This window comes from Halobacillus sp. AWM4_238 (assembly GCF_056158265.1).
In genome coordinates this window covers 1678488-1793830 of sequence record NZ_JBSWSY010000002.1, presented here as the reverse complement: position 1 = coordinate 1793830, position 115343 = coordinate 1678488, and the positions used below count along the sequence as shown (strand labels likewise).

The following is a 115343-nucleotide window of genomic DNA, read 5'->3' as shown; positions in this document are numbered from 1 at the left end:
TCGGACGAAAATGAATGAATAGATGTTGGAGGGAATTTTTTATGTCAGCAAAATGGGAAAAGCAAGAAGGCAATCAGGGAACTTTAACAGTAGAAGTACCTGCAAGTGAATTTGACAAAGCACTTGACCAAGCCTTCAAAAAAGTAGTTCAACAGGTACAAGTACCTGGTTTCCGTAAAGGTAAAGTACCACGTAAACTTTTCGAACAGCGTTTCGGAGTGGAGTCCCTTTATCAGGATGCCCTTGATATTGTTCTTCCACAAGCTTACACAGAAGCTGTTGAAGAAGCAGGAATCGAACCTGTAGATCGTCCAGAAGTAGACGTGAAACAAATCGAAAAAGGTCAAGACCTTGTATTCACAGCTGAAGTTACTGTAAAGCCTGAAGTTAAACTAGGCGATTACAAAGGACTTGTTGTAGAAGAGCAAGATACAGAAGTATCAGAGGAAGATGTTGAGAACGAACTAAAACAAATGCAAGAGCGTCAAGCTGAGCTCGTTGTTAAAGAGGATGCAGCTGTTGAAAATGGCGACACAGTCGTTATGGACTTCGAAGGTTTCGTTGATGGCGAAGCATTCGAAGGTGGACAGGCAGACAACTACTCCCTAGAAGTTGGTTCTGGTTCCTTCATTCCAGGTTTTGAAGAGCAGCTTGTTGGTAAGAAAGCAGGAGAAGAGACTGACGTTGAAGTAACTTTCCCTGAAGAATACCACGCAGAAGATCTAGCTGGTAAATCTGCGACGTTTAAAGTCAAAATTCATGAAGTAAAAGGAAAAGAACTTCCTGAGCTTGATGATGAATTCGCGAAAGATGTCGACGAAGATGTCGAGTCTCTTGAAGAACTGAAGACGAAAACTCGTGAGCGTCTGGAAGAGCAAAAGAAAACAGATGCTGAAAACAGCAAGCGTGACACCCTTGTAACGCAAGCTTCTGAAAACGCAGAAGTTGAAATTCCAGATGCAATGGTGGATACAGAACTTGACCGCATGGTTCAAGAGTTTGAACAACGTCTTCAAATGCAAGGCATGACAAAAGACATGTACTTCCAGTTCACAGGTCAAGACGAAGATGCCCTACGTGAGCAAATGAAAGAAGACGCAGCGAAGCGTGTGAAAACGAACCTGACTCTTGAAGCGATCGCAGAGGCAGAAAACGTTGAAGCATCTGAAGAAGATGTGAACGCTGAGCTTGAGAACATGGCTTCCATGTATCAAACAGATGTTGCTCAATTGACGCAAATGCTAGGCGGGAATACTGACATGATCAAAGAAGATCTTAAAGTCCGCAAAGCCATTGACGTTCTAGTTGCAAATTCTAAAGCTGAATAATAAACTAAGAAGACAAGGTGCATGATCGTACCTTGTCTTCTGATATATTTATATATTTTAGAGTATAGAGGCAGAGATTAATGGGGAAGATAATTGATACTTCTCCAGTTGTTTACATACTATAGTAATGGTGCTTGATTGTTTGACTTATCTGCCGTTGAATTACATAATGAGGATGGTGCAGGAAAAGTTGCGCACACCTCTGAATAGGTATTGCTTTTTTGTTTGAAGTGAATCTGATATGATGGGCAAAAGAAGTGAAGTGGAAACGTAGCGTCGTATCATGAAACTTCAGTCGCAACGATTGCGTCATTATAATAAGGGGTGAAACGTATGTTTAAATTTAACGATGAAAAAGGACAGTTGAAATGTTCTTTCTGCGGTAAAAGTCAGGAACAAGTCCGTAAGCTCGTTGCAGGACCTGGCGTATATATATGTGATGAATGTATTGAACTTTGTACGGAAATCGTTGAAGAAGAACTGGGTAATGAAGAAGAAGTGGAATTCAAAGAGGTACCGAAGCCTCAAGAAATCCGCGAAATTCTCAGCGATTATGTCATCGGCCAGGATCAAGCTAAAAAGAACTTGTCAGTAGCCGTTTACAACCATTATAAGCGTATCAATGCAGGTGTGAAAAATGATGATGTCGAACTTGCGAAAAGTAACATCCTCATGCTCGGACCTACAGGTAGCGGTAAGACACTACTTGCTCAAACACTGGCACGTATTCTGAATGTACCATTTGCCATTGCAGATGCTACTTCCTTAACAGAAGCGGGTTATGTAGGTGAAGATGTTGAAAACATTCTTTTGAAGTTGATTCAAGCAGCAGATTATGATGTTGAAAAAGCTGAAAAAGGAATCATCTATATCGATGAGATTGATAAAGTTGCCCGTAAATCAGAAAATCCATCCATTACGAGAGATGTGTCTGGTGAGGGAGTGCAGCAAGCGCTTCTAAAAATTCTTGAGGGTACTCAAGCGAGTGTACCTCCACAAGGTGGTCGTAAACATCCTCATCAAGAATTCATCCAAATCGATACAACAAATGTGTTGTTTATCGTTGGAGGAGCTTTCGATGGCATCGACCAAATCATTAAACGTCGCCTAGGACGAAAAGTGATTGGCTTCGGTTCTGAACAAGCAGCAGATGAAGCAGAGAAGAAAGAATTGCTGACAAAAGTGCTTCCTGAAGACTTGTTGAGCTATGGATTGATTCCAGAATTCATCGGCCGTCTTCCAGTCATCGGCAGCCTCGAGCAGCTGGATGAAGATGCGCTTGTGGAAATTCTTACAAAACCGAAAAATGCACTTGTGAAGCAATATCAGAAACTTTTCCAAATCGACCATGTCGAATTGGAGATGGAAGAAGATGCGCTTCGTGAAATCGCACGTCTAGCTATAGAACGTAAGACAGGGGCTCGTGGACTTCGCTCGATCATCGAAGGGATCATGCTGGATGTCATGTATGAACTTCCTTCACGTGATGACATTGAGAAATGTATCATTACGAAAGAGACAGTCACTGCTAAGAATGGGCGTCCTAAGCTCGTTTTAACAGACGGTACTGTTGAAGATGATAATAAACAATCTCCTAAAGAGAGTGCGTAAACCTTAAGGAATAATATTTAAGAAGCCGTGCTACGATGTTGATGTAGCACGGCTTCTGTATTATTGCTTTAATAAAAGCGGACAGGTTGCTACATAAGCATGAAAGGTTGGTTTCTGTTCATAATAAAGTATTAGGAGCGAACCCCTTTACAGTCAATGGTTAGGGGATTTCGGTGTTGGGATGATTTGGTGCCGTTTCGTTTACTTTCCAAGTACATTTATATATGATAAAAATACGTAGTTGCAATAATCGGAGGTGCAAGAAATGACGGATAAACAAAGTACAAAGATACCTCTACTTCCTCTCAGAGGATTGCTCGTGTACCCTTCCATGGTCCTTCACTTGGACGTTGGTCGTGAAAAGTCGGTGCAAGCGTTAGAGCAATCCATGATGGATGACAATGAAATTTTTCTCGTGTCACAAAAAGAAGTAAATATTGATGAACCATCGAAAGATGATCTTTATGAGGTTGGAACCATTGCCAGGGTTAAACAAATGGTTAAATTGCCCAACGGCACCAATCGTGTTCTAGTGGAGGGTTTATATAGAGCCCGGGTAGAGCGATTAGTGGATGATGAGGACTTTTATCATGCGAATTTTTCAAAAATTGAGGATGAGCATGTAGGAGAAAATGAGGAAGAAGCCCTCATGCGGACGCTGATGGACCAATTTGAGAAGTTCGTAAAAGTGTCTAAAAAAGTAAGTCAGGAAACCTTTAATACCGTGGCGGACATTGATGAACCGAGTCATATGGCCGACATGATTGCCTCCCATTTGCCGGTAAAATTAAAAGAAAAGCAGTCGATTTTAGAAACAGCGAATGTGAAAGAGCGACTTCAAAAACTTGTCGATATGATCGGTAATGAACGTGAAGTTTTGCAAATCGAGCAAAAGATCGGCAAAAGGGTTAAGAAATCCATGGAAAAAACGCAAAAGGAATACTATTTGCGTGAACAAATGAAAGCGATCCAAAATGAACTTGGCGATAAAGATGGGAAATCAGGTGAAGTGGCTCAGCTTAAAGAAAAAATTGAGCAGGCTCAAATGCCTGAACGAGTAGAGGAAGTCGCTTATAAAGAGCTTGGAAGGTACGAAAAAGTTCCACAAAGCTCAGCGGAAAGTTCAGTTATCCGAAATTACATCGAGTGGCTTGTGGCTTTGCCCTGGTCCAATGAGACAGAAGACAATCTTGATGTAAACCGTGCCGAGAAGATTTTGGACGAAGACCATTATGGTTTGGAGAAGGTCAAAGAGCGCGTGCTCGAATATTTAGCGGTTCAGAAGCTGACTCAAACCATAAAAGGACCCATCTTGTGTCTGGCTGGACCACCAGGAGTTGGAAAGACTTCACTTGCTAAGTCCATTGCACGTTCCATCAACCGTAAATTTGTAAGAATCTCTTTAGGTGGAATCCGTGATGAAGCCGAAATCCGGGGACATCGTAGGACTTATATCGGGGCTATGCCGGGACGTATCATCCAGGGCATGAAACGCGCAGAGACTGTGAACCCAGTATTTTTACTTGATGAAATTGATAAAATGGCGAGTGATTTCAGAGGAGATCCTTCCTCCGCTATGCTGGAAGTGCTCGATCCAGAACAAAACGGAACGTTCAGTGATCACTTCATTGAAGAGAACTATGACCTATCGAAAGTCATGTTTGTCGCCACAGCTAATAACATTTCGAACATCCCAGGACCGTTGCGTGATCGAATGGAGATCATCACTATTGCCGGCTATACAGAAGTTGAGAAAGTCCATATATCTAAAGAGCATCTGCTTCCTAAACAAGTGAAGGAGAATGGCTTGAAGAAAGGACAGTTGCAGTTACGCGATGACGCGCTCTTGAAGTTGATCCGTCGGTACACGAGAGAAGCGGGAGTTCGGGGTCTTGAGCGTGAATTAGCGAGCCTATGCAGGAAGGCTGCGAAAATCATCGTTTCTGGTGAAAAACAACGTGTCGTTGTGACGGAAAAGCAACTGGAAGAGCTTCTTGGACGCCCGAAGTTCCGATATGGCCGGGCTGAATTGGAAGATCAAATTGGAGCAGCAACCGGTCTGGCTTATACGACAGCAGGTGGAGATACTCTATCGATTGAAGTTTCAATCTACCCTGGTAAAGGGAACCTTACATTAACAGGAAAACTCGGTGATGTGATGAAAGAGTCTGCACAAGCAGCTTTCAGCTATATTCGTTCAAGGGCGAACGAACTGAACATTGATCCAGAGTTTCTGGAAAAGAACGATATCCATATTCACGTTCCTGAAGGGGCAACACCAAAAGATGGTCCTTCAGCCGGTATAACTATGGCTACTGCCCTCGTATCAGCATTGACAGGGCGCCCCGTCCGTAAAGAAGTGGGGATGACGGGGGAAATCACTTTACGGGGACGCGTATTGCCGATTGGTGGTTTGAAGGAAAAATCATTGAGCGCTCACCGTGCAGGATTAACAAAAATCATCATACCTGATGAAAATGAAAAAGATTTAGAGGATATCCCAGACAGTATTAAGGAAGGTTTGAATTTTGTCCCTGTAAAGCATTTGGATGAAGTTTTAGAACAAGCATTAACGGAGGCAGTACATGAAAGTTAACTCTGCAGACATCGTCATCAGTGCGGCGAGCAAAAAGCAGTACCCAAAAGCACCGATTCCTGAAATTGCACTGGCAGGAAGATCGAATGTTGGTAAATCATCATTTATCAATCGGATGATTCAACGAAAAAATTTAGCGAGGACTTCTTCGAAGCCCGGTAAAACGCAAACACTAAACTTTTATATCATTAATGACAGATTCCACTTCGTCGATGTTCCCGGTTATGGATATGCAAAAGTTTCTAAAAAAGAACGCGCGAAGTGGGGAGCTATGATGGAGGAATATTTTGCTGAGCGTGATCAATTAAAAGCAACAGCATTAATCATCGACATCCGTCATAAGCCAACAGAAGATGATCAATTGATGTATGATTATTTAAAACACTTTGAGCTGCCTGTCATGGTCATTGCAACAAAGCTTGATAAAATTAAAAAGGGCCAGCGGCAGAAACAACTGAAAATGATTCATGAAGTTTTGGAAATGGAAGAGGAAGATGCGTTGATTCCTTTTTCATCAGAAACGGGCGAAGGCAAGGACGTGGCATGGAAGACGATGCTTTCCCACTTGAATCTATAATGATGACACCACTTCTCTATTTTAGAGGGGTGGTTTTTTGTCGTTAGAAATGTATATTCATGCAAAATTATATTATTTCAAAGCAAATTCATGCATTTATGCGAAAATCATGGCATTTAGTAGGCCAAGCTTCTCAATAGCAAAATTCGGGATTTTTTGGACTATGTTTAATTTTGGGAATTGTTTGATAAATAGATATAATTTAAAGTGTTGCTATTATTACAGAGAAATGACAAATTGATGAAGGGGAGAATTTTGGTTATGAGAAAATATTTATTGATGATTTCCCTGAGCCTTTTGATGGTCTTTGCGCTCGCTGCCTGCGGCGGAAGTGACGATGAGGGTGAAACTTCAGGGGATACAAATGAAAGTGATTCAAGTGATTCTTCAGAAGAAACAGCTTATGATCTAGTAGAAGATGGGAAGTTCACGTTTGCTGCTTCTGGTGAATTCCGACCGTTTAGCATGACAGATGCAAGCGGTGAAATGACAGGTTTTGATATTGACGTTGCGAATGCTGTTGCCGAGGAGTTGGGACTAGAACCAAACCCTCAAAAGCAGAAATTCGCAAGTATCGTTGAAGGTGTGAAGACAGGCCGTTTTGATGCGGCAGTAGCTAGTCACACGATTACAGAGGAAAGACAACAGGAGGTAGATTTTTCTACTCCATACTATTACTCAGGAGCACAAATTTTCACTAGATCGGATAGTGATGTTGAATCTCTAGAAGATTTGGAAGGAATGGAAATTGCTATTTCGAAAGGTTCGACATACAGCAAGTATGCAGAAGAAGTGACAGAGAATATCAAAACTTATGATAGTGATGTTGTCGCTTTGCAATCCCTGTCCAAAGGTCGCCATGACGCGGTAATCACAGATTTCCTGACTGGTAAAGAAGCTTCAGGTGAAGGTCTTGAAATCGAAGCGAAAGAAATGATTGAGCGTAGTGAACAGGCAGTCGCGGTTGCAAAAGAAAACGAAGCCCTACTTGAAGAAATCAACGCAGCTCTAGAAACACTTCGTGAGAATGGAACACTTGCTGAAATTAGTAAAGAATACTTTGGTGAAGACATTACAACTCTACCAGAGTAACCGCTCGATTTTCAGTTAAAGACCGAAGTTAAGAAGAGTGCGCAACGAGCGTACTCTTTTTGACATTAAAGAGGAGTTGAAGTGAATTGTATTTGTATTCTGCTAACTTTTGGACAGCACTGATTGAAAGTCGAGGCATGTTTTTTGAAGCGGCACAAATGACTCTAGCCCTTACGGCGGTCTCGATTTTAATTGCGATCGTCATCGGATTACTGTTTGCTTTTATGAAAATATCCAAAATTAAACCGTTGGAATGGCTTGCTTATATTTATATTTATGTGGTTAGGGGAACCCCTCTGATTGTTCAAATATTCGTGTTCTACTATGGATTGACAGAAGTTTGGATGATCAGTGGCTTCTGGTCCGTGGCTCTTGGACTTGCTTTCCACAATGGCGCCTATATTGCAGAAATATTCAGGGGTTCTATCCAGTCCATCGGTAAAGGTCAAACAGAAGCTGGGCGTTCACTTGGAATGAGCGGTGCGTTGACGATGAGACGTGTCATTTTGCCACAAGCCTTTAGACGTGCATTGCCTCCACTTGGGAATCAGTTTATCATTGGTTTGAAGGATTCATCGTTAGCTGCATTCATCGGTGTATCCGAAATATTCGCTGTTGCCACCACACAAGGGGCAAACACATTCGACTATATGACATGGTTGCTCGTAAGTGCTGTATGGTATTTGATTCTCGTATTTATTCTGACGCTTGTTGTCAGTGCAATTGAGAAGAAAATGGCTGTGAGTGACTAACAGAGGAGGAAACACAATTGTCAGAGCAAATGATTCGAGTCAATAAATTAAATAAATCGTTTGGGGACCTTCATGTACTGAAGGATATAGATTTCCATGTAGAAGAAAGTGAAGTTGTTGTACTGATCGGGGCAAGCGGCTCAGGGAAAAGTACCATGCTCCGCTGTTTGAATTTTCTAGAGATGAAAAACAGTGGGGAGCTTTTTATTAAAGGGGAAGAAATTGATCCTAAAAAAGATAACCTTAACAAAGTTCGTCAGCAAGTAGGGATGGTGTTCCAACACTTTAATCTGTTTCCGCATATGACGGTTTTAGGTAACGTCATCGAAGCTCCCACCCAAGTCAAAGGAATTTCTAAGAGTCAGGCCAAGAAAGAAGGTCAGGAACTCTTGGAAAAGGTTGGCCTCGGAGATAAAGCAAATGATTACCCATCCAGACTTTCAGGGGGACAAAAACAAAGGGTTGCCATCGCTAGAGCCCTTGCTATGAAACCTGAGATCATGCTGTTTGATGAGCCGACATCTGCGCTTGACCCAGAACTTGTTGGTGAGGTTCTTGCGACTATGAAAGACCTTGCCAAGGAAGGAATGACAATGGTCGTTGTCACCCACGAAATGGGCTTTGCGAGAGAAGTTGCTGACCGTGTCGTTTATATGCATGACGGAAAAATCGTCGAGTCAGGAGCTCCGAAAGACTTATTCGAAAATCCACAAGAAGAACGAACCCAAGCGTTCCTAAGCTCCATCTTATAATACACAACCCCCAGAGGCTGCCTCTGGGGGTTTGGTGTTTTATTTATTCTTTATTAAAGAAAATGGCAGGTTTTTATAAGACTTAATTTCGAGATTTTCGAGGGAGTTAGGGGCTCCGGGAAAAGGTTCGCTTTCCGTGGGCGAGTGATGAGCCTCCTCGAGCTAACGCTCTGCGGGGTCTCATCTACCACGCACTTCCCACAGGAGTCTCACCGTTTCCCTCCGCCCCTTTGCTATAATAATGTTCTCGAAAATTCCCTTTTACAGCAACCTGACGAGTTCTGTCATGAAGATCTGCTCACCCAAGCCGTTATAGAGTTGTTTAAACCAAGAGTTCTGCACGAATTAGAGCGAGGAAACAGGGTCTGGGAAACGTCCGCATGAAAACCGAATGGAGACACGAACGTGTGTGTCTTTCTACTGACTGTTCCAAAACACTGCAAATCGTCGTTTCCCTGCCCAGGAATTGTGAATCTTTATTTCAACCAGACAAGGCTGCCTTTAAGCATGCGCGGTGTGTGCTCCCCGCGCTCCCGCGGAAAGCGAGCTATTTCCCTCCGCCCCTTTGCCATGTAAGGTTCTCGAAATCACTTCTGGAACAATCAGCTTGAATGACTGAGGAAAGTGGATCATATAACCTCTCCATAGCAGGCATTCAGAATTTATAAGCTTGATACAGAGCGCTTTATGCCAACCTTAGTAGGGGAAATGGGAGACACTTCCCCTAGGTAGGGGTTCGTTTCTCCTTACTATGAAAGGGGTGGTTGGGAAGCTGCGAGACTCCCGTGGGAGAAAGGAGATCGGCGAGATCCCGCAGGGCATTAGCCCGAGGAAGCTCGCCACTCCCCCACAGGAAAGCGAGTTGCTTCCCAACCACCCCTGACGCGGACTTTGGCAAACGAACCCCCGGAACATCTCGAAACTGAGTCTTCCACTAAAGGGAGCTTTAGTTTAGGATTGGTTATTTCTTTTTTAATAGATAAAAGCCAAAAGCGATCAGGACGAGTGGCCAGAAACGTTCGATCAATTGAAAAGCGCCCTGAATCCATTGAAACCAAGTTGGATTGGTTGGCGCAAATATCGCAAAAAAGCCGACTCCAAGTAAGATCAGAGCAGGAAACAGTCCATTTTTAGTTTTTCTATAGTGCAATAGAAAAGCAACCCCAACAATAATCAGGTACATTCCCCAGTGATCGCGCCAAAAAGGTACATAGTTGACGGCTAAGAAATGAAAACCGAATCCAGCCAATATCACACCTGTGAACAAGGATGAGTGATCTTTCGCCCAATAGCTATGTAATAAAAAGGCCACCCCTATGAATATTACTAGCGTGTGCCATGAGTAGAATGGGCTCAATTCGGGAATATTGAGATGATGAAGGAAGTAGTATGCGCCTAACCCGATGAATAACAGTCCTATAAGTGAATTTTGTTTATTCAACATGATCACATCCTTTTCTGTTGTACATAAATGTCGGATCCTTGCGATTATGAGTAGGTTTTGGTATATTACAATCGGATTATAATTTAGAGTTCTTCTAAAAAAGTCGTTATTATTTTCAATTCCATCTAATTTTATCCTATCATAAGGGATTCAAAATCTGTTCATATTTCTAACGAAAAATCGACCTGATTTTGTGCTATAATAATGGATATGTGATAAGTCTTGAACGTTTAATGGGGGTAGATGAAATGCACATTTTAGCTATCGGTCTTAATTACAGAACAGCCCCTGTGGAAATTCGCGAGAAGCTTACATTTTCCGAGGAAGAGCTGACAAATGCCATGCAGCGCCTTAATAAACAAAAGAGTGTTTTGGAAAATGTGATTATTTCTACATGCAACCGAACGGAAATCTATGCGGTCGTGGATCAAATTCACACAGGTCGCTATTATATTAAACAGTTTCTATCGGATTGGTTTGAGATTGAAAAAGAGGAGTTTTCTCCTTTTCTTTCAATTTACGAAACCGACGGAGCGGTTGAGCACCTGCTGCGCGTTTCGGCAGGTCTGGATTCTATGGTGCTTGGCGAAACTCAGATTCTCGGGCAGATGAAGCAATCTTTCTTGCAGGCACAGGAAGCTGGGACAACAGGGACGATCTTCAATCAGTTGTTCCGTCAAGCGATAACTATGGCGAAAAAAGGCCATAAAGAGACGGAGATCGGTGAAAACGCTGTATCTGTAAGCTACGCGGCTGTAGAACTTGCTAAAAAGATTTTTGGTGATCTTGTCCACAAGCATATTGTCATTTTAGGTGCAGGGAAAATGGGCGAATTAGCTGCCAAGAACCTTCATGGTTCTGGCGTAAGAAAAGTTTCGGTCGTGAATCGTACACTAGCAAAAGCTCAAAATGTAGCAGGTCAATTTAACGGTCATCCTCACACCATGGACGAGCTTGAAGGTGTGTTGGAAGATGCTGATATCGTAATCAGCTCAACAGGTGCAACAGATTATGTCATCACGAAGGAAAAGATGGAACCTATTCATAAAAAGCGAAAAGGAAAACCTCTTTTCTTTGTAGACATCGCTGTTCCACGAGATCTCGACCCGGCTATGGAATCCCTGGAGAGTGTCTTCCTGTATGACATTGATGATTTGCAAGGGATTGTAGATGCCAATCTTGCACTCCGTAAACAAGCAGCAAAAGAAATTGAAGTGATGATTGAAGCGGAAATAGTCGAGTTTAAACAATGGTTACAGACAATAGGCGTAGTTCCTGTGATTTCAGCTCTTCGGTCGAAAGCTTTGGACATCCAGGCAGAAACGATGAAGAGTATCGAAAGAAAAATGCCGGAATTGACTGATCGTGAACGGAAAGTGTTAAGTAAACACACAAAGAGTATCATTAACCAAATGTTAAAAGAACCGATCTCTCAGGCGAAGGAAATGGCAGCTCAGCCGGATGCAGAGGAAACCCTGCGTTTATTCACTCAAATCTTTGGAATTGAAGAGCAGGTGAAGAAAGAGGCGGAAGAACAAGAAAAAAAGAACAAGGTGGAGAACGATACAGAGGCCAGTGATTCCATCTCCATGGTCAGCCCTGTAGCCCATTCATAAGGTGGAAGTGAAATGCTTGAATTAAAATGGGTTTACGAACTTATCCTTTTTCTATATGGATTGAGTATTATTGGATACTTCATCGACTTTGTACAAAATAACCGGAAGGCGAACATTGCTGCCTTCTGGTTACTTAGTATGGTTTGGGTTTTGCAAACATTCTTTTTGCTTTCTCAGGTGTTTATTAATACCGATTTTCCAATCATGACGGTTTATGATGGTCTCTATTTTTATTCGTGGATTCTAGTGACGTTTTCCCTCATTATTAACAGACTGTTTAAAGTGGATTTTCTTGTGTTCTTCACAAATGTGGTCGGTTTTTTGATCATGATCATTCATATTTCTACGAGGGCTCAAAATGTTCTAGAGAATAGGGGTGTGGCTCTCGTCAATGAGCTGCTTGTCATCCATGTTAGTTTAGCGATCATATCCTACGGGTTCTTTACCTTATCGTTTATTTTTTCTGTGATGTATCTATTGCAATATCGTTTATTGAAAAAGAAGAAATGGGATGCAAAGCTATTCCGCCTTGGAGATTTAACAAAGCTGGATCATTTTTCTTATGTATCCATCATATTAGGGGTTCCTCTGTTGTTGATTGCGATCATCCTTGGTGTTGTATGGGGATACGTCTCTACGGCTGCATTTTATTGGTACGATTCCAAAACGCTTGGATCACTGCTCGTGTTAGTCGTATATATCATTTATTTGATACTTAGGATTATCAAAGGGTATCAAGGACGTGCGATTGCCATATTCAATGCGGGAGCGTTTCTGTTTCTATTAATTAACTTTTTCTTATTTGGTTCATTATCCAACTTTCATTTTTAGTATCGAGGAGGAAGTGTTTTGAGAAAAATCGTCATCGGGTCACGCAAAAGTAAATTAGCGATTACACAAACGGAATGGGTGATCGAACAGTTGAAAGAAATCGATCCATCCTATGAGTTTGAAATCAAGCGAATATCAACGAAAGGTGATCAAATCCTGGACGTCACCCTTTCTAAAGTTGGGGGAAAAGGGCTCTTTATTAAAGAGATCGAACAGGCCATGTACGATGGAGAAATCGATATGGCTGTTCATAGTATGAAGGACATGCCTGCTGTAGTGGCAGAAGGCTTAATGGTTGCAGCTGTTCCCATTCGCGAGGATCACCGCGATGCTTTTGTGTCGAACGGTAATGTTGCTCTTAAAGACCTTCCTGCTGGAGCCATCGTTGGGACGAGCAGTTTGAGACGAGGTTCTCAAATCAAGGCGGTTCGACCAGATGTGGAAATCAAATGGATCCGTGGAAATATTGACACACGTATCCGCAAGTGTAAGGAAGAAGACTACGATGCGATTGTTCTCGCAGCTGCCGGTTTAAAACGGATGGGGTGGGATGATGATGTCGTCACCGAATATCTGGAACCTGATGTTTGTGTTCCGGCTGTTGGACAGGGAGCGCTTGCGATACAATGCCGTGAGAACGATTCAGAATTACGCGATTTTCTTAAGAAGTTAAATCATGAGTACACCGAAACAACGGTTACTGCTGAGCGGAAGTTTCTTCATGATTTAAATGGTGGCTGCCAAGTGCCTATTGGTGGGTATGCGTATCGTAAAGGCGAGGAAATCGTCCTGACAGCGCTTGTCGGAACACCTGATGGAAAGACCATCCTGCATGAAACGGTTTCTGGAACAGACCCGGTTGAAGTAGGGAAAGAAGCGGCTGATCGTTTGAAGGCCCAAGGAGCACAGGAAATCGTCGATCGTGCTAAAGAGGAGTATGACCAGTAATGCAGCCATTGCAAGGGAAGAGAATTCTCGTTACGAGAGGAAAGTCCCAAGCGCGCTCATTCATTGAAAAAATAGAAGCAGAAGGTGGAGATGTCTTTCATGCTCCCCTTCTTACCTTCCAATTGAATGATTCTGAATCTCATCAAGAGATTGTAAAACGACTTCACGACTATTCCTGGGTGTTTATCACAAGCGCGAATGGCGTGAAGTTTTTTTTCGAACTTCTGAAAAAATATAGAGTCGCAGTCCCACCATCCTTGAAATTTGCGATTATCGGATCAAAAACGGAAAAACGTTTAAACGGTTTTGGAGTTACAGCTGATTTCCTCCCTTCAAAATACCATGCGTCTTCAATGGGAAAAGAGTTTCTTGCCTGTCACCCACAACCTGGCCCCATTTTGTACATAAGAGGTAATCGTTCAAGGGACTCTCTTCCCCGTATGTTTGACGCAAAGGGTGTATTTTTCCATTCCATGACCGTATATGATACGCTACTATTGGAAGAAAAAAAGCCTGAACTCCTTACGTGGATTCAGGAACAAACGCTTGATGCATTAACTTTTACAAGCCCGTCAACGGTCCGTGCTTTTGTGTCTATGGTGGAGAGTCGAGGGAAAGACCTGCCTTGCTTTTGTATCGGTCCAACGACGGCAAAAGAAGCAGAGAAATGTGGGTTTACCAACGTCCATGTTCCTGAACAATACACGATTACTTATATGCTAAAACAAATGGCTTACTATTTTTCTAACGAAGGGAAAAGATAAATATGAAAGATTTGCAGTTCAAACGACACCGCCGCTTGCGCCGCACAGATTCCATGAGAGCGCTAGTGAGAGAGACGCATCTTCGAAAAGATGATTTGATCTACCCGATCTTTGTTGTAGAAGGGGAAGATATTAAAAATCCAGTCGCCTCGATGCCAGGCGTACATCAAGTCTCTCTTGATCACTTGAATGAGGAAATGGACGAGCTGGTCAGCTTGGATATTAAATCGGTCATTGTCTTTGGTGTTCCAGCAGAAAAAGACGATGTGGGTAGTCAAGCCTATCACGAAGAGGGGATTGTTCAACGGGCCATCCGTCAAATCAAAGAAAATTTCCCTACTCTAACTGTTATTGCAGATACGTGTCTTTGTCAATACACTGATCATGGGCATTGTGGAATTGTCCGGGATGGAGATATAGCCAATGACGAGTCTCTAACTTACATTACGAAAACAGCTGTTTCTCAGGCGGAAGCAGGTGCCGATATCATTGCACCGTCGAACATGATGGATGGTTTTGTAGCAGCTATTCGCCAGGGACTTGATGAAGCAGGCTTCAGTCAGATTCCTGTCATGTCTTACGCTGTTAAATATGCTTCTTCTTTTTATGGTCCATTCCGCGATGCAGCTCACAGTTCTCCTCAATTCGGTGACCGTCGTGCTTATCAGATGGATCCAGCTAACCGTCTGGAAGCATTAAGGGAGGCGGAATCAGATGTAGAGGAAGGGGCGGACTTCTTGATTGTAAAACCGGCTCTCGCCTACCTTGATATCATGCGTGAAGTGAAGGATCGTTTCCGGTTGCCACTGGTCGCTTACAATGTTAGTGGTGAATACTCTATGATCAAAGCTGCTGCGCAAAACGGCTGGGTTAATGAAGAAGAGATCGTTCTAGAAAAGCTGACCTCTATGAAACGAGCAGGCGCCGACCTTATTATTACTTACTTCGCTAAAGATGCAGCACGTTGGTTAAACCAATAACGTGGACAGAAAGGGTGTCGTTTTATGAAAACATTTGATCGTTCAAAACAAGCTTACTCAAAAGCCGTAGATTTAATGCCGGGTGGAGTAAACTCACCTGTACGTGCATTTAAATCGGTCCAGATGGATCCGATTTTTATGGAAAAAGGTGTAGGCTCTAAACTTTATGACCTCGATGGCAATGAGTACATCGATTATGTCTTAAGCTTTGGACCATTAATTTTGGGCCATGCCGATGAGAAAGTGACAGAAGCCTTAACCAAAGCAACGGCGAACGGGACAAGCTTTGGTGCTCCTACAGAAATGGAAAACGAACTGGCTTCCCTTGTGAAAGAACGGGTGCCGTCTATTGAAATGCTCCGCATGGTGAACTCAGGTACAGAAGCGACGATGAGTGCCCTTCGTGTGGCCAGAGGCTACACTGGTCGGGACAAAATCTTGAAATTCGAAGGCAATTATCATGGACATGGAGACTCTTTACTCATTAAAGCAGGATCAGGTGTAGCCACTCTCGGTCTCCCAGACTCCCCTGGTGTGCCGGAATCCATTGCACAAAATACAATTACAGTCCCGTATAATGACTTAGAAAGCGTCCGATATGTTTTTGAAGAGTTCGGTGACGATTTAGCGGCAGTCATTATTGAACCTGTCTCCGGCAACATGGGTGTCGTCCCGCCAAACGAAGGTTTCTTGCAAGAGTTAAGGAAGATGACAGAAGACAATGGCACAGTACTGATCTTTGATGAAGTGATGACTGGTTTTCGCGTGGGATACTACAGTGCTCAAGGACACTTTGATGTGACTCCTGACATGACCTGCCTTGGGAAAGTGATCGGAGGCGGTCTTCCTGTAGGAGCCTACGGTGGAAAACGGGAAATCATGGAACGTGTGGCTCCTGTCGGCGACATTTATCAAGCGGGTACACTCTCTGGAAATCCGCTTGCGATGACAGCAGGTTTTGAAACCATTTCGGCCATGACAGAAGAAGCTTATGCTTCCATTAACAAAAAAGTGGATCGCTTAATTGAAGGATACGAACAAGCTGCGGAAAAATATAACATTCCACTGACGGTCAACCGTGCTGGTTCCATGGTTGGTTTCTTCTTTACAAACGAACCGGTCACCAATTTTGAAACAGCCAACCAATCGGACTTGGATTTATTTACGCACTATTTCCAGGGGATGATTGAAGAAGGTGTGTATCTCCCTCCTTCTCAATTTGAAGGGCTCTTCTTATCTGTCAAACATACAGATGAAGATATTGAGAAAACGATCCAAGCAGCGGATAAAGTCTTTTCAAAAATAAAACGGTAATTCAAATGAAAGCGCATGGGGGTTCCCCATGCGCTTTCGTTATGTATATTACTCTAAGTCTCGCATAAGGTGATAATAGAGGAAAGTGTTTATTACCTTAGGGAGGGGACCGAACTTTGCAAAACAAACAAAATGTATTTTCCTTTTATTTAGATGAATCGATATGGTTTAAGGAAGGACAGGGAGTTCGCGAGTTAATCGGTATATCATTGGAACCTGAAATTACTATAGAAGAGCTTGGAGATGAGGTCCGACTGAAAGGGACGGTCGACCTTGCAGGTGAATACATTCCTACAGGAAGTCAGGATGCTCAGGATGAGAGTCCCCTTGCACCTTCTGTGAGAACCATGGATAAAGTCGAACCATCGGAAGAAGGTGTTCATACATTCAACCACTCATTTCCGGTGGAGATCACGGTACCATTAGAAAGAGTATCGAATTTAGAAGATGTACTCATCGACATCGAAAGTTTTGATTATGAGCTTCCAGCCAACCGTCAACTTCGTCTTCATGCCCATGTGAATATTAACGGGCTGGAAGAAAAACAACAAGGAGCATCGAATGAACCGGGGTTCGATGAATCAGCAACAGTTGGACCCGTCAATTTCCAAGCGCATAGTCCTAAAGAATCCCCTGTCTTTCCGGAACGGGAAGCCCCTGTTTTCCGCATTGATGATAGTGATGAAAGTGAGCATGTGGAAGAAGAGGAAGATGGACGCTGGTTTTATAAGAAGTCACAAAGTTTTCCTGAGTTTTTCGGTCACGCACAAGAAAATACCCAGTTCAAACAGGAGGAGCCTTCCTATGATAGTGAGGATTGGGGCGAAGTCAGTATAGAAGAGTCGAGCAGTGAGGAGTCCGATCAAGAAAGTGCTCAGGCACCTGGGGGTATGGATGGGATCAAACAAATCTTTAAGCATTTGTTCCCGAACAGAGAAGACACGTACACGCAAATGAAAATGTATATTGCCCAGGAAGAAGAATCGTTGTCATCGATTGCGGAGAAGTATGAAGTCTCTTTAAAACAGTTAGAACGTGTCAATGATTACAAAGATGATGTTTCCCCTGGGCAGATTGTGTATATTCCGAACTAAATCCATTTATATTTAAAAGCAAAAAACAAACCGAGGACCAATCCGAGAAGGAAGATATCGAATGTAGTCGGGAAGATGATGGTACGTAGTGCCTGGAAGATTACAATGGGCAGCAATGATTTTTCAATAACAAACAACCAAGTTCTGCACCAAGGAGGCAGGCGGTAACGATACAAACGACTCATAAAGAGCACCTCATTTCCATGGAGGATAAAGGCTCCTGGGCGATTCGCTCAGGGGTTTTCGCCTTTTTCTTTGACGTAGTTGACTAAATGCCTCTTTTTTATATACAATATGTAGTATAGTCTTTATACGTGAAATGCTTAGATAGGGAAGAGTACATGAACAATTCCTTCAGAGAGGAAAACAGTTGGTGAGAGTTTTCCAGGAACCCTGTTGATGGAAGTCGCCCTTGATGCAGCTTCTTTGAACGATGATTAGGAGAAGCCGGTTAGAAGCCGTTATTTTTATTTGAGTGTACAGGATAAACTTCCTGTAAATTAAAGGTGGTACCACGGAAATGAAACCCTTTCGTCCTTTTCTAGGATGAAAGGGTTTTTTATTTTTTATAAAGAGAATAAAAGGAGGAAGATCGAATGGATCAAAAAGATCTTTCAATGCCTACAAAGTACGATCCGGCAGCCGTTGAGAAGGACCGTTATCAGTACTGGGTAGATGGTAAATTTTTTGAAGCAACAGGAGATAAAAACAAGGAACCTTATACAATTGTCATTCCACCTCCGAACGTGACCGGTAAACTGCACCTAGGTCATGCGTGGGATACGACATTGCAAGACATCCTGACACGTGTGAAGCGAATGCAGGGATTTGATGTGCTTTGGCTTCCGGGGATGGACCACGCGGGGATTGCTACACAAGCCAAAGTGGACGCAAAGCTCCGTGAAGAGGGAATTTCCCGCCACGATCTCGGCCGTGAAAAATTCCTTGAAAAATCATGGGAATGGAAGCATGAATATGCGAAGTTCATCCGTGCCCAATGGGAAAAGCTGGGCTTGGGTCTTGATTATTCTCGTGAGCGTTTCACTCTTGATGAAGGTCTATCTCAGGCGGTTAAAGAAGTTTTTGTAACCCTTTATGAGAAAGGTCTGATCTACCGGGGAGAATACATCATCAACTGGGATCCTGCCACGCAAACAGCTTTATCTGATATTGAAGTGGAGTACAAAGATGTGCAAGGCGCCTTTTATCATATGCGCTATCCATTAAAAGATGAAGAAGGAACCATTGAAATTGCAACCACACGTCCTGAGACGATGCTTGGAGATACAGCGATCGCGGTACATCCGGAAGATGAGCGCTACAAGCACTTGATCGGTAAAAAAGCGGTTCTGCCGATTGTCGGTCGCGAAATTGACATTGTTGCTGATGATTATGTCGATATGGAGTTCGGTTCAGGTGCTGTGAAAATCACTCCAGCACACGACCCTAACGACTTCGAAATTGGCAACCGTCACAATCTAGCACGAATTCTCGTCATGAATGAAGACGGGTCAATGAATGAGAATGCTGGCAAATACAAGGGCATGGATCGCTTTGAATGTAGAAAACAAATCGTTAAAGATCTTCAGGAAGATGGTGTTCTATTCGAGATTGAAGAACACATGCACTCGGTTGGTCACTCTGAGCGAAGCGGAGCGGTCGTGGAACCTTATTTATCTACACAATGGTTCGTTGATATGAAACCACTCGCTGATGCTTCCATCGACTTGCAAAAAGGGGACGATCAAGTACAGTTTGTTCCGGATCGATTTGAAAAGCCTTATCTACACTGGATGGAGAACACGAGAGATTGGTGTATTTCCAGACAATTATGGTGGGGCCACCGTATTCCGGCTTGGTATCATAAAGAAACTGGCGAAATTTATGTTGGCAAAGAAGAGCCGAAAGATCTGGAAAACTGGAAGCAGGATGAAGATGTCCTGGACACATGGTTCTCTTCCGCACTCTGGCCTTTCTCCACAATGGGCTGGCCTGATGAGAACAGTGAGGATTATAAACGCTATTTCCCAACCAACGTACTCGTTACAGGTTATGACATCATTGGATTCTGGGTCAGCCGCATGATCTTCCAATCCCTGGAGTTTACGAACGAGCGCCCATTCAATGATGTACTAATTCACGGTCTTGTTCGTGATGCAGATGGACGCAAGATGAGTAAATCGCTTGGAAATGGTGTCGATCCGATGGACGTTATCGATAAATACGGGGCCGATTCTCTCCGTTATTTCTTATCCACCGGTTCATCTCCTGGGCAGGACTTGCGCTTCCATTGGGAGAAAGTTGAGTCCACGTGGAACTTCGCCAATAAGATTTGGAACGCTTCCCGTTTTGCCTTGATGAACATGGGCGATTTGAAATTTGAAGACATTGATATCACAGGTGAAAAATCAGTAGCCGATCAATGGATTTTGACTCGTCTCAACCAGACGATTGAGCAAGTGACGACAAATATCGATAAATACGAATTCGGTGAAGCCGGCCGTCACCTTTACAACTTTATCTGGGATGATTTCTGCGATTGGTATATTGAAATGGCGAAACTGCCATTGTATGGAGAAGACGAAGCACGCATTCATACGACTCGTTCCATTCTTGCGTACACGCTTGATCAGACGATGCGTATGCTCCATCCATTTATGCCTTTCATCACAGAAGAAATTTGGCAGCACCTTCCTCATGAAGGAGAGTCAATTACACAGGCATCATGGCCGGTAGTAAGGGAAGATTTCCACAATGAAAAAGCTGTGGAAGAGATGAATCGCCTGGTCTCTATCATCCGTTCAGTCCGGAATATCCGTTCAGAAGTGGATACACCGATGTCCAAGGAAATCCAACTAATGATTCAGGCAAAAGACGATGCCATCGTTCAAGAACTGGAGAAGAACCGTGACTATTTAGAAAGGTTCTGTAATCCTAGTGAACTGACAATTGCAACAGACTTGCAGGCACCTGAAAAAGCGATGTCAGCCGTTATTACTGGAGCGGAATTGTACCTTCCATTAGCAGGCTTGATCAATATTGAAGATGAAATCAAACGCCTAGAGAACGAATGGAAGAAATGGGATCAAGAAGTCACACGTGTTCAAAAGAAACTTTCCAATGAAGGTTTCGTAAGTAAAGCCCCAGAACATGTAGTTGAAGAAGAACGTAAAAAAGAAACAGACTACCTTGATAAGCGTGCGAAAGTAGAAGCACGGATCAAAGAGTTAAAAGCATAAACGAGAAGGAGGGTATTCTACGGAGTACTCTCCTTTTTTGAAAGATTATAGTAAGCGAATCCATGTTTGTTTTAAGGTTAGTTATTAGACTATATGGCAGGATTGATTGTGGAAGACTCGATTTCGAGACTTTTGTTGAGTGGATGGGGGCTGCGGGGAATGACTCGCTCACCGCCCGCCCCATGGAAATAGAACTGTTTCCCGGAGCCCCTAAACTCACCTAAACATCTTGAAACTAAGTCTTCCACAATCGGGAGCTTATATGGAACTAAGAAGGAAACAGAGTTTTTTTGAAGTGAGGGAATAGAAATGGAGTATTTAGAAGCAATTGACTGGATTCACTCTAGAGAGAAATTCAAAGTGAAGCCAGGGTTGAAGCGAATGGAGTGGATGATGGAGAAACTGGATCATCCGGAAAAGAAATTCAAGGCAGTTCATATTGCTGGAACGAATGGAAAAGGTTCTACACTCTCTTTTCTGCGCCATATCCTCCAAGAGCAAGGGATGTCTGTCGGGACGTTCACTTCGCCTTATATCGAGACATTCAACGAACGGATCAGTGTCAATGGGCGTGCGATAGAAGATGAAGAATTGGCTGAATTGGTGGTAAAAATTAAACCCTTATCCGAAGAATTACGTCGGACACCATTAGGGGAACCAACTGAATTTGAAATCATTACAGCGATGGCGATGCTTTATTTTTCAGAGGCTCAGCTTGACATAGTGGTGATAGAAACAGGGCTTGGGGGAAGGTTTGACTCGACAAACATCTTGACACCAATCCTTTCTCTTATCACCAACATTGGACATGATCATATGAATGTGCTTGGTTCCACAGTAGAGGAAATTGCACAAGAAAAAGCAGGGATTATTAAACAGGGGATTCCAGTTGTGACAGCGATCAAACAGGAAGATGCGATGAGAGTCGTCAACGAAAAAGCAAAGGAATGCGAGTCGAAAGTCTTCAAACTCGGAAAAGAATTTGATGTTTTTCATCAATCCAGTACTGAAGAAGGGGAATGGTTTGTTTTTTACAATCAAACGTTCCGTTCAGGAACTTATTTGAGTATGATGAAGGGCCCCCACCAAGTGGAGAATGCTTCATTAGCTATTCAAGCTGCAGAATTATTGAGAGAAAGCGGGCTGCACATCGAACGGAATCTTTATGGCAGAGGGATTGCTTCCACTCGTTGGCCTGCTAGGTTTGAAAAAGTGAATGAATCTCCCCTAACGATAATAGATGGGGCGCATAATGAGGAAGGAACACGTGCGCTAGTAGATACAGTGGAACGTCATTACCCTGACAAGAAAATTGTCCTTGTCTATTCTGCTTTGGAGGATAAGCCCGTTATGAAAATGTTGAAACAGCTGGAAGCGGTCGTCGACACAGCCTACATGACAACGTTTGATTTTCCAAGAGCTTTGCAAGGGTACGAACTTGCGGAATATTCAGAGATTAATCAAACCATCGCGGTTGAAGACTATAAACAGGCAATTCGTGAAGCAACCTCATCTGTAGGAGAAGACGGTTTATTGCTCATCACAGGGTCCCTTTATTTCATTTCCTTAATTAGGGAATATTTTGAAAGTAAAGAAAACTTATGATAGGATAGGGATATTCTTTATATTATTATGGATAAATGGTCATAAATCAGTGTAGGTCTTTAGGTTGGGGTGATGGGATGACGAAGCAAAAGCAATATGCGGTTTGGTTTGTGTGGGCATCCATTTGGCCCGCAAGTTTAGTGTACTTATACACAAGGTTATCACCCGTTTTTGAGGGGAACTGGGTCGATATTGCTGCATTTATCATCCTTGCTTCCATCGTTGCGTTATTCCCGCTGCAAATCGGAGATCACCCTGTCTTTTTCACTCAGGGGATCGCATTTGCAGTTTTTTTATATTATGGACTTTTTGTGGAGCTTATGGTTTCCCAAGTGGCCATATTGGCACTGATGGGGAAGATGAGGCTTGGTCGAACCAATCTTTACCGATTACCTATCAACTTGTTTATGTTTTTAATGATTTCAGTAGTATCAGCTGGGATCTATTACGCCTTGGGAGGAACACACGGCCCGTCAGCTGTCAATGATAGTGGAGATGCCCTTCCAATCATCTGTTATGCCCTATCACAAATCGCCCTTAACCAATTTTCTATTAAGTTTGTAGCCAATGTTCTTTATCGTAAAGAAATTAAATGGCTGGATAAAGGTCTGGCATGGGATCTGTTAACGGCGTGTCTTGTTCTGCCGATCGGGTTTGTCCTTTACATAGTCTATACAGAATTTGGGATAAGTGCCATTTTCTTTGTTGGCATCCCATTCGTGTTCATTTCAGGGATGTTGATGCTCTACCATAACAGCAATCGGGTAAATACATATTTAAGAAAAACGAGTATTATTGGTCATGAACTTACAGGGAAGCTAGGAGTGAAAGAAGTTCTTGATATTTTTGTCGAACGTTTAAGTGAACTCCTTCCCGTTGATTACATCTATGTGTATGACATTACTTCAAAAAACCGCATGGAACTGATCCGTTTCTTCGATCGTTCTGGTAACATTCACTTTCCTACTATTCAATTGTCTAAGGGCCAGAGCATTAGTGGAAATACGTGGAAGAAGGGTGCAAGTGTTTTTTATAAAAAGAAAGTAGAATGGTCTCACCTGGAAAATCAATACACACCTACACAGGCAGAAAGTGTTTTGTCCGTACCCGTAGAGCGTAACGGAGAGATTGTCGGAGTTATTTCTATTTTCTCCAAAAAAAAACGTGCTTTCTTCCAGTTTCAGTTCATGATTTTGAACATCCTTGGCAACTATTTAGGTGTAGCGATTGATAATGCAAGACATTATGAGAAAACGAAAGAAAGAAGTGAACGTTGTGGCTTGACGGGTTTATATAATTATCATTATTTTGAGGATCACCTATTGAATATCTTTGAAGGACAAGAGCAAAAGAAAATAGAATCCATTTCACTCATACTATTAGATATCGATCATTTTAAACGAGTGAACGATACCTTTGGCCATGAAAGTGGCAATGAAGTGCTCGCTTCATTAGCGGAGAGACTTCAGGAAGTAGTGAGGGGGCGTGGAACGCTCGCAAGATATGGAGGCGAAGAGTTTGTCCTTCTATTACCCGGCTACGAGAACAACGAGGCATTAGACATTGCTCATTCGATTCGGGCCTGTATTATACAGAAACCGTTTATTGCCTATGAACATATTCGTGAATCAACAACACCCATTTCCATCTCAGTAACAGCAAGTATTGGTGTAGCTACCTACCCTGATCATTGCGAAGAAGCGGTTGATTTGATCCGTCAAGCAGACCGGGCGATGTATGTAGGGGCAAAACAAAGAGGGAGAGACCGTGTAGCCAGTTTTAATGAAATCGTACAAACTGTTCAATGACTTTTATTGGACAGTTTTTTTGTATGTTTCGTAAGGAATTTATCGAATTCTGACAGGACAAAGCCCTGGATTTGCGTTATAATTTTGATAAAAGATGTAAATTGGGGGAGAAGGCGGATGCCTCATTTTGGCGAAGAAAAAGCTTTTTCACTCGTGGAAGTCATTGTAGCGATGGCCTTGCTTCTCGTCGTGTTCATTGTTTCATCCCAAATTGTTATGAATACGATGACACAATCAAATACGATTGATGAGGATTTTACATCTATGGAAATTGCTGATGGAGTGCTGAAAGCCTATCAATCTAAATCATTGGAAGATTTGGATGCTCAGAAAGGCAGAGGGGAAATAAGAGTGAATATACCTGAATTGTTAGAGTTACCTGATGCTGAAAACGTTGAACCATACACTGGGCATGTGAAGGTTACAGAACCTGAAGAGAAAAGTTTAAGTCCCTACCTGACTAAGGTTATTGTTACGATTACATCCAACAATAAGGAAACCCAACTAGAAGGGTATGTAGAACGATGAACTTCAAGAATGAAAAGGGCCTGACATTAGTGGAAGTACTGGCGGTCGTGAGCCTCTCCATGATTGTCATGGTGGCTGCTTACCATGCCTTTTATTTCGTTACAGGAGCTGTTGAAACGTCCTCAAGTAAAACAGAGATAAGAAAAGAAGCAAACATTCTCATGTTGAGTATAGAAGAACATTTACTCAATGTAGATAAGATTGCCGTAAAAGGAGAAGATCAAGAATCCTTTCAAGCATTTACTGCAATATCATCACGTTTAGACGACATGGATCAAGACGCCACGTTTACTTACATAGAAGAAACGACGGATATATCTATTCAAAATGGTCATCTGCTGATTAACAATAGTCAACAAAATGCTGATGACATGGATTTATCTAATACAACTTTCGAACAGGTTGGCAGTAAGTTGACCGTTCATTTAGAAATTTTAAAAGAAAACACCGATGAAACCTACAGCCTTGTAAAAATTTTCCGCTTAGGGAATGAGTAACGAATGAGAAATTTATTTATGAAACAAGATGGATATGTCTTGGTTACCGTTCTAGTAATGTTTGTCATATTCAGTATCTTGGGGTTGAGTTTGATGAGCTATACGATCGGTTCTCAGCAGTTCTCAACGGCTAATACGGAATTTATAGAGTCAAAAGCCGACGCGGAAGCGAGAGTTCAAGAGGCTCATGCAAGGATATTAAAGGGAATAAATGAAATTAACAATCAATTGGCGCAAGGGTACTTAAGGTTAGAAGATGTAATCAGTAGAATTTCGAGGGTTATGAATGATGCAAGAAAAAGCCTGGATGAAGGCGGTACAATTAAAACTAAATTAATTAAAGATGGAGTGGACGGGGCCTACTTACAAAGAGTGGATATTGAGGTTGATGTTGAAGGGTCAGATCGGAAGTTCGTACGCACCTTAACCGTCTCTACCATCGCTGATGTCTTTCAATATAGTGCTGTAACACCGGGGAACATGGTGCTGAATGGCCCTTCTTATTTGAAAGGGGACGTTCAAGCCGGTGGCAATCTTTACCTTGATGATCATGGGTATTACACATCAAGAAATAGGTATTGGGTGCCTTCCACTTATGCTGGTATTGATGGGGACTTGCGTGTAATGGGTGATTTTCACTATAAGTCCGCCGGGGAAAACATCGTTAAGTTTACACCGGATGAAAAGAATCTCGAACAATACTTCAGCATATCTCCTAGACTAATCGAAGAGTCGGTGCAAGTGGATAAAATAGATGTGGAAACCTATATCAACACTAAAAAGAATCACTCATTAAAAGACGCCCGTGGACTATTCTCAGTAACTGGAGATAAGGAAGTAAGTAACGCTGTGACGATTAATCGAGGTATTTCCTTAAGTGAATACGAAAGATGTGATGATGATGAATGTGACCAATATTATTCCGACCTCAAGGTTACTAGTCGAGGCTCACTGAAAGTCAAGGGAGATCTTTTTGTGAGTGGGAATCTAATATTAGAAGGGAATTTGGAGGTAGACGGGTCAATCTATATCCAAGGCGAAGCGGAGCTTTCAGGCGAATTGAGTGTGGATGAAAATGGCTTTATCTACGTAGGAGATCGTATTGATAGCGTATGGTCTGATTACTTTACAAATAATTCCACCATTGAAGATCTGACATTGGAAAATGGTGCTGTTTATGTCGATGGTTCCTTGAACATTAAAGGGGATATTGATACAAATAGTGCGATTTATATTAGTTATGGTGGACGGATTGAAGGGATAGAAAATAAGTCGGGGACGCTTATTATTCTAAGTGAAGGTCCACTGACCATAGCAAACAACAACTTGTATATTAGTCCTGACAATGAAAACTTAAAAACTATCAATGCTTTCTTTTACACCAATAGCAATCTTGATATGTATGGCGTTGGGTCCAACCTCGTCATTAAAGGCGGAATTTATGGTAAAAACATTACACTCAACGCCATGAAAGGCGATACGAAAAAGAGTGGGGTAGGAGAAAGAACACACTTCCTTGTTGGTGATACATGGTTTGAGAAAGGTCAGAAGAAACTTCCGATGAATACATCTCGTTTCATTATCGATTATGGGGAAGAAATCATCTCGAATCCGCCTGATGGAATTCCCACGGTCGACAAAATCACCGTGAAAGAAATAGATTCCCACTTTTATGATGAATGAGAGGAGGAAATAGCATGACAGACTTACTCATTTGGTTCGGAACGATAGCTTTCGCATTTATCATACTACGCTTTTCACCTTTAAATATGTCCGTGAAGGCGCGGATGGTTTTATGGTTAACGGGGTCTTTGATTAGTTCATTAGCTCTTCTTGCTTCTTTAACCTACACGTTTTGGATAGGGATGGTTTCTGCGCTGGTGCTTGCATTCTTATTTACAGTCCTACTGCAAGAAAAAGCTCCAGGTGTTTTTGAATTCAATAATGAAAAAGGATCATCCATGGAGCATCCACATTCTCCGACGACTGATGATTTTGATCATTGGTACAATGGGGCGAAAGAAGAAGATGCAACCCTAGAGAGTGGCGAAGGGGAAGAATCCACGAATTTTCTTTCCAATGAAGAAGAGCCTAAATTAAACCAACGTGAATCCACTGAAGAGTTAAAAGAGCAAAAGGTGGATCCTGAGCTTGGGAAACTTGATGATGAGAAGGAGGTCTCACAGCCCTCCAATAAAATAGTGCTCGATGAACTTTTTGTAGAAGACAACAATCCACAAGAAGAAGAGTTAAACGCGAAAACATCTGGAGGTGAATGGCCTTCGAATGATGACCAAGCAGCCGCCAATGAAGAAGAATCTCTATTGGAAGAAGAGCTCGTGCAGAGTAGGATGAATGAAGAAACAACTATGGGCTTGGAAGAGGAACCTTTAGAGGAAGAGACAGAAGAAGAACTGATGTCCGAACGGAATCAACAATTGGATTTTGAAGCAGCGGAGCTGGACTCCATTGAAGATGAAGACCTCTCAATAGAGAAGAAGGATGAAGAACGTATTGTTCAAGGGGATGAAAATGAGGAGTCGGGGCGCATCTTAGAAAATGAACTTATGACTGATTCAGCCTTCGAAGATAGCCATCTGGAGCTTGAGCCTATCGAGGATGAAGTTGGCCAGAGTGATTTAGAGAATACAGAGGGCTTTAAGATGCCATATGAAGGATCTAATAAAGAAATCATAGAAGAAAGCAAAGAAACAACAGATTTTGACAAAGATATTACCCGGGAAATGAACAATGCGGATAATGCGTTAGAGGGAAAATATCAAGAAGAAGTCAGCGTCCCATCTATCAATTACTCAAGTGATCCGGATATAGAAGACAACGAAGACAGCCTCTCTCTAGAGGAAGACAACGAGGAAGAACTAATTGCAGATGAAGCGTTACGAAAACAGTTGCTAGAGTTGATGATTGAAAAGATTGAGCATATGGAAGAGGGCATGTCAGGGTCTGAGTACGAGAATTACGTTAAAGCACATCTGTCCGAAAATTTGCCGGATTTAGAGTATTATTCGATCTCCAATCATTTAATCAAACATTATATCAAGCATCAAAAAATAGATGAGCTGGAGTTGTTCGTTGGTGGGTTGATCGATAAATTCAATTCATACTCTCTCATTGTCGAGCAGTTACAGTATGTGTTACAACAACAAGTTCAATATACAAAATAATGATGGGTGTGTAGGAAGAATATGAAAAAGAGTATAGAAATTATCGGATTTCCAATCATCAGTATTTCAGCCGGAGAAGAAATTGGAAGGGTGAAATCCATTGTAATCAATCCAGAAAAAGGATCCGTAGATTTTTTAACTGTTGAACATGAGGATTGGCAAGTAAGTGTAAAGGCCATTCCATTTCAAAAAATCATCGGAATCGGGAAATATGCGATCACTGTGGAAAGTATGCATTCCATTCTGGACTTAAATGAAATCCCGATTGCCAATCAACTGATTAATAAAAAGGTGTATATTAAAGGCGCGCAAGTTATGACTCGAGTCGGGGAGTTAGTAGGAGAAATCACAGAGTACTACGTGAATGAAAAGAATGGACAAATTCTATCTGTGGATGTAACAACAGGTGATCAAAGTAGTATGGAAGTTTCTGCTGAATACATTATCACCTATGGTGAAAATCTGCTCATACTGAACGAAGAGTTTGCTACTGGAGAAGTGAAGACTGAAAAGGTTGAGGAATCTCCCATGCCTGTTGAAACAAAGAAATCCTATCATTTCCAAGCAACCTCTAACCAGGAGCGGATAAATGACTTAGACCGTAAGCAGGATGAATTGTTGGAAGGGAAGCAAGCGACGAAAAATATCGTGAATTCCCAGGGGGAAACCGTTGTCTCAGAAGGGACAGTATTAACTAGAGCTGAAATCGACCAATTGAAGCAGTACGGTCCAAGTGTCATGGTTGAATTGAGCATGAATGTAAAGTGATTCAAATAGGTTCTGAGGAGGTGTGAATGATTGAAACAAACATTGAATCTTAAGCTGCTTTCATTAGTGGTTGCCGTGGGGATGTCTATGTTTCTTTTCACAATTGGAAGTTCAGCGGCAATCCAATATGTAACCACTGGTAAACACCTCCCGGAAAACACAGTCATTGCTTCCGTCAATATTTCGGAGAAAAGTAGAGATGAAGCGGTACAACTGCTCCGAGAAAAGGTGCAGTCTTGGAAAGACAGCCATTCGATTGTAGTCAAAGTGGATGGTAAGGAACTGGCTGTTGATACGGAAATGATACGCTTTGATGTGGAATCAACAGTTGAAGAAGCCATGGATACAACCATCAGGGATTTGCAGGTAACCATTGATGAATCTTATGTAACGGATTTGAAATCTTATATGAACGATTCGTTGGCTGCAGAGTTTTCCGAGGAACAATTCATTGAAACTGTGAAAAGGGAAGCAGCACAATTGATAGATTCCTCTTTAGAGTATGTGGCTTATGACTTTGTAAAAGGGAATGCTTCTGCTCTTTATGAAAGCATCGGTGACCAGACAGTTGATGTGCCTAAAGAGACAAGCATGGAACGAGCTGTGAAGCTCTTTGATGGAACAGAGCTTGAAGATGGGGCCACTTTTTCATTCAACCGCTTGTTGAATAATGATGGTGTATATGATGATGTTTCTCTCGATGTACTAGCCTCTGCCATTTATGGAGCGAGTGTGAAAGCAGGGATGATCATTCAGGAAAGACATATCAGTCACCGAATGCCAGCATACGCTGACATTGGTTTAGAAGCGAATGTAGATCTGGAACAAGGTCAGGATTTAAAAGTGTACAACCCATTCTCAGGGGACTATCAATTGGCGGTAAGTTTAGAAGAGGGCCATGTAAAAATTCAATGGATCGGTTATCCGACCACCTCGGACTTTCATGTGCAATTGTTGGATCGAGAAGAGATTTCCCCTAAAACGATCATCCAGTATTCTTCTCTTGTAAATAGAGGGACGTTCAATCTTTTGCAAGAAGGGAAAAAAGGTGAGGTAGTTTCTGTCTATCGTGTCGACAAATCTTTATCGGATGGAGTGCAGGAGTTTATTTCAGAAGACTATTACCCACCGGTAGCTAGAGTAGAAGAGCACCCACCAGGTTCGGAAGAGAGTCTGGATGAAAATTCAAACTCTGGTGATGAAGGTAAGAGCTCGAGTTCTGAAGGTGAAGAAAGAGATACGGAAACAGATGAAGGAAAAGAGAAATCCAGTGACTCCAAATCCATTCGAAAGAATAAAGAAGGCGTTTGGGAGGAAGTTCCTGATGAAGAATCTAAGTGATGGACGAAAAAGGGTGGACTGGTCATGATCAAGAGAAAAAGATTGGGTGATTTGTTAAAAGAAGCAGGGATTATCGAAGAGGATCAAATACAAGAAGCGCTGGAAACCAAGAAATCAGATCAGAAACTCGGTGACGTACTTGTAGAGAAGGGTTTTGTGACTGAAAAGCAATTGATTGAAGTATTAGAATTTCAACTGGGCATTCCACATGTTTCTTTGTTTCACTTTCCGATTGATCCTAATGTAATCACCATTGTAAGTAAAGAATTCGCTCTTCGTAACCTTCTTGTCCCTATACAACGGAAAGGGGAAGAGTTGACGGTTGCCATGACAGATCCAATGGATTATTTTTCTATTGATGATTTGAAAATATCTACGGGATTCAAAATATCTCCTGTCATTGCTACCAAGCATGAAATTCTTCAAGCCGTTAACCGCCATTATAACTTGAATGATTCAAGTCTCGTGGAAAATGAGGAAGACACAGACGAAGCTCCGGCCATTAAGTTAGTAGATCAACTGCTTCAGGCGGGTGTCCAACTGAAGTCAAGCGATATCCATATCGACCCTCAGGAATCACGGGTGCTGATCCGTTATAGAATAGACGGTGTGTTAAGGACGGAACGAACGTTACCGAAGTCTTTCCAAAACAGCTTGATTGCACGAGTCAAAATCATGGCCAACCTCAATATCACTGAAAGTCGATTGCCACAGGATGGACGAATTAAAACAAATATCGACCGCTCCCCCGTTGATTTGAGGATTTCAGTCCTTCCTACGGTGTACGGGGAGAAAATTGTTATCCGAATTCTTGACCTTTCAAATGCATTGAGCACGATCGAAGATTTGGGCTTTAACAAGATCAATACGCAGAAATATAAGCAATTGATTGAGCAGCCCTCAGGGCTCATCCTCATTACGGGTCCGACAGGTTCGGGGAAGTCATCGACCTTGTATGCATCCTTGAATCGTTTGAACACGGATGATGTGAACATTATTACGGTAGAAGATCCGGTAGAATATCAAATTGAAGGCCTGAACCAAGTTCAAGTCAATTCATCGATCGGATTAACTTTCTCGAAAGGTCTCCGCTCGATCTTACGTCAGGACCCTAACATCGTCATGGTTGGTGAGATTCGTGACTCAGAAACAGCAGAAATCGCCATCCGTGCTTCTCTCACCGGACACTTAGTATTGAGCACAATACATACGAACAGTGCGATTGCAACCATTCCTCGTTTATTCGATATGGACGTAGAACCCTATCTTGTCGTTTCATCATTATCGGGTGTGGTCGCCCAGCGATTAGTCAGAAGAATATGCCGCGATTGCCGAACCCCTCATACATTGACTGTGATGGAAAAGAAACATTTTCAAAAACGTGGAATGACTGCAGAAACAATCTACAAAGGCGCAGGGTGTGACAGCTGTCAAAATACAGGTTATCGCGGACGAATGGCGATTCAGGAAGTGTTAGTGATCGATGATGAAATCCGAACAATGATGATGAACAATGGCAGTATGGACCAAGTCCGGCGTTACGCATTGAAGCAGGGAATGCTCTTCTTGTTAGATGATGGTTTATTGAAAGTGAAGCAGGGACTGACGACGTTAGAAGAAGTGCTTCGCGTCGCGAAAGTCGACTAGCGAGGTGGTAAGGATTGAAAGAGAAATTTGATCAACTTCTAACGGCTGCGAATGAATATGAAGCTTCTGATATCCATTTGACAGTCGGAGTACCCCCGATATTCAGAATACACGGGCAGTTAAGAAAGTACGGGAAAAATCCACTGAAACCGGCAGATACAGATGAGATGGCCAAAGCGATCTTGTCTGAGGACTTACATAAACAGTTGATCAGTAACCGGGAAGTGGACGTATCATACGGGATTGCAGGTGTTTCAAGGTTCCGTATCAATATATACTATCAAAGAAATTGTCTCTCTATGGCAGTAAGGATTGTGCCGAGGGAGATCCCTTCCATTGAAGACCTTTATATGCCGCAAGTGTTAAAGAAGATAAGCAGCTATGCCCAGGGTCTTGTTCTCGTCACGGGTCCTACAGGATCAGGTAAATCTACGACTCTCGCTTCGATGGTTGATTACATCAATCAATCCACTCGCAAGCACATCATTACACTGGAAGATCCAATTGAGTACACCCATAACCATAAAAACTGCATCGTAGATCAAAGGGAAGTAGGATTTGATACGAGAAATTTTGCCAATGGTTTACGATCTTGTCTGCGGCAGGATCCTGATGTCATTTTGGTTGGTGAACTCCGGGATTTTGAGACGATCTCCACAGCGTTGACAGCTGCTGAAACCGGGCACCTTGTATTTGGGACCTTACATACGACCAATGCCCCAGACACGATTGATCGGATCATTGATGTGTTCCCACCCAATCAACAGGGTCAAGTCAGAGTTCAGCTCGCCAACGTTTTGCAGGCGGTTATTTCTCAACGTTTATTTCGTCGTGTAGATAAAAAAGGAAGAAGAGCCGCCGTTGAGATTTTATTGAACACGTCAGCCGTCAAAAACCTGATCAGAAATGAAAAGATCCACCAGATTGAGAATGTCATGCAAACGTCGAAGGCACAGCAGATGCAAACATTGGAAATGTCGATTCAGGAATTGTTGAGAGAACAAGTCATTGACGAACGTGATGCCGTTCCATACTTGAAAGAAGGGGGCTTATAGGATGCCCTATTATGCATACCAAGGACGCAGTCTGCTCGGTAAACTACAGAAGGGAAGGCTGCGTGCCAATTCGAGAAAAGAAGCAGTCATGTCACTGAAAGAGCGCGGCATTACCATTTCTGAGATTAAAGAAATCGACAGCATTTTCTTGAAAGATATTCAAATAGGAAACCCCGTAAAACAAAAGGATTTTGTCATCTACTTGAGGCAATTTTCTACGCTCATGAAAGCGGGCATTTCTTTGCTGGAGTCGACAAAGATTCTTGCCAAACAATCCAATAGCCGTGCGTTAAGTGAAGCGTTATATGATATCAGTGATCAATTGGAAAGCGGGCGTGCTTTTTCAGAAGCTGCAAACTCTCATTCCAAAATCTTTTCGAATTTATTCATCAATATGGTTCGGGCTGGAGAAGTCAGCGGTAATCTCGACGACATTTTGGAACGTCTGGCGGTTTATAATGAGAAGCAGTACGATACCAGGCAAAAAATCATTTCCGCTTTAACCTACCCATTGGTAGTCGGCCTCATTGCCATTGGCATCGTCATTTTCCTATTAACCTTCGTTGTACCAAGGTTTGCGAGCATGTTCGATACGATGGGGGGAGAGCTTCCATGGATTACCCAACTCACTCTAAGTTTGAGCCAATTCTTTCAAAGCTTTTGGTATGTAGCGATCCTTGTACCGGCTCTTTTAATCCTTATTTTCAAACTGCTTGTAGATAGAAATCCCAAGCTGAAATACACAGTCGATGTGTTAAAGCTTAAAGTACCAGTATTCGGTCCTTTACTACAAAAAGCCGCATTAGTAAGGATGACCAGTACGTTGAGTTCTTTAATGAACAGTTCTGTTCCCATATTAAAATCCTTACAGGTCACTCAGAACGTAGTAGAGAATAAAGTCGTTGAACGAGCGATCATAAATAGTTACAAATCGTTGGAAAAGGGAAATAAGCTCTCAGATCCATTACGTCAGTATCCCATTTTTCCACCCCTAGTGATACAAATGATGGCTGTCGGGGAAGAGACAGGTTCCCTTGATTACATGCTTGCAAAAGTTGCTGAATTCTATGAATCTGAGCTCGAATATACGACAGACAGATTGAAAACGTTGATCGAACCCCTGATGATTCTGGCCTTGGCTGTCGTCGTCGGTGGAATTGTTGCGGCCATTGCTGTACCCATGTTCTCCATCTTCGATACGATTAATTAAGTTCATGTAAGAATATGCAAAAAAGCTAGTTTACTAGAGAACTATCCTTTATAATGAACATAGGGAATCCTGCTAATGAAAAAAGTAGTACATAACCATTAGCAGAAAAACGATAGTACTACAAAAGGAGCGAAAAAAATGAAGAAATTGAGAGAAATGTTAAAGAATGAGAAAGGTTTTACGTTGATTGAGCTTTTGGCTGTGATTGTTATTTTAGGGATTATTGCTGCGATTGCCATTCCTGCTATTGGTGGAGTGATCGATAATACTGAAACTGATGCACATGACGCAAATGGCTTAAGTCTAATAGAGTCTGCAAGGTTGGCGGAAGCACAAGGACTACAAAAAGAGGCCGTTGGCACAGGAGATGCATTGGATGGTTATTCTATGTCCACTCTTTTTGCTAATAATTATTTAGATTCTATTCCTCAGGACCCAAAAGGGGAGGGACCATATAAGAGCGGATATGTTGAAATTACAGAAGATGAAGATGGTTCGTTAGTTTATACAGTTTATTTGAAAGGAAATAATGATGAAGACGTTTGGTCAGCTCCTAAAACCAAAAATGAACTGAGTCAATAAATTCTTTAATGATAGGGAGAATTAATTTTCTCCCTATCTTAATGAGGTGGAAGAATGCATGCAATTATAACTTTATATATATTAATTACTGGTACTATATTAGGTTCGTTTCTAAACGTCGTCGGTCTACGCTTACCAAAAAACATCCCCTTCACTACCTCACGTTCCGCCTGCCCCCACTGTTCCACACCGCTACAAGCAAGAGACTTAATCCCACTCTTTTCTTACTTCTTATCCAAAGGTAAATGTAGGCATTGCCAGGATTCAATTTCGATGACATATCCACTCGTGGAGCTGACCACGGGTTTGCTTTTTTTATTAGCTTACATAAAGCTCGGTTTGTCTTGGCCTTTCATAGGCGCCTGTCTTTTGGTTTCACTTGCTGTTATTGTCACAGTCAGTGATATGAAGTATATGTTGATTCCAAACCGACTGCTGCTCTTTTTTGCGGTTGTTTTTATCGTTTTCCGAACTCTTCACCCACTGCACCCTTGGTATGACTCGATTTTTGGTGCGCTCGCCGGATTTGGCATCATCTTTATGATTATTCTATTGAGCAGAGGCGGTATGGGAGCGGGAGACATGAAGCTTTTAGCCACATTAGGGATGTTACTTGGATTTAAGCTAACCTTGCTTACCTTGTTTCTAGCTACATTAATCGGGACCGTGGTCAGTCTTACTTTGTTGAGCTTGAAAGTGATTGGAAGGAAAGATCCCTTCCCTTTTGGTCCTTCCATAGTATTGGCGGCGGTTATTAGTTATTTGTATGGATTGGATTTATTGCAATTATATTTTGAGACGTTTTTCTTATCGTAGGAGGGGAGCCTTTTGTTTAACTTTTTTAAATCAAACGGACGTGTGAATTTCGTTATGAAGAACCATTGCATCCGTTATGTGTATTCGAAGTCCGGAAATGCATGGGAGATAGACGACACGGGAGAGATTGTTCTTCCTCCCCATGTAATGGAAGACGGTAAAATCAACGATACCCACGAGCTTACGACAATCGTAGAAAACTTTATTGAGAGTAAAGGGTGGAGCAACAAGGCCCTTTATTTTACAGTTCCGGATCACTCTGTTGTTGTGCGTCCTTTTGAAGTTCCTGGTCATCTAAAGAATGATGAAATTAAAGGCTACTTGTATATGCAATTAGGCGAAACGTTGCATCTTCCTTTTGAAGACCCTGCGTTTGATTACAGCATCCTGAGTGATAGTGAAGAGAAGAAAAAGCTGCTTCTTTTCGCATTTCCAGAAGAACAAATCCGTATGTTGGACCAAGTGTTCAGTAATTCGAAACTAAAAACAAGAGCCGCCGACATTGGGGCACTATCCATTTACCGACTGTACGAATATTTGGATTTGGCCTCTGAAGGTGAACATTTGTTATTAATCGACTGGAACTTGGATGGTTGTGTGTTAACGGTTTTTAATAACCATGTGCCAGCTTTTACTAATCATACAAGAACTCCACTTTCTATGACGTTATGGAAAAGGGAGAATGGCCGCTTCCTGTGGCATGGAGATGAAGGCGAACCAACTGAATTCACCCATGACCAGGTGAACGAAGTGGAAAGAATTATGGATTTTTATAAATTCTCTGTTATGAATGGAAATGCATCTGTAACCAAAGTTCTTCTTACGGGAGATTGGCCGGAAAACGATTTGGTCCGTACATTGCTTGAAGAAAGAGGGATACAGGTGTCTACTCTGAAGGAAGCTGATATTTTCTTGGATTCAGACCAATCTTCTAAAATGGATGGCATGGATGCGATTGGACTATCAATCAAACCATAAGGAATATAGGGGATGAGAGAATGGTAGTAGAGATCAATTTACTAGAACAAAAAGAAAAAAGAAATATTCTGCCGTATATCGTTGTCGCTTTTTTTGCGCTCCTATTATTGGCCCTTGCTCTCCTGTTCAATGCTCAAAAGGCAAACTTGGTTGATGAGTCTGATCGGTTGGGTGAACAGATAGGGCAGGTGCAGGTCGAACAGGAAAGCTTTACGACATCACCTGTGGGCGAAGGAACCGATAGAGAAGAGTTGAAACTTTCTCTTGAGCAGCTCAAAGGCACGGTTGTCCCTACCATTCCTGTAGTCGAAGGACTCGTGTCCTTGCTGCCGGAGCGTGGTTTCTTTGAATCTTTTGCTTTAACAGGCACTTCTGAGATTACAGTGAATGTGAGGTTCGATACAATCCAGGAAGTAGCAAAATACACGAACACCCTTCTTCAACAGTCGTTCATTTCTGACGTTGAGTTAGCAGGTGTGGACACTGATGTCGTAGACAATACAGAGGATTTATACGATTATCGACCTCGGTACATTGCGAGTTATTATATCGTTCTTGAAGAATCGACGCTTGCTACTGAGGGGGTGTCCACAAGATGAAAGTCGAATGGAGTCGTTCGAGTTTATGGATCGTCCTTGCTGGTATTGTCCTTGTTCTGGCGTTTTACATACTAGGTCAAAGAGTCATTCTAGCTCCATACCAGCAGCAGGTAGTTGAAAAGGAAGCAACCTTAGCCCAGGAACAAAAGATTCTTACAGCTATAGAGAGTAATCAGGAGGAAAGTCAAAGAGAGCAAATCTTAACTTCCCGAACTATACAGCAGCAGTTGCCGGTGATCCCGCTCATCGATCAACTGTTAATTGGTCTTGACCGTGCAGAGAATGCTTCGACCAGTTTGATTAACAGCATTGCTATTTCTGATTCGGAGTCAACGATTCCAATTGTAGAATCGGAGAATGAGCCTGAGGAAAATGGCCTCAATGATAGTCCGGAAGAAACGGATGTTTTAGAGGAAGATGTTCCTGATGAGCCAGTTGAAGATGAGGCAGAGGCATTGATCGAGGGATTGCATACACTTCAGTTCACGGTTGATGTAACTTCTGAAAACTATGATGAAATGGTTTCCTTCATGAAAGAGATTCAATCATTATCGCGGGTGATACAAATCGACTCGATCCAATTTGATGTACCTAAGAGTGAGAATGAACTAGGATATTCAATCGTGTTGAATAGTTATTATCAGCCCTTGTATGCCAATCTCGCAAATGAGGCGCCACAATACCATTATGGTGGAAGTCCGAATAAGGTGAATCCTTTTGCTATCGAACAATGGGATGATTCAAATTCATCTGTATCTACTAGAACAGATGCAGAAGAAGAATTGGATGAAGAAGATCAAGAACGTGAAGAAGAAGAGATGGAAGAACAGTCTGATTCAGAACTTGAAAGTCAATTGTAAGCCAAAATTGTCGAAGGGCTGCTGACAAATTTCAGCGTGGTTTTCAAAACTCGTGTGATAGGGTGGGAACAAACCTTGCAGGAGTGATCAAACCATGGATTCCAAAAATAAGATCTCCATCACATTTCGGAACGAACAACAGCAGGAAACGAAAAATGAAGTGGTACGGACACAAAAGGAACAAGCCGCTGCCGTAGAAGATAAGGAAGATGAACGTCCGGCTAAACGGGTCTCCCCCATCCCTTTAAAAAAGTTGAATCGCTTTTCTTCGAAACCTGTCAGGCCATTGATTACTACCGCTATAACCGCTCTTTTTGTAAGTCTGGGTCTTGGTTTTTTGCTGCTTCGTATGTTTGTATCTTTAACCGATCCCTCTTCAACAGGGTCTGAATCCGTCCCGGTGTCTGGGGAGGGAAAGACAGACACAGAAGTGATTACTCCCCAAGAGCCTACGTCTGAGCTTCCAAGTGGTCCAACGCAAACGTTTGATACGTACATCGTTCAAGCCGGGGCTTTTTCAACGGAAGGAAAGGCGAAGGAATGGCAGAGCAAACTAACCGCTCTCCTCGTCCCTTCGATGATTTGGCAAAGAGATGGCCAATATTTCTTGTTTGTAGGGAGTTCGCCGAGCAAACAGCAGGCAGATCAAATGGCGAACGTTCTGACAGCAAAGAGTCTTGAAACGTACGTGAAGCCATTTGTAGTAGCGGTTGAAAAAGAAATTCCTCAAGAACTGGTTACACCGATTGAAACGCATCAAATGGGTGATTTGTCTGAAAATGAAAGAAAGATGCTGATCGATCAAGTCGGAGAGAATACATCACTTGGACAAGCTTTGAATCAATGGGAGTCCCAGGATGATACGAATATCAATTGGTTGAAAATTGTTCAATCCTTAGAATAAAGGAAACGTTACGTGATAATCTAGGAGAAAAGGAGTTTTCTTAATGGGAAGCTCTTTTTTTATATTTTTTTCTACTTGAAAATGAATCTTTATTAAATCCTCGGTTTCGTCGAAATCTTGTAGTATAGAAAGAGCCCCATGTTTAGAAAGGATGATGGTTAAGATGAAGCGCTTAGTATTAGGATCACAGTCTCCTAGACGAAAGGAGCTCCTTGAGCTTGCAGGCTATGCATTCGAAATCCGCCCTTCAAATGCGGATGAAGTCATTGAGAAAGGGATGACACCGGAAGAAGCTGTTCTTCATTTGGCCAGGGTGAAGGCTGAACATGTAAAGCTGGTTGATCGTGAGGTACTGCTCACTTCGGATACCGTTGTTGTCCACAATGGTGAAATTTTAGGAAAACCAAAAAATGCTCATCAAGTAAGAGTTTTTCTGAGCTCTTTGAGTGGTACAACACATGAGGTCTATACAGGAGTTTGTTTAAAAACAACTCAAACGACGGATATGTTTTATGTCAAAACAGATGTGACGTTTCATAATTTGTCAGAAGATGAAATTGAGACCTATATTCGAACAGGAGAAGCCTGGGATAAAGCAGGGGGCTACGGCATCCAAGGAAAAGGAGCTTTGTTTGTTGAAAAAATTCATGGAGATTATTACAGCGTGGTCGGTCTGCCGTTGTCAAGGGTGGCGCGTGAACTTAAGAATATAGGCATCTTCCCTGAGTGATTCCTTCTAACATGGGGACTTAGAGGGAAAGGATGCGAACCATTGACCCAATCAAGTGTAATGATCAAAGATGTTCCGAGACAAGACCGGCCGAGGGAGCGGCTAATTGAGCTTGGATCCTCTCATTTATCCAATCAGGAATTATTCGCTATTCTGTTAGGCAGTGGTACCAAACAGGAATCCGTCATGGAACTCTCCAATCGACTTCTTGTTCACTTCGAAGGGATCTTGCTTCTGAAAGATGCCACCCTCGAAGAGCTGACAGCCATCCGAGGGATCGGATCTGCAAAAGCAGTATTGCTCTTGGCCGCCATTGAATTAGGAAAAAGAATGCAAAAAATGAAACCTGTAGAACGTTATTTAATTCGAAGCCCTGAGGATGGAGCAGACTTTATCATGGAAGAAATGAGAGATTTAAAGCAGGAGCACTTCATCTGCTTGTTTTTAAATACGAAAAACCAGGTCCTCCACAGACAAACGATTTTCATCGGCAGTTTGAATGCTTCGATTGTACATCCTAGGGAAGTGTTTAAAGAAGCGGTGAAAAGGTCTGCCGCCTCCATCATTTGTGCCCACAACCATCCCTCTGGTGATCCGACACCTTCGCAGGAAGATATCCAAGTTACACGCAGATTGAAAGAATGCGGGAAGATGATTGGCATAGAATTGCTTGACCATATTGTCATTGGGGATCGCAAATTTATTAGTCTTAAAGAAAAAGGGTATTTGTAACTTTCGAGACTGAATAAAATGAGACTGATCAAACACCTTCAATTTGCAATTCAATTTAGGTTGCTATTGTAGGTGTTTGTCTTATTAGAACAAAAGTTCATGATTTAAGATGAAAAGAGGATTATGAAGTTTATTAACGGGTATTTGTATGCGGGGGTGGAAGTTCCAAAACTTCCCTTCTTAGTAGTAGTTTCCAGAAGATATGTAAATTGTTGAGCATATGATATTTGTAACACTATCTATTTTTGTGGATTTTTCGTATAATTGAATAGATGAAAAAGAAAAAGCGCCATTTATAGGACTTTCTTATAAATAGGCGCTTCTTCTAATCATGATTCTATATAGATGCCTAACCCCCGCTGAAAGGGAAGCGGGTTTTAGAAAGGAAGATATTATTGGGGATTTTTGGATTCTCTCAAGATTTAGGAATTGATTTGGGCACTGCGAATACACTTGTCTTTCTGAAAGGTAAAGGAGTCATTGTCCGTGAGCCTTCTGTTGTTGCCAAAAATACACAAACGGGAGACATCGAAGCTGTCGGAAATGATGCACGAAACATGATCGGGCGTACGCCGGGTTACATAAATGTTATCCGTCCGATGAAGGATGGCGTGATTGCCGATTATGATACGACTGCTCAAATGATGAAATATTATATAAAAAAGGCGTTGAAAACGCGATCCTCTTTTGCAAGTAAACCTAATGTCATGGTTTGTGTTCCTTCAGGCATTACAATGGTCGAAGAGCGTGCGGTCATCGATGCAACGAAACAGGCAGGAGCAAAAGAAGCGTATCCGATAGCGGAACCTTTTGCGGCTGCCATTGGTGCAGGACTTCCTGTATGGGAACCGACGGGAAGCATGGTCGTTGATATTGGTGGAGGTACGACAGAAGTGGCGATTATCTCTCTCGGGGGAATTGTTACAAGCCAGTCCATCCGTGTGGCTGGAGATGAGATGGATGACAATATCATTCAACATGTACGCAAAAAATACAATTTAATGATTGGTGAACGTACGGCTGAAGAAGTGAAAATGGAACTAGGTGGAGCAGGAGAAGTCTCTGAAGTTGACGAAATGGATATTAGGGGACGAGATTTGCTCAGCGGTCTCCCTAAAACCATTACGATTCAAAGTGACGAAATTGTAAGTGCTATGAAAGATACGATTGATTCGATTATTGAAACGGTCAAGAACACTCTGGAAAAAACTCCTCCAGAACTAGCGGCGGATATCATGGAGCGAGGAATTGTCCTAACCGGTGGAGGCGCCCTGCTGAGGAACATCGATACAGTCATCAGTGATGAAACGAACATGCCCGTATTCATAGCCGACAATCCTCTTGATTGTGTGGCTGTTGGAACAGGAAGATCATTGGAATACATCCATCATTTCCGTTCTCAACCGAATGTAGCAAGCCGAGCGAAGATGGAGTAGATGAACGCGTTATGCCTTCGTTATTTCGCAGAAAAAGACTGATGATTGTTTTAGTAGGATTCATAGTACTCGTCGCATTAATCGGCTTTTCAATCCGTGACCGGGATTCGTTAAGCACGCCTGAAAAGTTTCTTCAAGACTCGGTGGGATGGATGCAAACGATCTTCCATAAACCGGTCAGTCTTGTTGACAATACTATAGAAAATATTCAAGACATGTTTGGGGTTTATGAACAAAACGAAGTGTTGAAAGCAAGGCTTTCTGAATACAAGGGTGTCATACAAGAAAATCAAAGGCTTCGCAGTGACATTGGTGAGCTTCAGCAAACGTTGGATAAGTCCAAGAGTTTGAGTGATTATTCCCCTGTGCAAGCTACGGTCATTGCAAGAAGTTCAGACCGTTGGTTTGAACAGATGACCATCAACAAGGGAGAAGAGCACGGAGTTGAAAAAGATATGGCCGTCATGACAAGTGATGGTTTAATCGGGAAGATTAAATCCGTTGGTGCCTTTCACTCCACTGTTCAACTTCTAAGTGGGTTCGATCGTTCGAACAAAATCTCTGCATGGGTCGTTCGTGAAGATCAAGATGAAGCGTTTGGTCTGATTGAAGGCTATGATGATAAAACCGGCCGGCTGTTATTGGAAGAAATTAAGCTCGATGAAGAGCTCAAACCAGGAGACACGGTCATCTCCTCTGGCTTAGGAGGGGTGTTCCCCAGCGATTTGAGAATCGGGACGGTTGAAGAAGTCGTCAATGATCAGTTCGGACTGACTCAAACCGCTTATGTTGAACCGTTCGCCGATTTGTTTGATATCAATCATGTGATGGTCGTCGATCGTACAGCAGAAACGATTGACCCGAATGCTGAACAGGAGGAAGAAGCATCATGAGTCGATACTTCATTGGACTCCTATGTTTGTTTTTTTTGATCATGCAGGGGATGGCAATGAGTATGCTTCCTGCGAAGCTTGTTTACTCTGATTTGTTGATGACCCCCCACTGGATATTGATATTCCTTTTGATTATTGCCATTTTCTATGACAAGGACGACACCTACAATGCTGTTTGGTATGGACTTACTTTCGGTTTATTAATCGATGTCGTCTACACGGGTGTGCTCGGGGTATATATGATTACGTATACCTTGATTATTTATACCGTGCATGGGTTAAACAAATGGCTGCATGCCAATTTTTTTGCGGCATCCTTATTGGCGATCGTTGGTGTGTTCTTAGCTGATACGATGCTGTATATCATTTATTCATTCGTACAAATTACATCCATGACTTGGGGAGATTACGCTCTATTAAGATTACTACCGACCCTGGCGGCAAATATGATTTTCTTCATTCTCTTATATCCACTGGTGAAGGAAAAAGTGTATGACTGGGGAGAAGAAGTGAGCAAGATCTAATCTGGTGGAAATGTTTGAGGTTTGAGGTGAACGGGCCTATGGCTGCTAATGTGCAAAAGGTTATGATAAAAGGAACAAGGGACGGTTTGACATTGCATCTGGATGATCAATGTTCCTTCTCATCCCTTTTAAAAGAATTGCAAAACCAATTGTCTATGAACGGATGGACTGAAGAGGAACATCCAATGATCCATGTCACGATCAAGCTTGGCAATAGGTATTTGAATGAAGAGCAGAAAGAAGAACTGACAGAGGTTGTCCGGGAAAAACAGAAGCTTGTGGTTGATAAAATCGAGTCGGATGTTTTGACGAAAAAAGAAGCTCTTGAATGGAAAGAAAATACGGACATTACCCCTTTAGCTAAAACCGTCCGCTCCGGACAGTTGATTGAAGTCAAGGGGGATTTGCTTTTAATTGGTGATGTAAATCCTGGAGGACAAATCAAGGCTACAGGCAACATTTTTGTCATGGGGAATTTGCGAGGGATTGCTCATGCAGGATACGAGGGGGATACGAAGGCTGTGATCGCTTCCTCCTACATGCAGCCGAGCCAATTAAGAATCGCGGATCAGTTAAGCCGTTCTCCGGATTATGAATCGGAGGGTGTCTATATGGAATGTGGATTCATTGATGATTCCATGGAAAAAATCCGTATCGATCGAATACAAGAGGTTGTAAAAAAGAGACCGGATCTGGTTAGTTTTGAAAGGAGAATGATCAATGGGTGAAGCGATAGTCATTACCTCTGGAAAGGGAGGCGTCGGAAAGACGACAACTACTGCGAACCTGGGGACCGCTTTGGCCTTGCAGAAGAAAAAGGTGTGTCTCGTTGATACTGATATCGGTCTCAGAAATTTGGATGTCGTGATGGGGCTTGAAAACCGCATCATCTATGACATTGTCGATGTCGTAAACGAACGCTGCAAGACCAAACAGGCCCTAATCACGGATAAACGCTTTGACTGCCTGCACTTGCTTCCGGCGGCTCAGACATCGGATAAATCGGAAGTAACCCCTGAAGCGGTCAAGGCTATTGTTCAGGAACTGAAACAGGAATACGATTATGTCGTCATCGACTGTCCGGCAGGGATCGAGCAAGGGTATAAAAATGCGGTTGCAGGTGCAGACAAGGCCATTGTCGTAACCACTCCTGAGAAATCAAGCGTACGTGATGCGGACCGAATTATCGGCCTGTTGGAGCAAGAAGAAATGGAATCTCCCAAACTGGTAATCAACCGTATCCGCAATCATATGATGAAAAATGGCGATATGCTGGATGTCGATGAAATCGTCAATGTTCTGTCCATTGATCTATTGGGCATCGTCATTGATGATGATGCAGTCATCAAAGCCTCCAATAGTGGTGAGCCTGTGGCCATGAAGCCCAATTCGAAAGCTTCTCTCGCTTACAGGAACATTGCAAGAAGAATTCTCGGGGAAACGGTACCCCTGATGAAGTTAGATGAAGAACGGGGCGTACTTGCTAAGGTTAAGAAATTCTTTGGTATGCGCACATAAACAATCTTTAGAACCTGTCACTACATGTGGCAGGTTTTTTCAATTTGAATTAATAAACCCCCTCCTTGTCCCATAGACTGATAGAAAAAGACGTAGAGAGGGGTTTGGTTGTGAATAAGAACATTCGTGATGTACGTAAGAATATAGCGGATCGTAAAAAGAGAAAAGTCCATCGGCAGGGGACAAGCCCCCCTGGAGTGATCACACCACCTCAGGATGAGGAAATGCATGGATACCCACCGCTCGTGAACGGCTACAGTCCTAAACCGGTAAAGAGGGAAGACCAGGCGAGTTCGACGAACCGCTTAGGGATGCAGGTGTTTTTCGCTGTTTTGTTGTTTGCGGTCGTAGCCATTGGAAAAAATACCGACTTGGCTATTGTTAAAGCACCAAGCGATTGGGCGGTAAGCCAAATGCAGGAAGAATTCCCTTTCGCCAAAGTAACCGCCTGGTACAGCGACCGTTTCGGAGATCCTTTACAGGTCATCCAACCGGAGGATGAACCAGATCAGGAACCTCTGGCGATGCCTGTGAACGGAACGGTGACGACTTCATTTCAAAATGATGGCAAAGGCATCATTTTAACGACGGAAAATGGATCTCAGGTAAAAGCAGTGAGGGAAGGGACCGTCATTTTTGCAGGCAATGATCCGGAATCAGGGAAGACGGTTGTCCTGCAACATGAAGATGGAACAAAAACCACGTACGGCTATTTATCATCCATCGATGTTCATTTATATGAGCACGTCCAGTCACAGAAAGACTTAGGATCCGTGGAAGCGGAAGAGGGGCAGGCAGCCGAATTTTTCTTCGCCATTGAAAAGAACAATACATTTCTAGATCCAGTACAGGTGATCAAAGTGAATGAAGGTCCTTAAATTTCACGACTATATCCATATCCATCCCCTCTTCTTTTTACTCGCTCTCTCCGCTCTGTTGACAGGGGCGATTTATGAATTTGTTGTCTTATTTTCGATTGTGATTGTTCACGAACTGGGCCATTTCCTCATGGCTAGACGGTTTGACTGGCGCGTGGAAAAAATGGAGATCTGGCTTTTTGGTGGTGCTGTCGTTAGCGAAGAGCATAACACCAGGCCTTTTCGTGAACAGGTGCTTGTGGTCATCGCTGGACCGTTGCAGCACCTCTGGATCTTTGCCCTTCTCATAGCTCTGCAATCAATGATAGGAACTCATCCTTTATTAGACACGGCTTTGTTTTATAATGGGGTGATTTTTCTATTCAATATGCTCCCGGTTTGGCCGTTGGATGGTGGGAAGTTGATCTTTTATTTATTCAATCGTTTCTTTTCTTTCAGGATCAGTTTGGCATTAGCACTTAGTTTATCCATTCTATTCATGACAATGGCGGGATTCTGGTTGTTTTCGGAAGGTCGCTGGACATTAGCCGCCATCCTCCTGACCGCCTTTTTATTCATTGAAAACGCACTTGAATGGAAACGGAAGTCGTACACAATGATGCGTTATCTCCTGTATTGCACGTATCAGGACAGGGAAACATTAAAAACGAAGTATGTTAACGTTCATCAGGAAACCCTCGTCCGTGATGTGCTGAAAAATATCCACTCCAACCGGCGCCATAAGTATGTATTGAAACATACGATTCCTTTCTATATAGTAGATGAACAAGAGTGTCTACGGGCTTTTTTTGAACAAAAGAAGCCGCACTTAAAAGTCCGTGACATTGCTGATATCGCTATATAATGAGGGATTTTATGAGAAAATTAGTTATACATACTAAAGCAGCTGAAAAATCGGGAGTGGTCATTGAACATGGTGAAATCCAAGAATATGTCATCGACCGGCCCGGTGCTGAAAAGCTCACGGGCTCTATTTTTTTAGGAAAAGTTGAACGGGTGGATCAAGGTTTAGATGCTGCTTTTCTTGATATTGGAAGAGAACGCTCAGCGTTTCTTAGGAAAGATATGGTCCCCTGGTGTGAAGGGAAATTGTCTACGGCATTGAACGTAGGACAGAACGTGATGGTACAAGCTGTGAAAGACCCTGTCGGAAACAAGGGAGCCCTGATCACAGCTGATGTTACTTTTCCTGGGTTGTATACGGTCTATCAGCCTTTCGCTCAAGGGAAACGTTCCATCTCTAGAAAACTGGAGGTCGGGAAAAAAGCTGAGCTTGAGTCCCTATTGGATATGGAATTGGAAAATACAGAAGGCTGTATCATACGAACGGCAGCAGGAGACGTGGATCCCGAAACGATAATCGAAGAGTTAAGGGGGCTTCGAGCAGAGTGGAAAACGATTCAAGAGACAGAAGTCAATCAACCCGGCTGCTTATGGTGGGAGCCAGTCATACCAAAGGCATTTCTTCGTAAATTTCCAGCAACTACGATACAAGAAGTACTCATTGACGAAGCCGCCACGTCCAAACGTTTAAAAGAAAAGTTTCCTTCGCTTGCCAATCGCATCCGCTGGGAGAGGGATGTGGAAAGCATGCTGCCCGTGTCCTTCTCGGGTCTTCAAGAGCAAATCATCCATCCTCATGTTGAGATGAGTAATGGTGTGAGCTTAGTCATCGAAGAAACGGAAGCGATGACTGTGATCGATGTGAACAGTCACAAAGTCAAAGGGCGATCCTTTTCCAACTCTCAAGCTCTTGATGTTAATATTATGGCTGCAAAAGAAATTCAAAAGCAGATTCGGTTAAGAAATTTATCGGGGATCATTCTCATCGATTTCATTTCGATGAAGAATGAGAACAAGGAGAAGCAGCTCGTTACCGAAATGAGAAAACTGGTGAAAGAGGATCCTACCAAAACAAACGTGTTTGGAATGACAAGGTTGGGGCTCCTGGAAATGACGAGAAAGAGAGAAAGCGCGAGTCTGCCTTCTTTATTGACTCATTCCAAGGAACGGAATCTTTCGGAAGAAACGAATGTTTATCGTTTAGAGAGGGAGCTGCTTGCACAAAGGGAAGCGGAGGCCCTGCTCATTGCTGTGCATCCGACATTTATGGATTGCAAAAAACGATTGCTTTCTGAGCCGATTTCTAGTAAAATTCCACAGGAGCTGTTTGTTAGGCAGGATGCTGACATCTCTGGCTATCAAATAGAGCTTGAAGGGTCTTTAAACATGATCCGGGAAGCTGTTCAGCGTCGCGGATATCATGTTGACAACTTGTTTTGATCTGTGGTAACATTGTTTTGTTATTCTAGTAGCACTCCGTTGCTACAACCGCACAGAACAGGTTTTTAAACCGATTTCCGGTACCTGAATGGCGAGTCTGAGTATATTGAGGAGGTGCAAGTATGTACGCAATTATTGAAACTGGTGGTAAGCAGGTAAAAGTAGAACAAGGCCAGGAAATCTATGTTGAGAAAATGGACGTAGAAGCTGGTGAGTCTATCACTTTTGACAAAGTTCTTTTCGTAGGTGGAGACAACACGAAAGTCGGTGCTCCATACGTTGACGGTGCTTCTGTAACAGCTAAAGTTGAAAAACAAGGCCTTCAGAAGAAATTGACTGTCTTCAAATACAAGCCTAAAAAGAACTACAAGCGCAAACAAGGTCATCGTCAGCCGTACACGAAACTTGTCGTTGAAGCGATCAACGCGTAAGGTTCGTATCGGATGATTGAAATATCGATGTTTCGCTCACAAGGAGAAATTACAGGCTTTGAAATCTCCGGACATGCCGAGAGTGGCCCTTATGGTCATGATCTCGTTTGTGCAGCCGTATCGGCTGTTTCGTTCGGTGCTGTCAATGCTGTTATAAGTCTTTGTGGATTCGAACCTGATGTCGAACAAGGTGGTGAAGGTGGTTATTTAAAAATCACGCTTCCTGGAGATTTGGATGAATCCGTTCATTCAAAAGCTCAAACCTTATTAGAAGGCATGCAGGTGTCCTTGGAAACGATTGAACAAGAATACGATCAATATATGAAAATATCCCAACGATAAGGAGGTGAAGACTCATGCTACGTCTTGATTTGCAGTTTTTCGCCCAGAAGAAGGGTGTAGGTAGTACAAAAAACGGTCGTGACTCTGAGTCCAAACGTCTTGGAGCTAAACGTGCAGACGGACAACAAGCAACAGCTGGTTCAATCCTTTACCGCCAACGCGGTACAAAGGTGTACCCTGGTGCGAACGTTGGCCGTGGTGGAGACGACACATTGTTCGCGAAAGTGGATGGTGTTGTTAAATTCGAACGTTACGGACGTAACCGTAAAAAAGTCAGCGTTTATCCTGTAGCACAGGAAGCGTAAGCGAATAGTCCATCAGCAAAAAAGCCGCGCTTTGCTTTTAGCATAAGCGCGGCTTTTCTATATCTTCAACTTCGCAATTTTATAGCATGTACTTGTAAAACGTTTCTTTCACTCTATAGTGTGAGGCAGGGTGATTAAGTTTTAAGTCAACCTCACATACAACAAGGGTTTCGCATCGTTATTCATTTCCCAGCACCTGCCCGAATGGAAAGAAAAATACCAATGGGTCCTTGTCCGTTTAGGTTTTTTGTTTTCATGAATTTTTGCTATACTTTTTATTATTATGGGTTGAACGAGGGAGCTGAGAGGATGGAAGAAAAAGAAATCATTGCGCTACTCAGACATAAGCGTCATGACTGGATGAATCAAATTCAATTGCTCCAAGGCTACGCTGCCCTTGGAAAGCAGGATCGCTTGCTGTCACAAATGGAAGAAATAAAAGAAGAAGCAGAAGAAGAACGGAAATTATTGAACAGCGATGCTCTACAATTTCCTTTATGGCTGCTCACTTTTAATTGGGTACATACAACCTACCGCCTACGGTATTTCATAAGAGAAGAAGTTGATTTATCCCGTCATGACCATACATTGTTGGCTTATGGAAAACGGATGATTGAAATCATGGATGGACATATTGGAAATGAAGAACTTTATGAAGGTACATGTACCATCTATGTCGGTGGTCAGGATACCCTTGGGTTAAGTTGGGAATGGGAAGGTCTTTTCCATGAGCCGGAACGTTTGAAAGAGACGCTCAATGAAGAAGGATTTATTGCAACGATTTTTGACAGTAAAGAACTTTCTATTGAAATGACAATAGAATGAAGAGGTGAATAGACATGTTTGTCGATCAGGTGAAAGTATTTGTAAAAGGTGGAGACGGTGGAAATGGCCTTGTGGCTTACCGTCGTGAAAAGTTTGTACCAAGAGGCGGACCTGCTGGCGGTGATGGTGGAAATGGCGGAGATGTCATTTTTGAAGTCGATGAAGGTCTTAACACATTGATGGACTTCAGGTATCAACACCATTTTAAAGCAGCTAAAGGCGAGAACGGGATGAATCAGAAGCAGCACGGGAAAAATGCGGATCCGCTGGTGGTCAGTGTTCCTCCTGGAACGACAGTTAAAGATGCGGAAACGGATAAAGTGCTCGCTGATTTGACGGACCATAAACAAAGAGCAGTCATTGCTAAAGGTGGTCGCGGAGGCCGCGGAAATGCTCGGTTCGCTACAGCCAGAAATCCCGCTCCTGAAATTGCTGAAAATGGAGAACCAGGGACAGAACTGGACGTCGTTGTTGAGTTGAAGCTGTTGGCTGATGTTGGATTGGTTGGTTTTCCAAGTGTCGGGAAATCGACTTTCTTATCTGTCGTAACCGCTGCAAAACCGAAGATTGCGGACTACCACTTCACCACACTTTCTCCAAACCTAGGGGTGGTAGAAAGTCAGGACCATCGTAGTTTCGTTATGGCCGATCTTCCGGGGCTTATTGAAGGAGCCCATGAAGGTGTCGGTCTTGGTCATCAATTCCTGCGACATGTGGAAAGGACCCGTTTGTTGCTGCATGTCATTGATATGTCCGGAATGGAAGGCCGCGATCCATATGAGGATTATGTGACAATCAACAAGGAACTATCCTCCTATGATCAACGGTTAGAAAACCGACCTCAAATCATTGTAGCGAATAAGATGGATATTCCAGATTCAAAAGATCATTTAGAGTTGTTCAAAGAGCAGCTTGGCAATGATGACATTCCGATCTATCCGATCTCCACAGTGACACGGGAAGGTCTGGATGAATTGTTGTATGCTGTTGCCGATAAATTAGATCAAATTCCTAAGCAGGAAGAGCAGGTCGAGGAAGTGGATGAGCGAGTCATCTACAAATTTGAAAAAGAGGAAGCACCATTTAAGATTACACGGGACGATGACGGCGCCTATGTCTTGTATGGTGAGAAAATTGAATCCTTATTCAAAAGAACGGACTTCTCTCACGATCAATCCATTAACCGCTTCGCTCGTCAGATGAGAAGTATGGGTGTCGATGAAGCGCTGAGAAAACGCGGGGCAAAAGATGGCGACACGGTAAGATTAATGGATTATGAGTTTGAGTTTGTCGATTAAAGGGGAGGATTTTTCATGGCGGATTACAATGAAAAATTTTATTTAGTCCGTAGCGACATTCTTCCTGAAGCTATGATGAAGACCATCGAAGCAAAAGAATTGTTGGAGCGGGGGAAAGTTGAATCCATCTTTGAAGCTGTTCAGCAAGTGGGCTTATCCCGCAGTGCGTTTTATAAATACAGAGATGCTGTTTTTCCCTTTCAAGCGATGGTCAAAGAGCAAATGATTACATTGTTCTTCCACCTTGAAGATCGTAAAGGAACGTTGTCGAATTTGTTGATGACGGTAGCTCAGTCAGGGTGTAATGTGTTGACCATTCATCAAACGATTCCTCTTCAAGGCAAAGCCAATGTTACGCTTTCTTTGAATACTTCCGGTATGGAAGACAGTATAGAAAAGCTGTTGCAGCAGCTGCACAAGTTAGATTTTGTGGATCGAGTAGAGATTTTAAGTACGGGAGCTTAATTGGAGGGGAAATCATGTCGGAACAACGGATTGGATATTTAGGACCAAAGGGGACGTTTACAAAAATGGCTGTAGACGCCCTGTTTGAGGGTGGAGAGTTCGTTGGTTATGAGAACATTCCAGCCTGTTTGGATGCAGTAGAGGCTGGGGAGATCAGTACAGCCGTTGTGCCCATTGAAAATGCGATTGAAGGTTCTGTGCATTTGACGGTCGATTATCTCGTCCATCATGTGAACCAATCGATAATTGCAGAGCTAACAGTTCCTATCAAACAACACCTCTTGGTCCATCCGGATCATGAAGGAGAAATTAAAAAGGTATACTCACATAGTCATGCGATTGCTCAGTGTCACCAGTACTTGCATACCCAATACCCTGACGCTGAAGTTGAATACACGGCTTCAACTGGTAAAGCAGCTGAAATGGTTGCCAGGGAAGGGTCGGGGGTTGCTGCGATCGCGAACCATTTAGCCGCAGAGCAAAACGGGTTGAGGTTCATGGATACGAATATCCATGATTATGATAATAACCATACACGGTTTGCGGTTGTTCAGAAGAACCCCACCACACTGAAAGTAAAAGATCATCCAGTGACAAAACATAAAACGACTGTGATGGTTACATTGCCGAAGGATTATGTCGGTGCCCTGCATCAAGTACTCGCAGCCTTTGCATGGAGGAAAATGAACTTATCAAAAATCGAATCAAGACCGATGAAAACAGGTCTTGGCAACTATTTCTTCTTGATAGATGTCGATCAGCCTTACGATCACGTGCTTTTTCCCGGCGTGCAAGCCGAACTTGAAGCATTAGGGTGTCAGTTGAAGGTATTGGGAACATATCCAAGTTACCAGATTGATGTACCGACCCCTGTGAAAAAGGCTTGACCCTCATAACCCCTGAATCCCTTTGTTAGTAGGGATTCAGGGGTTTGTTTATATTTTTTATCAAATTATTATAGGCTTTTTCATCAATGTTTTGGCTTGTGTTGCATAGAGTGTTATGAAGCTATTATTGCCTTATTGTTTTTTCAGAATTACAGGAAGGGAGTTGCAGATGTGAGAATTCACATTGTACAAAAAGGAGATACACTCTGGAAGATTGCCAAAAAATATGGGGTCGACTTTGAGCAGTTGAAATCCATGAATACCCAGCTTTCCAATCCTGATATGATTATGCCGGGTATGAAAATCAAAGTCCCTCAAGGTACGAAACAAGTGAAAAAAGAAACGCCTAAAAAAGAGGCTCCTAAACAACAAGTCACAGCACCTAAGAAGGAGATGCCTTCTCAACCACCATATAAAGATACATCACCAAAGCCGATTCCAAAGATTAAAGAAGATGAGAAAAAGCCGGTCACTAAAGGTGTAATGGAAAAACCGATGAAACCGATGCAGCCGATCAATATGACCATGCCGATTACCATGCCTAGCATTGATCAACAGATGCAAAATTATTACACAACTTTCCACCTTCCACAAATGCCGATGCCACAACCTAAAGAAGAAGCACCTAAGAAAGCTTCTAAAGAAGAAGTAAAGGGAGAAAAAATGGAAGAAGTGAAGGGGATGAAATCTCCGGAACAAGCTCCAATGCCTCAGCAGCCCTATTATCAACCAATGCAACCACAACAGATGTCACCACAGCAGATGCAGCCCCAACAAATGCAACCACAACAAATGCAGCCGCAATTAGTTCATACAGATTATTATTGTTGCCCGCCGTACCCTGTCATGATGCCAATGCAAATGCCGATGCACCACCAGCCTATGCCAATGCAGCAGCCGATGCCTATGATGGGCGATGAATCAGGCGATGATATGGTCCAAGGCGTGCAAGCAGGTGAGGACTGTGGATGTGAAGGAGAAATGGGACCACAAGGATACGGACCGATGATGGGACCATGGGTCCACCATCCACATGGGTATCACCAGCCATGGCAGCAAGCTCCTTATGGTGGCATGCAACATCCGATGGGTTATGGACCACAACAACCTCCACACATGGGCTGGGGTCAGCCGCAGCAAGGTTATGGACCTCAACAAATGGGACCGTGGGATCCTCAGCAGATGGGCCAAGGGTATCAACAGCCTTGGAGGGATGATGATGTAGATGAAAGCTGAACATCGAATGGGCGATTCATACACGGATCGCCTTTTTCAATGGATGCAAACGGAGGAAAAGCTTCCCATCGAGTATGAGCAGACCATCAAACCGAAAGTATACAAAGTGAGTTATGATGGTCTCCCTTTCATCTTGAAAGGATATCGCAGGTCTCATGTTATTGAAAAACAGGTGGAGTTTTTTGAACACTGGAATTATGCCTATAAAATAGCTGCACGACCGTTTCCCTTTTATGAACGAGTATACACCTTAAGTAAACTGGGGTGTGATTGGTCGTTATTTGAACGACTGGAAGGAAGACATGCAGATTTTAGCCGGCATAAGGATCGCAAGCAAGCGGTACGTATTCTCCACCATTTTCATCGAACGACTAAAGGAATTGGCGTGTTATCCATCCCGAAGGACCCTCTGTATATCAAATGGGAAAGACGGTTGGAGCAGTTTGAGGAAACGAAAGATCTGTTTACCGAGTTTCGCAAGCGAGACTTATTTCAGGAACTGCATGCCTGCATGAGCAAGCGTTTGGAAGATTTTACAGAATACCCCTGGGGCGAACTTGAAGAAGGGGCATGGGATCGTAATGAATGGCTCCATGGAGATGTGGCCCATCATAACTTCATTGTGGATGCTGATAAAAATATAAAAATGATTGATTTTGATCTCTTGCACACAGGGCCACGGTTGTATGATCACATCCAACTCGCTCAGCGTTTTTTACCGTACGTGGATCTAAGAAAATCGACATTATTGCCTTATTTCCCCCATGTAAGCGATAAGGAAATTTGGTGGAAAGGGGTTTTAGTACCTGCTGACCTTTTGAGGGAATGGCTGTATGGGTACCGACTAAGCTTAAGGGAAGAAGCATCGACGACCCGTCACATAAGAAAACTTGAAAAAGCTTGGGAAAACCGGAAGAAGTTTGTCCGATATGCTGAGCATATGCTATGATTAGGTATCATATGTGTGAAAGGATGAACAATCCGGTGAAACAAAAAGTTGAAGAAATCGTGTCCTGGCTTCAGGAACAGGTCAAAGAAGCAAAAGTGGAAGGTTTGGTCGTTGGAGTCAGTGGTGGTATCGATTCTGCTGTCGTTGCAAATCTTATTAAAAAAGCATTCCCTGATCGATCATTAGGTGTCATCATGCCTTGTAAAAGTCAGTCCGATGATCAAATCCATGCGAAGAGTGTTGTGGAAGCATGCGATTTACCAGTTATGACCGTTGATTTGACAGAAACACATAACGTGATGTTTTCAACAATTAAACAGCAATTGAACGATGCTGGTTCATTGAATGAAGAACAAGAAAAATTGGCCGATGCTAATCTGAGGGCCCGTTTACGAATGAGCACCCTTTATACAATCGCCACCAATCATAAATACTTAGTTGTGGGTACAGATAATGCAGCAGAATGGTACACGGGATACTTCACGAAGTTCGGTGATGGAGGCGTTGATCTCGTACCCATTGCAAACCTGACAAAAGGTGAAGTTCGAGAAATGGCTGAATATTTGGGCGTACCTGATGAAGTCATCCATAAACAACCAAGTGCAGGCTTGTGGGAAGGACAGACAGATGAGAATGAAATGGGCACGAGTTATGAGATGATCGATCGTCACTTGAAGGGAGAAGAGATCCCTGAAGAAGATCGGAACATCATCGAAGCGATGCACAAGCGCTCCGCCCACAAACGTCAACTGCCTCCTGCACCTCCAAAGTAAGCCTGGCGAATATTGACAGACTAAAACATTCTTCTTGGACCCATAGTAAGGGTAAAAGGAGAATGTTTTTATGTGGAAAATCGTAAGTATTCTAATAATGACCTCGTTGTTTATGTTTGGTTGTCAGGCGGAAGAAGCGACAGAACCGAAGGAAGAAGAAGCGTCCCCTTATCAACCTCTTGGTTATGCGCAGGATGGCGCGATTGAACGTCGTGGGCAGATTCCTACTGGAAAAGACAGCTACTTCAAACGTACGGCAGAAGAAGAGTTTAGAAACGCGAAGTATGGCGAAACCAATCGCTCACACGATAATGTTTTCAATAATGAAGATGCCATGGAGGTCGTGGAGAAGGTCAATGAACTAAAAGAGATTACAATGACTCAAGCCTATTCTACGGATGATAAAATGTATGTGGCGGTTATGATTAACCCATACGATTTGAGAGACGAGACCATACCAGAGAAAATAGAAGCTAAGGTTAAGCAGGTGTCGGATAAAGACTTAATTGTCTATACGAACAATAATAAATGGGACCAAATGAAAAACTTCAACTCACGCCAGGACACATCGGAAACCCCTCAAAGAATCAGGGACTGGATGGGCAATTTCTTCAATCAATAAGCTTACTTGGTACCGTGTAACTTGAATGCTTGGCTATTACAGTATATGGAAGGTCTGTTTAAGACTTGATATCGAGACTTTTGTGGTGTGGGTAGGGCTCCGGGGAATGACTCGCTTTCCGCGGGAGCGCGGTGAGCCTCTTCAGACTTCGTCCTGCGGGGTCTCACCATGCACTTTTTTCCCGCAGGAGTCTCGCCCATTCCCCTCCGCCCTTTTGCCATAGAAGATTCTCGAAATCACTTCTGAAAAAATTAGCTTGTATGCTTGAGGAAAGTAGACAATATAAACCTCTCCAAAGCAGTTATTCAGAAGAGTAAAAGCTTGAGATAGAGCTCCTAATGCAAGCGTGGAGGGAAGAGTGGGAGGGGTGTCATTCACTACATTGACTTTGCATGCATACTACGCTCTATACCACAGTTTCGTTTTCACATTGACAATTATGGAGGTTGATATCCTCCTCTTTCCTTGTATGTAAAACTGCTTTTTCTGCAAGTAGTTTCAACACACTCTTTTGGCCAAGGGGCGGAGGGAAACGGTGAGACTACTGTCTTGATCAGCGGAGTAGGGACTGGACTGAGCTGACGGAGATAAAGGAAACATGAAGAACGAAATGATTCGATGTTGACTTATCGTGAAGAAGCGGAGGTCTCACTAGCCGCTAGGTGCCGGAACCGGATATTGAAAAAGGGACGATGGAGCTAGATGATCCTTTTCCCGCAGCCCTAATAATACACAAACATCTCGAAACTGAGTCTTCCAATATCGGGAGCTTTTTTTATGCCTCTCATGAGATTAATCAGAGACGATGGTGGAAGTAAAGGTGTTGCTTTAAAGAAGAATGGGGATTGTGATATATTTAAGAGTAGAGTCATAAGCGTAAGTATACTTACGAAAAAATAAAAAGATCGATAAAGATTTGTTTGGGAGAGGAGAATGTCCAATGGCTGGCCATTCAAAATGGAGTAATATCAAGCATCGAAAAGGTGCTCAAGATGCGAAACGCGGAAAACTCTTCATGAAGCTTGCTCGTGAGATTTTCATGGCAGCAAAACAAGGAGGCGGGGACCAGGAAACCAATTCTGCCCTTCGTTTAGCTGTAGATAAAGCAAGATCAAACAACATGCCAAAAGATAACATCGACCGCGCCATTAAAAAAGCGACTGGTGATCTTGAAGGCGTCAATTATGAAGAATATACGTATGAGGGCTATGGTCCTGGTGGGGTAGCGGTCATGGTTAAGGTTTTAACGGACAATAAAAACCGTACGGCTGCTGATGTCAGACACGCCTTCAACAAAAACGATGGCAATCTAGGTGAAAATGGCTGTGTCTCCTTCATGTTCAACCGCTCAGGCTATCTCGTGATCGACCGGGATACAACAGAGGCAGATGAAGAAGAACTCATGCTTGAAGTTATTGAAGCCGGCGCAGAGGAAATGGAAACAACGGAAGAACAATTTGAGATTTATACAGAACCCGAATCCTTTTCCGATGTAAAACAGGCGCTTGAGTCCAGTGGCTATGAGTTTACTACAAGCGAAGTAACGATGATTCCTGAAACTTATACAGAACTCGGCGAAGAAGGCGTAGAAAAAATGTTGAAGCTGATTGATATGCTCGAGGATAATGATGACGTTCAGGAAGTCTATCACAACCTGGATGCCGATGAAGCGATTCTAGAAAAATTGTCGTGAACCCCTGTCGCTATGATAATAACTTCTGTTTCTGGACACACTAGAAACAGAAGTTATTTTTAATTAGGGGGGATCCTATCATGAAACGATGGGCCTTGATTGTAGGGTTAGCCATAGGGGTTGCCGTATTGAGTTGGTCAATGATCGGTGAGACGGCACCGAAAACCTATAAAGATAACACACCGCAAAGGACGATACAGGGAAAAGAAAAGCATGTAGAAGCAGTGGAGACTTTGGTGAAACCTGCACCTTTGAATCTCACGGTCATTCTGAAGGAGCATTATATAGATGGTGTGACGGAAACGACAAAGAAAGAAGAAACCATTTGGTCTATGATGGATTTTTGGGCTGCGTATGAAGGATGGACGGTAGAGGAACAACAGCTGGATCGAGTGGTTTTTCAAAGGGATGTTGAAGATATTTCTCCTTTGACAAAGCAGACAGGGTATTTTGGTTTGACTGAGGATGGGGAGTTAGCCGTTTTTCAAGGGCTTCCTGATCAAGGGAAAGTCATAGAATCCTTCAAGCCCGTACCCATTAAACCATTGGAAACGAAAAGAGAGAATGAGTTGAAAAATGGGATCAAGATCAAGGACCATCGTCACTTTGAGCAAGTCGTTCGTCAATTCTCTAAACAAGACGAAGTATAGAGACGTGAAACAGCCACAACTTTTGTGGCTGTTTTGTTCCGTTTCAAGGGGAAAGCAACGGCTATTGGTCATGGGCGAACATGTGCTTGTATGTTACAATAGGAAGGATAGCAATAAAGGGTAGAGAGGGAATTTTACAATGATTAGTTATGTAAAAGGGCAATTGACGACACTCGATGAAGGGTCGATAACAATAGAAACAAGTGGCATTGGATATGAAGTGTTATGCGCAAATCCATATCAATTTCAAGATGCAATGAACAAAGAAGTGAAAGTACATACGTACCACTATATAAGAGAAGATATTCAGTCGCTTTACGGTTTTAAGAAAAAAGAAGATAAACAATTGTTTGCTCAATTACTGAACGTTTCCGGTATTGGACCAAAAGGTGCGCTTGCTATCCTTGGAACCGTCAGTGTACCAGAATTTGTGTCGGCGATTGAGCAAGAAGACGATAAATACTTAACGAAATTCCCAGGCGTCGGCAAAAAGACGGCTCGCCAGATGATCCTTGACTTGAAAGGGAAATTAATTGTCTGGCTTCCTGATGAAGAAAATGAGGACACCCTTTTCTATCAGGAAGATTTGACTGCGAAAGAGAAAAGAGCGGTATTAGACGATGCAATCGAAGCTTTAAAAGCTTTAGGTTATACAGAAAAAGAAGTGAAGTTTGTCCGGACACAACTTGAAAAAGCCAAACATGGCAGCGTGGACGATTATGTAAGACAAGGACTTCAACTACTAATGAAATCTTAAGGTGAGGAGGGATGAATGTTGGAAGATCGAATGATATCTGGGGAACAGCAGGATACGGATCAGGAGATTGAGCTTAGTTTACGTCCAGAAACCTTAAAGCAGTATATCGGACAGGATCAAGTGAAAAATAATCTAAGTATCTTCATTGAAGCAGCAAAAATGCGGGATGAACCGCTTGATCACGCGTTGTTGTATGGACCTCCAGGGTTAGGTAAAACAACGCTAGCTTCAATCATTGCTAATGAGATGGGCGTCCAGTTTCGAACAACGGCTGGCCCAGCAATCGAGAGGGCCGGGGACTTAGCGGCGATCTTATCCTCCCTGGAACCCGGAGATGTCCTTTTTATTGACGAGATCCACCGCCTTCCACGGTCTGTAGAGGAAGTTCTCTATCCTGCCATGGAGGATTTCTGTCTCGATATTGTTGTAGGTACAGGTCCTAGTGCCCGGTCTGTCAGGCTTGATCTCCCGCCATTCACATTGGTCGGTGCCACTACACGTGCAGGTTTGCTTTCTGCGCCTCTCAGGGACCGTTTCGGAGTGCACAGCCGCTTGGAGTATTATGATACAAAGGCGCTTTGTTCGATTGTAGAACGGACAGCAGAAATCTTTTCGGTTGAAATTGATGGGGCAGCGGCCGTTGAAGTTGCCCGTCGTTCCAGAGGAACACCGAGAATTGCGAACCGACTGTTGAAACGTGTCCGTGACATTGCCCAGGTGAAAGGCGAAACCGTCATCAGTAAAGAAACGACTCAGGAAGCCCTGGAAATGCTCCAAGTCGATGCAGAGGGTCTGGATTTTATCGACCATAAGTTATTAAAAGGGATCATGGACAGCTTCCAGGGAGGACCTGTAGGCTTGGATACGATAGCCGCTACAATAGGGGAGGAGCCTCAGACCATCGAAGATGTGTATGAGCCTTTCTTATTGCAAATCGGCTATATCCAACGGACGCCAAGAGGCCGTGTGGTTACACCTAAAGCCTACGCACACTTCAACAGGGAGGTGCCTGGCTCTTGACGGGCTTTGGTAAAATCTTTATTGTAATAGGGATTGTGTTCATATTGGTCGGTATACTATGGAGTATATTTGGAAAATTACCTGGTGATCTCAGCTTTAAAAAAGGGAACGTCACGTTTTATTTTCCCATTATGACTTCCATTATTGTGAGCATCGTCCTTTCGCTGGTTTTCTATTTCATTAGAAAGTTTTGATACATTACACATTAGAATAGGGGATTCACATGGATATTAAGCAATACGACTTTGATTTACCTGAGGAGCTGATTGCTCAAGTGCCGTTAGAAGATCGGACAGCTTCCCGGCTTATGGTTTGTGATCGTACAGAACAAACCCTCGAACATCGGCATTTTTCTCAGATCACCGAGTACCTGAAAAAAGGGGACTGCCTTGTATTAAACGACACGAAGGTTTTACCTGCTCGACTATATGGTTCAAAAGAGGGTACCGGTGGCAAAGTAGAGGTCCTTCTTCTTCATCAAACAGAAGGCGATGAATGGGAGGTACTCGTGAAACCTGCGAAAAAAGTGAAAGTCGGCACGAAGATCGTTTTCGGAGAAGGAAAGCTTGTTGCCGAATGCACGGAATTGCAGGAGCACGGAGGGCGCAAGGTTACATTCAGTTATGAAGGAATTTTCCTTGAAGTATTGGAATCTCTAGGGGAGATGCCTTTACCTCCATATATCAAAGAGCAATTGTCAGATAGAGACCGCTATCAGACCGTCTATGCGAAAGAAGAGGGGTCAGCAGCTGCTCCAACTGCCGGATTGCACTTCACAGAAGATCTGTTAAAGGAGTTGCAGGCCAAAGGGGTAGAACTCGCCTATTTGACACTACACGTGGGTCTTGGAACTTTCCGTCCTGTCAGTGTTGATCAAATCGAAGAGCATGATATGCATGCAGAGTTTTATCAGCTGAGCGCGGACACTGCGAATCAGTTGAATGCTGTCAAAGAAAGAGGCGGAAGAATTATATCTGTTGGAACGACTTCCACCAGAACCCTCGAGACGATCATCCGTGATTATGGAACCTTCCAAGAGGCGAGTGGTTGGACGGATATTTTCATTTATCCTCCTCAGAAGTTGAAAGCGATCGATGGGTTAATTACAAACTTCCATTTGCCGAAGTCCACATTAATTATGCTGGTCAGTGCTTTTGCTGGGCGCGATTTTATTTTGGAAGCCTATCAACAGGCAGTAGAAGAAAGGTATCGTTTCTTTAGTTTTGGAGATGCGATGTTCATTAAATGATCGTAGAGATCAAGAGTGAGAAAGGGTAGAAATCATGGCAATCACATATGAATTGATTAAAACATGTAAGCAGACAGGAGCACGTTTAGGTAAGGTCCACACGCCGCACGGATCATTCGAAACACCGATGTTCATGCCTGTCGGAACATTAGCAACCGTTAAAACAATGAGCCCTGAAGAGTTAGAGCGGATGGGGGCACAAATCATCTTGTCCAATACGTATCACTTGTGGCTCCGTCCTGGAGAAGACATCATTGAAGAAGCCGGTGGTCTTCACAAGTTTATGAACTGGAACGGATCCATTTTAACGGACTCCGGCGGCTTCCAAGTCTTCAGTTTAAGCGACCTTAGAAAAATTGAAGAAGAAGGGGTTCATTTCCGTAACCATATTAGTGGGGAAAAGCTTTTCTTATCTCCAGAAAAAGCGATGCACATTCAAAACTCCCTTGGTCCGGATATTATGATGGCCTTTGATGAGTGTCCACCATATCCAGCTGAGCATAAATACATGAAAGATTCTGTGGAGCGTACGAGCCGCTGGGCTGAGCGATGCTTGGAAGCACACAAGCGTCCTCATGATCAGGGGTTATTCGGGATCATCCAGGGTGGAGAGTATGAAGATTTACGCCGTCAAAGTGCCCGCGACCTGACATCCATGGATTTTCCGGGGTATGCAATCGGGGGTCTGTCTGTTGGTGAACCAAAGGACGTCATGAATCGTGTCCTTGAATTCACTACTCCACTTATGCCGGACCAAAAGCCCCGTTATCTGATGGGTGTCGGTTCACCGGATTCACTCATTGATGGCAGCATCCGTGGAATTGATATGTTTGACTGTGTGCTCCCAACACGAATCGCTAGAAACGGAACCCTTATGACTTCAGAGGGAAGACTTGTTGTGAGGAATGCGAAATACGCGCGTGATTTCCGTCCGATCGATGAGAATTGTGATTGCCACACATGCAGAAATTACAGCCGTGCTTATATCCGTCATTTAGTCAAAGCGAATGAAACATTCGGTTTCAGACTTACGACTTATCATAATCTTTATTTTCTGTTAAACTTAATGAGGCAAGTGCGTGAAGCCATTAGAGAAGATCGACTCGGTGACTTTAGAGAAGAATTCTTTGAAATGTATGGTTTCAACAAACCAAACGCAAAGAACTTTTAGAAAGGGGGAAAATAAATGGATACATTAGTAGGCTTACTACCAATTATTCTAATGTTTGTCATTTTCTATTTCCTATTGATTCGACCGCAGCAAAAGAAACAGAAACAAGTGCAACAAATGCAGTCGGACCTCCAAAAAGGCGATAGAGTTATAACAATCGGAGGACTACACGGAACGATTCATGCGATTGATGAAGGTACTCTTGTGATTTCTGTACAAGATGGTACTCAAATGAAATTCGATCGTTCATCCGTACGTGAAAAATTGAGCTAATCAAATGCAATCCCGCTACATGTCTTTGTAGCGGGATTTTACGTACCCTCACCTTTTCGCGGTTTTTCGCGGCAGGTTGACACCAATCATGCCTCCTAGCCAGGCGGCGAGCACCAACCCTCCGAAATAGCTTAATTGCGGCAGGGAAACCCACGAGTTTTCAAAAATGACTTGGAACAGGATCATCGCACTAACGAAAATCAGCCCCGTCATTCCTCCAGAAAGCCATCCCTTCTGCTCTCCCTTGTAAGCAGCCAGCATGCCACCAAAGGCAAGTATACTAATGCCGGCAACTAGAGCCAATTGATTAAGTGTCTCATATTCCATCCCAGTAAACCTTAGTAAAAGTGCTAAAACACCAGCAAACACGATCATGAGAATAAATATAGAGCCGACTCCGTACCCCAGGACTCCTGACAATAACTTTTTCATCCCATCCCCCCTTGATATGCTTGTCACTTTTATCTATATGCATGAAAACTCTATAGATAGAAGCAGATATTTTCCTCTGGACTTGAATAAGTATTAGTAAAGTCCGTCCAAGAAGGGGAAGATCTATGTCAACTGTACTCGCAATACTCATTTTCGTAGCTAGCTATGTACTGATTATGACGGAAAAGTTAAATCGTGCACTGGTAGCTGTAGCAGGTGGCGTACTTCTATTAATGACAAAAATTTATGAGTGGGAACAAGCTTTTGGTTTTATAGACTGGGAAACCGTTGCCCTCCTATTTTCTATGATGGTGTTAGTCTCCATTACTAAAAAGACAGGGATTTTTACATTTTTGGCTATTTGGTTAGCTCAGCTTGTAAAAGGGAGACCCGTTCCACTTTTACTTGTAACAGCGCTCTTTACTGCAGTGGGGTCTGCTTTTTTAGATAATGTCACCACGGTCCTTTTGTTTGTACCCGTTCTTTTATCCCTTGTCGATCGCTTAAAGCTTCCAGCCTTTCCGTATTTAATTATGACGATTTTCAGTTCGAATATTGGGGGTACCGCAACGCTCATCGGCGACCCTCCAAACATCATGATTGGACAGGCGGTAGACCATTTCAGTTTTGTTTCCTTCCTCTATCACCTAGGACCTGTAGTTTTAATTATTTTTGTTTTAGTAACGATGGGAGTCATTTTACTCTTCCGAAAAAGACTGACGTATAATCCCGAATTAGCGGATAAATTAATGAAATTAGATGCAAAAGAGCACTTGAAAATGTCTCCCTTGCTTTTCCAATCCATTTCCGTCATGCTCCTTACGATCATCGGTTTTATGATGCACCCCTTCATTCATATGGATATTACGACGATTGCTGTCAGTGGAGCTCTTTTATTACTGTTTTTATCAGAAAAAGAGCTTGATGTTGAACACGTATTTCAGGAAGTAGAATGGGTTACATTGTTTTTCTTCATGGGTTTGTTCATGCTTGTAGGAGGATTAGAGACAGTAGGAGTGATTGATGAATTAGCAAGAGGTATGGTGTGGATCTCAGGTGGGGATATGCCGGTCACTTCGATGGTGATGCTCTGGAGTGCAGGAATTCTTTCAGGTGTGGTGGATAATATTCCATTCGTAGCTGCGATGATCCCGGTCGTGCAGGAGCTGCAAGGGTATGGAATGATGAATGTCGATCCCGTTTGGTGGTCGTTAGCTCTTGGGGCATGTCTTGGAGGAAATGGAACGCTCGTTGGGGCATCTGCAAATGTGGTTGTTGCTGGATTAGCGGCCAGTCATAATAAACCGATTCCCTTTATTAAATTTTCATTGTATGGCTTTCCGGTTCTAATCCTTTCCTTAATCGTATCTTCCATATATGTTTGGTTCCGCTATCTGCTGCCATTTCTTTAATAAAACAGAAAAAATAGGTGATGTTAACTAAAGGGAAACCTTTAGGAAAGGTTGTGCTCCGAGTGCTTGTACTCAGTGTAATCATTCGCACACTCATCACCTATTTACTCATTCTTTTAGTTTTCCGCTTTATGGGAAAAAGAGAAATTGGTGAGCTTAGTGTCATGGATTTGGTTGTATTTATCATGCTCGCTGAAATTGCTGTTTTTCTTATCGAAAGTCCAGAGAAGGCCATTTGGAAAGCGATTGTCCCCATGGCCGTACTCCTTGCGATTCAAATAGGTAGTGCGTGGTTTTCAATGAAAAATCAGCGATTCCGTAACTGGTTTGACGGCAAGCCATCGATCATTATTAAGCATGGAAAAGTTGATGAAAAAGAGATGAGACGTCAACGTTATAATTTCAATGATTTATTATTACAATTACGAGAACATGGTCTTCATCAAGTCGGAGATGTCGCTTATGCGATTCTTGAGCCATCGGGTAAACTCTCGGTTTTTGAAAGAAAAGATGACGGCAGCTCTGATTATGCTGTTGTGTTAATTGCTGATGGAGAAGTGCAATACAGTGGTCTGCAAACGATTCGGAAAAATAAACAATGGCTCGTAAACGAAGTCCGCAAGCAAGGGTTCCATTCCTTCCAAGATATCTCTATATGCACAATCAACGACCAGGGTGAAGTCCAAATCGACCAAAACAACGAATTCAATTAACTCATTTCTTCAAGAAATAAGGTTATTCATCTATTTGGCAGGAGTGTTGATGACTCGATATCGAGACTTTCCGGAATTCGTTTGCTATGGGGGGCGTCAGGGGTGGCTGGGAAGCTACTCGCTTTCCTGTGGGGGAGTGGCGAGCTTCCTCGGGCTACCGCCCTGCGGGATCTCGCCGATCTCCTTTCTCCCACGGGAGTCTCGCAGCTTCCCAACCACCCCTTTCATAGTAAGGAGAAACGAACCCCTCTACCAGGAAGGAGCACTTTCCACCATCACTACCTACTGTAAGAAAGCGCTCTATAACAAGCGGTTATGAGCTCTATTTATATGATGGAGGTTTTGTGTTATTGCTCCTAATACGTATAAAGCTTCTAATTTTGGAAGTAGTTTAGAAATACGTATATGGCAAAGGGCGGAGGGGAATGGCGAGACTCCTGCGGGAAAAAAGTGCAGGGTGAGACCCCACAGGACGCAGTCCGAGGAGGCTCACCGCGCTCCCGCGGAAAGCGAGCTATTCCCCGCAGCCCCATCCACTCAACAAAAGTCTCGAAACTGAGTCTTCCGCTAAAGGGAGCTTTAGTTATGGATTTATGGGATTTTAAAAAGGGGACAAAAAATAACCGCTTATGCGCGGTTATTTTTTGTGGAACAGGCGATTCCAGGGGATCATCTTCAGTTCTTCCATGCGGATTAATCGAAAAACGAAGAGTAATACCATGTACAAAACTGTAAGGCCGATCCCCATCGTCAACAATTGCGAAAGAGGTTTACTCTCAAGAAGCCAGTTGTGTTTCCATTGAAACCCTACGATTCCGATGATTCCAATGACAAGTCCAAATCTTAAAAACATCTGTAAAGGGAAAGAGATGACTTTGTATTTCATGAGTACACTTAAATGGAGCAGGGTCACAACAACGACACCGACTACAATCGCAAGGGCGACTCCATGAATACCAAATTCCGGACGTGAGCTTAAACCGACAAGGACAATAAACTTTACAATCGCTCCGATCAACGTGTTCCACATGGCTGGCTTAGCAAGGTCCAGAGCTTGCAAGGTTGCTTGGAGAGGTGTCTGGATATAATGAAGAAGGAAGAATGGTGCCATAAACTGAAGCATGAAGGAAGCCTGGCTCGTCCCATAAACAGTCATAAGAATGACAGCTGGAAAGATCATGAACACAATGGTGATCAGTCCCCCAGAAGCAATGGATAATCGAATGGACTGCATGATCCGGTAAGCGATGGTTTCGTTTTTTCCTTGGGCTGCAGCTTCACTGATTGAAGGCACGAGAGCAACAGAAAGAGCGTGAGTCAAAAAGGTCGGTAAAAATAACAATGGAAGTACATATCCTGTGAGTTCCCCGTATTGTTTCGTCGTTTCGATCGCTGTAAATCCGGCGATAGCCAAACTTTGTGCGACGAGGATAGGTTCAAAGAAATACGTTAAGGAACCAATAAAGCGGCTTCCCGTTGTAGGAAGAGCAATGGTCATCAATTCGTTGAGTGTCTTTTTCCCTTCAGCAATGTGCTTCTTCCAAGATTTCCGCAGCCGGAAGCTTTTGTGGACATTGAATTGTCTCAACATGTACATCAATGAGACGAGTTCACCGATTACAGCAGACACCATGGCCCCGGCAGCTGCAAATTCCACCCCGTAAGGATAAAGCATTTTTGTTAGAATCACGACTGAACCAATGCGTATAATCTGTTCAATGACTTGAGAGATCGCCTGGGGTTTCATGTTTTGCCTACCCTGAAAATACCCTCGAATGACAGAAGATATAGCGATGATAGGGATGATCGGTGTAACGGCTAGCAATGGATAGAGGGCTCTTGAATCTGTAAGAAAATAAGTGGCTACAACGGGTGCTAACAGAAAAAGTCCGATCGTAAACAAGATGCTTAATGATCCTGTAATAGCAAGAGAAACTAATAAGATCCGCTTGATTTTACTTTCGTTACCTGTTGCCTCTGCTTCTGAAACTCTCTTTGAAATGGCTACGGGGAGCCCGAACTGGGTGATGGTAATGGCTAAAATCAATGTAGGTAAAGCCATCATATAGAGTCCTACACCTTCAGCTCCCATCACGCGGGCAACGACAATCCTGTTAATGAAACCCAGCAATCGGGTGATGAGTCCAGCAGCAACCAGAATCAGTGCACCATGCAGAAAAGATTGTTTTGACATATGATTGATCCGCCTTCTCAAAGAAATGAAATTCCGCTACAATAAAGTATATGCGTATGGATGGACAAGGCATGACACCCGATTACGAAAACCTTAGAGTGAGGAGCAGTCGAATGGATCAGAAAAAACCGGTCACAAGTTGGAGAAAAGAATTACAGATCGTTTTGCAAAGCAAAGTAGAAGAGTTTCAATTATTAGGGTATAAACGCGCGACCGAAGAAGATGTGTGGGACTGTTTAATAAAAAAGGTGTGGAATGGTGAACCTGAAAAAAGACTGCATCAAATGGTCCAGGATATCCTTCATTTGCAGACACATACATATACGGGATACTTGACCACAGAGGCTTATCAAAATGATGATTTGCTTGCCTCCATTGAAGCTCTGGAGGAAACTTCTGAATACGAGTAATAACGCGGTGGTCTATTTCAACCGGATAGCATAAAGTTCTTCCTATTGTTGCGAAAGTTTGAAAAAGTAGTAGAATAGGTACGGGGATTATCAAATATTGTCTAATAGCAATTATACATAGAGCCGATGGATCATCGCATGTGTTCGTACATAAAGGAGGAACAGGACAGTATGGTGAAACGAGGGCGGATCGTCGCCTTTTTTATCGTGGTTTTATTGCTTGCTACTACGATAGGGACGACCTTAACAGGAGTTACAAAGGATATTAAATTAGGATTAGATTTGCAGGGTGGCTTTGAAATCTTATACGATGTCGAGCCGTTGGATGAGGACCAGGAAGTAAATGAACAGGTTCTCGAAGCTACGGCACGTTCATTGACCGAACGTGTGGATACACTGGGAATCAGTGAAACGAACATCACCATTGAAGACGGGGGAAGGATTCGTGTCCAGCTTGCTGGTGTAGAAGATCAACAAACAGCAAGAGAACTTCTATCCACAACCGCTGAACTTTCTTTCCGGGGTACAGATGGAAAGTTGTACATGGATGGTTCTGATCTGGTTGAAGGAAGTGCTCAACAGTCCTATCACCCAGATACAAATGAACCGATCGTTACCCTGAAGGTCAAGAGTGCTTCAAAGTTTTATGATGTATCAGAACAAATATACAATACGCCGAACGATCCGAATACACCATATCCGGATAATCTTTTAGTTATATGGTTGGATTATAATGAAGAGACTTCCTTTGCTGAAGAGTGGGGGAAGGAAGATCCGGGATACATTTCCGCACCAGGGTTTTCTGATGGCCCAGTGCGTAGTAATTCAGTAATGATCAGTGGAGATTTCACACAGGAATCTGCTAAACAATTGGCAGATATTCTGAATGCAGGCTCACTTCCGGTCAATCTTGAAGAGACCTATTCAACATCTGTAGGGGCCCAATTCGGTGAGCAGGCGATGAACAAAACGATTCTAGCAGGCTTTATCGGCATTGCAGCCATCTTCTTGTTCATGATTGCGTATTATCGTTTCCCGGGAGTTATTGCAACTCTTACACTTAGTGTGTACATTTACTTGATTCTTGTAGTCTTTGAGTTGATGAATGGCGTATTAACTCTGCCTGGAATTGCTGCCTTAATTCTCGGAGTCGGTATGGCCGTGGATGCAAACATCATTACGTATGAACGAATCAAGGAAGAATTAAAATCAGGTAAATCGCTTCTTTCTGCATATAAGGCGGGTAACAAACGTTCCTTAGCGACCATTCTTGATGCGAACATAACCACTTTGATTGCAGCGACAGTTCTATTTATTTTCGGGACAAGCTCTGTTAAAGGGTTTGCGACGATGTTGATTGTCAGCATACTCGTTAGTTTCATAACCGCTGTTTATGGTACGCGATTGTTCATGAGTTTATGGGTGAAAAGCCGTTATTTGAATAAGCGACCGAAATGGTTTGGGGTGAAACCAGAGGATATTCATGATATTGCTGAAGGAGAAGAAGTGGAAGCAACCTTTATGAAACGGAAGTTTGACTTTGTAGGGCTGCGGAAACGATTCTTTACGTTATCCATCGTCCTTGTAATAGCGGGAATTCTGGCGCTTGCTTTCTTCCGCTTAAACTTGGGCATCGATTTTACAAGTGGTTCTAGAGTATCCATCCTGTCTGATGGAAACATTTCATCCGAACAAGTGGAACAAACGATGCAGGAAGAATTTGACGTCAATCCGAAACAGGTCATCATTTCCGGTGACAATAGTGAGATTGCCGTTGCTCGTTTTGATAATGAACTGAGCAAAGATAAAATCGGCGAAATTCAAAGCTATTATGAAGAAGAGTTCGGTAATACACCGAATGTCAGCACTGTATCACCGATCGTCGGTCAAGAGCTTGCTAAAAACGCAGCCCTTGCTGTTTTATATGCATCGATCGGAATCATTATCTACGTGACCATTCGTTTTGAAATCTTCTTTGCTTTGACAGCCATTATCGCCTTGTTGCATGATGCATTTTTCATCGTTGCGTTCTTCAGTATAACAAGGTTGGAGTTTGACATTACGATCATTGCAGCCATTCTTACCATTGTCGGTTATTCAGTGAACGACACAATTGTCACGTTCGACCGAATCCGAGAGAACTTGAGGATGAAGAAAAAGGTGAAATCCTTTAAAGAGCTTGCTAAAGTGGTAAATGAGAGTTTGATGCAGACGCTCGCCCGTAGTTTCAACACGGTCCTTACCGTAATTTTTGCTGCAGCGATGTTGTTATTCTTCGGAGCATCATCCATTACAAACTTCTCATTCGCACTAGTCATCGGACTATTAGCAGGAACGTATTCTTCTCTGTTCATTGCGTCTCAGCTATGGCTCATTTGGCGTGGCCGCAAGATTAGTGAGAACCCGATCAATTATGTGAAAAAGAAGAGAACAGAAGGCCCTCAAGTGTAAAATCGAATCGGGCATTTACTGAAGACCATCCTTAGTAAGGATGGTCTTCTTTTGGTTATACAGATCTGTTTCGGGGTATATCAATAGTATAAGTAAACCTTTATCTATAAAGGAGTGTTACAATTATGAAAGGGCAAAGCTATCTAATATTGGCTTTCATTTTTGCCTTAGTGATTTCAATTTTTGCTGTCATCAATGTCGATCCTGTCCAAGTCAATTACTTGTTCGGATCGGGTGAAGCTCCACTGATTCTTGTTATTCTTATATCTGTGTTATTAGGTGGTTTAGCTACAGCATCCGTAGGAGCCGTGCGGTATTTTAAATTGAAAAGAGAAATAAGCCGACTGAGAGCAGAGAGACCGTCTTCACCATCTGAATCAGAGAAGGACGGGGATCTTTCTCTTGAGGAAAAGGAGACTTCTGAACAGGAAAGCACGTCATCGAAAGTCACATAATTGCGTTTGCTACCCCTGGTCCGCTCTTGTATAATAGATGGGTCAGGGGTGAACTTATGATACAAAGCAAGATGAAATGGAAATTTACATATAGAAACCCGGAAGAAAGCTCGGCCGTCTTTCCAGGCGTTACTCCGCTAACTCAGCAGCTCTTAGAAAAAAGAGGGATTCAAGGTGCAGAGGAGGCAGAGCGCTTTCTAAAGCCTTCGATTAACCAGCTTCATGATCCTATGCTAATGGAGGGAATGGACCGTGCTGTGGCTCGTGTGCAAGAAGCCATCGATTCCAGTCAGTCTATTCTGGTATTTGGTGACTACGATGCAGACGGAGTGACGTCTACATCCGTCATGGTGGAAGCACTCAGGAAAGCCGGGGCGGATTGTGACTTTTATATTCCAAACCGCTTCACGGAAGGATATGGACCGAATAAAGAGGCCTTTCAGTTTGCTTTCGATTCCGGTTATGCATTGATCATCACAGTAGATACAGGAATAGCGGCTATGGAAGAAGCAACATTTGCGAGGGAGCTTGGCATCGATTTGATCATCACGGATCACCACGAGGTCCAGGAAGTGCTTCCGGATGCTTATGCGATTATCCATCCGAAGACATCGGCTGACTATCCATTCCAGGAATTAGCAGGTGTCGGAGTGGCTTTCAAGTTTGCTCATGCTTTACTTGGCAGGTTTCCGAAAGAGTTTCTCGACCTCGTCGTCATTGGTACAATCGCCGACCTTGTTCCATTAAAAGGGGAAAACAGGGTGCTCGCTTCGATTGGTCTACAGGCGATTTCCCACTCGACCCGTCCGGGCATTCAGGCGTTAAGGAAAATATGTAGCATTGAGGGAGATATGAATGAGGAGACAATCGGTTTTACGATTGGCCCACGTCTCAATGCTGTAGGGCGTTTACAAGATGCTACGCCAGCGGTTGATTTATTGCTTTCAGAGGACATGGAAGAAGCAGAACAAATCGCCACCTTCATTAACCAGTTGAACCAGGAAAGGCAGAAAATCGTAGCATCGATCGCGAAGGAAGCCGAAGAAATGGTTACCATTGAAAATGGGGAAGCTGAGAACGTGATCGTGGTTGCTAAAGAGGGGTGGAATCCTGGTGTTCTTGGAATTGTCGCATCTAAACTTGTTCGTCAATTTGATCGACCGGCAATCGTACTGGCCATTGATGAAGAAAAAGGGGAAGCCAAAGGTTCTGCGCGAAGTATCGATGCATTCGATTTATTCGGGAATTGTATGGAAATACGGCACCGCTTTTTACACTTTGGTGGACATGCCCAAGCAGCCGGAATGACACTTGATATTGATCAAATTGATGACTTGCGGAGCGATTTAATTTCTTTAGCTGAGGAGAAACTATCGGATGATGACTATCAGCAGGTTCTTGATATTGAAAACACCGTTGATTTAGAAGACATATCATTGAAACAAATTGAGGAAGTCAACCAGCTCCGTCCTTTTGGAATGGGAAATCCGAAACCTCTTTTTCATATCAAGCATACCCCGAAAGAAGTTCGGTTGATTGGCAGTAAAAAAAATCACTTGAAGTTCCAATTCCAGAGCCAACAATCCCGTGTCGATGGGATCGCATTCGGGATGGGAGATCTCTATCAACAAATATCTCCACAAGCGCCCTTGGATGTAGTCGGGGAACTGGGAATTAATGAATGGAACGGACGGAAAAATTTGCAAGTGATGATTAGAGACATTCGAGTGAGTGAATGGCAGTTGTTCGATCACAGAGGCTCTAAGCATATTGAGAAGAAATTGATTATCCCACCGAACGAAACCTATGCAGCTGTAAGCTTTCGAGGGCAAGAACAAGCCCCATGTGATGTTCCTGTCATCCAGGCAGAGGCAGTGGATCATGGAGATTCGTTTGATGGTCTTCTGCTCATTGATTTACCTAAACAGATGTCGGATCTGACCGACCTTTTATCTAAGCTGGAAGCTCGAAAAGTATTTGCCTGTTATCACATTCAGGAGAGTACATTTCTAAAAACATGGCCTTCAAGGGACCACTTCAAATGGTTTTATGGTATGCTATTGAAGCGTGGTCAGTTCAACCTTTATGAAGAAGCGGATCTACTTGCCAACCGTAAAGGGTGGGACAAGTCCATGGTGGAATTTATTTCTGAGGTGTTTTTTGAACTCGACTTTGTTAAAATAAAAGACGGGATTATTACAGCGGAATCCGAACCTTCACAAAAAGATTTGCGAGAATCTTCGCTTTATCTTCAACGGGAGGAACAACTGCAAATTGAACGTACCTTGTATTATTCCACATATAAAGAATTGAAGAGTTGGTTTGACCAATATATGAACCAGCGTTTTAAGCAAGTCAAGGAGGAAGTAATGAATGGATTATAAAGAGCATATTGCAATCGTTGAAGATTGGCCGAAAGAAGGTGTCCAATTTAAGGATATCACTCCATTAATGGACAATGGTCCGGCATTCAAAGCAGCGGTTGATGAAATTGTAGAGTACGCAAAAGATAAAGAAATTGATATCGTAGTGGGACCGGAAGCACGCGGCTTCATCGTCGGGTGCCCAGTCTCTTATGCATTGGAAATCGGTTTTGCACCAGTCCGTAAAGAAGGGAAGCTTCCACGAGAGACGATCAAAGTGGATTATGGCCTGGAATATGGAAAAGATGTATTGACGATTCATAAAGACGCAATCAAGCCTGGTCAACGCGTGTTGATTGTCGATGACCTTCTTGCTACTGGAGGCACAATTGAAGCTACGATTGATCTTGTCGAGCAGTTGGGCGGAGAAGTAGCTGGGTGTGCGTTTTTGATTGAACTCACATACTTAGATGGTCGCAGCAAATTAGACGGACATGACGTTCTTACTTTAATGCAATATTAATGGAAAGAGTGCCCTTATTAGGGGCGCTCTTTGTTTTACAATTGATGATCGGGCTTTTTCCTTTACAAGAAGAGTCCTTTTTTTGATAATGTTAATCAAATATACTTTTGAAAGTTCTAAAGAAACTAGGGTGATTGAATGGCGAAAGATACAGTTCTAACTGCGGAAGAAGTCATAGAACAAGCGAGTCAGTATTTGAATGAGTCAGATCTGGCGTTTATTCGTCGTGCGTATGAATTTGCTGAAAGTTCCCATAGCAACCAGTTCCGAAAGTCAGGGGAGCCTTACATCATCCATCCCATTCAAGTCGCAGGTATTCTTGTGAACTTAGAGATGGACCCTGAAACGATTGCTGGAGGTTTTCTTCATGATGTGGTTGAAGACACGGATGTGTCTTTAAAAGAAATTGAAGATGCTTTTAATGAAGAAGTTTCTATGCTGGTGGATGGTGTAACCAAATTAGGTAAAATCAAATATAAATCGAAAGAAGCTCAGCAAGCGGAAAACCACAGAAAAATGTTTGTGGCTATGGCCAAAGACATGCGTGTCATTTTAATCAAACTTGCAGACAGGCTTCATAACATGCGCACCTTGAAGCACCTTCCAGCGGAAAAACAGCGCCGGATTTCCAATGAAACGCTGGAGATTTTTGCACCTCTTGCTCATCGCTTGGGGATATCCACGATCAAATGGGAGCTTGAAGATACGGCTCTTCGGTATTTGAATCCTCAGCAGTACTACAGGATTGTTCATTTGATGAAGCAGAAGAGGAATGAACGCGAGCATTATATCGAGGAAGTCATAGATGAAATTCGTGGTCAACTAAAGGAAGTCAACATCGATGCGGATTTATTTGGACGTCCGAAACATCTCTACAGTATCTACAGGAAAATGGTTCTTCAAAATAAACAGTTCAATGAAATTTATGACTTGTTAGCCGTTAGAATTACAGTTAACAGTATCAAAGATTGTTATGCCGTACTCGGAATCATTCACACGTGTTGGAAACCGATGCCGGGTCGCTTTAAAGATTATATAGCTATGCCGAAGCCCAATTTATATCAATCTCTGCATACCACAGTGATCGGACCAAAGGGCGACCCTCTTGAGGTCCAGATCCGTACGCACGAAATGCACGAAATTGCGGAGTATGGAATCGCTGCTCATTGGGCGTATAAAGAAGGTAAGCAGACATCAGCAGAACAATCGTTTGAAGAGAAACTTACATGGTTCCGTGAGATACTAGAATGGCAGAGTGAAACACATGACGCTGAGGAATTCATGGAATCTCTAAAAGTGGATTTGTTTTCAGACATGGTCTATGTCTTCACACCAAAAGGAGACGTTATTGAGCTTCCATCTGGTTCCGTACCCGTAGATTTCGCTTATCGAATTCATACGGAGGTTGGAAATCAAACGATAGGGGCAAAAGTGAATGGCAAAATGGAGCCTCTGGATTATGAATTGAAAACCGGAGACATTGTCGATATCATGACGTCCAAGCATGCCTATGGACCTTCCAAAGATTGGATTAAACTTGCTCAGACATCCCAGGCGAAAAATAAAATCAAGCAATTTTTCAAGAAACAGCAAAAAGATGAGAACATCTCTAAAGGGAAAGAACTCGTCGAGCGCGAAATTCGCAATTTTGGTATTCAACCCAAAGATGTATACACGACAGATAATTTGAAACGTGTGTCGGAAAAGTTCAACTTCGCAAACGAAGAAGACATGTTTGCCGCTGTTGGTTACCAGGGAATTACAGCCGCTCAGATTGCAACTCGATTAACCGAGAAGATCAGAAAGCAGAAGCAACAAGAACAAGATCTAGAGCAGACGCTTGCTGATGTTAATACAACCGAAATTAAAACACCGACCAAAACAGGTAAAAAGGATTCAGGTGTCCGTGTGGAAGGGGTGGACAATCTCCTTGTCCGTCTATCCAAATGCTGTAACCCAGTACCTGGAGATGAAATTGTCGGTTATATTACAAAAGGACGAGGGGTATCCGTCCACAGAACCGACTGCCCGAATGTCCATACAGAAGAAGCACAGACAAGACTGTTGCCTGTAAAATGGGAAACTTCAGTCACAGATTCCAAGCAGTATCATGTGGATCTTGAAATCTGGGGCTACGATCGACGTGGTTTGCTTAACGAAGTACTACAAGCAGTGAATGAAACAAAGACCAATATAACCGCAGTCTCAGGAAAGTCAGACCGAAATAAAATGGCAACTATTCATATTACCATTTTAATACAAAATACAAGCCATTTACGTAAGATTGTCGAGCGGATTAAACAAATTCAGGAAGTGTACACGGTTCGTCGTGTTATGCAATAGAAGTATAAAGGGGAATCTACGATGAAAGCAGTGGTTCAAAGAGCTGTAAATGCCTCTGTCACCGTTGAAGAAAAAACCGTAGGTACCATAGGTCAGGGCCTTGTCGTTTTATTAGGTGTGACACATGAGGATACAGAAGAAGATGCACGTTATTTAGCTAAAAAGATTCCATACTTGCGTATTTTCGAAGATGAAGATGGAAAAATGAATCATTCCGTGGTTGATCTAGGCGGCCAGTTGCTGTCTATATCTCAATTCACTCTATACGGAGATTGCCGTAAGGGACGCCGCCCGAACTTCATGGAAGCAGCAAAGCCTGATCAAGCTGAAGAGTTGTATGAGTCATTTAATCAAATGGTTGAGCATGAAGGGGTTAAAGTGGAAACAGGACAGTTTGGGGCCATGATGGACGTCCAACTTACCAATTCAGGACCTGTCACATTAATCATCGACAGTAAAGAACGATAAAAAAAGCTGTACTCATTTGAGTACAGCTTTTTTTGTTCTAGTTTAAAAGTTATTCAACTACCTGGCAGAATTCTAACATCTTCCACTCTTTGTAGGTAAAGCAGCTTATCTCAGAAGTAGTTTCGAGATCCTCTTTTGGTCAAGGGGCGGAGGGAAACGGTGAGACTCCTATGGGACGTGTGGGACAGGTGAGACCCCGGAATGCATTGCCTGAGGAGGCTCACCGCCCGCCCCATGGAAAGCGAACTGTTTCCCGGAGCCCTAACGCACACAACCATCTCGAAACTGAGTTATTCACAATCCGTAGCTATTAAGGGTTTACTGGTTAGTTGAAGTAATTGATTAAGCCTTCTGTAATTCCTTGACTAGCTTTTGTCTGATATGAACGGGTTTTGACGGTTTGTTCTTCTCTAGCGTCTGATAAAAAGCCAAGTTCTAATAGAACAGCCGGCTTATTATTTTCCCTGATCACATGGAAGTTGCCTTTCTTCGTACCACGATCCCGCAGTCCTGTATGGGCAACAATTGAGGATTGCAGAGAATCTGCAAGCGCTTTGTCTTTAGAAGAGTAATAATAACTATTAAGTCCTCTAGCTACAATATTTAAAGGCGCTGCATTGTAATGCAAACTAATAAAAGCATCCGCATTGGAACGGTTCGAATGGTACGTGCGGATGGAAAGGGAGATGTACTGATCATTGGATCTTGTCATCAGCACTTTGGCTCCTTTACTCTCCAACTGACTTTTAAGAAGAAAAGCCGTGTCTAGCGTTAGTGTCTTTTCATAACTTCCGCCTCTTCCTACGGCACCAGGGTCGCGCCCTCCGTGCCCGGCGTCAACCATGATGGTTTTTCCTTTAAGTGAATTTGAAGGAGCAGGAGATGTAGCGGCACTTTCTCCATTCACCTCTTTGACAATCCATCCAGCCACATAGGCTGTTTTACTGTCATAAGAGATCTTATACCATTGTCCCTCTTTGCTTAAAACTTCGAATCGATCCCCTTTGTGTCCGCGGCCGATGATCTTGTAATTGGTTGATGGTCCTGATCTTAAATTCGTTCCGTTGTAATTCAAAGATACATAGGTGTTTTTCGTAGTAGGGGTATTCGTTTGTTCTTGATTGGTTTCGTTTACAAGCCAACCGGCTACCCAACCCGTCTTTCCGCTGCTGTACTTGATTTGATACCAGCGGTCTTTCTTCGCTATGTATTCATATGTTTCACCTTTACGAATTCTTGTAAGAATGCGGCCTCTCGTAGAGTTTTCGCTTCTTACATTTAAAACGGCTGTACCTACTTCTACCATACCTTTGACGGTAGATGGTTGATGATCATCTTTTTTCTCTTCTTCTGGTGGTGATGGAGTTCCTTGTTTCTCCTTCGTTAGGTAGTCTCCATGAACCCACCCCGTTGTATTGCCTTTTTGTACAAACACCCATTTTCCTTGGCGTTTTTGTGGAGTTACAGCGTCTCCTTTCATTAAATAACCTTCAATCTTTCCATCCAAGTTCGGAGCGGATCGTATCCTGAGATAGTCATACTTGGAATATTGACGGCTACTAGCGGTTTGCTCTGCTTTTACGTTTGTCAGCCATTTAGCGACCCACCCATCTGTCCCGCTTCGCTTAATCTTTAGCCATTTGTCTCTCTCTTCTAAGATCGTGTACGTTTCTCCTGTATGCACTTTGCCAATACGGTCGTAATTCAATCCAGGTCCTGTCCTTACATTCAAGTGATCGACCTGGATCACCGCTTTGTCTGCATACACGGGAGGAGTCTCATAAAAGGTGAGGACTCCTAAAATAAAAATGAAGAATATTATTCCTTTTTTCAAAAAATATTCCACCTCCTCAATAGTCTCCTTTTCATTATTCGACAAAATCATTAGATTTCCTTCTCCATCGTAAAAAGATTGAAGTGATAAATTTATTGTCATAAACTTGACACAGGGTTGAAGAAGATTATATGATTATAATCAATTCTAAAATGATTCGAACAAAACCATTGAGGAAAAAAGTAATCAGTTTCCATGCGGACAGAGAACGAATGCCTTAGGCTGAAAGCATTCGATCGTTATATTCTGATGAAAGACGTTTCTTAGGTTCTACATCGAAATAAGAGTAGGTGTAGACGTACACAGGCGTTAACTGTTTTGAGTGGAGGCTGACACAGTCTCAAATCAGGGTGGCAACGCGGGTAATCCCGTCCCTTTTTCGCAAGCGCGGAAAAGGGACGGGATTTTTTGTGGTAAAAAATGGTTTATTTCGTTAGGAGGACTTAGAAATGAGTATGAATGCCCCTCGTGGTACGCAGGATATTCTGCCTGGTACATCTGAAAAATGGCAATATGTAGAAAAGCAATTGGCTGACCTATGCCGACGCTATCATTATAAAGAAATCAGAACACCGATTTTCGAACATACCGAGCTGTTCCAACGAGGAGTTGGAGATAGTACAGACATCGTCCAAAAAGAAATGTATACATTCGAAGATCGAGGAGGTAGAAGCATTACTTTAAGGCCGGAGGGTACTGCTTCTGTCGTTCGTTCTTACGTTCAGAATAAAGTTTACGGGTTACCTAACCAACCGACTAAATACTTCTACATGGGTCCTATGTTCCGCTACGAACGCCCACAACAAGGTAGAATGAGACAGTTTGTGCAGTTTGGTATTGAAGCCTTAGGCAGTGACGATCCAGCTATTGATGCCGAGGTCCTTTCCCTTGCACTGAACTCTTACAAGGAACTAGGGCTGAAATCGTTAAAACTTGTGGTGAACAGTCTTGGTGACAAAGAAAGCAGGGAGGCCCATCGTGCAGCATTGGTTCGTCACTTTGATCCACACCGTGAGGAGCTTTGCGCGGATTGTCAAGTGAGGCTTGATCAAAACCCGCTAAGGGTCCTAGATTGTAAAAAAGACCGTGAACATCCAGCAATGGCAACAGCGCCTTCCATTCTTGAATACTTGAACGACTACTCCAAAGATTACTTTGAAGAGGTCAAACAATATCTAGATGTGATGGACATTGAATATGTTGTAGATCCGAATCTCGTGCGCGGGCTTGATTATTACAACCACACGGCTTTCGAAATTATGAGCGAAGCAGAAGGTTTCGGAGCCATTACGACACTGAGCGGTGGAGGTCGATATACAGGATTAGTTCAAGAAGTGGGCGGTCCTGAAACATCTGGAATCGGTTTTGCCATGAGTATTGAACGCTTATTGATGGCTTTAGAAGCAGAAAACGTTGAACTTCCTATGGATGAAGGTCTAGACGTGTTTTTTGTATCCCTAGGGGATGAAGCGAATCGTACAGCTGTAAAGGTGACAGATGAATTACGCCGTGCTGGTATCCAAGTGGACAAGGATTACTTAGGGAAGAAAATGAAAGCCCAGTTTAAGGCAGCTGATCGACTGGACAGTAAATTTGTACTTGTTCTCGGAGATCAGGAACTTGAAAATGGACGCATTAATGTCAAAAACATGACATCCGGTGAGCAAGAAGAGGTAGCTCTCGATGGAATTATCGAACATATGAAAAAAGAACTGACAGGAGGTAAATAAGATGGAAAGAACAAAATGCGGCTCTTTACGCAAAGAACATCTGGAGCAAGAGGTCACACTGAAAGGATGGGTACAAAAACGCCGTGACCTGGGTGGTTTGATTTTTATCGATTTGAGAGACCGTTCTGGTTTAGTCCAGGTGGTTTTTAATCCTGAGACTTCTGGTGAAGCATTAGAGAAAGCGGAGAACGTTCGAAGCGAATATGTCCTTGAAGTGAATGGAACGGTTGTCGCACGGGATGCTCAAACGATCAACAACAATCTTGGAACCGGAGAGATTGAAGTTGCAGCAAAAGAATTGACGATCCTAAACAAGGCAAAAACTCCCCCGTTTATGATTGAAGATCAATCGGAGGTATCAGAGGATCTTCGTCTTAAATACCGCTACTTGGATTTAAGAAGGAAGGAAATGCAGGAAACATTTAAAATGCGTCACCAAACGACACAGTCCATTCGTAATTTCTTGAATGAAGAAGAATTTTTAGATATGGAAACACCGATGCTGACCAAGAGTACACCAGAAGGAGCGCGTGACTACCTTGTTCCGAGCCGTGTACATGAAGGTGAATTCTATGCCTTGCCTCAATCGCCTCAGCTTTTCAAACAGCTGTTGATGATGTCAGGGTTCGAGAAATATTACCAAATCGTTCGTTGTTTCCGTGACGAAGACTTGCGCGCAGATCGTCAGCCTGAATTCACACAAGTCGATGTGGAGACCTCATTCATGACGAAAGATGATATTATGGCGATGACAGAACGGATGATGAAGCGCGTCATGAAAGAAGTAAAAGGTCAGGAAATTGAAACCCCATTCGTTCGTATGCCATATGATGAGGCGATGGAACGTTACGGTTCTGACAAGCCTGATACCCGCTACGGTCTTGAATTAGTGAATCTATCAGAAGATGTGAGAGATTCCGGGTTTAAAGTCTTCAGTGGTGCCGTTGCTTCCGGCGGTCAGGTAAGTGCTATTAACGTTGAAGGAAAGGCGGATGAATTCTCCCGTAAAGACATCGATAAAATGACAGAAGATGTCAAGGTCTATGGAGCCAAAGGGTTGGCTTGGTTGAAAGTGAAAGACGGGGAGTTTAACGGGCCGATTGCGAAATTCTTCTCTGAAGAAGAGGCCGCTTCAATTAAAGAAAAGATGGGGGCAAAAGATGGAGACCTTCTTCTCTTTGTAGCGGATCAGATCTCTGTTGTTCATGACAGCCTTGGAGCCTTACGTCAAAAACTTGCCCGCCGTTTAGACTTGATTGATGAGTCCAAGTTCAACTTCCTTTGGGTAACGGACTGGCCGTTATTTGAGTACGATGAGGAAGAGGGGCGTTATCATGCTGCCCACCACCCGTTTACAATGCCTGCCGGCGGTAGCATGGATGAACTGAAGAAAAATCCAAAAGACGTCCGGGCAGAAGCTTATGACATTGTGCTCAATGGATACGAACTTGGTGGAGGTTCCTTGCGTATCTTTGAAAAAGAAATGCAGCAGGAAATGTTCGAAGTGCTTGGCTTCAGCCAGGAAGAAGCAAATGAGCAGTTTGGGTTCCTTCTTGAAGCATTGGAATATGGAACACCGCCACACGGAGGTATTGCCTTCGGACTAGACAGACTCGTCATGCTTCTAGCAGGACGGACAAACTTGCGCGACACCATCTTGTTCCCGAAAACAGCATCGGCACAAGACCCTATGACGAATGCACCGGGACCTGTCAGCGAAGCGCAGTTGGATGAACTTCACCTACAGTTGAAGCCATCTAGTCCGTCTGACTCAGATCAATAAATGTGAGGTTAATTGTTGATTCTGTTAAGGTTATATGCTAAGATTACATTACAAAATTAAAGAGACCAATCCTGATGTGTACGTTGTTCGAATGTACGTTTTGACCGAACATTTTTGATACGGGAGCCTGGTGTTTTCATATGGAATGCACGCCTCTTAACCATCATTGATGGGAGGACGCAAGAAATGTGAAACAGGGCACCCACCTGCCTAGAGCGGGTTCAAAACTCATGATACGACGGCACAATTGGGATTGGTCTTTTTAATTCCTCACTTAAAAAATGAATGCTCATAAATGATAAAAAAGCGTTTCCCCTGCAAAGGGGAAACGCTTTTTTGGTCTATGAAATGATAAGACAACCTACAATATTCAGAAACGATACCGTTTGTCTTTGTCAGTTAGCGTGCAAGGTTCTCGAGGTTTCCGTTTTTCTCCATACGGAATTGAGGTTTGTAAGCATGATCGGTGTCATCAAACATGACCATTTTTCTAGCGCGGTCCATGATTTGTATCAATGCTTGATAGTCTTCAGTCATTGCTTCCAACTGTCCATTTAATTGGTGGTTTTGCTCTGCCAATTCTTTGTTTTGACTCTCTAGTTCAGATACGCGGTTTTGGAGTGTTCCAGAAACCGTATTTTCTTGTTTTAAGTTTGTTAAATAGGTGATGACGTCTTCTAAGTCAATTTCTTTTCGTGTTGGCTTCTCTTCACGGATTTCTGCTGAAACCGGTTCAGGAAGCAAGTAGTCTTCTTCCTCTATTTCCGTTTGGTACACAACAGGAGCCTGAGGCCTTTGGTAGACAGGTTGCTGCTTCGCTTCTTTTCGCTTTTTCTCTTTTCGTTGTTTCTTTGCAAGCTCAACAGCTTGTTCGTATTTTTGACGGACTTCAGCATTCCATCTAAACCCACAAGCTGCGGAAGTACGGTTCAATATATCTCCGACTTCATCAAAAGCCTTCAACTGTGTGCTACCTTCCCGGATATGTCTTAAAACAGTTTCGGCTAATAAAAGATCATCTTCATGAGACCAGGCATCTTGTCTTACTTTAGGCATATTCACCACTCCTAATTTTATCTTTAAAGATAATAGTTTGTCAGATTTAGTAGTAGTGTAGCCAAGAAGTAGTCGAAATATACTCAAGTAGACTTCTGCTTTTTGATTTTGCTATAAACCTGTTCTAGAGCTTGTTCGAATTTACCTGTCCGTTTCGGTTCATAGTATTGACGTGTTTGAATGAGATCAGGGAGGTACTGTTGGTCCACCCACGCATTCTCATAATTATGGGGATACTTGTAATCGATTCCTCTGCCTAGCTTTTCTGCACCTTTATAATGAGAGTCTTTTAAATGTTGCGGAACTTCTCCGCTTTTTCCATTTCTAATATCAGAGAGCGCCGCATCAAGTGCTTTGTAGGCACTATTGGATTTAGGAGAGAGAGCAAGCTCTGTCACCGCTACTGCCAATGGAATTCGGGCTTCAGGAAAGCCGATTCTCTCAGCTGCTTCTACGGCAGACAAGGCTCTCGGACCTGCTTGAGGGTTGGCGAGACCAATGTCTTCATAGGCAATGACTACTAATCTTCTAGCGATGCTATCGAGGTCCCCGGCTTCGATCAGTCGGCCTAAATAATGAAGAGAAGCGTCAACGTCACTCCCACGTATCGATTTTTGAAAGGCGGAGAGGACATCATAATGAGCATCTCCATCCTTATCATGTGTGAAGCTTTTCTTCTGCATACATTCTTCTGCAACTTCCAAGTCGATTTTCACCGTTCCATTTTCATCAGCCGGTGTAGAAAAAGCGGCTAGTTCCAATCCATTCAAGGCGGCGCGCAAATCTCCATTGGACGATTGAGAAAAGTGGTTACGTGCTTCATCTGTAATCTGGATGTCCATGTGGCCAAGGCCTTTTTCACGGTCATTTAACGCTCTGTGAATGGCTTGTTTGATGTCATCCCCTTCCAATCGGAACAGTTCAAATAAATGACAACGGCTTCGTATCGCGGGATTAATGGAATGGTATGGATTGCTTGTCGTACAACCAATCATGGTTAAACGATTGCTCTCCAGGTGGGGGAGAAGGAAATCCTGCTTGGCTTTATCCAGACGATGGACCTCATCAAGGATCAACACGAGTTGCCCATGCATTTTTGCTTCTTCAACAGCTATTTCCATGTCTTTCTTCTTATCAGTTACGGCGTTCAACGTTTTATGAGGGATATTTAAACTTTTAGCTAGCGCAGTCGCCATCGAAGTTTTCCCTGTACCAGGGGGGCCGAATAAAATCATCGATGCCAGACGTTCAGCCTTGATCATGCGGTTGATGGTTTTTCCTTCGGCAACGAGATGGGACTGGCCGATGATTTCATCTATATTTGCTGGTCGCAATCGAAAAGCGAGTGGTTGCTGACTCATACAACATTCTCCTTTTGGTAGTTATGAATGTAAGCGTAGAATGATTTTCAGGAAAATGCAAGAGACTTGCCATTCATGCTATAATAGCGTTTGGTATAATAGAGAGAGGAGGGTGACCATGATTTATGATAAGAAGAAAAAGCGCGAACGAGCGATTCGATGGAGCTTTTTCTTTATCGGTTTAGTCATCCTTGGCCTCGGAATTTCAATGACGATGCAGGTGAAAGAGTTCGGAATTGGACCATGGGATGTTTTCCATTATGGTTTGTTTCTGAAACTTGGCCTCACTGTAGGGACCTGGTCAGTAATCGCAGGGTTAATGATCGTTCTCACGAGCTCGGTTTTACAAAAAAGGTGGCCGCAAATAGGAACACTATTGAATATGGTACTCATTGGTGTGTTTATAGATTTTTTTAATTGGCTTTTACCGGAACCGGAAACATTGATGATGCAATTGTTTATATTTATATCAGGAACGTTTGTCATTGCTCTTGGAATTGGTGTTTATGTTGCACCTGAAATTGGAGCAGGGCCGAGAGATAGTCTGATGTTATTGATTACGAAGGCCACAGGATGGAAAGTATCGACTGTAAGAAATGGAATTGAAATCATCGTAGCCGTTGCAGGTTTTGCCCTTGGAGGGCCCGTCGGAGCAGGTACTGTATTTATCGCTCTGTTTCTGGGAACCTTCGTAGGATACACCTTACCCCAGGCAAAAACATGGCTACAGTTTTTAATAATGAAGGGTGACTTGTATGAAGATATCTACCAAAGGCCGTTACGGGCTAACCATCATGATTGAGCTGGCAAGGAAATATGGGGACGGTCCCATTTCCTTAAAACAAATCGCAAGGGATAATGATTTATCCGAACATTACTTGGAGCAACTAATCGCTCCATTGCGTAATGCAAGTCTCGTAAAAAGTGTGCGTGGTGCCTATGGCGGCTATATGCTTACGAAGGCTCCTCATGAGATTACAGCAGGAGATGTGATTCGTGTGCTGGAAGGGCCGATCACCCCTGTTGAGGGTATTGAAAATGAAGAGCCAGCGAAGCAAGCCTTGTGGAAGAGGGTCAGAGATGCAGTGAAAGATGTCCTTGACACGACAACGCTTGAAGACTTGAAAGATCATGTAGATGACCAGACTCAGGATGCGTATATGTTTTATATTTAATGGTTGGAGGTGAAAAGATGAACTCAATATATTTGGACCATGCTGCGACTTCACCTGTCCATCCAAAAGTGATCGAAGAAATGATGCCTGTTTATAAAGAGATCTTTGGTAATCCATCGAGTGTTCATCAGTTTGGAAGGAAAGCTCGTCGAATTTTGGATGAAGGGCGAAGAACCATCGCTCGCGGCCTGGGTGCGAATGAGAAAGAAATTGTTTTTACGAGCGGAGGAACGGAAGCGGACAATTTAGCCATCATCGGTACCGCAAGGGCCAATCGATCGAAGGGCAAGCATATCATTACCACTTCGATTGAACATCATGCTACATTACATGCAGTCGAATATTTGGAGTCCAAGGACTTTGAAGTCACTTATCTGCCTGTAGATGAGCATGGGGTAGTGAATGTGGATGATGTGAAGGATGCGCTTCGTGATGATACCATTCTTGTATCCATTATGATGGTCAATAATGAAACGGGAGCGATTCAGCCAATTGAAGAAATCGCGTCTGTTTTAAAGTCGCATCAGGCTTATTTCCATTCCGATGTCGTTCAGGCTTATGGTCTGATGGATTTAGATGTTTCAAAAATCGAAGTCGATTTGATGGCAGTTTCCGGCCACAAAATTAATGGGCCTAAAGGGATCGGCTTTTTGTATATCCGTGAAGGTACGTCGGTTGAATCTCTTCAATACGGCGGTGAACAGGAGCGGAAAAGGCGGGCAGGTACAGAAAACATTCCAGCGGTTCATGGACTGAAGACGGCTGTTGAGATGATGCAGGCAGAGCGTTCGACGTATAAAGAAAAATATCTTCATTACAAGCAGCTCTTCCTTCAAACGCTAAAGGAAGAGAACGTATCATTTGAAGTGAACGGGTCCCATGAAAAAACCATAGAATCGATTGTAAACATCAGCTTTCCTGGGATGAACGTGGAGGCATTGCTCACGAACTTTGATTTGTCAGGGATCGCTGCTTCGAGCGGGAGTGCATGTACGGCAGGATCTGTAGAGCCTTCCCATGTTCTTTCAGCAATGTTTGGCTCTAATCACCCAAAAACGACCAATTCGATACGGTTCAGTTTTGGACTTGCAAATAATGAAGAAAATATAATAGAAGCAGCAAGGAAAGTCAGTCAAATAATTCAACGACTGACTTGATAAAGGAAGGTGAAACAAATGAAAGATCCTAAAGATACACGAGTAGTCGTTGGGATGAGTGGGGGTGTGGATTCATCCGTCGCAGCTCTACTCCTGAAAGAACAAGGCTATGATGTTGTGGGTATTTTTATGAAGAATTGGGATGATACCGATGAAAATGGTGTCTGTACAGCTACAGAAGATTATGAAGATGTCATCCGTGTGTGTAACCAGTTGGATATTCCATACTTTGCAGTGAACTTTGAAAAGCAGTATTGGGACAAGGTGTTCACGTATTTCCTTGAAGAATACAAAAAAGGACGTACACCGAACCCTGATGTGATGTGTAACAAAGAGATCAAGTTCAAAGCGTTCATGGAGCACGCAATGTCTCTAGGTGCTGACTATTTGGCAACGGGCCACTATGCGCAAGTCCGTGAAAACGACGGTACGTATGAAATGCTTCGTGGTGTCGATCACAATAAAGACCAAACATACTTCTTGAATCAACTTTCTCAAGAAGTGCTCTCTAAAGTGATGTTTCCGTTAGGTCACCTCGAGAAAAAAGAAGTGCGTGCGATTGCGGAAGAACATGGTCTCGCCACAGCAAAAAAGAAAGATTCTACAGGGATCTGCTTTATCGGAGAGCGTAACTTTAAGGAGTTCCTCAGTGAGTACCTGCCGGCACAACCGGGCAACATGGAAACGCTCGATGGTGAAGTGAAAGGCAAGCATGACGGTTTGATGTACTACACATTAGGTCAGCGTCAAGGACTAGGCATTGGAGGCGCTGGGGACCCATGGTTTGTTGTCGGTAAGAATGTTAAGGATAACATCCTTTACGTTGGACAAGGGTTCCATCATGAGGCGCTGTACTCTGAAGGTCTTATAGCATCAGAAGCGAGCTGGACAAAAGGAGACGCTCCGTCTGAACCATTCAAATGTACCGCTAAATTCCGTTATCGCCAAGATGACAGTGGAGTGACGGTATACCCGCTGGAAGATGGGAAATGGAAGGTCATGTTTGACGAACCAGAGCGTGCGATCACTCCAGGGCAAGCAGTCGTGTTTTATGATGGTGATGTTTGCCTCGGCGGAGCGACCATTGATGTTGTTCTTAAACAAGATGAAGCCATCACTTATGTAGGATAGAATGAAAAAGTCATGTCCGTATTTTTTGGACATGACTTTTTTATGAGTGTATATTTATGTTTTATATGGAGGTAGGCAGCTTTGCTCTGCAGGCCCCACGTAAATCCCATGGAAGAGATGTTTTTTAGTAGAGGCATTTGAAAGGAGAAGGTAAGAAAATGGATAAATTAAAACAAGGAATCGAACAGATGCAAAACCATAATTATGAGGAAGCGGCGAAGTTATTTACGGAGGCTATCGACGAGAATCCGAAAGAGCCTGTCGGGTATATCAATTTCGGTAACTTGCTGACACATATGAACGATCACGAAAGAGCCGAGCGCTTCTTTCATCGTGCCATTGAGTTGGATGACACCGCTGCAACCGCTTATTATGGCCTGGGAAATGTGTATTATGAACAGGAAAAGTACACGAAAGCGCAAGAGCAGTTCATTCAAGCCATTCAGCAAGGATTGGATGAAGCAGATGTACACTTTATGTTAGGGATGACATTTATTCATCAAGAATACGTGAAGCTTGCCCTTCCTTATCTTTTGAGAGCATCAGAACTTGCACCGGAAGACGTTGATGTCCAATTCCAATATGGCTTGTGCCTCGCCCAAAATGGTCAAATTGATCAAGCTGAACAAGTCATGAACCATGTGCTACAATTAGAAGAACAACACAGTGATGCACATTACAACCTTGGTGTGGTAGCTCTTCATAAGGAGAATGCTCAAAAAGCATTGGAGCATTTTTCTAAAGCTTTGAACATTAATCCTGAGCATATGCTGGCAGCTCATGCCAAAGGGCAAGTGGAACAAGCGTTAAGCGAGTAGAGGAGTTCGATGGTCATGACACAACAATCGCTCTTTCAAGAATCGAATGAAGAACGCCCGTTTGTCAAAGGGGAATTGAGCCGGATGATTTTTCATAATGAATCCGAGCATTTTTCGATTGCTTCCATTCATGTGAAAGAAACGAACGAAGCTTTCGACGAGAAGTCCCTTGTCATCAAAGGACATTTTTCCCCTTTGGAGGAGGGCGAAACCTATTTGTTTTATGGTCAATTCAAAAACCATAAAAAATTTGGTCTGCAATATGAAGTAGAAATGTACAATCGTGTCTTGCCGGAAACGAAAGATGGGATCGTCCTCTACTTGTCCAGTGATCTATTTCACGGCATCGGAAAAAAAACGGCCGAACGGATCGTGGATGAGTTAGGGGAGCAAGCGATCTCGAGAATATTGGAAGATCGTGATGTTCTTGATGCTGTTCCGAAGTTACCGAAAGAAAAAGCGGATCAACTATTCGAGGCCTTGAAAGAGCATCAAGGGTTCGAACACGTCATGATTCATTTGTCTCAATATGGGTTTGGTTTGAAACTGGCTCAAAAAATCTATGAAGCCTTCAAGGATCAAACGATGGCGATCATTGAAGAGGATCCTTATCAGCTCGTTTTTCATGTCGATGGTTTCGGTTTTCATCGCGCGGATGAAATGGCGAAGATACAAAACCTTTCGCATGACCACCCGACAAGGATTCGGGCGGCGTGTTTGTATATGATGCAGAAGAGCATGAGTGCAGGTCATGTCTATCTGCCAACAGAAGAGTGCCTTGTTCAAGTGGAACAGCTGTTAAATCAGGGTCCTGAGCCTGCGATTACTTTTGAACAGCTATCCGAGCAAATGATCCATCTTGGTGAAGAACGATTTGTGTATATTGAAGAAGAACGTATTTACCTTCCGACTTTGTACTTTGCTGAGAATGGATTTCGCAGTCATGTGGCTCGCATTCAAGAAAAAGAGGTGGATGTCGAGCATACCCAAGCGGATTTGATGAAAATCATCGGAGATTTAGAAGAAGAGGAAGCCATGAGTTACGGGGAAGATCAGTTCAACGCCATCGAAAAGGCTCTTCAGTCTAAATTAATGATTTTAACGGGTGGACCGGGGACAGGGAAAACAACAGTGATTAAAGGAATCATCCATACGTATGCAGAATTGAACGATTTTTCTATCCACCCGGAAGATTACGATAGTGACAAGCCTTTTCCATTCGTCCTTGCCGCACCTACGGGGAGAGCGGCAAAAAGGATGACAGAATCCACGGGGCTGCCTGCTAGCACGATCCACCGTTTGCTTGGTTGGGATGGACATGATTCTTTCGAACGCAATCAGAACAACCCACTAGAAGGAAGTTTATTGATCATCGATGAGTTTTCGATGGTCGATATTTGGCTTGCCAATCAGTTGTTCCGGGCCATTCCTGATGATATGCAGGTCTTACTTGTAGGAGATGAAGACCAACTGCCATCGGTTGGACCCGGTCAAGTGCTTGCTGATCTGTTGGCATCTAACACTCTTCCTTCCGTCAAGTTGACGGAAGTCTATCGGCAAAAGGAAGGCTCGAAAATCATCCAGCTAGCCCATGAAATAAAGAAGGATGCATGTACGCCGGCCTCTCTCGAAAAGGACCATGACTTTAACTTCATCCCAGCAAGAGAACATCAATTAAGTGAACTTGTAACAAACATTGTCCAAAAAGCGTTGGACAAGGGGAATGAATTGAAAGACATTCAAGTGCTTGCTCCTATGTATCGAACAGACGTAGGGATTCATAAATTGAATGAAAGCATTCAGCAAACCGTTAATCCAAAAAGTAAACAAAAGCGTGATTTAAAGCATTTCGAAGTCATCTTTCGAAAAGGGGATAAGGTCATCCAATTGGTCAATCAACCAGAAGATGGCGTTTATAACGGAGATATTGGTGAGATTGTTGCAATTTTCCGTGCAGAAGAAAACGTCGATGGTGTGGAGCAGGTGGTCGTCGACTTTGAAGGAAAAGAAGTGGTTTATCCAAAAAAAGATTTGAACAGCATCATGCACGCCTATTGTACGTCCATCCACAAATCCCAGGGAAGTGAGTTTCCCATTGTGATTCTGCCAATCGTAAGAAGCTACCGTCGAATGTTAAGAAAGAATTTAATTTATACGGCCATTACAAGATCCAAGCAGTCACTCATCATATGTGGAGATCGTGAAGCTTTCCTTGACGGTGTGGGGACGACAGATACGAATACAAGATACACACGGTTAAAAGAGAAGCTGCAAGAAGAAACCGTTCCTGAAGTCGATACCGAAGAAGAGGAAGAACAGTTGTCACCATACGATTTTATGTAGGAGGGGAACGTTTTGGCTCATTCTATTGGAATGTCTGGAAGTACCATCTTGTCCAGTCGTGATCGTCTTTCGGAGCTATTTGCTAAAGGATTTCCTCATGTGGAAATAGGGGAGTTTGGAGACAGAGACTCTTATCTCTCCTTTTTGAATTTAGTCAGACAGAACAACGTTAGTTTTGGGATCCATGTTCCTCATTTCAGAGAGAATAGTAAATATGATCTGTTGGAAGAAGTGAACATGCATCCATCACTTGCCAGGGAATTGTTTATAGAGGAAGTACAAGAGGCGGCTCGATCAGGAGCTTCCTATGTTCTCGTTCATTTTCCTTACTTCAAAGGTGAGGTTGATTCTTCCCTATGCAAGGATAGAGGAAGGCTTGCAGTTTTTACATCACGTGCAGAATTCTTACGGAGTTCCGATCGTCTGTGAACCAAAACTCGGTCACAATAGATCATCAGAGGGGATTCGATATTTGAATCATTTTCCTGTACAGAAATGGGAAAAGTATGGCCTTGGTATTTGTATCGATATCGGTGATTATAGAATTGCCGTGGAGGATAATTGGAGGGAATATATAGAGCCGCTTCTGCCATTTACGAAAGTCGTACATATGCATAATGTCCGGTTCACAAACGAAGGATATATTTGGACACCCATCCACCCGGATTTTGATAAACAAGGCACAGCTTTTGACATGGCCCCTTGTATAGAGCTGCTGGCTAAAGGCCGGGACAAATATTTTATACTGGAGCATACACCACACACCAACCCATCTTTCGCAGAGGTGGATGAAGGTATTGACTGGGTGATTGAACAACTCAAGTAATGTATGAATCTCATTTTCGTGGACATACTATTTGGTAAAAAAAGGAGTATGTCCGATGAGATGTCCGAACTGCAATAACAAGAACCTTGGGAAGATCGGTAACGAACAATACTATTGTTGGAATTGTTGTCTTGAGTTAACCATTGAAGATGGGAAGATGAATATCAACCAAATTGAGGAAGATGGCAGTTTAAGTTCTTTGAATGATATTTTTTATCAGCAAGGATCTTGATGATTCATGAGTGATCGCTCCTCAAAATGGTTGCGGAGATTCACCATCTTTTTCATTCTCTTACTTTCTCTCTTATTACTAGCCTGGTTGTTTCCCTATTATGACGGCGTCCTCATCGTCATGGGGAAAGTATTGCTGCCGTTCTTACTGGCTCTTGTGTTATCTCTTTTGCTCCATCCCCTTGTGCATGTGATCGAGGATTTCGGTCTGACTCGAACGATCAGTATCCTTTTAATTTTTGTGTTGTTTTTTTCGTTGACGGCCTTTGGATTATATAAAGGTATTCCACGCCTGCTAGATCAATTGAAGCTCTTAAATGAGCATTTGCCTTTGTTGGTTGAGTCCTATCAGGATTGGACGAAGCAGCTTTATGCTCAAACAGAAAAACTGCCGGATGGGCTGCACCATGAAGTGGATGGGCGTTTTGCCCGTTTTGAGGAATGGGTAAGTGGAAGAGTGATGGCCTTACTGGCTGGTCTTAGCGGAATCTTCAATATGATTGTTCTTCTAGCTGTCGTGCCTGTGATGACGTTTTATTTTTTGAAAGATTATAAAAGTATAGGGAAGTCTCTTATGTCCTTGCTCCCTTCTCAATGGCACGAGGAATCCAAAAGGCTGGTCAGAGAGTTGAATCATTCTCTCGGGGGCTATATTCGTGGCCAGCTGCTGATCAGTTTATTTGTCGGAGTCATAGCTACGGCTGGTTTCTGGTTGATAGACCTTCCGTACCCTCTAGTTTTAGGGCTGATTGCTGGGCTAACAAATATCATCCCCTATTTCGGTCCTCTTCTAGGAGCGGGGCCTGCGGTTATCGTAGCTCTTACAGTTAGTGTGAATACACTCGTTTTCACATTAGCCGTCATTCTGATCATTCAATTAGTGGAGGGAAATCTACTTTCTCCTTATATTATGGGGAAGAGTATACACATCCACCCCTTGTTCATCATATTAGCCCTCCTGGTAGGTGGAGAAGTAGCTGGAATCACAGGGCTGATTTTAGCAGTTCCTGTATTGACTTGTTTAAAAGTTGTAGCAGCTGAAATCCGTACAGGTAGGTTAAATATTGACAGATGACCACCAGTTATCTATAATTACGCTTAGCAAAGACTATTAGGACGAAAGAACATGATGAAGGAAAAGAGTAGGCGATTCATTCATGATCAGAGAGATGCGTTCCAGGCTGAAAAACGCATTACATGAAAGTTGTTGAAAGCTATTCCGGAGTGCGGTTAATTCCCGCCGGGTTCATGCCACGTTACAGGCATTCAAGCTGATAGACGAGTATGGTCTATAACCAGGGTGGTACCGCGGAATCAAAACCTCGTCCCTGCCGAACTTAAGGCAGAGACGGGGTTTTTTTGTTCCTTCTTCGTCCGGAACGGTCTCTATTCTATCGATGAAACTGAGGAGGTTATTGAAAATGAAATCATTAACATCAGCGGAAGTCCGTCAAATGTTTCTTGACTTCTTTAAAGAAAAAGGACATAGCGTTGAACCTAGCGCATCACTCGTTCCCCACGAAGATCCTACACTGCTGTGGATCAATAGTGGTGTGGCAACCTTAAAGAAATATTTTGATGGTCGCGTCATTCCCGAAAACCCACGCATTGTGAATGCACAAAAATCCATTCGTACGAATGATATTGAAAATGTAGGGTTCACAGCTAGGCACCATACCTTCTTTGAAATGCTTGGCAACTTTTCGATCGGCGATTATTTCAAAGAAGAAGCCATGGAATGGGCTTGGGAGTTCCTTACGAGTGATCAATGGATTGGATTTGATCCAGAACGGCTCTCTGTAACCGTGCACCCGGAAGATGATGAAGCTTTTCAAATATGGAAAGAAAAAATTGGATTAGATGAAGAGCGCATCATCCGCATTGAAGAAAATTTCTGGGATATCGGAGAAGGACCAAGTGGACCGAATACGGAAATCTTTTACGATCGTGGAGAAGAATACGGAAATGACTCCAATGATCCAGAACTTTACCCTGGTGGAGAAAACGAACGCTATTTGGAAATATGGAATCTTGTTTTCTCTCAGTTCAACCATAACCCTGATGATACGTATACCCCACTTCCTAAGAAAAACATTGATACAGGGATGGGGCTTGAGCGTATTGTTTGTGTCATTCAAGAAACGGAAACGAATTTTGAAACAGATTTGTTCCTTCCGATTATTAAAGCAACGGAACAAATGGCAGACAACAATTATGGCGACAGCTTTGAGACAGATGCTTCCTTCAAAGTCATTGCAGACCATATGAGAACAGTGACATTCGCTGTCAGTGATGGAGCATTACCATCCAATGAAGGACGTGGTTACGTTTTGCGACGTCTGCTGCGTAGAGCTGTACGTTTTGCGAAGCAGATCGGGATCGACAAGCCGTTCATGTATAAACTAGTTCCTGAAGTCTCTAAAATTATGGTCGACTTCTATCCTGAAGTGAAAGAAAAAGAAGCCTTCATCCAAAACGTCATTCAGACAGAAGAAGCGCGTTTCCATGAAACATTGAATGATGGCTTACAAATTCTTTCCACCATCATCAAACAGGAAACAGAAAAAGGAAGCAACGTATTCCCTGGAACCGAAGTCTTCCGTTTATACGATACGTATGGCTTCCCGAAAGAGCTGACGGAAGAGTACGTAGCCGAAGCTGGCTTCACCATTGACGAAGAAGGTTTCCAAAACGAAATGCAAAAGCAGCGGGAGCGCGCACGTAGTGCTCGTCAAAAGACGGATTCCATGCAGGTCCAAGATGGAGTACTAGGTGATGTTCATGTGAAAAGTGAATTCATTGGTTATGACACTCTTCAAGTTGAAACGGAGATTGTAGAATTGATTAAAGGAAAAGAGTTCAGCGGTTTTGCAGAAGAAGGCGACACGATTTACCTTTTCCTATCCCAAACCCCTTTCTACGCCGAGAGTGGTGGTCAGATTGCCGATCGTGGTTTCTTGAGAACGGAGTCTGCTTTAATTGAAGTAACGAATGTTCAAAAAGCACCGAATGGGCAGCATATGCATGAAGCGGTCGTTATACAAGGTACGATTGAAAAAGGAGCCACAGTGAATGCAGAAGTTGATCAACGTGGCCGGTCCTTTATTGTTAAAAACCATACGGCGACACACCTTCTGCATCAAGCATTGAAAGATGTCCTCGGCGAGCATGTCAATCAAGCCGGTTCTCTTGTAGCTCCAGACCGCCTGCGCTTTGACTTCTCTCACTTCGGATCTGTAACGAACGAAGAAATGGAGAAAATCGAGGCCATCGTTAATGAAAAAGTATGGCAGTCTATTCCGGTCTCCATCGAGCTTAATTCTATCGAAGAAGCAAAAGCGAAAGGCGCGATGGCTCTATTCGGTGAGAAATATGGAGACACCGTCAGAGTCGTGCAGATCGGAGATTACAGCCTCGAGCTTTGCGGAGGTTGCCATGTAATGAACACAGCTGAAATCGGCTTATTCAAGATTATTTCAGAGTCTGGAATTGGTGCGGGCACAAGAAGAATTGAGGCTGTCACAGCTAAGGATGCTTATCTGTATATGAATGGAAAAGAATCCTTGCTGAAAAAAGCCGGCCAGCAGTTGAAGACGAAGCCTGAGCAGGTTCCTGAACGCATCGAAGTTCTTCATAAAGAAATGAAAGATCTTCAAAAAGAAAATGAATCACTGAGTGCAAAATTATCAAACGTGGAAGCCTCCAATATTCTGGATGAAGTGGAGGAAGTCAACGGAGTAAAAGTTCTTGCTAAGCAAGTGGATGTCAAAGATATGAATGCTCTCAGGACAATGGTTGATGACCTGAAGCAGAAACTTGACTCCGGAATGATCCTTCTTGCCGCTCCGAATGGAGACAAAGTTCAATTGATTGCAGGAGTATCCAAGGACTTAATAGAAAAAGGATATCATGCAGGGCAATTAATCAAAGAAGCAGCGACCCGATGTGGTGGCGGCGGAGGCGGCCGTCCAGACATGGCTCAAGCGGGTGGTAAAGACGCCTCTAAAATTCCAGAAGCGCTTGAATATGCCAAGGAATATGCAAGTCAAAACGCCTAGTTTTTCCTATAGAAGAATTAGGTATATAATAGAGTAAATACTACAAAAGTGCGAGGTGACTGTAATGAGTTCAATGGATAAAACGATGAGGTTCAACTTCTCTGAAGAACCGTTTGATCAAGATGTCCAATCCGTACTTCTATCTGTTTACGGAGCATTACAAGAGAAAGGGTACAATCCGATCAATCAGATTGTCGGATACTTGCTATCAGGCGACCCTGCATACATTCCTCGTCATCAGGATGCCAGAAACTTGATCCGTAAAATTGAACGTGATGAGTTGATTGAAGAGCTGGTTAAATCTTACATCAAAGAGAATAAAGAGGGCATTGAATGAAAAAAATAGGATTGGATGTGGGCGAAAAAACGATAGGCATCGCCATATCGGATGCTCTGGGCTGGACGGCCCAGGGTCTCACCACACTCCGTTGGGACGAACAGGACTACGATACGGCCAAAGAGCCGTTAAAAGAAGTCATCCGTGACCATGATGTGACGGAAGCAATCGTAGGATTTCCGAAAAATATGAATGGAACGGTCGGACCACGAGGAGAAGCGAGCCAGACTTTCGCCACATGGCTGGAAGAAGAATTTCATCTCCAAACACATCTTTGGGATGAACGCTTAACTACAATGGCAGCCGAACGTGTGCTGTTGGATGCAGATGTCAGCAGGAAAAAACGGAAAAAAGTGATTGATAAAATGGCTGCTGTCATGATTTTACAAAGTTATTTGGATTCGAAACAATAAGGAGGATGTCTTATATGGCACTAGAAAAAGAAGAACGTATCATCATCCCTGATGAAAATGGGGAAGAGCATTTATTCGAAGTTTTGTTTACCTTCGATGTTGAACAAACCGGACATTCTTACATTGCAGTTGTCCCTGCTGAACAAAAGGATGGAGAAGAAGTAGAAGTCTTCGCCTTCCGTTATGAAGAAAAAGGGAATGAAGAGGACGACCTTGCTCTATTCCAAATCGAATCCGATGATGAATGGGAAATGGTTGAAGAAATGTTGAACACGTTGACAGATGAAGATTTGACGTGATCTGAAAAGCCTGCAGCAATTGCTGCAGGCTTTTATACTACTCATAGGGTAACTTTCTGATACATCTCTGTTCTATCCTCAACCATAGATAACCCTCCAAGTTCCATCTCCTTGTAGAAAATTGAGGGAATATGTAGAAAGGTTCTTTTATTTTATAGTATAATGAACCGGATGGAAGGGGGAAGTCCGTTGTCTAATTCTGACTTTAAAAATCAATATAAAAAAAGATTAAAAAATAGAATCGAGGAAGCGAGTACAGTGAGAAAAATTGTGTCTATTATCCTCACGGTATTAGTTCTTGCTCTTTTGATCGGCGGAGCTTCTGGCTACTTTTACGTGAAATCTGCTTTAGAGCCCGTAGAGCCAGGGAATGATAAACAGATCAATGTCGACATACCTTTGGGATCATCAACATCTTCGATAGCGAGTATTCTGGAAAAGAATGATGTGATCAAAAACGATTTGATCTTCCGATTTTATACGAAATTCAAAAACGAATCTGGTTTTCAAGCAGGAAATTACCAGTTTACATCTTCCATGACCCTAAATGAAATTATCGAGACATTAAAAACTGGAAAGCTTGTAAAAGATCCTGTTTTCAAGGTGACGGTTCCTGAAGGACGTAATCTCGAACAGATTGCAGAAGTTTATGCTGAAGACTTACCATTTACAAAAGATGAATTTATAGAAAAAGTGGATGATGAATCTTTTGTAAAAGAAAAAATGTCTGAATATCCTGAGCTATTAAAGGAAGAAATTTTGAGTGAAGAAATTCGTCATCCTTTAGAAGGGTATTTATTTGCTGCTACTTATAACATCTATGTAGAGGATCCAACCATCGATCAGATCGTTAAGAAAATGCTTGATAAAACTCAATCCGTAGTTCTTCCTTACGTTAATCAGATGGAGGACCTTAAAGGGGTTGAAAATGTTCACGATCTCGTCACGATGGCCTCTCTTCTTGAGAACGAAGCCCGAACAGCAGAAAGTAGAAAAATGATTTCTGGAGTGTTCCAAAACCGCTTGGATAAAGAAATGAAACTACAAACAGACCCAACGGTTTTATATGCCCACGGAGAGCATAAAGACCGCGTCTTGTATGAAGATCTTGAAATTGAATCGCCTTACAACACGTATTATATAACCGGACTGCCGGTCGGACCAATTTCAAACTTCAATGAGAACTCTCTCCAGGCAGCTGCTCAACCTGAGGAGCATAAATACTTGTATTTCCTAGCTGACAGTAGTGGGGAGATTCATTACGCCAGTTCCCTTAAAGAACATAACCAACTGAAAGATCAGTATATTAATTAACATGTTTTTAGAAGGAATGCAAAAAGGTACTCGCATTCCTTCTTTTTTTTATGTTAAAATAATGGGGTTGTAAAACGGATGTAAAAATGATGGGAAGGGTGAGACAAGGTGAATCAAGAAGAATATTTGCAGTCATTGCTTTCCAAGCCTTCCACAGCTGTAACGAAATTGGAATCCTATGCAGCCGAGCAACGGGTACCCATCATGGAACCCTTAGGGATCGATTTTCTCATGCAGCTTCTTAGGATCCAACAACCCAAAAAAATCCTGGAAATTGGTGCAGCTATCGGTTATTCAGCTCTTCGAATGCTGGAAGCCTGTCCAGGGAGCCAAATAACAACGGTCGAACGTGATGAACAAAGATATAAAGATGCCTTGATAAATATTAAGGATTGGCATGCCGATGACCAGATCCATGTCATTCATGGGGATGCGCTAGAGGTAGCATCTACCATTGAAAAAGAAGGCCCGTTTGATTTAATATTTATCGATGCAGCCAAAGGAAAATACGAAGAATTTTTCCACATGTATTCTCCAATGGTTTCAGAGAATGGCATCATCGTTTCTGATAATGTTCTGTTCAAAGGATTCGTTGCAGATGATTCAGAAGCCAGCCCAAGAATGGCGAAAATCGCTAAAAAAATCAGGGATTTCAATGAATGGCTCGTTCACCACCCTGATTATCATACAACCATTGTCCCGATCGGAGACGGGGTTGCGATTACAAAGAAGAAGGAAATGCAGAAGCAAATATAGATAAAGAATGGAATGGATGAAAGGAGCACCCAGGAGCATGAGTGATAAACCAGTAGTGATTGGAGTAGCAGGAGGATCAGGATCAGGAAAAACGAGTGTGACTCGTTCGATCATCCAACGCTTTACAGATAAAACGTTGTTAATGCTAGAACAGGATTATTATTATAAGGATCAAAGCGATGTTCCGTTCGAGGAAAGGTTACAAACAAACTATGATCATCCTCTCGCTTTCGATAATGACCTTCTCATTGAACATTTAAAGCAATTGCTTGATCAAAAACCTGTAGAAAAACCAGTGTATGATTATAAAATGCACACGCGTTCAGATGAAACCATCCATGTGGAACCAAAGGAAGTAATCATTGTTGAAGGGATTCTAGTCCTCGAAGATGAACGCCTCAGAGATCTCATGGATATTAAAGTTTTTGTAGATACAGATGCAGATGTAAGAATTATCCGCAGATTAATGAGAGATATTAATGAAAGAGGACGTTCGCTCGATTCAGTCATTGAACAATATATCAATGTTGTTCGCCCTATGCACTTGCAATTCGTAGAGCCGACCAAACGATACTCGGATATCATCATCCCAGAAGGTGGACAAAACCACGTCGCCATTGACCTTATGGCAACGAAGATCCAGACGGTTCTCTACGAAAAAGGACAAACAGTGACGAAAGAAAATAGTTGAAATACTACCAAAAATCTGGCATAGTTTTCACTAGTAGTTCTAAATCCTAATGTCCTCGGGTAAAGTATAGTAAATTATCTTCAATGAGCGTACAGTCGTACTGCTCATTTCCTATATTAAGGACATCATTTTTTTCTTGTATTTAAAGGAGTGTATTCGGACCATGGCAGAAGAAAAAAGCTATTATATGACAGAAGAAGGAAAACAAAAGTTAGAAGAAGAATTGCATCACTTAAAAACAGAGCGACGTAAAGAAGTAGTAGAACGGATTAAAATCGCTCGAGGTTTTGGGGATCTATCAGAGAACTCTGAATATGATGCAGCTAAAGATGAACAAGCATTTGTAGAAGCACGTATTACTCAAGTAGAGAATATGATTCGAAATGCAGTGATTATCGAAAATGATAATGAAAACCCTGACACAGTGACGATGGGTAAATCGGTTACGTTCCAAGAGCTTCCGGATGGAGACGAGGAAACGTACACGATCGTCGGAAGTGCAGAAGCCGACCCATTTGAAGGCAAGATTTCAAACGACTCTCCAATGGCTCAAAGTCTAATTGGACATGTTGTTGGTGACAAAGTCAAAGTCGCGACACCAGGCGGAGAGATTGACGTAAAAATCATCACAGTCGAATAAAAAAAAGGCAGGGGCTCCCCTGCCTTTTTTCATGCCTACATAATGATCTTCTTAAAGTATATGACAGGATTGTGGAAGACTCAGTTTCGAGATGGTTCTTTGCTGAGTTGAGCGTCAGGGGTGGGTGGGAAGCCACTCGCTTTCCTTTGGTGATTGAGGCAAGCCAGCTAAAGCTCTGCGGGGTCTCGGCAGCCAATCCATTCCCGCGGAAGTCTCGCAGCTTTCCAACCACCCCATTCGATTATGTGAGGAACGAACTCCTATACCAGGAAGGAGCATCTTCCACCGTCACTACCTATAGCAAGAAAGAGCTCTATAACAAGCGGTTATGAGCACGATCCATACGATGGAAGCTTTGTGATATAGCTCCCAATACGTATAGATAGCCCCTAATTCTTGAAGTGGTTTCGAGATACCTATATGGCAAAGGGGCGGAGGGGAATGGCGAGACTCCTGCGGGAAGAGAGTGCTTGGTGAGACCCCACAGGACGCAGTCCGAGGAGGCTCACCGCGCTCCCGCGGAAAGCGAGTCATTCCCCGCAGCCCCCTTCCACTCAACAAAAGTCTCGAAACTGAGTCTTCAAGAAAAGGGAGCTATTGTGAGAATTGGAATATAGCCCGGGAAATGAGATAGGAAAAAGAAAGCATTGGTAACTATCGAAACTTCAGGTATAATAAACGGCGAGTAAAAAGGAGGCAGAAAAATCATGTCAAACAAACAATCCCCGTATTCTCGTTCAGGTCGTTATGAGAAGAAACGTCGCGGTACAAAGATGTTGACTTGGCTCGTAGGGGCAGGCAGTGTTTTCATGGTGTTACTCGTTGGATTGCTGGTCTTTGGCGGTGAGGACCAAAAAGGACAAGCAAAGGATACAGACAGTGAAGAGGTCTCTATGAACGATCAAGGTAAAAAAGAAGATTCTCACACGCTAGGCGATGAGAATAACGAAAAAGAGGATAAAGATAAAAAAGGTGAAGATGAGCAGGAGCAATCAGATAAACACCAGGTATCCATTGAAGGTTTCGAAGAACTGAAGCCGATAGAAGATGAAAATGGATTGAAAATAGAAAAAAGTGATGACCCTAACGTGGAACGTGTCATTACAAAGGATTGGCCCGTCATTTCAACCCAAATGGAAACGAATGGCGAACACGGAATCACGTATCAACCCGGCACTCAGGATTATAAGGAACTCAAAGAGGCAATCAGAAGCGCTGTCGGCCTTTCTGAGGACAATATTATCTATTGGGATGTGAGTAATAGAGGCCACCAACAAAAAGCTAAAGCAACGGTCTCTGACAAAAATAAGACAGGATACCTCAGAGTGCACATTGATTGGATCGATGGACAGGGGTATAAACCAGTGAAACTTGAAGTATTAAATAATAAAAACGGTTGAGAGAGGAAGTTCAGTTATGGCTATTGGAATTATTGGAGCTATGGATGAGGAAGTGGAATTACTAAAATCGAAAATGGAAGTGTCATCAGAAAAAGAAATTGCGGGCAGTCTTTTTGTTGATGGTCTACTGCACGGTAAAGAAGTCGTTCTTTTAAAGTCAGGCATTGGTAAAGTAAATGCAGCGATGTCTACAACGATCCTTCACGAGCAATATGCCATAGATGCAGTCATTAATACAGGATCAGCTGGCGGATTTGCTAAAGATCTCGAAGTCGGGGACGTGGTTATTTCTTCCTTAGTGACACACCATGATGTCGATGTGACAGCTTTTAAATACAAGTATGGACAAGTCCCTGGGATGCCTGAGATGTATGCCGCGGATGAAGAGCTTGTGAAACAAGCGATGAATGCGGTCGAGGAGACAGATGCTAAAGCAGCTAAGGGCATCATTGCTACAGGTGATTCCTTTATGCAAGAGGAATCCAGGGTGGATTTTGTTCGTGGGAAATTTCCTGAGATGATTGCAGCAGAGATGGAAGCCGCTGCCATTGCCCAGGTTTGTTATAAGTATGGAACACCATTTGTTGTCATTCGCGCGTTGTCAGACATTGCTGGTAAAGAATCGTCTATTTCATTTGATCAATTCTTACCAAAAGCCGCTGAAAATGCAGCGGTCATGATTATGGAAATGGTTAAAAATTACGAGTGACAATGATTTCCACCCGACACTATGAGTCTTGTATGTTACGATTTACATAGTAGGGGGTGGACCATTATGGATACTTCCCAATGGTTAAAGAAAAAAATCACGGATTACAAACGGTTTGTGGTTACACTATTAATCATGAGCACTTATCTTTATATAGGGACATTGATCAGCCTTTATGAATACGGTACGAAAACTTATATATTTTTGTATCCGGTCATTGGTACAGCCCTTTTGGCAGCGTTGATCATGACGTTCAAAATAAGAAAATGGAAAAGACATCTCATAGAAGACTGAATGAAACAGCCACTACATTCTCATAAAATGGTAGTGGCTGTTTTTTATCCATTCTTCCCTTGCTTGCTCTGTTTATAGAACTCATGAAAAATCTTCATCAGTGCACGCTTTTCAATTCTTGATACATAACTCCTCGAGATCCCAAGCTCTTTGGCAATCTCCCGCTGCGTTTTCTCTTCCGTCTGATTCAGTCCATATCGGAAGATAATCACTTCTTTTTCCCTCTCATCCAATACAGTGATGAAATCCTTTATTTTTTCAAGTTCCATATGAAGTTGGATTTCCTCCACAATATCCGTGACATCCGCCTGTAGAATATCAAGAAGGTTTAATTCGTTCCCTTCTTTATCATGGCCGATCGGATCCTGCAAGGAGATGTCCTTACTCATCTTTTTCGTCGACCTGAGATGCATGAGTATTTCGTTTTCAATGCATCGTGCCGCGTAAGTAGCCAGTTTTGTCCCTTTACCCGTCGAATAACTTTCAATACCTTTGATCAAACCGATCGTCCCAATGGAAATGAGGTCTTCAAAATCTTCTTTCGTGTTTTCAAACTTTTTTACAATGTGTGCCACAAGTCGTAAATTGTGTTCGATCAGCTTGTTTCTGGCCTCATGACTACCTTCTGCCATCAATTGGAGCTGTTTGGCTTCTTCTTCGGGAGGCAGGGGGTTTGGAAAAGCTTGGTTTTTTACATAAGACATGAAGAAAAGGGACTCTTTGAAAAAATAAAGGATGGAAGCGATCAGACTGCTCATACGACGCACCTCCTCAAGGATTAGGCGATTGCCTACAACATACTTATGTCCTTGAGATGTCGTCTGTGCTTGTCTGTATATAAAAATAATGTTCATAAAGGTAAAAAAATGCCTCCATTCATATGGAGGCATGTCATGTTATGAGTCTGGTGCTTGTTGTTTCTGCTCTTCTTTTAAAACTTCTGCGTATTCGTCTTTTACACTTTTCTCCCAAAGAGGGACGCCTGCACGGTAGGCAGCTCTTGAAATCATGTGTCCTGATACAGGGGCTGTCAAAAGAACGAAGAAGATCCCAAGGAGCAGTTTACCACTTACGATGTCATGTTCTACGTAGTGGAAGAGAAAAGCTCCAATCATGATCCCTGCCACGCCAAGTGTCGAACTCTTTGTCGCCGCATGCAGACGTGTATAAACATCAGGAAAACGCAAAATTCCTATGGAGCCAGATATAAGAAAAAAGGCACCAATCAATAGAGACAGACATATAGTGATGTCGAAAATGAGATTAATCCATGTCCCGCTCAATGATAACACCCTTTTCTAAGAATTTCGCCAGTGCGACCGTACCGATAAATAATAGAATCCCGATCAGTAGGACGACGTCATTAAACCTAGTCGTTACAAGCAGGATGGCGATCAGCCCTGCTAAGGCCATTAAATTAATTCCGATGATATCGAGGGCCACGGCTCGATCCGGGTTCGTAGGCCCTAGAATGGCACGATATAAAAGAAGGATCACGGAGATTGCGACAGCTACGACAGCGATGGTCGCTGAAATTTGTATCCAAGTTTGTGTCATATCAAGGATATCTTCCATTTAACGAGTCACCTCCATGATACGCTTTTCGAATGAATTCTTAATTTCGTCAACAGATTCCTGAACGTCTGGGATATCCATCGCGTGAATAAAGATTTTTGTATGATCTTCACTGACAACGACAGATAAGGTTCCGGGAGTCAAGGAAATTAAATTGGCGAGAAGGGTGATTTCAAAGTTTGTTTTTACATCAATCGGAAGTGCGAATATTCCTGGTTGCATATCCATCTTAGGCTTATAAACCTGCTTGACGATGTCGAGGTTGGACAGGACAAGCTCCCGTATGAATAAAAGGATGAGAAGGAAAAACTTCCACGTCCTTTTCATATAGAAAGAATCTGGTACGAATCGCTGCAGGACAAAGAGGAGTATGATTCCTAATATATAACCTACAAAAAAGGTTGTGAAATTGTACGTTTCACTCAGGAACATCCACATCATAGCGATGATAATGTTCAGTACGATTTGTAAAGGCATCAGCTTCTACTCCTTTAACACAGAATCAATATAGAGTTCTGGATCCATCATATATTGTGAAATGGTATCAATGGTTGGGTAAAACCATTCAGCTCCTACACCGAGGAGGATAGATACCGTAAGCAGGCCGGCAGCAGGAAGGGCCATTCGTTTTCCTCGCTTTTCTCGATCTGGAAGAGGGATATCCCTCTTATCTCCCCAAAATCCTCTGATGAAGATTCTGATCATCGAAAATAGGATCAATAGACTTGAAATTAACCCAATGATTACGATGAAAATTTCTTCTTCGCCTAATCCCCCGCGTAAGAGCAGCAGTTTTCCAATAAAGCCACTGAATGGCGGTATACCTGCAAGTACAAGAGAGGCCAAGAACATAAGCCATCCGAGAACAGGATAGTGATGAATCAAACCACCCATTTTTCGTAAGTCGGATGTTCCTGCGACATAGGCCGTTGCTCCGACTAGAATGAAAAGGGCTCCCTTAATTACCATATCATGAACGAGATAGTAAATGGTGCCGCTTATTGAGACTTCAGTGAAGATCCCAATCCCCATGAGCATGAACCCAACGGCTGGAATGATATTATAAGCGACAATGAGTTTGATATTGTTCGTGGATAAAGCACCAACCACTCCGAAGATCATCGTCAGAGCTGCCAGGTAAATGAAAAGCGTGTGTGTCAATTCGACCTCTTGGTTGAATATCAAGGTGAACGTTCTCAAGATAGAATAAATTCCTACCTTGGTTAAAAGGGCACCGAATAAAGCGGATACGACTGGGTTCGGTGAAATATAAGGCCTTGGCAACCAATAGTAGAGAGGGAAGACCGCAGCTTTTGTAGCGAAAACAAAGAAAAACAAGATGGCGATTGTTGTTAAAATTCCTTGTTGCTCTACTTCCTGAACACGTTGAGCAGCTTGAGCCATGTTGACCGTTCCGACAACTGAATAAAGAAAAGCGATAGTTGTAACGAACAACATAGAAGAAAACAAGTTAATCAATACATATTTGATAGATTCCCTTAGTTGAGCTTTTCCATTCCCAAGGACGATTAATCCATAGGATGCCATCAATAAAACTTCAAAAAATACGAAAAGGTTGAACAAATCACCAGTTAAAAATGCACCGCTTACCCCTGAGATCAACATAAAGAAGAAAGTATAAAAGTAAAAGGATTCTTCTTTTTTTGTTAGGGATTGAGGGGCGAAGAATACACAGGCGACTGCAATGATATTCGTCGTCAAAACAAGAGTCATGGCCAGCAGGTCACCGACAAGCACGATGCCGAAGGGGGCTTCCCAGTTACCTACTTCCAGAACAAGGCTACCCTTGTCTCTCACTTGCAAGAATACAAATCCGACGACGAGAAAGTTAATAATCGCAAAAGCTTTGGATAAATTTCTTACGATTGTTGTTTTGTTGTGTATGAAAGCTAAGATGATACCTGCTATCAAAGGCATCAGAATAGGCAATACTGTTAAATTACTCATAATCGTTACCCCTTAATTGCTCCATATTATCTGTGCCGTTCACTTTAGCAGCACGATAAGCTAACACAAGTAGTAAACTTGTCACACCGAAACTAATGACGATTGAAGTCAAAATCAATGCTTGTGGGAGCGGATCTGTGTAATTCTTTACTCCCTCAGTCAATACCGGAGGTGCTCCCGTTTTCAACTCTCCCATTGTAAGGATGAACAGGTGGGCCCCATGAGAAATAAGACCCGTACCAATAATAATGCGAAGCAACTGCTTCTGAAGGAGGTTGTACACACCGGTTGTGAAAAGTATGCCGGCTAGAACGGCCATAATAATTTCCATGAATTATTCCTCCCCCTTATTCTTTCTGAAACGAATCAAGGCGAAAATCGCCATAGCTGCAATTCCGAGTACGACGATTTCAAACAACGTATCCAACCCACGAAAGTCAACGAGGATGACGTTTACGATGTTGTCTCCGCCGCCGAGCTTATATGAATTGTCTACAAAGTAATCCGAAATGGAATCAAAAAACTTACTGCTATGTGAAGAAATAGCTACCATTGTCATCAATGCACCAAACCCAATAGAAATAACAAGGTTTAGCACCTTAGTGCTGGCTGGTTCGTCTTTTTTACGTAGCTTCGGTAAATGATAAAAGACAAGTAAGAACAAGGCCACAGTTACAGTCTCTACAATTAGCTGTGTAAGAGCTAAGTCAGGTGCGCGGTAAAGGACAAAAAGCATAGATAACCCGTAACCAACGACACCTAAAATAAGAATCGCTGCTATTCGATTGTTGGTAAGGGCGGTCCCGATCGCTGCGATGACCATCGTTACAGCAACGAGAATTTCCGCAGCTGTTACGTCCGCTACATTAGACGTATCCAATGTAAATCCACCTGTTATCGCCATAAAGGCAAAAGAAATGACGATAATCGCAGCTAGAATGAGTCGGACATATCTTCCGAGAGAACCATTCATATACCCTTTTGTGATTGTAGTAGAATAACGTTCCACCCGCTCAACAGTACCATCATAAACTTTATTCATGCTTAGCACCCCGGGCACAATGTTGTAGACCGGTGTCCATACTTTTCTGGAGAGGGCTAAGATACTTCCGAAAACAAGTACAGTCAAGGACATGATGAACGGCGCAATGAAACCATGCCAGAAATAAATGTCTTTTTCTTTTAATCCGGATCCTTTGACAGCTTCTGCAGCATGAGCAATAAAAGGCTCATTGATCAAAGACGGGAACAAGCCGATCACGACCACACCTGCGACTAGAATCAATGGAGAAATGAGCATCCCAATCGGAGCTTCATGCGGCTTTTTAGGCAGTTCATTCAAGTGTGACTGACCACGAAATGTCCCGAAGAAAAAGTACATGGAATAGACGAAAGTAAATATACTTCCGAACACAGCTAAGTAAGGTATACTCGCTTGTAACATTCCAGCGATTCCGGTACTCGCTGCTTCCAAATGCAAGGATGATTCAAAGAACATCTCTTTACTATAGAAACCATTTAGGAATGGTAGAGGTACGCCAGCCATCGAAAACGATGCAAATAAGGCAAGAGTAGCTGTTATAGGCATAAATGTCATTAAGCCACCCAGTTTACGAATGTCTCTGGTTCCTGCTTCATGATCAACAATACCGGCTACCATAAACAGACTGCCTTTGAACGTAGCATGGTTTAGAATATGAAAAACAGCACCAAAGATCGCTGCTTTTGTTCCGAACCCTAGCATAGCCATAATCATTCCAAGCTGACTAATTGTGGAGAAAGCTAGGATTCCTTTCAAATCTGTTTGTCTTACAGCCATATAAGAACCCCAACATAGTGTGACAATCCCTGCTAGCGACACAATGATAAAGAACCATTCATTGGCGGAAAGCATAGGGGAATAGCGGGCAACCAAATAGATCCCTGCTTTAACCATCGTAGCCGAGTGTAAGTATGCACTGACTGGCGTTGGAGCTTCCATTGCATCTGGCAGCCAGATGTGGAATGGGAACTGTGCAGATTTTGTAAAAGCACCAAGCAATAAAAGAATAAGGATCAGCGGGAAGTATTCACTATTGAGAATCAACTGCTGCTGATCGATCATTCCTCGTATACTTGATGTGTTTGTCAATAGACTCATGAAGATTAAGGCACCCAAAAGGCTTAATCCACCGAAGACCGTGATGAGCATGGATTTTAATGCACCATATCTTGATTCTTTCTTATAGTTCCAAAATCCGATCAATAAGAAAGATGATAGAGAAGTGAACTCCCAGAAGCTATAAAGGGCGAATACGTTATCAGATAATACGACACCTAACATCGACCCCATAAAAAGAAGAAAGTACACATAAAAATGTCCCAGTTGCTCCGATTTATGTAGGTAAAAAACCGAGTAGAAGGCAACTAGGGCGCCGATTCCGCTGATTAAAAGTACAAAGAGTAAACTCAGTCCATCCAAATGAAAGACCATATTGATATCCAGTGATGGAATCCAGGTGTATTCATGAACGACTGGTTCAAAACCAGTACCTAAAAAGCTGGCAAAATAAATAAATACCAATACTGGTACAATCGTAACGAAGAACCCTGTGTGGATTCTTTCTTTCCATTTACTTAGTAATGGGATAAAAATAGCAATGATAAAAGGCAGTAATACAGCCACCAACATGTCGAATGTTCCTCCTTTGACATAACTTTCCTCTATTTTTAATTGGATTTGGGTGTTCGTAACCATGTGTTCACTCAATTGTAATCAAAAAGAGGCTCATTATTCAACTTTAGCATATCAGGAATGTGCAGAGATAGCCTTTATTTAGTTTGTCCTTATAAATAAGAAGGAAGACATCATTTCATCGAATAAAAAAAGTCACAAAAAAACTCGTCCTTCTTTAAGTGGACGAGCGTTCATAGGTTAGATTGTCGCGATTTGTCATATTGTGTAATATTCAGCCTACATGTGAAACATGTTTATCTAAAAGGTGCTGGATGGATCGCGTTTTTATCTCCTGCCTGATTTGTTCTATAAACTCATCTGAAAGATTGAGTTCAATGGCTTTGTGGTAAGATTGTATTAGTAGGGAATCCGATAATTGCTTCATGCCGCTGTCACACATGTGACAGTCACCTCCCGTTTCATTTGAATCATTCAACGTCGCAATTTTTAATGTATTCTTACCTTATCACGAGCCTTATTTCGCCACAATATGGAAGTTATCTACATGAAATTGTAGATAACTTTTAGAAAAAAGAGGTTTAGCTGAGTGATAACAAAGAAGTTACTGTGTGGAATATGTGTATAAACTTATCCACAACCTGTTTTTGTCAGGATTTGTCGAACGATTTTTGTTCTGATCCTAAGTCTTTTTGAAACATGCTTCAATTTTGTATATGATGGTGAAGGAGATTTTGCCGTTGTATGAGGAGATGAACTGTATAGATGTTAAAAAACTTTTTACCCGATGAACATGTTCCGAGTGTTTTTGATATCGACCCGGACAAATTAAAAGAAAAAGGAATTAAAGGTGTCATCACCGACCTAGATAATACTCTTGTCGCCTGGGATGTACCGGATGCAACAGAGGATATTAAAGGATGGTTCAATAAAATGAGCGATCACGGCATTCAAGTGACAATTGCTTCTAACAATAATGAAGCTCGTGTAAAGCTTTTTTCTGAACCGTTGGATACTACGTTTATCCATAGTGCAAGGAAACCATTATCCAAGGCTTTCAAGAAGGCTCAAAAGCAAATGAAGCTCAAAAAAGATGAAGTAGCTGTTATTGGAGATCAATTGCTTACGGACGTCCTGGGTGGAAATTCTGCTGGTTTCCATACGATTTTAGTTGTTCCTATCGTTGAAACGGACGGATTTGTTACGAGATTTAACAGGAAAATTGAAAGACGGATATTAAATTGGATGCGAAGAAAAGGAAAAATCACATGGCAGAGGAGAGATCAGTGATGGCTGAAATACAATGTCAAGGATGCGGAGCCGTCATTCAAACGACAAATCCAGAAGAACCAGGGTATGCACCTGCGTCAGCACTAGAAAGGGAAGACATCATTTGCAAAAGATGCTTTCGCTTGAAACATTATAATGAAGTTCAGGATGTACCATTCCAAGATGACGACTTCCTCGAGATGTTGAATCAAATCAGCGATACACAGGGGCTGGTTGTTCAGCTAGTCGATATCTTCGATTTTAATGGAAGTTTTATTTCAGGTTTGAAGCGTTTGACTGGTAACAACCCTGTCATCCTTGTGGGTAACAAGATGGATGTCCTTCCAAAGTCTGTGAATCACGGGAAGGTAAAACATTGGTTAAAACGTTCAGCGAAAGAGAACGGTCTAGAGGTTGAAGATGTGTACTTGATCTCAGCGGAAAAAAATCAAGGGGTTCAAGAATTATCGCAAGCTATCGATCGATACCGTGAAGGTGGGGATGTCTATGTGGTTGGGACAACGAATGTTGGAAAATCAACATTCATCAACACCCTTATTTCAAATACATCTGGGGTTAAGGATGCCATTACGACATCGTATTTCCCTGGAACCACTTTAGGATTCATCGATATTCCTTTAGATGATAAAAGCTCTCTATACGATACCCCAGGGGTCATTCAGCGCCATCAAATGGCCCATTATGTATCAGATAAGGACTTGAAGCTCATCACTCCAAGAAAAGAGATCAAGCCGAAAGTGTACCAATTGAACGAAGAGCAGACTCTCTTTGTAGGTGGGCTCGCAAGACTTGATTTTCAAGCAGGGGACCGGAGTTCTTTTGTTTGTCACTTCTCTAATGAATTGACCATTCACCGGACAAAGTTAGAAAAAGCGGATGAACTATATAAGAATCATTTAGGTGAATTGCTATCACCCCCTGATCAAGACACGATTTCGATGTTACCTCCGCTTAAGGGACATACATTGAAAATCAAAGAGGATAAGACGGACATCGTCTTTTCTGGACTCGGTTGGGTGACGGTTCCGGAAGGTGGAATCACAGTGACCGTCCATGTACCTGAAGGAGTTAAGGTATCCTTAAGAGAGTCACTCATATAGGAGGGGATCATTTGTACAAACTAGGGTTGATTGGCCATCCCATTGGTCATTCCATGTCTCCATGGATTCATGAAAAACTTATGGAACAACAGGGGATTGAGGGCAAGTATGAACTGTTGGAGATTCAGCCAGATGAGTTTGGTGAAAAAGTAAAATTATTGAAAGAAAAAGGGTTGAATGGTTTCAATGTAACCGTGCCATACAAAGAGAAAATTATCCCCTACCTTGATAGCCTGGATGAAAGCGCTCGCCACTTGGGTGCTGTGAACACCGTTCATCATACTGACCAAGGCTGGATCGGATATAACACCGACGGCAGGGGGTTTGTCCATTCGCTTAAGAATCGTTTCCCGGATATTTTTCATAAAGACTCTAAAGCTCTCCTGCTAGGAAGCGGAGGTGCAGCAAGAGGGATATTCGAAGCTCTCACTAGAACAGATATTAGCCGCGTAGACATAGCGAATCGTACAATGAAGAGAGCAGAGGACATTATTCAGGATATTCATTCACAAGGGTATTCAACCGCCCTGACACTTGAGCAGGCCAAAAACAACCTCGGGGAGTACGACTTGATTGTACAAACGACGACAGTCGGGATGAATCCTCATGATGACCAAATGATCATTTCACTGGAACACTTGACAAATGGGACGGTTGTAAGCGATATTGTTTACCGTCCTATGAAAACGAAATTTTTAAATGAAGCAGAAAAAAGGGGCGCGCGTCTCCATTTTGGACATGAAATGTTGTTACAGCAAGCCGTTTATGCCTTTCAAATTTGGACAGACACCGAACCTGATGCTTTGCTTTTGCTCACAGAATTCGAGCAGAAATTGAAAGGGGTATAGAATGTTAACAAGTAAACAAAAGAAGCATTTACGAGCCGCTTCCCATAATATTCAACCGATTTTCCAAGTAGGTAAATCCGGAGTGAATGAAAATATGACCAAACAAATTGATGAAGCTCTCGAAAAAAGGGAACTGATAAAAGTAAGCATTCTACAAAATTGCTTTGAAGATAATCAGGTCGTTGCAAATGAAATTGTTGAAGCGACGAATGCTCATATTGTTCAGGTGATCGGAAATACGATTATTCTTTACAAAGAATCCAAAGAAAACAAACAAATCGAATTACCATAAAGGGGAAGATCTATGAAAAAAGTCGGAATTCTTGGTGGTACGTTTGACCCTCTCCATCAAGGTCATTTAATCATGGGAGAGTTTGCCCGTGAAGCCATGACTCTTGATGAAGTGTGGTTTATGCCTTCGTATATTCCCCCTCATAAACAGGAGTCTTCTACGAAACCGGAAACACGACTTGCTATGGTGCAGGCAGCAACCAGGGATCACCCGCATTTTCGCATTTGTGACGTTGAATTAGTGCGGAAAGGAACGTCGTTCACAGTGGATACCATGACAGATTTGATCGAACGCTATTCTGACCATCAATTCTTTTTCATTATTGGAGGAGATATGGTCCAACATTTACCGAAATGGCATCGAGTCGAAGATCTCTCGAAAATGGTCCACTTTATCGGAGTTGAAAGACCTGGGTATGGGTGGAATAATGAAATTCCTGTCCATTTTGTTGATATTCCCTCTGTTGATATATCTTCCACGATGATACGCGAACGTATTTCACAAGGAAAAAGCGTCCGGTACTTACTACCGGAAGTTGTTGATTCTTTTATAAAGGAGCATCACTTGTATGAAAATGAGTCGTGAAGAGGCACTTGAATACGTGCGGCCTGCCTTGAAAACTTCTAGGTACGAACACACAGTACGGGTGACTGATCAAGCGGTTGAACTTGCTGAGAGATATAACGTGAATGTCTATAAAGCGGAATTGGCAGCAGCTTTTCATGATTATGCAAAATATAAACCTTTGGATCTTATGAAGCGTTGGATTGAGAGCGATCGACGACTTCCTAAGGATCTTCTGGATTATCATCATGAACTTTGGCATGGACCTGTTGGGGCGCGGATGCTTGAACAAGAGGTAGGGCTCACAGATGAAGAAATTATTTCTGCCATCAGCTGTCACACCACAGGAAAGAAACACATGTCCACTTTGGATAAAGTTGTGTTTTTAGCAGATTATATCGAACCCGCCCGTGAATTCCCGGGAGTGGAGCAAGTCCGGAGAAAAGCAAAAGAAAATTTGAATGAAGCGTGTTCCTTAGCCTTGAAAAATACAATCATTTTTCTTGTAGGTAAGAAAAGGACCGTTTATCCGGACACGTTTCATGCATATAATGATTTAATATGATCTATAAGGATCATGGAAAAGATAGAGATGAAATAGGGAGGAAACCCATGGAAAGTAAAGAATTAGTAAATTTAGCAGCACAAGCGTGTGATGAAAAAAGAGCACAAGATATCGTTGTATTAGATATGTCAGAAGTTTCTTTAATTGCGGATTACTTCTTAATTTGTGAAGGTTCTAATGAACGCCAAGTGCAAGCTATTGCGAGGGAATTGAAAAATCAAGCCGAAGAAAAAGGGATTGAAGTGAAGCGAATGGAAGGATTTGAACAAGCACGCTGGGTGCTTGTTGATCTAAATGACATCGTATGTCACATTTTCCATAAAGATGAACGCCATTATTACAATCTGGAAAGACTATGGGGCGACGCAGATACGGTCGCTGTAGAAGGACTAGAAAATTAAAGTGAGCTACGCTGATATGGCGCGTGTATATGATCTTCTCATGCAGGATGCACCTTATGATCAATGGGTGAAATTCACAAAGCAAATGATTGAAATTCATTGTACAAAAGCTCAAAGAATTCTTGATGTAGGCTGCGGTACTGGGGAGATCACCCATCGACTCCATGATGAAGGATATCAAATGACGGGTGTTGATTTGTCTTCTGATATGTTGACTGTCGCGCAACAGAAAAACCCTCGTGCTGCCATTCAATGGTTTCAACAGGATATGACTTCATTAGAAGGATTATCAGAATATGATTGCGTCATCAGTTATTGTGATGTGGTCAATTACTTGACTGATGATCAGCAGGTACAGCAGGCCTTCAAGTCCATCCATCAAACCCTTACTCAAGGGGGAGTGTTTTTATTCGATGTACACTCTATAGATCATATTCACAATGACCTCAGTGGTGCAACATTTGCTGAAGTCCGTGATGATCTATCTTTTATCTGGTTTTGTGATCCCGGGGAACTGGACAATAGCATCGTACACGATTTGACGTTTTTCGTTGACGATCATGGGAAATATCAACGATTCGATGAAGTTCATGAGCAACGCGGATATGACCATACGGTTTTGCAATCCTGGCTCACGCAATCCGGATTTAAGGTGCAAGGTGTATTTTCTGACTTTAGTGAAGCC

General features: G+C 42.8%; 116 protein-coding genes, 1 other RNA gene and 3 other annotated features (1 of these 120 only partly in view). Of the genes, 102 read left to right on the top strand and 15 right to left on the bottom strand.

What is annotated here, in order from left to right; translation table 11 throughout:
* The first annotated feature begins 41 nt into the window (after positions 1-41).
* From tig to ACXACN_RS09265, 7 genes are all read left to right on the top strand, one after another.
* A complete protein-coding gene (tig, locus tag ACXACN_RS09295) occupies positions 42-1328 on the top strand; it encodes a trigger factor (RefSeq protein ID WP_474963956.1) in 1287 nt (428 codons plus the stop codon).
* Between the two features lie 333 nt (positions 1329-1661).
* Positions 1662-2939, top strand: a complete 1278-nt coding sequence (gene clpX, locus ACXACN_RS09290; RefSeq protein WP_160915501.1) for an ATP-dependent protease ATP-binding subunit ClpX — start codon at positions 1662-1664, stop codon at positions 2937-2939.
* A 265-nt stretch (positions 2940-3204) separates the two neighbouring features.
* Positions 3205-5535: an endopeptidase La gene (gene lon / locus ACXACN_RS09285; RefSeq protein WP_474963955.1), complete on the top strand. Its 2331-nt coding sequence runs from the start codon at positions 3205-3207 to the stop codon at positions 5533-5535.
* A complete protein-coding gene (yihA, locus tag ACXACN_RS09280; RefSeq protein WP_474963954.1) occupies positions 5525-6112 on the top strand; it encodes a ribosome biogenesis GTP-binding protein YihA/YsxC in 588 nt (195 codons plus the stop codon). Before lon ends, yihA begins: the two co-directional genes overlap by 11 nt.
* Positions 6113-6373: 261 nt before the next feature.
* Positions 6374-7204, top strand: a complete 831-nt coding sequence (locus ACXACN_RS09275) for a transporter substrate-binding domain-containing protein (protein ID WP_474963952.1) — start codon at positions 6374-6376, stop codon at positions 7202-7204.
* Positions 7205-7341: 137 nt separating this feature from the next.
* Positions 7342-7956: an amino acid ABC transporter permease gene (locus tag ACXACN_RS09270; RefSeq protein WP_474966838.1), complete on the top strand. Its 615-nt coding sequence runs from the start codon at positions 7342-7344 to the stop codon at positions 7954-7956.
* Between the two features lie 29 nt (positions 7957-7985).
* Positions 7986-8708 (top strand): amino acid ABC transporter ATP-binding protein, encoded by a 723-nt coding sequence (locus ACXACN_RS09265; protein ID WP_474966837.1) that lies wholly within the window; start codon positions 7986-7988, stop codon positions 8706-8708.
* 961 nt (positions 8709-9669) lie between these two features.
* Here the strand turns inward: ACXACN_RS09265 and ACXACN_RS09260 are convergent.
* Complete coding sequence (locus ACXACN_RS09260) at positions 9670-10152, bottom strand: LiaI-LiaF-like domain-containing protein (protein WP_474963951.1); 483 nt, start codon at positions 10150-10152, stop codon at positions 9670-9672.
* 248 nt (positions 10153-10400) lie between these two features.
* On the opposite strand from ACXACN_RS09260, the gene hemA reads away from it, so the two are divergent.
* The 7 genes from hemA to ACXACN_RS09225 all read left to right on the top strand — a co-directional run bounded on the left by hemA (position 10401) and on the right by ACXACN_RS09225 (position 17699).
* Entirely contained in the window at positions 10401-11768 is a 1368-nt protein-coding gene (gene hemA, locus ACXACN_RS09255) for a glutamyl-tRNA reductase (protein ID WP_474963950.1), read from the top strand.
* 12 nt (positions 11769-11780) lie between these two features.
* Complete coding sequence (locus tag ACXACN_RS09250) at positions 11781-12599, top strand: cytochrome c biogenesis protein (protein WP_474963948.1); 819 nt, start codon at positions 11781-11783, stop codon at positions 12597-12599.
* Between the two features lie 18 nt (positions 12600-12617).
* Entirely contained in the window at positions 12618-13547 is a 930-nt protein-coding gene (gene hemC / locus ACXACN_RS09245; protein ID WP_474963947.1) for a hydroxymethylbilane synthase, read from the top strand.
* A complete protein-coding gene (locus ACXACN_RS09240; RefSeq protein WP_474963946.1) occupies positions 13547-14311 on the top strand; it encodes a uroporphyrinogen-III synthase in 765 nt (254 codons plus the stop codon). Before hemC ends, ACXACN_RS09240 begins: the two co-directional genes overlap by 1 nt.
* A 2-nt stretch (positions 14312-14313) precedes the next feature.
* A complete protein-coding gene (gene hemB / locus ACXACN_RS09235) occupies positions 14314-15291 on the top strand; it encodes a porphobilinogen synthase (RefSeq protein ID WP_474963944.1) in 978 nt (325 codons plus the stop codon).
* 24 nt (positions 15292-15315) lie between these two features.
* Positions 15316-16605, top strand: coding sequence for a glutamate-1-semialdehyde 2,1-aminomutase (hemL, locus tag ACXACN_RS09230; protein WP_474963943.1), 1290 nt, complete (start codon positions 15316-15318; stop codon positions 16603-16605).
* A 116-nt stretch (positions 16606-16721) separates the two neighbouring features.
* Positions 16722-17699, top strand: a complete 978-nt coding sequence (locus tag ACXACN_RS09225) for a LysM peptidoglycan-binding domain-containing protein (RefSeq protein ID WP_474963942.1) — start codon at positions 16722-16724, stop codon at positions 17697-17699.
* Here the strand turns inward: ACXACN_RS09225 and ACXACN_RS09220 are convergent.
* Entirely contained in the window at positions 17696-17884 is a 189-nt protein-coding gene (locus ACXACN_RS09220) for a hypothetical protein (RefSeq protein WP_474963940.1), read from the bottom strand. The genes ACXACN_RS09225 and ACXACN_RS09220 overlap by 4 nt on opposite strands.
* A gap of 130 nt (positions 17885-18014) precedes the next feature.
* Positions 18015-18241 (top strand) — a binding site (T-box leader).
* Between the two features lie 54 nt (positions 18242-18295).
* On the opposite strand from ACXACN_RS09220, the gene ACXACN_RS09215 reads away from it, so the two are divergent.
* From ACXACN_RS09215 to yajC, 47 genes are all read left to right on the top strand, one after another.
* Positions 18296-20938 carry a valine--tRNA ligase gene (locus ACXACN_RS09215; RefSeq protein ID WP_474963939.1) on the top strand — a complete coding sequence of 881 codons (2643 nt, stop codon included), beginning with the start codon at positions 18296-18298 and terminating at the stop codon, positions 20936-20938.
* Positions 20939-21247: 309 nt separating this feature from the next.
* Positions 21248-22543: a bifunctional folylpolyglutamate synthase/dihydrofolate synthase gene (locus ACXACN_RS09210; protein ID WP_474963938.1), complete on the top strand. Its 1296-nt coding sequence runs from the start codon at positions 21248-21250 to the stop codon at positions 22541-22543.
* Positions 22544-22620: 77 nt separating this feature from the next.
* On the top strand, positions 22621-24351 hold the full coding sequence (locus tag ACXACN_RS09205; RefSeq protein ID WP_474963936.1) for a diguanylate cyclase: 1731 nt from the start codon (positions 22621-22623) through the stop codon (positions 24349-24351).
* Between the two features lie 117 nt (positions 24352-24468).
* Positions 24469-24879, top strand: a complete 411-nt coding sequence (locus ACXACN_RS09200; RefSeq protein WP_474963935.1) for a prepilin-type N-terminal cleavage/methylation domain-containing protein — start codon at positions 24469-24471, stop codon at positions 24877-24879.
* Entirely contained in the window at positions 24876-25376 is a 501-nt protein-coding gene (locus tag ACXACN_RS09195; protein WP_474963934.1) for a PulJ/GspJ family protein, read from the top strand. The genes ACXACN_RS09200 and ACXACN_RS09195 overlap by 4 nt, the downstream gene beginning before the upstream one ends.
* An 18-nt stretch (positions 25377-25394) precedes the next feature.
* On the top strand, positions 25395-27059 hold the full coding sequence (locus ACXACN_RS09190; protein ID WP_474963933.1) for a hypothetical protein: 1665 nt from the start codon (positions 25395-25397) through the stop codon (positions 27057-27059).
* A 14-nt stretch (positions 27060-27073) separates the two neighbouring features.
* Positions 27074-28561, top strand: coding sequence for a hypothetical protein (locus ACXACN_RS09185; RefSeq protein ID WP_474963931.1), 1488 nt, complete (start codon positions 27074-27076; stop codon positions 28559-28561).
* 21 nt (positions 28562-28582) lie between these two features.
* Positions 28583-29329, top strand: coding sequence for a PRC-barrel domain-containing protein (locus tag ACXACN_RS09180; RefSeq protein ID WP_474963930.1), 747 nt, complete (start codon positions 28583-28585; stop codon positions 29327-29329).
* Between the two features lie 30 nt (positions 29330-29359).
* Positions 29360-30670, top strand: a complete 1311-nt coding sequence (locus tag ACXACN_RS09175) for a VanW family protein (protein WP_474963929.1) — start codon at positions 29360-29362, stop codon at positions 30668-30670.
* Between the two features lie 24 nt (positions 30671-30694).
* Entirely contained in the window at positions 30695-32317 is a 1623-nt protein-coding gene (locus ACXACN_RS09170) for a GspE/PulE family protein (protein WP_474963927.1), read from the top strand.
* A 14-nt stretch (positions 32318-32331) separates the two neighbouring features.
* Entirely contained in the window at positions 32332-33372 is a 1041-nt protein-coding gene (locus ACXACN_RS09165) for a type IV pilus twitching motility protein PilT (protein ID WP_474963926.1), read from the top strand.
* A gap of 1 nt (position 33373) precedes the next feature.
* A complete protein-coding gene (locus tag ACXACN_RS09160) occupies positions 33374-34582 on the top strand; it encodes a type II secretion system F family protein (protein ID WP_474963925.1) in 1209 nt (402 codons plus the stop codon).
* Between the two features lie 138 nt (positions 34583-34720).
* Complete coding sequence (locus tag ACXACN_RS09155) at positions 34721-35164, top strand: prepilin-type N-terminal cleavage/methylation domain-containing protein (RefSeq protein WP_474963923.1); 444 nt, start codon at positions 34721-34723, stop codon at positions 35162-35164.
* A 54-nt stretch (positions 35165-35218) separates the two neighbouring features.
* Positions 35219-35980: a prepilin peptidase gene (locus tag ACXACN_RS09150; protein WP_474963922.1), complete on the top strand. Its 762-nt coding sequence runs from the start codon at positions 35219-35221 to the stop codon at positions 35978-35980.
* 12 nt (positions 35981-35992) lie between these two features.
* On the top strand, positions 35993-36958 hold the full coding sequence (gene pilM / locus ACXACN_RS09145) for a type IV pilus biogenesis protein PilM (protein ID WP_474963920.1): 966 nt from the start codon (positions 35993-35995) through the stop codon (positions 36956-36958).
* Between the two features lie 20 nt (positions 36959-36978).
* Entirely contained in the window at positions 36979-37557 is a 579-nt protein-coding gene (locus ACXACN_RS09140) for a hypothetical protein (protein WP_474963919.1), read from the top strand.
* Positions 37554-38417: a hypothetical protein gene (locus tag ACXACN_RS09135; protein WP_474963918.1), complete on the top strand. Its 864-nt coding sequence runs from the start codon at positions 37554-37556 to the stop codon at positions 38415-38417. The genes ACXACN_RS09140 and ACXACN_RS09135 overlap by 4 nt, the downstream gene beginning before the upstream one ends.
* Before the next feature lie 94 nt (positions 38418-38511).
* A complete protein-coding gene (locus ACXACN_RS09130) occupies positions 38512-39321 on the top strand; it encodes an SPOR domain-containing protein (protein ID WP_474963917.1) in 810 nt (269 codons plus the stop codon).
* Between the two features lie 163 nt (positions 39322-39484).
* A complete protein-coding gene (locus ACXACN_RS09125) occupies positions 39485-40051 on the top strand; it encodes a Maf family protein (protein ID WP_474963915.1) in 567 nt (188 codons plus the stop codon).
* Positions 40052-40111: 60 nt separating this feature from the next.
* On the top strand, positions 40112-40783 hold the full coding sequence (radC, locus tag ACXACN_RS09120; protein WP_474966835.1) for a RadC family protein: 672 nt from the start codon (positions 40112-40114) through the stop codon (positions 40781-40783).
* Positions 40784-41178: 395 nt separating this feature from the next.
* Positions 41179-42219 carry a rod shape-determining protein gene (locus ACXACN_RS09115; protein WP_474963914.1) on the top strand — a complete coding sequence of 347 codons (1041 nt, stop codon included), beginning with the start codon at positions 41179-41181 and terminating at the stop codon, positions 42217-42219.
* An 11-nt stretch (positions 42220-42230) separates the two neighbouring features.
* The gene (mreC, locus tag ACXACN_RS09110; RefSeq protein WP_474963913.1) at positions 42231-43112 is read left to right on the top strand and encodes a rod shape-determining protein MreC; all 882 of its coding nucleotides are present in this window, start codon (positions 42231-42233) and stop codon (positions 43110-43112) included.
* The gene (mreD, locus tag ACXACN_RS09105) at positions 43109-43636 is read left to right on the top strand and encodes a rod shape-determining protein MreD (RefSeq protein ID WP_474963911.1); all 528 of its coding nucleotides are present in this window, start codon (positions 43109-43111) and stop codon (positions 43634-43636) included. Before mreC ends, mreD begins: the two co-directional genes overlap by 4 nt.
* 38 nt (positions 43637-43674) lie before the next feature.
* Complete coding sequence (gene minC / locus ACXACN_RS09100; RefSeq protein WP_474963910.1) at positions 43675-44364, top strand: septum site-determining protein MinC; 690 nt, start codon at positions 43675-43677, stop codon at positions 44362-44364.
* Complete coding sequence (minD, locus tag ACXACN_RS09095) at positions 44357-45154, top strand: septum site-determining protein MinD (RefSeq protein WP_226591224.1); 798 nt, start codon at positions 44357-44359, stop codon at positions 45152-45154. Before minC ends, minD begins: the two co-directional genes overlap by 8 nt.
* A 110-nt stretch (positions 45155-45264) precedes the next feature.
* Positions 45265-46032, top strand: a complete 768-nt coding sequence (locus tag ACXACN_RS09090) for a peptidoglycan DD-metalloendopeptidase family protein (RefSeq protein ID WP_474963909.1) — start codon at positions 45265-45267, stop codon at positions 46030-46032.
* Complete coding sequence (locus ACXACN_RS09085; RefSeq protein WP_474963908.1) at positions 46019-46876, top strand: site-2 protease family protein; 858 nt, start codon at positions 46019-46021, stop codon at positions 46874-46876. Before ACXACN_RS09090 ends, ACXACN_RS09085 begins: the two co-directional genes overlap by 14 nt.
* Positions 46877-46887: 11 nt before the next feature.
* Complete coding sequence (locus tag ACXACN_RS09080) at positions 46888-48315, top strand: ribonuclease E/G (RefSeq protein WP_474963906.1); 1428 nt, start codon at positions 46888-46890, stop codon at positions 48313-48315.
* A gap of 36 nt (positions 48316-48351) precedes the next feature.
* Positions 48352-48424 (top strand) — a sequence feature (ribosomal protein L21 leader region).
* Positions 48425-48437: 13 nt separating this feature from the next.
* Positions 48438-48746: a 50S ribosomal protein L21 gene (gene rplU, locus ACXACN_RS09075; RefSeq protein WP_220585339.1), complete on the top strand. Its 309-nt coding sequence runs from the start codon at positions 48438-48440 to the stop codon at positions 48744-48746.
* A gap of 12 nt (positions 48747-48758) precedes the next feature.
* A complete protein-coding gene (locus tag ACXACN_RS09070) occupies positions 48759-49088 on the top strand; it encodes a ribosomal-processing cysteine protease Prp (RefSeq protein ID WP_474963905.1) in 330 nt (109 codons plus the stop codon).
* 14 nt (positions 49089-49102) lie between these two features.
* The gene (rpmA, locus tag ACXACN_RS09065; protein ID WP_035509352.1) at positions 49103-49393 is read left to right on the top strand and encodes a 50S ribosomal protein L27; all 291 of its coding nucleotides are present in this window, start codon (positions 49103-49105) and stop codon (positions 49391-49393) included.
* 309 nt (positions 49394-49702) lie between these two features.
* The gene (locus ACXACN_RS09060; RefSeq protein ID WP_474963904.1) at positions 49703-50218 is read left to right on the top strand and encodes a Spo0B domain-containing protein; all 516 of its coding nucleotides are present in this window, start codon (positions 49703-49705) and stop codon (positions 50216-50218) included.
* A 14-nt stretch (positions 50219-50232) separates the two neighbouring features.
* Positions 50233-51516: a GTPase ObgE gene (gene obgE / locus ACXACN_RS09055; protein ID WP_474963902.1), complete on the top strand. Its 1284-nt coding sequence runs from the start codon at positions 50233-50235 to the stop codon at positions 51514-51516.
* 15 nt (positions 51517-51531) lie between these two features.
* Positions 51532-51981, top strand: a complete 450-nt coding sequence (locus tag ACXACN_RS09050) for an ACT domain-containing protein (RefSeq protein ID WP_089652653.1) — start codon at positions 51532-51534, stop codon at positions 51979-51981.
* A gap of 14 nt (positions 51982-51995) precedes the next feature.
* Positions 51996-52868 carry a prephenate dehydratase gene (gene pheA, locus ACXACN_RS09045; RefSeq protein WP_474963901.1) on the top strand — a complete coding sequence of 291 codons (873 nt, stop codon included), beginning with the start codon at positions 51996-51998 and terminating at the stop codon, positions 52866-52868.
* A 171-nt stretch (positions 52869-53039) separates the two neighbouring features.
* On the top strand, positions 53040-54104 hold the full coding sequence (gene safA, locus ACXACN_RS09040) for a SafA/ExsA family spore coat assembly protein (RefSeq protein WP_474963900.1): 1065 nt from the start codon (positions 53040-53042) through the stop codon (positions 54102-54104).
* Positions 54094-55053 carry a phosphotransferase gene (locus ACXACN_RS09035; protein ID WP_474963898.1) on the top strand — a complete coding sequence of 320 codons (960 nt, stop codon included), beginning with the start codon at positions 54094-54096 and terminating at the stop codon, positions 55051-55053. The genes safA and ACXACN_RS09035 overlap by 11 nt, the downstream gene beginning before the upstream one ends.
* Before the next feature lie 35 nt (positions 55054-55088).
* Complete coding sequence (gene nadE / locus ACXACN_RS09030; RefSeq protein ID WP_474963897.1) at positions 55089-55826, top strand: NAD(+) synthase; 738 nt, start codon at positions 55089-55091, stop codon at positions 55824-55826.
* A 70-nt stretch (positions 55827-55896) separates the two neighbouring features.
* The gene (locus tag ACXACN_RS09025; protein ID WP_474963896.1) at positions 55897-56448 is read left to right on the top strand and encodes a YhcN/YlaJ family sporulation lipoprotein; all 552 of its coding nucleotides are present in this window, start codon (positions 55897-55899) and stop codon (positions 56446-56448) included.
* Between the two features lie 940 nt (positions 56449-57388).
* Positions 57389-58141 (top strand): YebC/PmpR family DNA-binding transcriptional regulator, encoded by a 753-nt coding sequence (locus ACXACN_RS09020; protein WP_474963895.1) that lies wholly within the window; start codon positions 57389-57391, stop codon positions 58139-58141.
* An 80-nt stretch (positions 58142-58221) separates the two neighbouring features.
* Positions 58222-58791 (top strand): BofC C-terminal domain-containing protein, encoded by a 570-nt coding sequence (locus ACXACN_RS09015; protein ID WP_474963893.1) that lies wholly within the window; start codon positions 58222-58224, stop codon positions 58789-58791.
* A gap of 139 nt (positions 58792-58930) precedes the next feature.
* The gene (gene ruvA / locus ACXACN_RS09010; RefSeq protein ID WP_474963892.1) at positions 58931-59548 is read left to right on the top strand and encodes a Holliday junction branch migration protein RuvA; all 618 of its coding nucleotides are present in this window, start codon (positions 58931-58933) and stop codon (positions 59546-59548) included.
* Between the two features lie 18 nt (positions 59549-59566).
* Entirely contained in the window at positions 59567-60568 is a 1002-nt protein-coding gene (gene ruvB, locus ACXACN_RS09005) for a Holliday junction branch migration DNA helicase RuvB (RefSeq protein ID WP_474966834.1), read from the top strand.
* Entirely contained in the window at positions 60565-60762 is a 198-nt protein-coding gene (locus ACXACN_RS09000) for a DUF2905 domain-containing protein (RefSeq protein ID WP_474963891.1), read from the top strand. Before ruvB ends, ACXACN_RS09000 begins: the two co-directional genes overlap by 4 nt.
* Before the next feature lie 29 nt (positions 60763-60791).
* Positions 60792-61817 carry a tRNA preQ1(34) S-adenosylmethionine ribosyltransferase-isomerase QueA gene (gene queA, locus ACXACN_RS08995; protein ID WP_474963889.1) on the top strand — a complete coding sequence of 342 codons (1026 nt, stop codon included), beginning with the start codon at positions 60792-60794 and terminating at the stop codon, positions 61815-61817.
* Between the two features lie 31 nt (positions 61818-61848).
* Positions 61849-62988: a tRNA guanosine(34) transglycosylase Tgt gene (gene tgt, locus ACXACN_RS08990; RefSeq protein WP_160915598.1), complete on the top strand. Its 1140-nt coding sequence runs from the start codon at positions 61849-61851 to the stop codon at positions 62986-62988.
* A gap of 15 nt (positions 62989-63003) precedes the next feature.
* Entirely contained in the window at positions 63004-63261 is a 258-nt protein-coding gene (gene yajC / locus ACXACN_RS08985) for a preprotein translocase subunit YajC (RefSeq protein ID WP_115822547.1), read from the top strand.
* Between the two features lie 48 nt (positions 63262-63309).
* Here the strand turns inward: yajC and ACXACN_RS08980 are convergent, their stop codons facing one another.
* A complete protein-coding gene (locus ACXACN_RS08980; RefSeq protein ID WP_474963888.1) occupies positions 63310-63693 on the bottom strand; it encodes a TIGR04086 family membrane protein in 384 nt (127 codons plus the stop codon).
* A gap of 125 nt (positions 63694-63818) precedes the next feature.
* Here ACXACN_RS08980 and ACXACN_RS08975 point away from each other — a divergent pair, with 125 nt between their 5' ends.
* Together ACXACN_RS08975 and ACXACN_RS08970 are read left to right on the top strand one after the other, a co-directional pair.
* A complete protein-coding gene (locus ACXACN_RS08975) occupies positions 63819-65105 on the top strand; it encodes an ArsB/NhaD family transporter (RefSeq protein ID WP_474963886.1) in 1287 nt (428 codons plus the stop codon).
* Positions 65106-65167: 62 nt separating this feature from the next.
* Positions 65168-65818 carry a DUF421 domain-containing protein gene (locus ACXACN_RS08970; RefSeq protein ID WP_474963885.1) on the top strand — a complete coding sequence of 217 codons (651 nt, stop codon included), beginning with the start codon at positions 65168-65170 and terminating at the stop codon, positions 65816-65818.
* 637 nt (positions 65819-66455) lie between these two features.
* On the opposite strand, the gene spoVB is transcribed toward ACXACN_RS08970, so the two are convergent.
* A complete protein-coding gene (gene spoVB / locus ACXACN_RS08965; RefSeq protein ID WP_474963884.1) occupies positions 66456-68012 on the bottom strand; it encodes a stage V sporulation protein B in 1557 nt (518 codons plus the stop codon).
* A gap of 113 nt (positions 68013-68125) precedes the next feature.
* Here spoVB and ACXACN_RS08960 point away from each other — a divergent pair, with 113 nt between their 5' ends.
* The 7 genes from ACXACN_RS08960 (at position 68126) to dtd (ending at position 77025) form a co-directional block, all read left to right on the top strand.
* The gene (locus ACXACN_RS08960) at positions 68126-68422 is read left to right on the top strand and encodes a post-transcriptional regulator (protein ID WP_474963883.1); all 297 of its coding nucleotides are present in this window, start codon (positions 68126-68128) and stop codon (positions 68420-68422) included.
* A gap of 171 nt (positions 68423-68593) precedes the next feature.
* A complete protein-coding gene (gene secDF, locus ACXACN_RS08955) occupies positions 68594-70873 on the top strand; it encodes a protein translocase subunit SecDF (protein WP_474963881.1) in 2280 nt (759 codons plus the stop codon).
* 125 nt (positions 70874-70998) lie between these two features.
* Positions 70999-71328 carry a LapA family protein gene (locus tag ACXACN_RS08950; RefSeq protein ID WP_474963880.1) on the top strand — a complete coding sequence of 110 codons (330 nt, stop codon included), beginning with the start codon at positions 70999-71001 and terminating at the stop codon, positions 71326-71328.
* A 56-nt stretch (positions 71329-71384) separates the two neighbouring features.
* Entirely contained in the window at positions 71385-73712 is a 2328-nt protein-coding gene (recJ, locus tag ACXACN_RS08945) for a single-stranded-DNA-specific exonuclease RecJ (protein ID WP_474963878.1), read from the top strand.
* Entirely contained in the window at positions 73702-74214 is a 513-nt protein-coding gene (locus ACXACN_RS08940; protein ID WP_146812750.1) for an adenine phosphoribosyltransferase, read from the top strand. The genes recJ and ACXACN_RS08940 overlap by 11 nt, the downstream gene beginning before the upstream one ends.
* Positions 74215-74352: 138 nt before the next feature.
* Positions 74353-76557 carry a RelA/SpoT family protein gene (locus tag ACXACN_RS08935; protein WP_474963877.1) on the top strand — a complete coding sequence of 735 codons (2205 nt, stop codon included), beginning with the start codon at positions 74353-74355 and terminating at the stop codon, positions 76555-76557.
* 21 nt (positions 76558-76578) lie between these two features.
* A complete protein-coding gene (gene dtd, locus ACXACN_RS08930) occupies positions 76579-77025 on the top strand; it encodes a D-aminoacyl-tRNA deacylase (protein ID WP_474963875.1) in 447 nt (148 codons plus the stop codon).
* 325 nt (positions 77026-77350) lie between these two features.
* Here dtd and ACXACN_RS08925 read toward each other — a convergent pair whose 3' ends face one another.
* Positions 77351-78859: an SH3 domain-containing protein gene (locus ACXACN_RS08925; RefSeq protein ID WP_474963874.1), complete on the bottom strand. Its 1509-nt coding sequence runs from the start codon at positions 78857-78859 to the stop codon at positions 77351-77353.
* Between the two features lie 161 nt (positions 78860-79020).
* Positions 79021-79238, top strand: a binding site (T-box leader).
* A gap of 70 nt (positions 79239-79308) precedes the next feature.
* Between ACXACN_RS08925 and hisS the strand changes: the two genes are divergently transcribed.
* From hisS to ssrS, 3 genes are all read left to right on the top strand, one after another.
* Positions 79309-80589, top strand: coding sequence for a histidine--tRNA ligase (gene hisS, locus ACXACN_RS08920; protein WP_474963873.1), 1281 nt, complete (start codon positions 79309-79311; stop codon positions 80587-80589).
* Between the two features lies 1 nt (position 80590).
* A complete protein-coding gene (aspS, locus tag ACXACN_RS08915) occupies positions 80591-82372 on the top strand; it encodes an aspartate--tRNA ligase (protein ID WP_474963871.1) in 1782 nt (593 codons plus the stop codon).
* A gap of 65 nt (positions 82373-82437) precedes the next feature.
* Positions 82438-82630: non-coding RNA, 6S RNA (gene ssrS, locus ACXACN_RS08910), on the top strand.
* A gap of 141 nt (positions 82631-82771) precedes the next feature.
* On the opposite strand, the gene ACXACN_RS08905 is transcribed toward ssrS, so the two are convergent.
* Together ACXACN_RS08905 and ACXACN_RS08900 are read right to left on the bottom strand one after the other, a co-directional pair.
* Entirely contained in the window at positions 82772-83428 is a 657-nt protein-coding gene (locus ACXACN_RS08905; RefSeq protein ID WP_474963870.1) for an RsfA family transcriptional regulator, read from the bottom strand.
* Positions 83429-83511: 83 nt separating this feature from the next.
* Positions 83512-84789: a replication-associated recombination protein A gene (locus ACXACN_RS08900; RefSeq protein WP_474963869.1), complete on the bottom strand. Its 1278-nt coding sequence runs from the start codon at positions 84787-84789 to the stop codon at positions 83512-83514.
* 118 nt (positions 84790-84907) lie between these two features.
* On the opposite strand from ACXACN_RS08900, the gene ACXACN_RS08895 reads away from it, so the two are divergent.
* From ACXACN_RS08895 to ACXACN_RS08795, 21 genes are all read left to right on the top strand, one after another.
* Positions 84908-85591 (top strand): YczE/YyaS/YitT family protein, encoded by a 684-nt coding sequence (locus ACXACN_RS08895; protein WP_474963868.1) that lies wholly within the window; start codon positions 84908-84910, stop codon positions 85589-85591.
* The gene (gene cymR / locus ACXACN_RS08890; protein WP_146812759.1) at positions 85545-85964 is read left to right on the top strand and encodes a cysteine metabolism transcriptional regulator CymR; all 420 of its coding nucleotides are present in this window, start codon (positions 85545-85547) and stop codon (positions 85962-85964) included. Before ACXACN_RS08895 ends, cymR begins: the two co-directional genes overlap by 47 nt.
* Before the next feature lie 17 nt (positions 85965-85981).
* Positions 85982-87121: a cysteine desulfurase family protein gene (locus tag ACXACN_RS08885; protein ID WP_474963866.1), complete on the top strand. Its 1140-nt coding sequence runs from the start codon at positions 85982-85984 to the stop codon at positions 87119-87121.
* An 18-nt stretch (positions 87122-87139) separates the two neighbouring features.
* Positions 87140-88252 carry a tRNA 2-thiouridine(34) synthase MnmA gene (gene mnmA / locus ACXACN_RS08880; protein WP_474963865.1) on the top strand — a complete coding sequence of 371 codons (1113 nt, stop codon included), beginning with the start codon at positions 87140-87142 and terminating at the stop codon, positions 88250-88252.
* A gap of 158 nt (positions 88253-88410) precedes the next feature.
* Positions 88411-89070, top strand: a complete 660-nt coding sequence (locus tag ACXACN_RS08875; protein ID WP_474963864.1) for a tetratricopeptide repeat protein — start codon at positions 88411-88413, stop codon at positions 89068-89070.
* A 15-nt stretch (positions 89071-89085) separates the two neighbouring features.
* A complete protein-coding gene (gene recD2, locus ACXACN_RS08870) occupies positions 89086-91413 on the top strand; it encodes an SF1B family DNA helicase RecD2 (protein ID WP_474963862.1) in 2328 nt (775 codons plus the stop codon).
* 12 nt (positions 91414-91425) lie between these two features.
* Complete coding sequence (locus ACXACN_RS08865) at positions 91426-91842, top strand: hypothetical protein (RefSeq protein ID WP_474963861.1); 417 nt, start codon at positions 91426-91428, stop codon at positions 91840-91842.
* Between the two features lie 43 nt (positions 91843-91885).
* Complete coding sequence (locus ACXACN_RS08860) at positions 91886-92239, top strand: hypothetical protein (RefSeq protein ID WP_474963860.1); 354 nt, start codon at positions 91886-91888, stop codon at positions 92237-92239.
* Between the two features lie 55 nt (positions 92240-92294).
* The gene (locus ACXACN_RS08855; RefSeq protein WP_089652618.1) at positions 92295-92471 is read left to right on the top strand and encodes a hypothetical protein; all 177 of its coding nucleotides are present in this window, start codon (positions 92295-92297) and stop codon (positions 92469-92471) included.
* A gap of 6 nt (positions 92472-92477) precedes the next feature.
* Entirely contained in the window at positions 92478-93545 is a 1068-nt protein-coding gene (locus tag ACXACN_RS08850) for an AI-2E family transporter (RefSeq protein WP_474963858.1), read from the top strand.
* A 346-nt stretch (positions 93546-93891) separates the two neighbouring features.
* Positions 93892-96528 carry an alanine--tRNA ligase gene (gene alaS / locus ACXACN_RS08845; protein ID WP_474963857.1) on the top strand — a complete coding sequence of 879 codons (2637 nt, stop codon included), beginning with the start codon at positions 93892-93894 and terminating at the stop codon, positions 96526-96528.
* A 64-nt stretch (positions 96529-96592) separates the two neighbouring features.
* Positions 96593-96865 (top strand): IreB family regulatory phosphoprotein, encoded by a 273-nt coding sequence (locus ACXACN_RS08840; RefSeq protein WP_115822523.1) that lies wholly within the window; start codon positions 96593-96595, stop codon positions 96863-96865.
* Entirely contained in the window at positions 96862-97278 is a 417-nt protein-coding gene (gene ruvX / locus ACXACN_RS08835) for a Holliday junction resolvase RuvX (protein ID WP_474963856.1), read from the top strand. Before ACXACN_RS08840 ends, ruvX begins: the two co-directional genes overlap by 4 nt.
* A 14-nt stretch (positions 97279-97292) precedes the next feature.
* Positions 97293-97577 (top strand): DUF1292 domain-containing protein, encoded by a 285-nt coding sequence (locus ACXACN_RS08830; RefSeq protein WP_089652614.1) that lies wholly within the window; start codon positions 97293-97295, stop codon positions 97575-97577.
* A 189-nt stretch (positions 97578-97766) separates the two neighbouring features.
* On the top strand, positions 97767-98891 hold the full coding sequence (mltG, locus tag ACXACN_RS08825; protein WP_474963854.1) for an endolytic transglycosylase MltG: 1125 nt from the start codon (positions 97767-97769) through the stop codon (positions 98889-98891).
* Between the two features lie 108 nt (positions 98892-98999).
* Entirely contained in the window at positions 99000-99647 is a 648-nt protein-coding gene (locus ACXACN_RS08820) for an O-methyltransferase (RefSeq protein ID WP_474963853.1), read from the top strand.
* Between the two features lie 37 nt (positions 99648-99684).
* Entirely contained in the window at positions 99685-100338 is a 654-nt protein-coding gene (gene udk / locus ACXACN_RS08815; RefSeq protein WP_474963851.1) for a uridine kinase, read from the top strand.
* A gap of 163 nt (positions 100339-100501) precedes the next feature.
* Positions 100502-100978 (top strand): transcription elongation factor GreA, encoded by a 477-nt coding sequence (gene greA, locus ACXACN_RS08810; protein ID WP_146812772.1) that lies wholly within the window; start codon positions 100502-100504, stop codon positions 100976-100978.
* A gap of 707 nt (positions 100979-101685) precedes the next feature.
* Positions 101686-102378 (top strand): YrrS family protein, encoded by a 693-nt coding sequence (locus ACXACN_RS08805; RefSeq protein WP_474963850.1) that lies wholly within the window; start codon positions 101686-101688, stop codon positions 102376-102378.
* A 16-nt stretch (positions 102379-102394) separates the two neighbouring features.
* Positions 102395-103087 carry a 5'-methylthioadenosine/S-adenosylhomocysteine nucleosidase gene (mtnN, locus tag ACXACN_RS08800; RefSeq protein ID WP_474963848.1) on the top strand — a complete coding sequence of 231 codons (693 nt, stop codon included), beginning with the start codon at positions 102395-102397 and terminating at the stop codon, positions 103085-103087.
* A gap of 66 nt (positions 103088-103153) precedes the next feature.
* Complete coding sequence (locus ACXACN_RS08795; RefSeq protein WP_474963847.1) at positions 103154-103381, top strand: YrhC family protein; 228 nt, start codon at positions 103154-103156, stop codon at positions 103379-103381.
* Between the two features lie 44 nt (positions 103382-103425).
* Here the strand turns inward: ACXACN_RS08795 and sigK are convergent, their stop codons facing one another.
* From sigK to sda, 8 genes are all read right to left on the bottom strand, one after another.
* Complete coding sequence (gene sigK, locus ACXACN_RS08790; protein ID WP_089654342.1) at positions 103426-104139, bottom strand: RNA polymerase sporulation sigma factor SigK; 714 nt, start codon at positions 104137-104139, stop codon at positions 103426-103428.
* Between the two features lie 138 nt (positions 104140-104277).
* On the bottom strand, positions 104278-104664 hold the full coding sequence (gene mnhG / locus ACXACN_RS08785) for a monovalent cation/H(+) antiporter subunit G (protein ID WP_474963845.1): 387 nt from the start codon (positions 104662-104664) through the stop codon (positions 104278-104280).
* The gene (locus ACXACN_RS08780; RefSeq protein WP_474963843.1) at positions 104645-104956 is read right to left on the bottom strand and encodes a Na(+)/H(+) antiporter subunit F1; all 312 of its coding nucleotides are present in this window, start codon (positions 104954-104956) and stop codon (positions 104645-104647) included. The genes mnhG and ACXACN_RS08780 overlap by 20 nt, the downstream gene beginning before the upstream one ends.
* Complete coding sequence (locus ACXACN_RS08775; RefSeq protein ID WP_474963841.1) at positions 104957-105433, bottom strand: Na+/H+ antiporter subunit E; 477 nt, start codon at positions 105431-105433, stop codon at positions 104957-104959. It lies immediately after the preceding gene.
* Positions 105434-105439: 6 nt separating this feature from the next.
* On the bottom strand, positions 105440-106924 hold the full coding sequence (locus ACXACN_RS08770) for a Na+/H+ antiporter subunit D (protein ID WP_474963840.1): 1485 nt from the start codon (positions 106922-106924) through the stop codon (positions 105440-105442).
* Complete coding sequence (locus ACXACN_RS08765) at positions 106917-107255, bottom strand: Na(+)/H(+) antiporter subunit C (RefSeq protein WP_474963838.1); 339 nt, start codon at positions 107253-107255, stop codon at positions 106917-106919. Before ACXACN_RS08765 ends, ACXACN_RS08770 begins: the two co-directional genes overlap by 8 nt.
* 3 nt (positions 107256-107258) lie before the next feature.
* Complete coding sequence (locus tag ACXACN_RS08760) at positions 107259-109595, bottom strand: Na+/H+ antiporter subunit A (protein WP_474963836.1); 2337 nt, start codon at positions 109593-109595, stop codon at positions 107259-107261.
* A 277-nt stretch (positions 109596-109872) separates the two neighbouring features.
* Complete coding sequence (gene sda / locus ACXACN_RS08755; protein WP_474966833.1) at positions 109873-110025, bottom strand: sporulation histidine kinase inhibitor Sda; 153 nt, start codon at positions 110023-110025, stop codon at positions 109873-109875.
* A 338-nt stretch (positions 110026-110363) separates the two neighbouring features.
* Between sda and ACXACN_RS08750 the strand changes: the two genes are divergently transcribed.
* The 8 genes in view from ACXACN_RS08750 to ACXACN_RS08715 are tightly spaced (at most 47 nt apart) and all read left to right on the top strand, a layout consistent with a single transcriptional unit that may run on beyond the window.
* A complete protein-coding gene (locus ACXACN_RS08750) occupies positions 110364-110888 on the top strand; it encodes a YqeG family HAD IIIA-type phosphatase (protein WP_474963835.1) in 525 nt (174 codons plus the stop codon).
* Positions 110888-111988: a ribosome biogenesis GTPase YqeH gene (gene yqeH, locus ACXACN_RS08745; protein WP_474963833.1), complete on the top strand. Its 1101-nt coding sequence runs from the start codon at positions 110888-110890 to the stop codon at positions 111986-111988. Before ACXACN_RS08750 ends, yqeH begins: the two co-directional genes overlap by 1 nt.
* 11 nt (positions 111989-111999) lie before the next feature.
* The gene (aroE, locus tag ACXACN_RS08740) at positions 112000-112836 is read left to right on the top strand and encodes a shikimate dehydrogenase (protein WP_474963831.1); all 837 of its coding nucleotides are present in this window, start codon (positions 112000-112002) and stop codon (positions 112834-112836) included.
* Position 112837: 1 nt separating this feature from the next.
* Entirely contained in the window at positions 112838-113128 is a 291-nt protein-coding gene (gene yhbY, locus ACXACN_RS08735) for a ribosome assembly RNA-binding protein YhbY (protein WP_474963829.1), read from the top strand.
* Positions 113129-113140: 12 nt separating this feature from the next.
* On the top strand, positions 113141-113713 hold the full coding sequence (locus ACXACN_RS08730) for a nicotinate-nucleotide adenylyltransferase (protein WP_474963828.1): 573 nt from the start codon (positions 113141-113143) through the stop codon (positions 113711-113713).
* The gene (gene yqeK / locus ACXACN_RS08725; protein ID WP_474963826.1) at positions 113697-114257 is read left to right on the top strand and encodes a bis(5'-nucleosyl)-tetraphosphatase (symmetrical) YqeK; all 561 of its coding nucleotides are present in this window, start codon (positions 113697-113699) and stop codon (positions 114255-114257) included. Before ACXACN_RS08730 ends, yqeK begins: the two co-directional genes overlap by 17 nt.
* A gap of 47 nt (positions 114258-114304) precedes the next feature.
* The gene (gene rsfS, locus ACXACN_RS08720) at positions 114305-114658 is read left to right on the top strand and encodes a ribosome silencing factor (RefSeq protein WP_474963825.1); all 354 of its coding nucleotides are present in this window, start codon (positions 114305-114307) and stop codon (positions 114656-114658) included.
* A gap of 16 nt (positions 114659-114674) precedes the next feature.
* Positions 114675-115343 carry the 5' portion of a class I SAM-dependent DNA methyltransferase gene (locus ACXACN_RS08715; RefSeq protein WP_474963824.1) on the top strand. The gene runs 48 nt beyond the window's last position, so the window shows 669 of its 717 coding nt (coding positions 1-669); it begins with the start codon at positions 114675-114677; its stop codon lies beyond the right edge, outside the window.

Coding starts and splice junctions, on each gene's coding strand:
- ACXACN_RS09220 (WP_474963940.1), bottom strand. CDS start 17,884: ATGAGTCGTTTGTATCGTTACCGCCTGCCTCCTTGGTGCAGAACTTGG.
- ACXACN_RS09155 (WP_474963923.1), top strand. CDS start 34,721: ATGAAGAAATTGAGAGAAATGTTAAAGAATGAGAAAGGTTTTACGTTG.
- mtnN (WP_474963848.1), top strand. CDS start 102,395: ATGGCTATTGGAATTATTGGAGCTATGGATGAGGAAGTGGAATTACTA.
- ACXACN_RS09070 (WP_474963905.1), top strand. CDS start 48,759: ATGATTGAAATATCGATGTTTCGCTCACAAGGAGAAATTACAGGCTTT.
- rplU (WP_220585339.1), top strand. CDS start 48,438: ATGTACGCAATTATTGAAACTGGTGGTAAGCAGGTAAAAGTAGAACAA.
- radC (WP_474966835.1), top strand. CDS start 40,112: ATGATCAAAGATGTTCCGAGACAAGACCGGCCGAGGGAGCGGCTAATT.
- yhbY (WP_474963829.1), top strand. CDS start 112,838: ATGTTAACAAGTAAACAAAAGAAGCATTTACGAGCCGCTTCCCATAAT.
- ACXACN_RS09195 (WP_474963934.1), top strand. CDS start 24,876: ATGAACTTCAAGAATGAAAAGGGCCTGACATTAGTGGAAGTACTGGCG.
- spoVB (WP_474963884.1), bottom strand. CDS start 68,012: ATGTCAAAACAATCTTTTCTGCATGGTGCACTGATTCTGGTTGCTGCT.
- greA (WP_146812772.1), top strand. CDS start 100,502: ATGGCAGAAGAAAAAAGCTATTATATGACAGAAGAAGGAAAACAAAAG.
- ACXACN_RS09135 (WP_474963918.1), top strand. CDS start 37,554: ATGAAAGTCGAATGGAGTCGTTCGAGTTTATGGATCGTCCTTGCTGGT.
- ACXACN_RS08760 (WP_474963836.1), bottom strand. CDS start 109,595: ATGTTGGTGGCTGTATTACTGCCTTTTATCATTGCTATTTTTATCCCA.
- hemA (WP_474963950.1), top strand. CDS start 10,401: ATGCACATTTTAGCTATCGGTCTTAATTACAGAACAGCCCCTGTGGAA.
- ACXACN_RS09025 (WP_474963896.1), top strand. CDS start 55,897: ATGTGGAAAATCGTAAGTATTCTAATAATGACCTCGTTGTTTATGTTT.
- ACXACN_RS09035 (WP_474963898.1), top strand. CDS start 54,094: ATGAAAGCTGAACATCGAATGGGCGATTCATACACGGATCGCCTTTTT.
- ruvA (WP_474963892.1), top strand. CDS start 58,931: ATGATTAGTTATGTAAAAGGGCAATTGACGACACTCGATGAAGGGTCG.
- queA (WP_474963889.1), top strand. CDS start 60,792: ATGGATATTAAGCAATACGACTTTGATTTACCTGAGGAGCTGATTGCT.
- secDF (WP_474963881.1), top strand. CDS start 68,594: ATGGTGAAACGAGGGCGGATCGTCGCCTTTTTTATCGTGGTTTTATTG.
- ACXACN_RS09265 (WP_474966837.1), top strand. CDS start 7,986: ATGATTCGAGTCAATAAATTAAATAAATCGTTTGGGGACCTTCATGTA.
- ACXACN_RS08980 (WP_474963888.1), bottom strand. CDS start 63,693: ATGAAAAAGTTATTGTCAGGAGTCCTGGGGTACGGAGTCGGCTCTATA.
- ACXACN_RS08855 (WP_089652618.1), top strand. CDS start 92,295: ATGAGATGTCCGAACTGCAATAACAAGAACCTTGGGAAGATCGGTAAC.
- ACXACN_RS08805 (WP_474963850.1), top strand. CDS start 101,686: ATGTCAAACAAACAATCCCCGTATTCTCGTTCAGGTCGTTATGAGAAG.
- ACXACN_RS09270 (WP_474966838.1), top strand. CDS start 7,342: ATGTTTTTTGAAGCGGCACAAATGACTCTAGCCCTTACGGCGGTCTCG.
- dtd (WP_474963875.1), top strand. CDS start 76,579: ATGAAAGCAGTGGTTCAAAGAGCTGTAAATGCCTCTGTCACCGTTGAA.
- ACXACN_RS09050 (WP_089652653.1), top strand. CDS start 51,532: ATGGCGGATTACAATGAAAAATTTTATTTAGTCCGTAGCGACATTCTT.
- ACXACN_RS09080 (WP_474963906.1), top strand. CDS start 46,888: ATGAGAAAATTAGTTATACATACTAAAGCAGCTGAAAAATCGGGAGTG.
- ACXACN_RS08875 (WP_474963864.1), top strand. CDS start 88,411: ATGGATAAATTAAAACAAGGAATCGAACAGATGCAAAACCATAATTAT.
- yqeK (WP_474963826.1), top strand. CDS start 113,697: ATGAAAATGAGTCGTGAAGAGGCACTTGAATACGTGCGGCCTGCCTTG.
- minD (WP_226591224.1), top strand. CDS start 44,357: ATGGGTGAAGCGATAGTCATTACCTCTGGAAAGGGAGGCGTCGGAAAG.
- ACXACN_RS09060 (WP_474963904.1), top strand. CDS start 49,703: ATGGAAGAAAAAGAAATCATTGCGCTACTCAGACATAAGCGTCATGAC.
- mnmA (WP_474963865.1), top strand. CDS start 87,140: ATGAAAGATCCTAAAGATACACGAGTAGTCGTTGGGATGAGTGGGGGT.
- ACXACN_RS09020 (WP_474963895.1), top strand. CDS start 57,389: ATGGCTGGCCATTCAAAATGGAGTAATATCAAGCATCGAAAAGGTGCT.
- rpmA (WP_035509352.1), top strand. CDS start 49,103: ATGCTACGTCTTGATTTGCAGTTTTTCGCCCAGAAGAAGGGTGTAGGT.
- hisS (WP_474963873.1), top strand. CDS start 79,309: ATGAGTATGAATGCCCCTCGTGGTACGCAGGATATTCTGCCTGGTACA.
- ACXACN_RS09260 (WP_474963951.1), bottom strand. CDS start 10,152: ATGTTGAATAAACAAAATTCACTTATAGGACTGTTATTCATCGGGTTA.
- tig (WP_474963956.1), top strand. CDS start 42: ATGTCAGCAAAATGGGAAAAGCAAGAAGGCAATCAGGGAACTTTAACA.
- ACXACN_RS09150 (WP_474963922.1), top strand. CDS start 35,219: ATGCATGCAATTATAACTTTATATATATTAATTACTGGTACTATATTA.
- ACXACN_RS09015 (WP_474963893.1), top strand. CDS start 58,222: ATGAAACGATGGGCCTTGATTGTAGGGTTAGCCATAGGGGTTGCCGTA.
- ACXACN_RS08900 (WP_474963869.1), bottom strand. CDS start 84,789: ATGAGTCAGCAACCACTCGCTTTTCGATTGCGACCAGCAAATATAGAT.
- ACXACN_RS08840 (WP_115822523.1), top strand. CDS start 96,593: ATGAGTTCAATGGATAAAACGATGAGGTTCAACTTCTCTGAAGAACCG.
- ACXACN_RS08960 (WP_474963883.1), top strand. CDS start 68,126: ATGGATCAGAAAAAACCGGTCACAAGTTGGAGAAAAGAATTACAGATC.
- ACXACN_RS08830 (WP_089652614.1), top strand. CDS start 97,293: ATGGCACTAGAAAAAGAAGAACGTATCATCATCCCTGATGAAAATGGG.
- ACXACN_RS08975 (WP_474963886.1), top strand. CDS start 63,819: ATGTCAACTGTACTCGCAATACTCATTTTCGTAGCTAGCTATGTACTG.
- cymR (WP_146812759.1), top strand. CDS start 85,545: ATGAAGATATCTACCAAAGGCCGTTACGGGCTAACCATCATGATTGAG.
- alaS (WP_474963857.1), top strand. CDS start 93,892: ATGAAATCATTAACATCAGCGGAAGTCCGTCAAATGTTTCTTGACTTC.
- ACXACN_RS08940 (WP_146812750.1), top strand. CDS start 73,702: ATGGATTATAAAGAGCATATTGCAATCGTTGAAGATTGGCCGAAAGAA.
- ACXACN_RS09170 (WP_474963927.1), top strand. CDS start 30,695: ATGATCAAGAGAAAAAGATTGGGTGATTTGTTAAAAGAAGCAGGGATT.
- ACXACN_RS09125 (WP_474963915.1), top strand. CDS start 39,485: ATGAAGCGCTTAGTATTAGGATCACAGTCTCCTAGACGAAAGGAGCTC.
- ACXACN_RS08850 (WP_474963858.1), top strand. CDS start 92,478: ATGAGTGATCGCTCCTCAAAATGGTTGCGGAGATTCACCATCTTTTTC.
- ACXACN_RS09085 (WP_474963908.1), top strand. CDS start 46,019: ATGAAGGTCCTTAAATTTCACGACTATATCCATATCCATCCCCTCTTC.
- yihA (WP_474963954.1), top strand. CDS start 5,525: ATGAAAGTTAACTCTGCAGACATCGTCATCAGTGCGGCGAGCAAAAAG.
- ACXACN_RS08795 (WP_474963847.1), top strand. CDS start 103,154: ATGGATACTTCCCAATGGTTAAAGAAAAAAATCACGGATTACAAACGG.
- minC (WP_474963910.1), top strand. CDS start 43,675: ATGGCTGCTAATGTGCAAAAGGTTATGATAAAAGGAACAAGGGACGGT.
- ACXACN_RS08780 (WP_474963843.1), bottom strand. CDS start 104,956: ATGGAAGATATCCTTGATATGACACAAACTTGGATACAAATTTCAGCG.
- ACXACN_RS09240 (WP_474963946.1), top strand. CDS start 13,547: ATGCAGCCATTGCAAGGGAAGAGAATTCTCGTTACGAGAGGAAAGTCC.
- ACXACN_RS09210 (WP_474963938.1), top strand. CDS start 21,248: ATGGAGTATTTAGAAGCAATTGACTGGATTCACTCTAGAGAGAAATTC.
- ruvX (WP_474963856.1), top strand. CDS start 96,862: ATGAAAAAAATAGGATTGGATGTGGGCGAAAAAACGATAGGCATCGCC.
- ACXACN_RS08765 (WP_474963838.1), bottom strand. CDS start 107,255: ATGGAAATTATTATGGCCGTTCTAGCCGGCATACTTTTCACAACCGGT.
- ACXACN_RS09185 (WP_474963931.1), top strand. CDS start 27,074: ATGACAGACTTACTCATTTGGTTCGGAACGATAGCTTTCGCATTTATC.
- clpX (WP_160915501.1), top strand. CDS start 1,662: ATGTTTAAATTTAACGATGAAAAAGGACAGTTGAAATGTTCTTTCTGC.
- ACXACN_RS08905 (WP_474963870.1), bottom strand. CDS start 83,428: ATGCCTAAAGTAAGACAAGATGCCTGGTCTCATGAAGATGATCTTTTA.
- ACXACN_RS08885 (WP_474963866.1), top strand. CDS start 85,982: ATGAACTCAATATATTTGGACCATGCTGCGACTTCACCTGTCCATCCA.
- ACXACN_RS09200 (WP_474963935.1), top strand. CDS start 24,469: ATGCCTCATTTTGGCGAAGAAAAAGCTTTTTCACTCGTGGAAGTCATT.
- ACXACN_RS08950 (WP_474963880.1), top strand. CDS start 70,999: ATGAAAGGGCAAAGCTATCTAATATTGGCTTTCATTTTTGCCTTAGTG.
- hemL (WP_474963943.1), top strand. CDS start 15,316: ATGAAAACATTTGATCGTTCAAAACAAGCTTACTCAAAAGCCGTAGAT.
- ACXACN_RS09180 (WP_474963930.1), top strand. CDS start 28,583: ATGAAAAAGAGTATAGAAATTATCGGATTTCCAATCATCAGTATTTCA.
- mreD (WP_474963911.1), top strand. CDS start 43,109: ATGAGTCGATACTTCATTGGACTCCTATGTTTGTTTTTTTTGATCATG.
- sigK (WP_089654342.1), bottom strand. CDS start 104,139: ATGAGCAGTCTGATCGCTTCCATCCTTTATTTTTTCAAAGAGTCCCTT.
- pheA (WP_474963901.1), top strand. CDS start 51,996: ATGTCGGAACAACGGATTGGATATTTAGGACCAAAGGGGACGTTTACA.
- sda (WP_474966833.1), bottom strand. CDS start 110,025: ATGAAGCAATTATCGGATTCCCTACTAATACAATCTTACCACAAAGCC.
- ACXACN_RS09190 (WP_474963933.1), top strand. CDS start 25,395: ATGAAACAAGATGGATATGTCTTGGTTACCGTTCTAGTAATGTTTGTC.
- recD2 (WP_474963862.1), top strand. CDS start 89,086: ATGACACAACAATCGCTCTTTCAAGAATCGAATGAAGAACGCCCGTTT.
- ACXACN_RS08770 (WP_474963840.1), bottom strand. CDS start 106,924: ATGAGTAATTTAACAGTATTGCCTATTCTGATGCCTTTGATAGCAGGT.
- ACXACN_RS09205 (WP_474963936.1), top strand. CDS start 22,621: ATGACGAAGCAAAAGCAATATGCGGTTTGGTTTGTGTGGGCATCCATT.
- hemB (WP_474963944.1), top strand. CDS start 14,314: ATGAAAGATTTGCAGTTCAAACGACACCGCCGCTTGCGCCGCACAGAT.
- ACXACN_RS09275 (WP_474963952.1), top strand. CDS start 6,374: ATGAGAAAATATTTATTGATGATTTCCCTGAGCCTTTTGATGGTCTTT.
- rsfS (WP_474963825.1), top strand. CDS start 114,305: ATGGAAAGTAAAGAATTAGTAAATTTAGCAGCACAAGCGTGTGATGAA.
- ACXACN_RS09250 (WP_474963948.1), top strand. CDS start 11,781: ATGCTTGAATTAAAATGGGTTTACGAACTTATCCTTTTTCTATATGGA.
- ACXACN_RS09140 (WP_474963919.1), top strand. CDS start 36,979: ATGGTAGTAGAGATCAATTTACTAGAACAAAAAGAAAAAAGAAATATT.
- ACXACN_RS09130 (WP_474963917.1), top strand. CDS start 38,512: ATGGATTCCAAAAATAAGATCTCCATCACATTTCGGAACGAACAACAG.
- obgE (WP_474963902.1), top strand. CDS start 50,233: ATGTTTGTCGATCAGGTGAAAGTATTTGTAAAAGGTGGAGACGGTGGA.
- yqeH (WP_474963833.1), top strand. CDS start 110,888: ATGGCTGAAATACAATGTCAAGGATGCGGAGCCGTCATTCAAACGACA.
- ACXACN_RS08895 (WP_474963868.1), top strand. CDS start 84,908: ATGATTTATGATAAGAAGAAAAAGCGCGAACGAGCGATTCGATGGAGC.
- ACXACN_RS09160 (WP_474963925.1), top strand. CDS start 33,374: ATGCCCTATTATGCATACCAAGGACGCAGTCTGCTCGGTAAACTACAG.
- ACXACN_RS08935 (WP_474963877.1), top strand. CDS start 74,353: ATGGCGAAAGATACAGTTCTAACTGCGGAAGAAGTCATAGAACAAGCG.
- ACXACN_RS08775 (WP_474963841.1), bottom strand. CDS start 105,433: ATGCCTTTACAAATCGTACTGAACATTATCATCGCTATGATGTGGATG.
- lon (WP_474963955.1), top strand. CDS start 3,205: ATGACGGATAAACAAAGTACAAAGATACCTCTACTTCCTCTCAGAGGA.
- yajC (WP_115822547.1), top strand. CDS start 63,004: ATGGATACATTAGTAGGCTTACTACCAATTATTCTAATGTTTGTCATT.
- ACXACN_RS08750 (WP_474963835.1), top strand. CDS start 110,364: ATGTTAAAAAACTTTTTACCCGATGAACATGTTCCGAGTGTTTTTGAT.
- aspS (WP_474963871.1), top strand. CDS start 80,591: ATGGAAAGAACAAAATGCGGCTCTTTACGCAAAGAACATCTGGAGCAA.
- ACXACN_RS08730 (WP_474963828.1), top strand. CDS start 113,141: ATGAAAAAAGTCGGAATTCTTGGTGGTACGTTTGACCCTCTCCATCAA.
- ACXACN_RS09215 (WP_474963939.1), top strand. CDS start 18,296: ATGGATCAAAAAGATCTTTCAATGCCTACAAAGTACGATCCGGCAGCC.
- udk (WP_474963851.1), top strand. CDS start 99,685: ATGAGTGATAAACCAGTAGTGATTGGAGTAGCAGGAGGATCAGGATCA.
- recJ (WP_474963878.1), top strand. CDS start 71,385: ATGATACAAAGCAAGATGAAATGGAAATTTACATATAGAAACCCGGAA.
- mreC (WP_474963913.1), top strand. CDS start 42,231: ATGCCTTCGTTATTTCGCAGAAAAAGACTGATGATTGTTTTAGTAGGA.